Source organism: Kitasatospora sp. NPDC001309, from assembly GCF_042896295.1.
Taxonomy (GTDB): Bacteria; Actinomycetota; Actinomycetes; order Streptomycetales; family Streptomycetaceae; genus Kitasatospora.
Genome location: NZ_JBIAXC010000001.1, coordinates 1 through 112,314 on the forward strand (window position 1 = coordinate 1; position 112,314 = coordinate 112,314).

The 112,314-nt window shown below is 74.5% G+C and carries 103 protein-coding genes, 1 tRNA gene and 2 pseudogenes (1 of these 106 only partly in view); 58 read left to right on the forward strand and 48 right to left on the reverse strand.

Features of this window, described 5'->3' with window-relative positions:
- Window positions 1-240 precede the first annotated feature (240 nt).
- A complete protein-coding gene (locus ACFY2K_RS00005) occupies window positions 241-939 on the forward strand; it encodes a metal-dependent hydrolase (RefSeq protein WP_387708873.1) in 699 nt (232 codons plus the stop codon).
- A 245-nt stretch (window positions 940-1,184) separates the two neighbouring features.
- Here the strand turns inward: ACFY2K_RS00005 and ACFY2K_RS00010 are convergent, their stop codons facing one another.
- The 4 genes from ACFY2K_RS00010 to nhaA all read right to left on the reverse strand — a co-directional run bounded on the left by ACFY2K_RS00010 (window position 1,185) and on the right by nhaA (window position 4,812).
- Window positions 1,185-1,394: a hypothetical protein gene (locus ACFY2K_RS00010; protein WP_380527157.1), complete on the reverse strand. Its 210-nt coding sequence runs from the start codon at window positions 1,392-1,394 to the stop codon at window positions 1,185-1,187.
- A 143-nt stretch (window positions 1,395-1,537) separates the two neighbouring features.
- On the reverse strand, window positions 1,538-2,581 hold the full coding sequence (locus ACFY2K_RS00015; protein WP_387708877.1) for an alpha/beta fold hydrolase: 1,044 nt from the start codon (window positions 2,579-2,581) through the stop codon (window positions 1,538-1,540).
- A gap of 83 nt (window positions 2,582-2,664) precedes the next feature.
- A complete protein-coding gene (locus ACFY2K_RS00020) occupies window positions 2,665-3,141 on the reverse strand; it encodes a phage holin family protein (RefSeq protein ID WP_375887612.1) in 477 nt (158 codons plus the stop codon).
- Window positions 3,142-3,417: 276 nt separating this feature from the next.
- On the reverse strand, window positions 3,418-4,812 hold the full coding sequence (gene nhaA / locus ACFY2K_RS00025; protein WP_387708880.1) for a Na+/H+ antiporter NhaA: 1,395 nt from the start codon (window positions 4,810-4,812) through the stop codon (window positions 3,418-3,420).
- Window positions 4,813-5,189: 377 nt separating this feature from the next.
- On the opposite strand from nhaA, the gene ACFY2K_RS00030 reads away from it, so the two are divergent.
- Window positions 5,190-6,599, forward strand: a complete 1,410-nt coding sequence (locus ACFY2K_RS00030; protein WP_387708883.1) for a serine hydrolase domain-containing protein — start codon at window positions 5,190-5,192, stop codon at window positions 6,597-6,599.
- Between the two features lie 137 nt (window positions 6,600-6,736).
- On the opposite strand, the gene acs is transcribed toward ACFY2K_RS00030, so the two are convergent.
- The 3 genes from acs to ACFY2K_RS00045 form a co-directional block, all read right to left on the reverse strand.
- A complete protein-coding gene (gene acs, locus ACFY2K_RS00035; protein WP_375887603.1) occupies window positions 6,737-8,704 on the reverse strand; it encodes an acetate--CoA ligase in 1,968 nt (655 codons plus the stop codon).
- Between the two features lie 461 nt (window positions 8,705-9,165).
- Window positions 9,166-11,529, reverse strand: coding sequence for a SulP family inorganic anion transporter (locus ACFY2K_RS00040; protein WP_387708886.1), 2,364 nt, complete (start codon window positions 11,527-11,529; stop codon window positions 9,166-9,168).
- Between the two features lie 528 nt (window positions 11,530-12,057).
- Entirely contained in the window at window positions 12,058-13,065 is a 1,008-nt protein-coding gene (locus ACFY2K_RS00045) for an ATP-binding protein (protein ID WP_375887599.1), read from the reverse strand.
- Window positions 13,066-13,284: 219 nt separating this feature from the next.
- Here ACFY2K_RS00045 and ACFY2K_RS00050 point away from each other — a divergent pair, with 219 nt between their 5' ends.
- The gene (locus ACFY2K_RS00050; protein ID WP_387708889.1) at window positions 13,285-14,175 is read left to right on the forward strand and encodes an oxidoreductase; all 891 of its coding nucleotides are present in this window, start codon (window positions 13,285-13,287) and stop codon (window positions 14,173-14,175) included.
- Window positions 14,176-14,581: 406 nt separating this feature from the next.
- Here ACFY2K_RS00050 and ACFY2K_RS00055 read toward each other — a convergent pair whose 3' ends face one another.
- The gene (locus tag ACFY2K_RS00055) at window positions 14,582-15,379 is read right to left on the reverse strand and encodes an HAD family hydrolase (protein ID WP_375887701.1); all 798 of its coding nucleotides are present in this window, start codon (window positions 15,377-15,379) and stop codon (window positions 14,582-14,584) included.
- A gap of 873 nt (window positions 15,380-16,252) precedes the next feature.
- Between ACFY2K_RS00055 and ssd the strand changes: the two genes are divergently transcribed.
- The 8 genes from ssd (at window position 16,253) to ACFY2K_RS00095 (ending at window position 22,299) form a co-directional block, all read left to right on the forward strand.
- On the forward strand, window positions 16,253-17,377 hold the full coding sequence (ssd, locus tag ACFY2K_RS00060; protein ID WP_380399521.1) for a septum site-determining protein Ssd: 1,125 nt from the start codon (window positions 16,253-16,255) through the stop codon (window positions 17,375-17,377).
- Window positions 17,377-18,714 (forward strand): TadA family conjugal transfer-associated ATPase, encoded by a 1,338-nt coding sequence (locus tag ACFY2K_RS00065; RefSeq protein ID WP_387708893.1) that lies wholly within the window; start codon window positions 17,377-17,379, stop codon window positions 18,712-18,714. The genes ssd and ACFY2K_RS00065 overlap by 1 nt, the downstream gene beginning before the upstream one ends.
- Window positions 18,711-18,932, forward strand: coding sequence for a hypothetical protein (locus ACFY2K_RS00070; RefSeq protein WP_380588288.1), 222 nt, complete (start codon window positions 18,711-18,713; stop codon window positions 18,930-18,932). The genes ACFY2K_RS00065 and ACFY2K_RS00070 overlap by 4 nt, the downstream gene beginning before the upstream one ends.
- A gap of 1 nt (window position 18,933) precedes the next feature.
- The gene (locus ACFY2K_RS00075; RefSeq protein ID WP_387708896.1) at window positions 18,934-19,956 is read left to right on the forward strand and encodes a type II secretion system F family protein; all 1,023 of its coding nucleotides are present in this window, start codon (window positions 18,934-18,936) and stop codon (window positions 19,954-19,956) included.
- 266 nt (window positions 19,957-20,222) lie between these two features.
- Window positions 20,223-20,792 (forward strand): type II secretion system F family protein, encoded by a 570-nt coding sequence (locus tag ACFY2K_RS00080; RefSeq protein WP_387708899.1) that lies wholly within the window; start codon window positions 20,223-20,225, stop codon window positions 20,790-20,792.
- A gap of 74 nt (window positions 20,793-20,866) precedes the next feature.
- A complete protein-coding gene (locus ACFY2K_RS00085; protein WP_375887585.1) occupies window positions 20,867-21,139 on the forward strand; it encodes a DUF4244 domain-containing protein in 273 nt (90 codons plus the stop codon).
- A gap of 127 nt (window positions 21,140-21,266) precedes the next feature.
- A complete protein-coding gene (locus ACFY2K_RS00090; RefSeq protein WP_387708903.1) occupies window positions 21,267-21,644 on the forward strand; it encodes a TadE family type IV pilus minor pilin in 378 nt (125 codons plus the stop codon).
- Window positions 21,645-21,729: 85 nt separating this feature from the next.
- On the forward strand, window positions 21,730-22,299 hold the full coding sequence (locus ACFY2K_RS00095) for an Rv3654c family TadE-like protein (protein WP_387708906.1): 570 nt from the start codon (window positions 21,730-21,732) through the stop codon (window positions 22,297-22,299).
- Here ACFY2K_RS00095 and ACFY2K_RS00100 read toward each other — a convergent pair.
- Entirely contained in the window at window positions 22,294-24,705 is a 2,412-nt protein-coding gene (locus ACFY2K_RS00100) for a DEAD/DEAH box helicase (RefSeq protein WP_387708909.1), read from the reverse strand. The genes ACFY2K_RS00095 and ACFY2K_RS00100 overlap by 6 nt on opposite strands.
- 230 nt (window positions 24,706-24,935) lie before the next feature.
- On the opposite strand from ACFY2K_RS00100, the gene bldG reads away from it, so the two are divergent.
- From bldG to ACFY2K_RS00155, 11 genes are all read left to right on the forward strand, one after another.
- Window positions 24,936-25,277 carry an anti-sigma factor antagonist BldG gene (gene bldG / locus ACFY2K_RS00105; protein ID WP_188305076.1) on the forward strand — a complete coding sequence of 114 codons (342 nt, stop codon included), beginning with the start codon at window positions 24,936-24,938 and terminating at the stop codon, window positions 25,275-25,277.
- A 156-nt stretch (window positions 25,278-25,433) separates the two neighbouring features.
- The gene (locus tag ACFY2K_RS00110; RefSeq protein WP_375887576.1) at window positions 25,434-25,853 is read left to right on the forward strand and encodes an ATP-binding protein; all 420 of its coding nucleotides are present in this window, start codon (window positions 25,434-25,436) and stop codon (window positions 25,851-25,853) included.
- Between the two features lie 162 nt (window positions 25,854-26,015).
- The gene (locus ACFY2K_RS00115) at window positions 26,016-26,384 is read left to right on the forward strand and encodes a cyclophilin-like fold protein (RefSeq protein ID WP_375887574.1); all 369 of its coding nucleotides are present in this window, start codon (window positions 26,016-26,018) and stop codon (window positions 26,382-26,384) included.
- Between the two features lie 165 nt (window positions 26,385-26,549).
- Window positions 26,550-27,326 carry a hypothetical protein gene (locus ACFY2K_RS00120; protein WP_387708914.1) on the forward strand — a complete coding sequence of 259 codons (777 nt, stop codon included), beginning with the start codon at window positions 26,550-26,552 and terminating at the stop codon, window positions 27,324-27,326.
- 168 nt (window positions 27,327-27,494) lie between these two features.
- Window positions 27,495-29,027 carry a methyltransferase gene (locus tag ACFY2K_RS00125; RefSeq protein WP_387708916.1) on the forward strand — a complete coding sequence of 511 codons (1,533 nt, stop codon included), beginning with the start codon at window positions 27,495-27,497 and terminating at the stop codon, window positions 29,025-29,027.
- Between the two features lie 236 nt (window positions 29,028-29,263).
- Window positions 29,264-29,740: a DUF3592 domain-containing protein gene (locus ACFY2K_RS00130; RefSeq protein WP_380399542.1), complete on the forward strand. Its 477-nt coding sequence runs from the start codon at window positions 29,264-29,266 to the stop codon at window positions 29,738-29,740.
- A gap of 427 nt (window positions 29,741-30,167) precedes the next feature.
- On the forward strand, window positions 30,168-33,035 hold the full coding sequence (topA, locus tag ACFY2K_RS00135) for a type I DNA topoisomerase (protein ID WP_380588300.1): 2,868 nt from the start codon (window positions 30,168-30,170) through the stop codon (window positions 33,033-33,035).
- 195 nt (window positions 33,036-33,230) lie between these two features.
- Window positions 33,231-36,599, forward strand: a complete 3,369-nt coding sequence (gene tmk, locus ACFY2K_RS00140) for a dTMP kinase (protein WP_387708921.1) — start codon at window positions 33,231-33,233, stop codon at window positions 36,597-36,599.
- 307 nt (window positions 36,600-36,906) lie between these two features.
- Complete coding sequence (locus ACFY2K_RS00145; protein WP_375887698.1) at window positions 36,907-38,118, forward strand: DNA polymerase III subunit delta'; 1,212 nt, start codon at window positions 36,907-36,909, stop codon at window positions 38,116-38,118.
- A gap of 350 nt (window positions 38,119-38,468) precedes the next feature.
- Entirely contained in the window at window positions 38,469-39,674 is a 1,206-nt protein-coding gene (locus ACFY2K_RS00150; RefSeq protein ID WP_387708924.1) for a hypothetical protein, read from the forward strand.
- Between the two features lie 132 nt (window positions 39,675-39,806).
- Window positions 39,807-41,480, forward strand: coding sequence for an alpha/beta hydrolase (locus ACFY2K_RS00155; RefSeq protein ID WP_387708926.1), 1,674 nt, complete (start codon window positions 39,807-39,809; stop codon window positions 41,478-41,480).
- Window positions 41,481-41,519: 39 nt separating this feature from the next.
- Here ACFY2K_RS00155 and leuE read toward each other — a convergent pair whose 3' ends face one another.
- On the reverse strand, window positions 41,520-42,176 hold the full coding sequence (gene leuE, locus ACFY2K_RS00160) for a leucine efflux protein LeuE (RefSeq protein WP_375887555.1): 657 nt from the start codon (window positions 42,174-42,176) through the stop codon (window positions 41,520-41,522).
- A gap of 196 nt (window positions 42,177-42,372) precedes the next feature.
- On the opposite strand from leuE, the gene ACFY2K_RS00165 reads away from it, so the two are divergent.
- Window positions 42,373-42,446 (forward strand) — tRNA-Thr (locus ACFY2K_RS00165).
- An 89-nt stretch (window positions 42,447-42,535) separates the two neighbouring features.
- Here ACFY2K_RS00165 and ACFY2K_RS00170 read toward each other — a convergent pair.
- From ACFY2K_RS00170 to ACFY2K_RS00230, 13 genes and pseudogenes are all read right to left on the reverse strand, one after another.
- Window positions 42,536-43,180 (reverse strand): LuxR C-terminal-related transcriptional regulator, encoded by a 645-nt coding sequence (locus tag ACFY2K_RS00170; RefSeq protein WP_380588310.1) that lies wholly within the window; start codon window positions 43,178-43,180, stop codon window positions 42,536-42,538.
- Window positions 43,144-44,463: a histidine kinase gene (locus tag ACFY2K_RS00175; protein WP_380529423.1), complete on the reverse strand. Its 1,320-nt coding sequence runs from the start codon at window positions 44,461-44,463 to the stop codon at window positions 43,144-43,146. The genes ACFY2K_RS00170 and ACFY2K_RS00175 overlap by 37 nt, the downstream gene beginning before the upstream one ends.
- A 93-nt stretch (window positions 44,464-44,556) precedes the next feature.
- A pseudogene (locus ACFY2K_RS00180) lies at window positions 44,557-45,038 on the reverse strand (MaoC family dehydratase).
- A 111-nt stretch (window positions 45,039-45,149) separates the two neighbouring features.
- Window positions 45,150-45,809, reverse strand: a pseudogene (locus ACFY2K_RS00185) (2,3-diaminopropionate biosynthesis protein SbnB); the annotation flags it as partial.
- 136 nt (window positions 45,810-45,945) lie between these two features.
- Window positions 45,946-47,658, reverse strand: a complete 1,713-nt coding sequence (locus tag ACFY2K_RS00190) for a phytoene desaturase family protein (protein WP_387708931.1) — start codon at window positions 47,656-47,658, stop codon at window positions 45,946-45,948.
- A gap of 32 nt (window positions 47,659-47,690) precedes the next feature.
- Window positions 47,691-48,419, reverse strand: a complete 729-nt coding sequence (fabG, locus tag ACFY2K_RS00195) for a 3-oxoacyl-ACP reductase FabG (protein WP_387708934.1) — start codon at window positions 48,417-48,419, stop codon at window positions 47,691-47,693.
- The gene (locus ACFY2K_RS00200) at window positions 48,416-48,682 is read right to left on the reverse strand and encodes a hypothetical protein (RefSeq protein ID WP_387708936.1); all 267 of its coding nucleotides are present in this window, start codon (window positions 48,680-48,682) and stop codon (window positions 48,416-48,418) included. Before ACFY2K_RS00200 ends, fabG begins: the two co-directional genes overlap by 4 nt.
- A gap of 94 nt (window positions 48,683-48,776) precedes the next feature.
- On the reverse strand, window positions 48,777-49,628 hold the full coding sequence (locus ACFY2K_RS00205) for a 3-oxoacyl-ACP synthase (RefSeq protein WP_387708939.1): 852 nt from the start codon (window positions 49,626-49,628) through the stop codon (window positions 48,777-48,779).
- A gap of 144 nt (window positions 49,629-49,772) precedes the next feature.
- Window positions 49,773-50,369 carry a hypothetical protein gene (locus tag ACFY2K_RS00210; protein WP_380529413.1) on the reverse strand — a complete coding sequence of 199 codons (597 nt, stop codon included), beginning with the start codon at window positions 50,367-50,369 and terminating at the stop codon, window positions 49,773-49,775.
- Window positions 50,370-50,565: 196 nt separating this feature from the next.
- Window positions 50,566-52,146, reverse strand: coding sequence for an ABC transporter permease subunit (locus tag ACFY2K_RS00215; protein ID WP_387708942.1), 1,581 nt, complete (start codon window positions 52,144-52,146; stop codon window positions 50,566-50,568).
- Window positions 52,140-53,081: an ABC transporter ATP-binding protein gene (locus ACFY2K_RS00220; RefSeq protein ID WP_380529409.1), complete on the reverse strand. Its 942-nt coding sequence runs from the start codon at window positions 53,079-53,081 to the stop codon at window positions 52,140-52,142. The genes ACFY2K_RS00215 and ACFY2K_RS00220 overlap by 7 nt, the downstream gene beginning before the upstream one ends.
- 110 nt (window positions 53,082-53,191) lie before the next feature.
- Window positions 53,192-53,791 carry a TrmH family RNA methyltransferase gene (locus tag ACFY2K_RS00225; RefSeq protein WP_380529407.1) on the reverse strand — a complete coding sequence of 200 codons (600 nt, stop codon included), beginning with the start codon at window positions 53,789-53,791 and terminating at the stop codon, window positions 53,192-53,194.
- Complete coding sequence (locus tag ACFY2K_RS00230; protein ID WP_380529405.1) at window positions 53,788-54,432, reverse strand: class I SAM-dependent methyltransferase; 645 nt, start codon at window positions 54,430-54,432, stop codon at window positions 53,788-53,790. The genes ACFY2K_RS00225 and ACFY2K_RS00230 overlap by 4 nt, the downstream gene beginning before the upstream one ends.
- Window positions 54,433-54,811: 379 nt before the next feature.
- On the opposite strand from ACFY2K_RS00230, the gene ACFY2K_RS00235 reads away from it, so the two are divergent.
- Window positions 54,812-55,009, forward strand: a complete 198-nt coding sequence (locus ACFY2K_RS00235) for a hypothetical protein (protein ID WP_375887489.1) — start codon at window positions 54,812-54,814, stop codon at window positions 55,007-55,009.
- A gap of 70 nt (window positions 55,010-55,079) precedes the next feature.
- Here the strand turns inward: ACFY2K_RS00235 and ACFY2K_RS00240 are convergent, their stop codons facing one another.
- The gene (locus ACFY2K_RS00240; RefSeq protein WP_387708947.1) at window positions 55,080-57,884 is read right to left on the reverse strand and encodes a lysylphosphatidylglycerol synthase domain-containing protein; all 2,805 of its coding nucleotides are present in this window, start codon (window positions 57,882-57,884) and stop codon (window positions 55,080-55,082) included.
- Window positions 57,885-58,022: 138 nt separating this feature from the next.
- Window positions 58,023-58,784, reverse strand: coding sequence for an SDR family oxidoreductase (locus tag ACFY2K_RS00245; RefSeq protein ID WP_380399606.1), 762 nt, complete (start codon window positions 58,782-58,784; stop codon window positions 58,023-58,025).
- Between the two features lie 181 nt (window positions 58,785-58,965).
- Here ACFY2K_RS00245 and ACFY2K_RS00250 point away from each other — a divergent pair, with 181 nt between their 5' ends.
- The 5 genes from ACFY2K_RS00250 to ACFY2K_RS00270 all read left to right on the forward strand — a co-directional run bounded on the left by ACFY2K_RS00250 (window position 58,966) and on the right by ACFY2K_RS00270 (window position 62,270).
- On the forward strand, window positions 58,966-59,862 hold the full coding sequence (locus ACFY2K_RS00250) for a helix-turn-helix transcriptional regulator (protein ID WP_380640743.1): 897 nt from the start codon (window positions 58,966-58,968) through the stop codon (window positions 59,860-59,862).
- Between the two features lie 50 nt (window positions 59,863-59,912).
- Window positions 59,913-60,179 carry a UBP-type zinc finger domain-containing protein gene (locus ACFY2K_RS00255; protein WP_375887480.1) on the forward strand — a complete coding sequence of 89 codons (267 nt, stop codon included), beginning with the start codon at window positions 59,913-59,915 and terminating at the stop codon, window positions 60,177-60,179.
- Between the two features lie 120 nt (window positions 60,180-60,299).
- Window positions 60,300-60,566, forward strand: a complete 267-nt coding sequence (locus tag ACFY2K_RS00260) for a hypothetical protein (protein ID WP_380529398.1) — start codon at window positions 60,300-60,302, stop codon at window positions 60,564-60,566.
- Between the two features lie 151 nt (window positions 60,567-60,717).
- Window positions 60,718-61,695 (forward strand): sigma-70 family RNA polymerase sigma factor, encoded by a 978-nt coding sequence (locus ACFY2K_RS00265; protein ID WP_380640747.1) that lies wholly within the window; start codon window positions 60,718-60,720, stop codon window positions 61,693-61,695.
- A gap of 83 nt (window positions 61,696-61,778) precedes the next feature.
- Window positions 61,779-62,270, forward strand: coding sequence for an NUDIX domain-containing protein (locus ACFY2K_RS00270; protein ID WP_380529396.1), 492 nt, complete (start codon window positions 61,779-61,781; stop codon window positions 62,268-62,270).
- Window positions 62,271-62,336: 66 nt separating this feature from the next.
- On the opposite strand, the gene ACFY2K_RS00275 is transcribed toward ACFY2K_RS00270, so the two are convergent.
- The 4 genes from ACFY2K_RS00275 to ACFY2K_RS00290 form a co-directional block, all read right to left on the reverse strand.
- Complete coding sequence (locus ACFY2K_RS00275; protein ID WP_387708953.1) at window positions 62,337-63,095, reverse strand: Clp protease N-terminal domain-containing protein; 759 nt, start codon at window positions 63,093-63,095, stop codon at window positions 62,337-62,339.
- A gap of 97 nt (window positions 63,096-63,192) precedes the next feature.
- Entirely contained in the window at window positions 63,193-63,930 is a 738-nt protein-coding gene (locus ACFY2K_RS00280) for a tyrosine-protein phosphatase (protein WP_380529394.1), read from the reverse strand.
- A gap of 177 nt (window positions 63,931-64,107) precedes the next feature.
- Entirely contained in the window at window positions 64,108-64,875 is a 768-nt protein-coding gene (locus tag ACFY2K_RS00285; RefSeq protein ID WP_380529392.1) for a VC0807 family protein, read from the reverse strand.
- 157 nt (window positions 64,876-65,032) lie between these two features.
- Window positions 65,033-65,776, reverse strand: a complete 744-nt coding sequence (locus ACFY2K_RS00290; protein WP_387708956.1) for a hypothetical protein — start codon at window positions 65,774-65,776, stop codon at window positions 65,033-65,035.
- 332 nt (window positions 65,777-66,108) lie between these two features.
- Here ACFY2K_RS00290 and ACFY2K_RS00295 point away from each other — a divergent pair, with 332 nt between their 5' ends.
- The 3 genes from ACFY2K_RS00295 to ACFY2K_RS00305 all read left to right on the forward strand — a co-directional run bounded on the left by ACFY2K_RS00295 (window position 66,109) and on the right by ACFY2K_RS00305 (window position 70,077).
- Window positions 66,109-66,984: an RNA polymerase sigma factor gene (locus tag ACFY2K_RS00295; protein WP_380645058.1), complete on the forward strand. Its 876-nt coding sequence runs from the start codon at window positions 66,109-66,111 to the stop codon at window positions 66,982-66,984.
- Entirely contained in the window at window positions 66,981-68,051 is a 1,071-nt protein-coding gene (locus ACFY2K_RS00300) for a hypothetical protein (protein WP_387708958.1), read from the forward strand. Before ACFY2K_RS00295 ends, ACFY2K_RS00300 begins: the two co-directional genes overlap by 4 nt.
- Window positions 68,052-68,427: 376 nt before the next feature.
- Complete coding sequence (locus ACFY2K_RS00305) at window positions 68,428-70,077, forward strand: protein kinase (protein WP_387708960.1); 1,650 nt, start codon at window positions 68,428-68,430, stop codon at window positions 70,075-70,077.
- Window positions 70,078-70,092: 15 nt separating this feature from the next.
- Here the strand turns inward: ACFY2K_RS00305 and ACFY2K_RS00310 are convergent, their stop codons facing one another.
- Window positions 70,093-70,836 carry an MBL fold metallo-hydrolase gene (locus ACFY2K_RS00310; RefSeq protein WP_387708962.1) on the reverse strand — a complete coding sequence of 248 codons (744 nt, stop codon included), beginning with the start codon at window positions 70,834-70,836 and terminating at the stop codon, window positions 70,093-70,095.
- Between the two features lie 80 nt (window positions 70,837-70,916).
- On the opposite strand from ACFY2K_RS00310, the gene ACFY2K_RS00315 reads away from it, so the two are divergent.
- The gene (locus ACFY2K_RS00315; RefSeq protein WP_375887451.1) at window positions 70,917-71,519 is read left to right on the forward strand and encodes an ABATE domain-containing protein; all 603 of its coding nucleotides are present in this window, start codon (window positions 70,917-70,919) and stop codon (window positions 71,517-71,519) included.
- 7 nt (window positions 71,520-71,526) lie between these two features.
- Complete coding sequence (locus tag ACFY2K_RS00320; protein ID WP_380644111.1) at window positions 71,527-71,901, forward strand: VOC family protein; 375 nt, start codon at window positions 71,527-71,529, stop codon at window positions 71,899-71,901.
- A gap of 45 nt (window positions 71,902-71,946) precedes the next feature.
- On the opposite strand, the gene ACFY2K_RS00325 is transcribed toward ACFY2K_RS00320, so the two are convergent.
- Window positions 71,947-72,675, reverse strand: coding sequence for a GntR family transcriptional regulator (locus ACFY2K_RS00325; protein ID WP_387708965.1), 729 nt, complete (start codon window positions 72,673-72,675; stop codon window positions 71,947-71,949).
- 188 nt (window positions 72,676-72,863) lie between these two features.
- On the opposite strand from ACFY2K_RS00325, the gene ACFY2K_RS00330 reads away from it, so the two are divergent.
- Window positions 72,864-72,986 (forward strand): hypothetical protein, encoded by a 123-nt coding sequence (locus ACFY2K_RS00330; RefSeq protein WP_375887446.1) that lies wholly within the window; start codon window positions 72,864-72,866, stop codon window positions 72,984-72,986.
- A gap of 10 nt (window positions 72,987-72,996) precedes the next feature.
- Window positions 72,997-74,127 carry a methyltransferase domain-containing protein gene (locus tag ACFY2K_RS00335; protein WP_387708967.1) on the forward strand — a complete coding sequence of 377 codons (1,131 nt, stop codon included), beginning with the start codon at window positions 72,997-72,999 and terminating at the stop codon, window positions 74,125-74,127.
- 100 nt (window positions 74,128-74,227) lie between these two features.
- Here ACFY2K_RS00335 and ACFY2K_RS00340 read toward each other — a convergent pair whose 3' ends face one another.
- From ACFY2K_RS00340 to ACFY2K_RS00350, 3 genes are all read right to left on the reverse strand, one after another.
- A complete protein-coding gene (locus tag ACFY2K_RS00340) occupies window positions 74,228-75,598 on the reverse strand; it encodes an Ig-like domain-containing protein (RefSeq protein ID WP_387708969.1) in 1,371 nt (456 codons plus the stop codon).
- A gap of 127 nt (window positions 75,599-75,725) precedes the next feature.
- Window positions 75,726-75,917 (reverse strand): DUF397 domain-containing protein, encoded by a 192-nt coding sequence (locus ACFY2K_RS00345; RefSeq protein ID WP_387708971.1) that lies wholly within the window; start codon window positions 75,915-75,917, stop codon window positions 75,726-75,728.
- Window positions 75,910-76,773 carry a helix-turn-helix domain-containing protein gene (locus ACFY2K_RS00350; protein ID WP_375887436.1) on the reverse strand — a complete coding sequence of 288 codons (864 nt, stop codon included), beginning with the start codon at window positions 76,771-76,773 and terminating at the stop codon, window positions 75,910-75,912. The genes ACFY2K_RS00345 and ACFY2K_RS00350 overlap by 8 nt, the downstream gene beginning before the upstream one ends.
- A gap of 262 nt (window positions 76,774-77,035) precedes the next feature.
- On the opposite strand from ACFY2K_RS00350, the gene ACFY2K_RS00355 reads away from it, so the two are divergent.
- Complete coding sequence (locus tag ACFY2K_RS00355; protein WP_380527307.1) at window positions 77,036-77,401, forward strand: ATP-binding protein; 366 nt, start codon at window positions 77,036-77,038, stop codon at window positions 77,399-77,401.
- Window positions 77,401-77,661, forward strand: coding sequence for a hypothetical protein (locus ACFY2K_RS00360; protein WP_375887431.1), 261 nt, complete (start codon window positions 77,401-77,403; stop codon window positions 77,659-77,661). The genes ACFY2K_RS00355 and ACFY2K_RS00360 overlap by 1 nt, the downstream gene beginning before the upstream one ends.
- A gap of 132 nt (window positions 77,662-77,793) precedes the next feature.
- On the opposite strand, the gene ACFY2K_RS00365 is transcribed toward ACFY2K_RS00360, so the two are convergent.
- The 5 genes from ACFY2K_RS00365 to ACFY2K_RS00385 form a co-directional block, all read right to left on the reverse strand.
- Window positions 77,794-78,318, reverse strand: coding sequence for an ion channel (locus ACFY2K_RS00365; RefSeq protein WP_375887429.1), 525 nt, complete (start codon window positions 78,316-78,318; stop codon window positions 77,794-77,796).
- Between the two features lie 131 nt (window positions 78,319-78,449).
- Complete coding sequence (gene tatA, locus ACFY2K_RS00370) at window positions 78,450-78,734, reverse strand: Sec-independent protein translocase subunit TatA (protein ID WP_360226432.1); 285 nt, start codon at window positions 78,732-78,734, stop codon at window positions 78,450-78,452.
- Window positions 78,735-78,895: 161 nt separating this feature from the next.
- Window positions 78,896-79,465, reverse strand: coding sequence for a methyltransferase family protein (locus ACFY2K_RS00375; protein ID WP_387708974.1), 570 nt, complete (start codon window positions 79,463-79,465; stop codon window positions 78,896-78,898).
- Between the two features lie 151 nt (window positions 79,466-79,616).
- Window positions 79,617-80,252, reverse strand: coding sequence for a class I SAM-dependent methyltransferase (locus ACFY2K_RS00380; protein ID WP_387708976.1), 636 nt, complete (start codon window positions 80,250-80,252; stop codon window positions 79,617-79,619).
- A gap of 677 nt (window positions 80,253-80,929) precedes the next feature.
- On the reverse strand, window positions 80,930-82,489 hold the full coding sequence (locus ACFY2K_RS00385; protein ID WP_380593524.1) for an MFS transporter: 1,560 nt from the start codon (window positions 82,487-82,489) through the stop codon (window positions 80,930-80,932).
- Between the two features lie 109 nt (window positions 82,490-82,598).
- Here ACFY2K_RS00385 and ACFY2K_RS00390 point away from each other — a divergent pair, with 109 nt between their 5' ends.
- On the forward strand, window positions 82,599-83,192 hold the full coding sequence (locus ACFY2K_RS00390) for a TetR/AcrR family transcriptional regulator (RefSeq protein WP_375887418.1): 594 nt from the start codon (window positions 82,599-82,601) through the stop codon (window positions 83,190-83,192).
- Between the two features lie 91 nt (window positions 83,193-83,283).
- On the opposite strand, the gene ACFY2K_RS00395 is transcribed toward ACFY2K_RS00390, so the two are convergent.
- Window positions 83,284-83,601 carry a cupin gene (locus tag ACFY2K_RS00395; RefSeq protein ID WP_375887415.1) on the reverse strand — a complete coding sequence of 106 codons (318 nt, stop codon included), beginning with the start codon at window positions 83,599-83,601 and terminating at the stop codon, window positions 83,284-83,286.
- Window positions 83,602-83,737: 136 nt separating this feature from the next.
- Here ACFY2K_RS00395 and ACFY2K_RS00400 point away from each other — a divergent pair, with 136 nt between their 5' ends.
- Entirely contained in the window at window positions 83,738-84,004 is a 267-nt protein-coding gene (locus ACFY2K_RS00400) for a hypothetical protein (protein WP_375887413.1), read from the forward strand.
- Between the two features lie 78 nt (window positions 84,005-84,082).
- On the opposite strand, the gene ACFY2K_RS00405 is transcribed toward ACFY2K_RS00400, so the two are convergent.
- Window positions 84,083-85,240 (reverse strand): acyl-CoA dehydrogenase family protein, encoded by a 1,158-nt coding sequence (locus tag ACFY2K_RS00405; protein ID WP_380527320.1) that lies wholly within the window; start codon window positions 85,238-85,240, stop codon window positions 84,083-84,085.
- A gap of 207 nt (window positions 85,241-85,447) precedes the next feature.
- On the opposite strand from ACFY2K_RS00405, the gene ACFY2K_RS00410 reads away from it, so the two are divergent.
- Window positions 85,448-86,668 carry a TetR/AcrR family transcriptional regulator gene (locus tag ACFY2K_RS00410; protein WP_380644115.1) on the forward strand — a complete coding sequence of 407 codons (1,221 nt, stop codon included), beginning with the start codon at window positions 85,448-85,450 and terminating at the stop codon, window positions 86,666-86,668.
- A 132-nt stretch (window positions 86,669-86,800) separates the two neighbouring features.
- Here ACFY2K_RS00410 and ACFY2K_RS00415 read toward each other — a convergent pair whose 3' ends face one another.
- Window positions 86,801-87,124 carry a hypothetical protein gene (locus ACFY2K_RS00415; RefSeq protein WP_375887404.1) on the reverse strand — a complete coding sequence of 108 codons (324 nt, stop codon included), beginning with the start codon at window positions 87,122-87,124 and terminating at the stop codon, window positions 86,801-86,803.
- Between the two features lie 241 nt (window positions 87,125-87,365).
- Between ACFY2K_RS00415 and ACFY2K_RS00420 the strand changes: the two genes are divergently transcribed.
- The 8 genes from ACFY2K_RS00420 (at window position 87,366) to ACFY2K_RS00455 (ending at window position 99,443) form a co-directional block, all read left to right on the forward strand.
- Window positions 87,366-89,378 (forward strand): ATP-binding protein, encoded by a 2,013-nt coding sequence (locus tag ACFY2K_RS00420; RefSeq protein WP_375887401.1) that lies wholly within the window; start codon window positions 87,366-87,368, stop codon window positions 89,376-89,378.
- Window positions 89,379-89,514: 136 nt separating this feature from the next.
- The gene (locus tag ACFY2K_RS00425; protein ID WP_387708980.1) at window positions 89,515-91,872 is read left to right on the forward strand and encodes a hypothetical protein; all 2,358 of its coding nucleotides are present in this window, start codon (window positions 89,515-89,517) and stop codon (window positions 91,870-91,872) included.
- A 174-nt stretch (window positions 91,873-92,046) separates the two neighbouring features.
- Window positions 92,047-92,700: a DedA family protein gene (locus ACFY2K_RS00430; protein ID WP_380407277.1), complete on the forward strand. Its 654-nt coding sequence runs from the start codon at window positions 92,047-92,049 to the stop codon at window positions 92,698-92,700.
- 317 nt (window positions 92,701-93,017) lie between these two features.
- A complete protein-coding gene (locus ACFY2K_RS00435; protein ID WP_380527356.1) occupies window positions 93,018-94,739 on the forward strand; it encodes a threonine/serine exporter ThrE family protein in 1,722 nt (573 codons plus the stop codon).
- Between the two features lie 113 nt (window positions 94,740-94,852).
- Complete coding sequence (locus tag ACFY2K_RS00440; RefSeq protein WP_375887392.1) at window positions 94,853-95,938, forward strand: hypothetical protein; 1,086 nt, start codon at window positions 94,853-94,855, stop codon at window positions 95,936-95,938.
- Between the two features lie 243 nt (window positions 95,939-96,181).
- Window positions 96,182-97,507, forward strand: coding sequence for a C40 family peptidase (locus ACFY2K_RS00445; protein WP_387708982.1), 1,326 nt, complete (start codon window positions 96,182-96,184; stop codon window positions 97,505-97,507).
- A 74-nt stretch (window positions 97,508-97,581) separates the two neighbouring features.
- Window positions 97,582-98,121 (forward strand): GNAT family N-acetyltransferase, encoded by a 540-nt coding sequence (locus ACFY2K_RS00450; protein WP_387708984.1) that lies wholly within the window; start codon window positions 97,582-97,584, stop codon window positions 98,119-98,121.
- A 41-nt stretch (window positions 98,122-98,162) separates the two neighbouring features.
- Window positions 98,163-99,443: a GNAT family N-acetyltransferase gene (locus ACFY2K_RS00455; RefSeq protein WP_380593529.1), complete on the forward strand. Its 1,281-nt coding sequence runs from the start codon at window positions 98,163-98,165 to the stop codon at window positions 99,441-99,443.
- A gap of 123 nt (window positions 99,444-99,566) precedes the next feature.
- Here the strand turns inward: ACFY2K_RS00455 and ACFY2K_RS00460 are convergent, their stop codons facing one another.
- Together ACFY2K_RS00460 and ACFY2K_RS00465 are read right to left on the reverse strand one after the other, a co-directional pair.
- The gene (locus ACFY2K_RS00460; RefSeq protein WP_375887382.1) at window positions 99,567-100,367 is read right to left on the reverse strand and encodes a TetR family transcriptional regulator; all 801 of its coding nucleotides are present in this window, start codon (window positions 100,365-100,367) and stop codon (window positions 99,567-99,569) included.
- 10 nt (window positions 100,368-100,377) lie between these two features.
- A complete protein-coding gene (locus tag ACFY2K_RS00465) occupies window positions 100,378-100,527 on the reverse strand; it encodes a hypothetical protein (RefSeq protein WP_375887379.1) in 150 nt (49 codons plus the stop codon).
- 32 nt (window positions 100,528-100,559) lie between these two features.
- On the opposite strand from ACFY2K_RS00465, the gene ACFY2K_RS00470 reads away from it, so the two are divergent.
- The gene (locus ACFY2K_RS00470; RefSeq protein ID WP_387708987.1) at window positions 100,560-101,198 is read left to right on the forward strand and encodes a GNAT family N-acetyltransferase; all 639 of its coding nucleotides are present in this window, start codon (window positions 100,560-100,562) and stop codon (window positions 101,196-101,198) included.
- On the opposite strand, the gene ACFY2K_RS00475 is transcribed toward ACFY2K_RS00470, so the two are convergent.
- The gene (locus tag ACFY2K_RS00475; protein ID WP_380527343.1) at window positions 101,183-101,662 is read right to left on the reverse strand and encodes a macro domain-containing protein; all 480 of its coding nucleotides are present in this window, start codon (window positions 101,660-101,662) and stop codon (window positions 101,183-101,185) included. The genes ACFY2K_RS00470 and ACFY2K_RS00475 overlap by 16 nt on opposite strands.
- 9 nt (window positions 101,663-101,671) lie before the next feature.
- Window positions 101,672-102,928: an MFS transporter gene (locus ACFY2K_RS00480; RefSeq protein WP_387708989.1), complete on the reverse strand. Its 1,257-nt coding sequence runs from the start codon at window positions 102,926-102,928 to the stop codon at window positions 101,672-101,674.
- 117 nt (window positions 102,929-103,045) lie between these two features.
- On the opposite strand from ACFY2K_RS00480, the gene ACFY2K_RS00485 reads away from it, so the two are divergent.
- Window positions 103,046-104,032, forward strand: a complete 987-nt coding sequence (locus tag ACFY2K_RS00485; protein WP_380527347.1) for a LysR family transcriptional regulator — start codon at window positions 103,046-103,048, stop codon at window positions 104,030-104,032.
- Window positions 104,033-104,146: 114 nt separating this feature from the next.
- Here ACFY2K_RS00485 and ACFY2K_RS00490 read toward each other — a convergent pair whose 3' ends face one another.
- Complete coding sequence (locus ACFY2K_RS00490; protein WP_387708991.1) at window positions 104,147-104,752, reverse strand: YceI family protein; 606 nt, start codon at window positions 104,750-104,752, stop codon at window positions 104,147-104,149.
- A gap of 226 nt (window positions 104,753-104,978) precedes the next feature.
- Here ACFY2K_RS00490 and ACFY2K_RS00495 point away from each other — a divergent pair, with 226 nt between their 5' ends.
- From ACFY2K_RS00495 to ACFY2K_RS00525, 7 genes are all read left to right on the forward strand, one after another.
- On the forward strand, window positions 104,979-108,131 hold the full coding sequence (locus tag ACFY2K_RS00495; RefSeq protein ID WP_387708993.1) for an SNF2-related protein: 3,153 nt from the start codon (window positions 104,979-104,981) through the stop codon (window positions 108,129-108,131).
- Entirely contained in the window at window positions 108,128-108,328 is a 201-nt protein-coding gene (locus tag ACFY2K_RS00500) for a hypothetical protein (protein ID WP_380640422.1), read from the forward strand. The genes ACFY2K_RS00495 and ACFY2K_RS00500 overlap by 4 nt, the downstream gene beginning before the upstream one ends.
- A gap of 15 nt (window positions 108,329-108,343) precedes the next feature.
- Window positions 108,344-109,225: an RNA polymerase sigma-70 factor gene (locus ACFY2K_RS00505; protein WP_375897252.1), complete on the forward strand. Its 882-nt coding sequence runs from the start codon at window positions 108,344-108,346 to the stop codon at window positions 109,223-109,225.
- Between the two features lie 34 nt (window positions 109,226-109,259).
- Complete coding sequence (locus tag ACFY2K_RS00510; protein WP_387708996.1) at window positions 109,260-110,324, forward strand: MerR family transcriptional regulator; 1,065 nt, start codon at window positions 109,260-109,262, stop codon at window positions 110,322-110,324.
- A gap of 392 nt (window positions 110,325-110,716) precedes the next feature.
- Window positions 110,717-111,124: a helix-turn-helix domain-containing protein gene (locus tag ACFY2K_RS00515; protein WP_375881467.1), complete on the forward strand. Its 408-nt coding sequence runs from the start codon at window positions 110,717-110,719 to the stop codon at window positions 111,122-111,124.
- Window positions 111,125-111,126: 2 nt separating this feature from the next.
- Entirely contained in the window at window positions 111,127-111,705 is a 579-nt protein-coding gene (locus ACFY2K_RS00520) for a hypothetical protein (RefSeq protein WP_375881470.1), read from the forward strand.
- Window positions 111,706-111,827: 122 nt separating this feature from the next.
- A complete protein-coding gene (locus ACFY2K_RS00525; RefSeq protein ID WP_375881473.1) occupies window positions 111,828-112,169 on the forward strand; it encodes a DUF2516 family protein in 342 nt (113 codons plus the stop codon).
- Between the two features lie 119 nt (window positions 112,170-112,288).
- Here ACFY2K_RS00525 and ACFY2K_RS00530 read toward each other — a convergent pair whose 3' ends face one another.
- Window positions 112,289-112,314 carry the end of a SpoIIE family protein phosphatase gene (locus ACFY2K_RS00530; protein ID WP_387708999.1) on the reverse strand. The gene runs 1,492 nt beyond the window's last position, so only the last 26 of its 1,518 coding nucleotides appear in the window; its start codon lies off the right edge, out of view; it ends in the stop codon at window positions 112,289-112,291.

Below are 112,314 nucleotides of genomic sequence, written 5' to 3' on the forward strand. Positions count from 1 at the left end.
ACCACCCGCCTGACCGCCAGCCCCGACAGAATCGGGCAATACCTCCGCCCGAAACCCTTCGCGGCAGCCTAAATCGGTATCGAACGCCCTCTGAGACCGCGCCCCGAAACCGCAGGGCCCGCCGGTGCGGGATCCGTCGTACCGTCAGGCCGCCCTGGTAGCCTCGGCGGCGCTCACCCGTTCGGCTCAACCGGGTTGCCGTCCCGGAGTGAGTCAACGGGAGGTCGTGGTAGTCCGATGATGGGTCATTCGCACGCGGTGAGCGGGGCGATGCTGTACGCGGCCTCGGCCCCGTTCCTGCCCCCGCTGCTGCTGCACACCACGCTGCAGCCGGCGGACATACTGATGGGCACGGTGCTGTGCGCGGGCGCGGCACTGCTGCCGGACCTCGACCACCACGACGGTTCGATCGCCAACTTCCTCGGCCCGCTCTCCAAGGCGCTCTGCCGCTTCGTGGCCTGGGCCTCCGGCGGGCACCGGCACGCCACCCACTCGCTGCTGTTCGTCGCGCTGATGGGCGGCGGCACCTGGGCCGGCGTCACCTTCCTGGGCCGCTACTTCACCCTCACGGTGACGTTCTTCCTGCTGGCACTTGCGGTCAAGGCGCTGCGGCTCTGCCCGCCGAGCAACGGCCCGGAGGCGTGGATCACCGTCATCGGCCTGGCCGCGCTCGGCACCTTCGGGATGAACACCTGGATGCCCAACGCGCCCGGCTGGCTGCCGTACGCGGTCGGGCTGGGCACGCTGGCGCACCTGCTGGGCGACTGCCTGACCAAGAAGGGCGCGCCGCTGCTGTGGCCGCACAAGGAGCGCTACGAGATCGTGCTGATCAAGCGCAGCGGCAACAACGTCGAGACCAAGGTGCTGGTGCCGATCATGTCGGTGGCGACCTTCGTGCTGCTCTGGTTCACGGCGCTGTCACCGCAGATCGTGAACTAGGCGCAGAACGCCAACTAGGGCCTGTCCGGCGGATCTTGCCAGGCGCGCGACGCCGGGCATCCCGCCTGGACGCACGCCCGAATCGCCCAAGTACGTCCAGTACGAGGCCGACTCGGGCGCACGCCCAGCCGGGCGCCCAACGCCGCGCGCTGATCTGCCAAGATCCGCCGGACAGGCCCTAGCCGCAGAACGTGAATCAGCCGCAGAGCGTGAACTGAACGGCGGCCGGAAGCGGCGCGTGGCCCTCAGGTCTCGCGCCGCAGCCGTGCGCCCACCCACCGGGCGCGCCGGCCGAGGATGCGCGGGATGCCCAGCTGCCGCTGCGCCCCGCGCTGGCGGCGGTCGAGGCCCTCGAAGCCGAGGTCCTCCGCCCGGTCCGGGAGGTGTGCGGGGCGCTGGGGACTGTTGTGGCGTCGGCCGCGCGGGGCGTCGTCGCGATCGGGCATCCAGGTCATACCGGAATGGATGCCCCTGGGCCGGAGGGAGTAACCGCCCGGGTGCGCCGAAACTGGCCCATGCGCATGTCATATGAGCGCAACATCAAGGGAGTTGGGACTTCCGACCCCTTCCGGTAGCCCTGGGGAGGGCCCTCCGGTCGTCACTCCTTGTGGCGACCGACCCAGTCCAGCAGCTCCGCCGTGAACTCCTCCGGAGCCTCCTCGTGCGGGAAGTGCCCGACCCCCGGCAGCAGCCGCCAGCGGTAGGGCGCCGCCACGTACTCGCCGCCGCCCAGCGCGGTGTGCGACAGCAGCACCGGGTCCGCGGCGCCCTGGACGTGCAGGGTCGGTGCGGTGATCGGCTTCTTCATCCGGCGGGCGAACTGGATGCCGTCCGGCCGGGCCATCGAGCGCAGCAGCCAGCGGTACGGCTCGATCGAGCAGTGCGCGGTGCTGGGGATCTGGATCGCCTGCCGGTACGCGTGCACCGCCGCCCCGTCCAGCTTGTTCGGCCCGGCCCACTCGTCCAGGTAGCGGCCCACCAGCGCCGCGTCGTCGGCGACCAGGCGGCGTTCCGGTATCCACGGCCGCTGGAAGCCCAGGACGTGGTCGAAGGCGGCGATCTGCTTGCGGTCCGTCAGCAGCGCCCGGCGCAGGTCCCGGGGGTGCGCCGCGGAGACCGCGGTGAGGCTCTGGATCACCGAGGGGCGCATCACCGCCGCCACCCAGGCCAGGGTGCCGCCGGAGGCGTGCCCCACCAGGTGCGCGCGGCGCTCGCCGAGCGAGCGGATCACCCCGGTGATGTCCAGGGCGAGGTTGCCCGGGTCGTAGCCGCGCGGGGTGCGGTCGCTGCCGCCGATGCCGCGCAGGTCGAGCGCCACGGCGCGGTAGCCGGCCTCGGCCAGCGCGGTCAGCTGGTGGCGCCAGGCCCACCAGTACTCGGGCCAGCCGTGCACCAGCAGCACCAGCGGGCCGGAGCCCAGCTCGGTGATGTGGAAACGGGCGCCGTTGGCCGCCAGGTCGCGGTGCTTCCACGGACCGGACTGCCGGATGCTCCACGCCTCGGCAGCGGTGTCCTCGGACCGCCCGGGGGCGGCGGCGCCCTCGACGGCCTCCGGGCCGGTCTCCGGGCCGCCCTCGGGCCCCGAGGCGGGGCCGGAGACGGCGGACGGCTGCGCGGGAGCGGGCTTCTGGTCGAGCGGCATACCGAGAGCGTGTCACATCCGTGCGAAGGACACGTGCCCGGCACTCGCTGCGGGCGGGTCCGGGCACGTACGGGCGGGGGCGGTTACGGGATGCGGCCCAGGCCCCGGTCGATCTCCTCCTGGGTGGCCGGGCGCGGCCGGGCGTTCCTCAGCACCTCGGCGGTCTTCTGGGCGCCCTCGATGGTGCGCTCCGGCTTCTGGATCTTCTTGAAGAAGCGCCCCGCCAGCAGGAAGAGGACGGCGGCGAGCACCCAGTAGGCGGCTGCCACGATGAGGAAGGACCAGCCGAGCGACAGGCCCAGCGCGTGGATGCCGAAGGCGAACGCGGCGCTCAGCATCGGAACGGAGAACAGCAGCACCACGGCGGCGACGGCGCCCGAGACACCGCCGGCGACGCCGCGCTTGACGTCCGCCTTGATCTCGGACTTGGCGAGCGCGATCTCGTCGTGGACGAGTGCGCTCAGGTCGGCGGTGGCCGCCGCGAACAGCTGCCCCACCGAACGCTCGCCCTCGTAGGGCGCCCGGCCGTTGCTGGACGGGTCTGCGGCTCCTGTGGGCATCAGCGGTTCTCCTCTGCGGCTGTTGCGGCGTGACGCCGTCGCGGTGCGCGGTTTCCGGGGCCGGTGGGGGATCCGGAGGCGTCAGTGGTGTGTCGACAGCTCAGAATCATGCCCCTACCGGTCAGTCGGACACCACTCCGGGGCCCCGCCGGAGGGACGTGTCCTGGCTTCGGAAGGCGGCCGCGGGGTGCGGCGCGGGGTGCGGTACGGCGTGGAGTGCGGTGCGGCGCGGGGTGCGGCGTGCGGTGCGGTGCGGTGCGGGCCCCTCGGCGGGGCTCAGCGGTCGCTGCCGGGACCTTCGCCCGGCCGGGGCCGGGGTGCCTCGGCGAGCGCCGCCCGGTCGGCGGTCCGGGCCCGCCAGGCCGGATCGTCCTGCTGGTAGACGTCCGGGATGCCGTCGCCGTCCTCGTCCCGGTCCTCCTCCTCGCACAGGGCGCGGTAGTGCCGGTTGCGCAGCTTGAGCAGCACGGTGGCGACCACCGCGCAGAGCAGCGAGCCGACCAGGACGGCCGTCTTGGAGCGGTCGGCCAGCGCCAGGTCGTCCGGGAACGCCAGTTCGCTGATCAGCAGCGAGACGGTGAAGCCGATCCCGGCGAGCACCGAGACGGCGAACAGGTCGGCCCACTTGAGCTGGGGGTTCAGCTCGGCCCGGGTGAACCGGGCGGCCAGCCAGGTGCCGCCGAATATGCCCACCGTCTTGCCGACCAGCAGGCCGATCACGATGCCGAGCGGGGCGGCCTGGGTGAACACCTCGCGCAGGGCCGGGCCGGAGATCGTCACCCCGGCCGCGAACAGGGCGAACACCGGGACGGCCAGTCCGGCCGAGAGCGGGCGGACCAGGTGCTCGATGTGCTCGCCGGGGGAGTGCTGCTCGTCGCCCTCCCGGTGGCAGCGCAGCATCAGGCCCATCGCGACGCCGGCGACGGTGGCGTGGACGCCGCTCTCGTGCATCAGCGCCCAGACCACGAGGGCCAGCGGCACGAACAGGTACCAGCCCTTCACCCCGCGCCGGTGCAGGAACCAGAACAGCACCAGACCGGCGAAGGCCAGGCCGAGCGCCCAGAACTTGATCCCGGAGCTGTAGAAGACCGCGATGATCAGGATCGCGATCAGGTCGTCGACCACGGCCAGGGTCAGCAGGAAGGCGCGCAGCGCGGAGGGCAGGTGACTGCCGACCACGGCCAACACCCCGAGGGCGAAGGCGATGTCGGTGGCGGTCGGGATGGCCCAGCCGCCGGGGTGGCCGCCGCTGCCGGAGTTGACCAGGGCGAACAGGATCGCGGGCAGGGCGACGCCGCAGACGGCGGCGATCACCGGTAGCAGCGCGGCGCTCGGGGTGCGCAGCTCGCCCGCCACGAACTCGCGCTTGAGCTCGATGCCGGCCACGAAGAAGAAGACCGTCAGCAGGCCGTCCTTGGCCCAGCTGGCCAGGGTGAGGTCGAGGTGGAGCGGGGCGGAGGGGCCGATCCGGTGGTCGAGCACGCTCTCGTACGCGTTCGGCCAGACGTTGGCCCAGATCAGCGCGACCACGCCGGCGGCCAGCAGCAGCATCCCGCCGACCGTCTCGGTACGCAGGGCGTTGGTGACGAAGGTGCGCTCGGGCAGCGACAGCCGGCCGAGGAACTGCCGGCGGCGGGTCGTCGGCTCGTGGGCGGGCGGCTGGTCGGTCACGGGGACCTCCTGGGGCTGGGAGCGGCAAACGGATGCACGGGTGGTGCAGTTGCCGACCAGACTTCCCGGCGCGCCCTGTGACGCCCGCGGATCCTGTCAAGGGCCTTGATGCGTCCTTAACAGTCTAGCGGGACGTTCGGGTGACATCCGGATTGTCCTAGTAAATGACTTAAGCCCTGGGGGCCGCTACTGCACTCCCGAGGAGCAGCGGACCGGTACCCGAACGGCCCAGGCCGAGTGCAGTCGGGTGAACGGCTCCCTAAGGTCGATCGCAGGCGCCCGCCCGATCCGGGCCGGTGCGCAGCCCTTCGGTTCTCGCTGTTCTCGCTGTTCCCACTGTTCCCGCTGTTCCCGCTGTTTCTGCTGGAGGCACGACCATGTCCGGTGGTGGCACCACCCTGCCCCAACCGCCCCTCTTACCCGGTGAGCCCGCCGACGCCGACCGGCATCCCGGCCGGGTGCTCCACCCGGCCCCCCGTCCGGAGTTCGCCCCGGAGTTCAGTCCGGAGCTCGGCCCGGAGTTCGGCCCGAAGTGCCGTGTGGAGGCCGCCGAGGACGTCCCGGCGGACCTCGACCGGCTGCTCCGTCCGCTGTTCCGCTCCGCCGGACCGGACGGCGGCGTCGCCGTCGTGGTGATCCGCGGCGACGAGCGGACGGTCGCCTGCCGGGGGCACTCCGACCGCTCCGGCCGCCACCCGGTCCGGGCCGACACCCGCTTCGAGCTCGGGTCCGTGACCAAGACCTTCACCGGACTGCTGCTCGCCGAGATGGCCGCCCGCGGTGAGGTCCGCTACGACGACCCGATCGACCGCTACCTCCCCGCGAACGCCGTCCCCGGCTACCCGCACGAGCGGCCGATCACCCTGCTCCACCTGGCCACCCACACCTCCGGCCTGCCCCGACTGCCGGTCGGCCTGCTGCCGGCCGCGGCACCCCGGTGGTTCACCCGCCCGTACGCCACGTTCGGGCCGACCCACCTGCTCGACGCACTGTCACGGACCCCCGTCCGGGGCACCCCGGGCACCCAGGTGCGGTACTCCAACCTCGGCTCCGGGCTGCTCGGACTGCTGCTGGCCAACGCGGCCGGACAGCGCTACGACGACCTGCTGGCCACCCGGGTCTGCGGGCCGCTCGGCCTGCTGGACACCTCCAGCGGCCCAGGCCGGGAGGACGTCAGCGGGTACCGGCGCGGCCGACGGGTGCCGTCCTTCCGGCTGCCCGCCCTGCCGGGCGCCTCGGCACTGCGCTCCACCGCGGACGACATGCTCCGCTACCTCCAGGCCCACCTGTCGCTGGACGCCGTCCCGTTGCCCGAGCGAGCCGACGCGGCGGCGCTGCGTACGGCGCTCGGCGAGGTCCGTCGGCCGAGGGTGGGGCGGCGCCGGGGCGGTACCCGGCTCTGCGTGGGCTGGAACCAGTGGGCGCCGGGCGGTGTGCTGGGTGCCGGCCAGGGTGGGGGCGGCGCGGACGGCGCCGGCGGCGAGGCCGGTGCGATCGGCTCGGTCGGTGAACTGGCCGCGGTCGACGCGGTGGGGGTGCCGGCCGCGGGGGAGGGCGCCGAGGAGCTGGTGTTCCAGGTCGGGTCGACCCGGGGGTTCAGCACCTTCGTCGGGTTCAGTCCGCGGGCCCAGGTCGGGCTGGCGGTGCTGGCCGGAGCATGGACGGGAGTGCGGGTCCTGCGCGGCCGGGGCATCGTCCAGGGCGCCTACGAGACCCTGCGCACCCTGGCCGCCCAGCGCGGCACGGCGATCGGCACGGTGACCGGTACCGAAGCGGCGGAGGGGTGAGCCCCGTACGACGTGACGACGTGACGACGTGACGAAACCTGATGCTGTGACGACGTGACGGCGGGGCCCCGGGTGGTGGTCACGCACCGCCCGGGGCCCCGCTCCGTATGGCTGCTGAAAGGCTTCTGACGCCTCGATCAGCCGTTGTTGCTGTTGCCGTCGCCGTGCGGCGGCAGCTGGGCCTGGATCTGGCTCATCACCGTGCTGTCGGCGAGGGTGGTGGTGTCACCGACCTCGCGGCCCTCGGCGATGTCGCGCAGCAGACGGCGCATGATCTTGCCGGAACGGGTCTTCGGCAGCTCGCCGACGACCTTGATCTGCTTCGGCTTGGCGATCGGGCCGAGCGTGCGGCCGACGTGGGCGCGCAGCTCCTCGACCAGCTCGGGGGTCTCGGTGACGCCGCCGCGCAGGATCACGAACGCGACGATGGCCTGGCCGGTGGTCGGGTCGGCGGCGCCCACCACGGCGGACTCCGCCACGGTCGGGTGGCCGACCAGGGCCGACTCGACCTCGGTGGTGGAGATGTTGTGGCCCGAGACCAGCATGACGTCGTCGACCCGGCCGAGCAGCCAGATGTCGCCGTCCTCGTCCTTCTTGGCGCCGTCACCGGCGAAGTAGCGGCCCTCGAAGCGCGACCAGTAGGTGTCGATGTAGCGCTGGTCGTCGCCCCAGATGGTGCGGAGCATGGACGGCCACGGCTCGGTGAGCACCAGGTAGCCGCCGGAGCCGTTCGGGACCTCCCTGGCCTCGTCGTCCACCACGGTGGCCGCGATGCCCGGCAGGGCGCGCTGGGCCGAGCCCGGCTTGGTCTCGGTGACGCCCGGCAGCGGGCTGATCATCATGGCGCCGGTCTCGGTCTGCCACCAGGTGTCGACGATGGGGGCCTTGCCGCCGCCGATGTGCTCGCGGTACCAGACCCACGCCTCGGGGTTGATCGGCTCGCCGACGCTGCCCAGCACCCGCAGCGAGGACAGGTCGAACTTCGCGGGGATGTCGTCGCCCCACTTCATGAACGTGCGGATCGCGGTCGGCGCGGTGTAGAGGATCGTCACGCCGTACTTCTGGACGATCTCCCAGAACCGGCCCTGGTGCGGGGTGTCCGGGGTGCCCTCGTAGATGACCTGGGTGGCGCCGTTGGAGAGCGGGCCGTAGACGATGTACGAGTGGCCGGTGACCCAGCCGATGTCGGCGGTGCACCAGTAGACGTCGGTCTCCGGCTTGAGGTCGAAGACCGCGTGGTGGGTGTAGCTGGCCTGGGTGAGGTAGCCGCCCGAGGTGTGCAGGATGCCCTTGGGCTTACCGGTGGTGCCCGAGGTGTAGAGGATGAACAGCGGGTGCTCGGCCTCGTGCGCCTCGGGGGCGTGCTCGGTGGACTGACGCGCCGTGATCTCGTGCCACCAGACGTCGCGGCCCTCGGTCCAGGCGATCTCCTGCTCGGTGCGGCGGATCACCAGGACGTGCTCGACGCCGTCGACCTTGGTGAGCGCCTCGTCGATGGCCGGCTTGAGCGCGGAGGGCTTGCCGCGGCGGTAGCCGCCGTCGGCGGTGATGACGAGCTTGGCCTGGGCGTCCTGGATGCGGGAGGCGACGGCGTCGGCGGAGAAGCCGCCGAAGACCACCGAGTGGGTGGCGCCGATCCGGGCGCAGGCGAGCATCGCGACGACCGCCTCGGCGATCATCGGGAGGTACACGGCGACCCGGTCGCCCTTGCGGACGCCGAGCTCCAGCAGCGCGTTGGCGGCCTGCGAGACCTCGTCCTTGAGCTGCGCGTAGGTGATCGAGCGGCTGTCGCCGGGCTCGCCCTCGAAGTGGATGGCGACCCGGTCGCCGAGGCCGTTCTCGACGTGGCGGTCGACGCAGTTGTAGGCCACGTTGAGCTTGCCGTCGGCGAACCACTTGGCGAAGGGCGGGTTGGACCAGTCGAGCGTCTCGGTCGGCTCGACGGCCCAGCTCAGGCGACGGGCCTGCTCGGCCCAGAAGCCCAGACGGTCCTCGGAGGCCTGGGCGTACGCGGCCGCGGTGACGTTGGCCGCTGCGGCGAGCTCTGCCGGCGGGGCGAAACGCCGCTCCTCCTTGAGCAGGTTGGCCAGGCTCTCGTTGCTCAACGCGCACTCCTCATCGAGTCATGATCTGGGGCGATCCCGTGCGTGGGGATTGTCCCGTGTGTCCCAGCGCACAGCTCACCAGGCGAACGGGCCAGTTGACAAGAGGCTCCTTGCAATTGGTGTAGACCTTTGACCGATCGTCGAACGGTCGATCGCCGAATCCGCCGTACGGTGGGCCGATCCTGGTACGACGATCCCATGACTGTGGTGCCGGTCACGACGGTGATCATGATGCCCGTCACGACGGTGGTGACGGTCATGGTGGTGGCCCCGGCGGCGATCCCGGCTCGATGTCGGTTCGACCGCAGCCCGATCACGGCTCGACCGCAGCTCGACCGCAGCCCGGTCGCGGCACGACTGCGCCACGACCGCCGTACGGCCCGCTGCCCGGAGGCGGCAGGCCGTACGGCGGTCGGAGGGCCCGTGTCCCGGCCCGCCCGGCGGAGACACGGACCCGGCTCTCAGGCGGCCAGCTGGGGCCCCTCCTCGCTGCCGGCGGCCGGAATCCGGGCGTCGTTTCTCACCCGTTCGGCCGAATCGCCCTCCGGCCGGGCCTCGACCGGGCTGAACGTCCCGGCGGCGCGGTCCAGGACGTAGGCCTGGGCGGTGGCGAAGTCGAAGTACATGCCGACCAGGCGCAGGGTGCCCTCCTCGACCCGGCGCTCCACCGCGGGGTTCGCCATCAGCTGGTCCAACTGCTGCACCACGTTGGTGATGCAGAGCTGCTCCGCGAGGTCCACCACCGGCCGGTCGGCGAACTCGGCCGGCGCCCGGCGGAGCCGGTCCAGCGAGCCGCGGCCGTTGCGCAGCCAGCGGGTCAGCGGGGTGGGTGACCCGGGGCGCTCGTGCACGCCGTCCAGCAGGGCCTTCATCGCGCCGCAGCCGGAGTGGCCGCAGATCGTGATCGAGCGCACCTCCAGCGCCTCGACCGCGTACTGCACCGCGGCGGCCACCGAGTCGTCGGCCGCACCGGGCTCGAACGGGGCCGGCACCAGGTTGCCGACGTTCCGGACGGTGAAGAGGTCGCCCGGCCCGCTGTTGGTGATCATGCTGGTCACCATCCGGGAGTCCGCGCAGGTCAGGAAGAGCTGGGACGGCGTCTGCCCCTCCCGGGCCAGCCGGGCGAGTTCGGGCCTGACCAGCGGGGCGGTGTGCTGCTGGAACACCCGGACGCCGTCCAGCAGCCGGCCGTGCGGGTCCTCCTGCTGCTCGATGCAGTGGTGGCCGCCCCACGGCGTCCAGGCCCGGCAGCGGTGCGGGCCCGGTGAACTGCCCGCGCGGACGGTGCCGTCGGGGTCGAGCACCTCGTCGTCCTGGCGCCGCGTCACCAGCGAGACCTGACCGCCTGCGGCCTGGTACCCCGTCCGCCAGTCGTGCAGCGTCTCGTAGGCGGCGTGGTCCAGGAAGGAACCGTCGTGCACGACGGTGACCTCGGCGCCCCTGGGGATCCCGGCCAGCGCCCGGCTCAGCCGGGGGACGGCGGTGAAGGTGAGCGGGCCGTGGGTCTGGACGGTGACCGAGCCGTCGGGGCCGGTCGCGACGTCCACGTGGGCCCGGGTGAGCCGGTAGAGCGCGAGCAGCACGGCGGTGGCCGCGCCGAGGCCGACGCCCCACAGCACGCCGAAGGCCACCACGGCGAGCAGGGTGGTCAGGTAGACCGGGAACTCGCGGTGCCGGTGCACGTTGCGGATGTGCGCGAAGCTCACCATCTGCAGCCCGACCACCAGCACCAAGGCGGCCAGTGCGGCCAGCGGGATCCGGCGCAGCCCACCGGTCAGCGCCAGGGCGGCGGTGAGCACCCAGACCCCGTGCATGACCGAGGCCCACCGGCTCTGCCCGCCGGCCCGGACGTTGGCCGTGCTGCGGACGGCGCCGCCGGCGATCGGCAGTCCGCCGACCAGCCCGCTGACCAGGTTGGCGAGGCCCTGCCCGCGCAGCTCGCGGTCGAGGTCGCCGGTGCGCTGGGACATCCGGTCCACCGCCACGGCGGACAGCAGCGACTCCACGCTCGCGACGGCGGTGACGGTGAGGACGGCGGCGAGCACCCCGGCGAGCGAACCGTGCGGCAGCGCGGGCACCAGTGAGTGCGGCTGCCAGGCGGGCAGTTCGATGTGGGCGAGCTGCAGGTCCAGGGCGAGGGCGAGCGCGGTGGCGACGGCCACGGCGGCCAGCGGGCCGGGCACCTTGGTGAGGCGGGCACCGAAATCGCCCGCGCGGCCCGGGAGTCGGCCGAGCCCGGGCCAGCCCAGCAGCACGGCCACGGTCACCGAGCCGGCCAGCAGGGCGGGTGGGTGCGGACCGGCCAACTGCCCCGGCATCGCCAGCAGGTTGGCGATCGCCGAGCTCTGCGGGGAGCCGCCGAGGACGACGTGCAACTGGGCGATGGCGATGGTCAGCCCGACCCCGGCCAGCATGCCGTGCACGATCGCGGGCGAGACGGCGAGCGCCGTCCGGGCCACCCGGCGTGCACCGAGCAGGAGTTGGAGCAGTCCGGCGGCGAGGGTGATGGCACAGGTGGCCCGCCAGCCGTACTGGGCGATCAGTCCGGCGGTGATCACGGTCAGCGCGGCTGAGGGGCCGCTGACCATGAGCGGGGTGCCGCCGCACAGCCCGACCACGATGCCGCCCACGGCCGCTGCTGCCAGCCCGGCGGTGAGCGGGGCGCCGGTGGCGAGCGCGATGCCGAGGGAGAACGGCACGGCGATCAGGAAGACCACCACGGAGGCGGAGAGGTCCTGGGCCCACCGGGCCCGGGAGCCGGGGCCGGGTGGCGCGTGGTCGGTGGTGTCGGAGGCGATGGGTGCGCTGGAGATGTCGAGGGTCATGGTCTTCCCGTCTGTCCGGGGGAACGAACGCAGTCAGGTCCGGTGGTGAGTCCGGGGTGGGGCTCCGGGGCGGATCGGCTGTCGTGGGTCGCGACGGTGTGGCGGGATGGCGTGGGCGCGGCGGGGAATGCGGGTGTCACCGGCCGGCGTCGACCATCTGGGCCCGCCAGGGGCCAGGGCGAGGAGCGGGATGTCTCGCCGAAGGCCGTCGGAACGGGCCATCAAGACTCGGTAAACCGAGGGTAATGAAATCTTTGCACAGCGTTGTTCTCGGAGGGAAGCGGAAAATCGCCGGTTCACCCCATTGGGTGGTGTTCGAACGGACGGGAATCTGCTGGTGGGAGGCTCGGGCCGGTCCCTGGACGCTCCCCTTGGGCGGCGCTGGGGCGTCGGTCGGGGGCGTCGGCCGGGGGCGGGGCCGGGGGTGGGGCCGGAACGGCGAACGGGCCGCGGCGTCCCCCGGGGTCAGGGGGAGGCCGCGGCCCGTCCGGTCGGTGGCGGTGCCGTGCTCGGGACCGCGCGGTGATGTCAGACGGGGGCTCCGGCCGGGAGTCCGCTCGGACGGCCGCTCGGGATTCCGCCGAGGACGAAGTCCTCGTCCACCTGGGTCGCCAGGTCGATGCCGACCTTGGCGTTGGCCCAACTCTCCGCGTTGCGCCGGTGGAAGAGCACCGCCTGCGCGGTGTAGCGGTGCTCGTCGCGCAGCCCGTACGCGGCTTCGGCCTCGACCCGCAGCTGCTCCAGCACGGCCCGGTTGGCCGGCTCCAGCGACCTCAAGGGCGGCTCGGCGCCCTGCTCCAGTCGGCGTACCCAGTCCGACTGCCCGAAGGTGGTGAGCAGGTCGTCGCCGACCTCGCGGCGCAGGAACGCCAGGTCGTCCGGGCCCTGCACCTTGTTGCCGATCACCCGCAGCTGCACGCCGAAGTCCCGGGCGTAGTCCTTGTACTGCCGGTAGACCGAGACGCCCTTGCGGGTGGGCTCGGCGACCAGGAAGGTGAGGTCGAAGCGGGTGAACAGCCCGGAGGCGAAGGAGTCCGAGCCGGCCGTCATGTCGGTGACCAGGTACTCGTCCGGGCCGTCCAGCAGGTGGTTGAGCAGCAGTTCCACCGCGCCGACCTTGGAGTGGTAGCAGGCCACCCCGAGGTCCTCCTCGGTGAACGCGCCGGTCGCCAGCAGCCGGACCGAGCCCTCGTCCAGCGCGATCGGGCGGGCGCAGGCGGCGTAGACCGGGTTCTCCTCGACGATCCGCAGCAGGCGCGAACCGTGCCCGGGCGGCGTGGTTTTGATCATCTCGTCGGCCGAACGGATCAGCGGGTTGCTGCCCCGGAGGTACTCCTTGATCTCCGGCAGGTGTGCGCCGAGCGAGGGCAGGGCGGCCGCATGAGCGTCCGTCAGGCCGAGTGCGGGGCCGAGGTGCTGGTTGATGTCGGCGTCGACGGCGATCACCGGTCGGCCGATGGCGGCCAGGTGGCGGATGAACAGTGCGGACAGCGTGGTCTTCCCGCTGCCGCCCTTGCCGACGAAGGCGATCTTCATCTGGGGCTCCGGCTCTCGCTCTGGGCCCTGGGGGCGGGCCGCGTGCTCAGGGGCGCGCAGGTGGGGGCGCCCCCTAACTGGAAATCGTTATCGTCTCCGATAGTGGCCATGCTAGCCGGGGTTTGGGGTCCGCCGGGGGAGGGAAGTGAGGATTGCCTCTAACGGGTGATGCGGGGTTGCTGTTCCGGGAGGGGCCGCCCGTTCATTACTCTCGGGTAGGTGAGCACTGGAACAGATCCCCTCGCCCCGTTGGCCCAGCTCCCCGGGGTGCCCGCCGCCGTGGCCGAGGTGCGCAAGGCCGTCGACCGGCTCTACGGCCACCGGGTGATGCGCCGCCGCGCGGCCGAGGTCACCTCCGAGTCCGCGCTGCGCGGCGCCCGCGCGTCGGCGGCCGTGGCCGGGGCCGACTGGCCCCTGGAGGAGGTCCGCCGGCGGACCGATTTCAGCGCGGACGCCGAGGCCCGTACGGTCGGTGCGGCCCTGCGGATCACGGCCGAGGCGGGTCAGCTGCTCAGCGTCTGGCGGCACTCGCCGCTCCAGGTGCTGGCCCGGCTGCACCTGCTCGCGGTCGGCGACACCGACCCGGCCGCCGGCCGGCCGCGCCGGGCGGGGGAGGGGGCCGAGGAGCTCTTCCCGCTGGAGCTCGAACCGGTGGAGAGCGTCGAGGTCGAGGCCGCGGTCGGGCCGACGCCCGTGCTGCCGCCCGCGCCGGGCGCGGAGGAGGTCGCGGCCCGGCTGGACCAGCTCTCCCGGCTGCTGGTGGCCCGCGCGGAGGGGCAGGGCGTGGGGACGCCGGCCCTGGTGGTCGCGTCGGTGGTGCACGGCGAACTGCTCGCCCTGCGGCCGTTCGGCAGCCACAACGGGATGATCGCGCGGGCCGCCCAGCGGATCGTGCTGATCGCCGAGGGCCTCGACCCGAAGTCGATCTGCCCCACCGAGGTCGGCCTGACCGAGCTGGGCACCGACTCCTACCGGCGCGCCTTCGCGGGCTACCTGGCGGGCACGTCCGAGGGCATGGCGGCCTGGATCGCCCACTGCGGGCGGGCGCTGCGACTGGGGGTGCGGGAGAGCACGGCGGTCTGCGAGGCGATGCAGCGCGGCATGGCCTGAGCCCGGGCGGAGAGTCCGCGCGACGCGAACCCCGCGGGCACGAAGATGCGGCGGCACCTGATCCTGCTGGGTGCCGCCGCTGGTGCAGACAGCCGGGTGACCAAGCATGCACCGGAAGTGCCGATCAGACGGGGATCCTGCCCGTTCGTCTGGTCCGGCGGCCCGACAGCGGGTCGGCTGCATGTGGGTGCTCGGATGTCTGTACGTGCGGTCCGTGGGGCCTGAACTGCGTTGTCGGTTTGACCTCTTCGGTCCTGACCGGGTCTCGCGGGCCGTGCTTCCTTTGTATCGCGTTTCGGCCGAAAGGGGAACCCGAAACGAGAAGTCTGTGCTGATCTGCCCGTTTCGAGGCTTTCCCGGTGGATCGCACCGGATTGCGGTGGATCAAGGTCTTCCGGTGGGCGCTTCAGGCGGCCGGGCGGCGCCGGCGGGCCAGGTACCAGATCACCCCGGCGGTCACCGCGGCCGTCCCGACCGCCACGGCCGTCAGCACCGAACCGCTCGGTGCGGAGAACTCCGGCACCCGCCGTCGCAGTTGCACCGGCCGGTCGAAGACCAGCACCGGCCACTCCCGGGCCTGCGCCTCCTTGCGCAGCGCGCGGTCGGGGTTGACGGCGGAGGGGTGGCCGACCGCTTCCAGTAGCGGCAGGTCGGTCGAGGAGTCGCTGTAGGCGTACGACGCGGCCAGGTCGTAGCCCTCCGTCCCGGCCAACTCCCGGATCGCCGCGGCCTTGTTCTCCGCGTAGGCGTAGTACTCGATCTCGCCGGTGTAGCAGCCGTCCTCGACCTTCAACCGGGTCGCGATCACGTGGTCCGCGCCCAGCAGTTCGCCGATCGGCTCGACCACCTCGGAGCCGGAGCTGCTGACGATCACCACGTCCCGGCCGGCCGCGTGATGCTGTTCGATCAGTGAGGCGGCCTCGTCGTAGATGATCGGGTCGATCAGGGTGTGCAGGGTCTCGGCGACGATCTCGCGGACCTGCTGGACGTTCCAGCCCCGGGTGAGCGCGGATAGGTACTCGCGCATCTTCTCCATCTGGTCGTGGTCCGCGCCGCCCGCCAGGAAGACGAACTGGGCGTACGCACTGCGCAGTACGGCCCGACGGTTGATCAGGCCGCCCTGGTAGAAAGGCCGGCTGAACGCCAGCGCGCTCGACTTGGCGATGATGGTCTTGTCGAGGTCGAAGAAGGCGGCGGTCCGCAGGCCGGTCGGCCGGGGGCGGGCGGGTGCGCTCGGCTCCTCGGGCCCGGTGGGGTCGCCCTGGGACTCGTCGGCGTGGTCGTCGGCGTTCTCGGTGGTGTCCACGGGAACCGAGGATAGAGGGAGCCGCAAAACACCCCGCCATTCGGTGTACTCGTGGGCGTGCGGGTTTGTGTTTCTGGCCGCTCGGGTACACCATGGAAGTCACGGATCGTTCGCGACCGTGCTAACCCGGTCCGGCTCCTCCCCCCCGAGTCGGGCTGTGGATAGACGACCCCCGCTCTCCCCCCCGGCGGGGGTCGTCGCACGTCCGGGGCCATTTTCAGGGCTTGAAGGCCCTTCGCGCAGGCTTCCGCGCGGTCCTTCCCGAGGTGTACAGGTGGTGTCGACGGCTCGATCCGTCCACCACCTTTCGTCACTCTGCGTTGCCGTCTGCTCATGACGCGCAGGATGCCCACGGCTGGTTCCGATCGGCTCCCCGGGGTCGTTCCGGCGAGATGCGCGGGGCCGTTCCGGCGGGGTGCGCGGGGCCGTCCTGATGGGGCGTGCAGGGCCGCTGGGGCGGGGGTGGGGAGGGCGGTCGGCTGGGGGGCGATGGACGGCCGGGCCGTCCCCGCGGCCCCCTTTCGTCAATTCTTCGACGAATAGCCCCCCGTCCGAGTGAACGTTTTCATCCACAACCCCCGAGTTATCCACAGGCAATCGGAACGTGGATGACGGAATCCGGATCTCCCCCCACCGTGATGGTCGGCGGCGGTCGCCGGGCAGGGCCTCACCCCTTCCTCTCCCAGAGGTCTGCCTGGCGGCCGTCCGTCGGAACCGTCCGACGCGTGCCGCGGCAGCCCCTGGTGGCCGCGGCACAGAGGGGAGAACACCATGTCGACGCCGATCACCTCCCACGTCACCGCCGAGGGCCCCGCGGCCACCGGGCCGCTCGTGGTCACCGGGGACGAGGACCTGGCCGAGCACCTGCTGCGGGTCTGCGCGGCAGCGGGCACCGAGCCCCGGCTGATCAGGGGCGCGCCGCCGCCGCGCGAGTTGTGGGAGGCCGCCCCGCTGGTCCTGGTCGGGGACGACCGGGCGGAGCACTGCGCGGGGCTGGGCCGGCGCAGCGGGGTCCTGCTGCTCGGGCTGGACCTCGACGACCCCGGCGTGTGGGTCAGAGCCGTCCAACTCGGCGCCGAGCACGTGCTGTTCCTGCCCGACGCCGAGGCCTGGCTGCTGGACCGGATCGCGGACGCGGCCGAGGGCGTCGGCTCCCCGGCCGTCACCGTCGCGGTGCTCGGCGGCCGGGGCGGGGCCGGGGCCTCGACCCTGGCCTGCGCCCTCGCGGTCACGGCCGCGCGGACCGGGCGGCGGACCATGCTCCTCGACGGCGATCCACTGGGCGGGGGCCTGGACATCCTGCTCGGCGGCGAGACGGCCCGCGGGCTGCGCTGGCCCGACCTGGCCGGTTCGCGCGGGCGGGTCAGCGGGGCCGAACTCGCCAGGGCGCTGCCGGCCCTCAAACGGCTCTCCGGGCTGTCCTGCCTGTCCTGGGACCGCGGCGACACCCTGACGGTGCCGCCGGCCGCCATGCGCAGCGTGCTCGCCGCCTCCCGACGGCGCGGCGGGCTGGTGGTGGTCGACGTGCCGCGCCACCTGGACGCGGCCGCCGGGCAGGCGCTGGAGCAGTCCGACCTGGCGCTGCTGGTCGTCCCGGCCGAGCTGCGTGCGGTGGCGGCCGCCGACCGGGTCGCGGCGGCGGCCCGGATGCGGCTCGGGGACGTCCGGGCTGTGGTGCGGCCGGTGCGGGCCGGCGGGCTCCCGGCCCACCGGATCGCCCGCGGGCTGCGGCTGGAGCTGGCGGGGGAGCTGGAACCGGAGCCGGGGCTGACCGAGGACGTCGAGAAGGGCGTCCCGCCCGGCACACGGGAGGGCGGTCCGCTCGCGCGCTTCTGCGCGAGCTTCCTGAACGAGGTGCTGCCGCCGGTGTCGGCGGTCGGAGGAGGTGCGTACTGATGGTCCGTCTGCGCAGGACAGGAACGCGGGGCGGTGCCCCGGCCCCGGGCGACGGTGCGCGGGAGCACCGGCCGCTCCGGAGCGTGCCGCCGCCCGGCGGGCCGGGCCCGGCCGGACACGGGCCCTGCCCGTACGGTCGGACGGCCAGCGAGGAGCGGTCGGCCGAGCTGGTGGACGCGGTCCGGCTGCGGCTGGCCGAGTCCGGGGCCGCCCCGACGGCGGGCTCGGTGGCAGCCGTGCTGCGGGCCACCCGGCCACCGCTCGGCGGGGACGAAGTGCTGGACACCGTGCGCTCGCTGCGCGCCGAACTGGTGGGTGCGGGCCCGCTGGAGCGGCTGCTGGCGGCGCCCGACGTCACGGACGTGCTGGTGAACGGTCCGGACGAGGTGTGGGTCGACCGTGGCGGCGGTCTGCACCGGGCCACCGGGGTCCGGTTCGCCGACGCCGAGGCGGTGCGGCGGTTGGCCCACCGGCTGGCCACCGCGGCCGGGCGGCGCCTGGACGACGCCCGGCCCTGGGTGGACGCCCGACTGCCGGACGGCACCAGGCTGCACGCGGTGCTGCCGCCGATCGCGGCCGGCTGCACGCACATCTCGCTACGGGTGTGGCGGCCCCGGCCGTTCACGCTGGACGAGTTGGTGGCGGGCGGCGCGCTGCCACCGGAGGGCGCGGAGCTGTTGGCCGGCATCGTGCGGGCGCGGCTGTCGCTCCTGGTCTCGGGCGGGACGGGCTCGGGCAAGACGACCCTGCTCGCGGCCCTGCTCGGCCTGGTCGGTCCGGACGAACGGATCGTGGTCGCCGAGGACTCCGCCGAACTGCGGCCGGCCCACCCGCACGTGGTCCGACTGCAGAGCCGACCGCCGAACCAGGAGGGGCTGGGCGAGTTCACCTTGCGGGACCTCGTCCGGCAGGCACTGCGGATGCGGCCGGACCGGCTGGTGATCGGCGAGGTGCGCGGGGCCGAGGTGTCGGACCTGCTGGCCGCGCTCAACACCGGCCACGAGGGCGGTTCCGGGACCGTCCACGCCAATACGGCGGCGGACGTGCCGGTCCGGCTGGAGGCGCTCGGCTCGCTCGCCGGGCTCGACCGCCCGGCCCTGCACAGCCAACTGCGGGCCGCGCTGGACGTGGTGGTGCACCTGGTCCGGGACTCGGACTCGGGGCGGCGCCGGGTGGCGGAGATCCACACACTGGCCGGGGACGGCAACGGGCTGGCGGTGACCACCCCGGCGGTGCGGTTCCCATCCGCGGGCGGCCTGGTGCCGGGGGCGGGCTGGGAACGGCTGGTCGGGCTGCTGGCCGCTCGCGGGGTGGCGATCGGGGCGGTGACGCCATGAGGGCCGTGGTGGCGGCGGTCTCGACCGCGGTGCCGGTGTGGGTGCCGGCCCCGGTGTCGGTGGCGGCGGCGGTGGCGCTGACGGGAGCGGGCCGGGCCGAGCGGGAGCTGCGGCTGGTGGAGATCGGGTTCGTGCTGTTCCTGGTCGCGTGTGCGACGGGCGCCCTGGTGCTGCTCGGGGCGGCGGGCCGGAAGGGTCGAGGGCAGGGAGGTGGGTGACATGACGCAGGTCCAACCGGCGCTCTGCTGGGTGACGTTGCTGTGCCTGCTGGCCGCCGTCGGGTGGCGGGCGGTCCAGGAGCAGCTACCCGGTGGGCGGCGCTCCAGGCTGGTGCCGGCGGGCAGCGGGCCCCCGGTGTACGGGCCCCCGGTCCACGAGCCGCAGCCGGAGGAGGTGGGCCGGGTGCGGGGTCGGCTGCTTGGGCTGCTGGCGCCCGAACTACTGGCGCTGCCGGTGGGCTTGGTCGCCGGCCAGGCGACCGCCTCGCCCGTGCCGGTGCTCGCGGGAGTGCTGGCCGTCCTCCCCCTGAGGAGGTGGCGGCTGCGGCGGCGACGGGAGGCCGAGGCCGGGCGGCGGGCCGCCGCGGTGGTGGAGCTGTGTGCCGCGCTGGCCGGGGAGTTGCGCAGTGGTGCGACCCCGGAGCAGGCCCTGCACCTGGTCACGGCCCGGCTGGCCGCGGACCCGGACGGGCTGCGCCGGCTCGGCGCGGAGCCGGTGGCCCGGCTGGCGGCGGGGCGCTACGGCGGGGACGTCCCCGCTGCGCTCCAGCTGCTCGCCGAACTGCCCGGCGGCAGTGGGGCGGCAGCGATCGCTGCCTGCTGGCGGGTGGCCTCCGACGGCGGGTCGGGGCTGGCCGCTGCGCTGGACCGGGTCGCGGAGGCGCTGCGCGGTGAGCGGGCCTTGACCGAGGAGATCGCGGGGGAGCTGGCCGGACCGCGCGCGACGATCGCGGTCCTGGCCGCCCTGCCGGGCGCGGGGCTGCTCCTGGGCGGAGCGCTCGGGGCCCGTCCGGTGGAGGTCCTGCTGCACACCCCGGCTGGACTCGGCTGTCTGGGGGCGGGGGCGGTGCTGGAGGGCCTGGGGGTGCTCTGGACGGCCCGGATCGTCCGGGCGGCGGCCCAGAGCGCGTTGGAGGCCCCCTGGGGTGTGGGGAGCCGTCCTGGGGTGACGGGCCTGCCTCGGCGCGGTGGTGGGCGGCGAGGGGGCCCGTGGGCGCTCGATGTCGGAGCGGGGGCGGGGTGATGCGACTGGGCGGGTGGGTGCCGGCCGGGCTTTCGGTGACGGCTGTGGCGCTATCGGCGGCTGCGGCCGGGGTGGCCCGGCACGGGGCGGGGCGCAGCGCCGGACGGAGGGCGTTCGCCTGGCAGCGGGAACGAGAGGAGGTGCGGAGTCGAACCGGGCCCGGGCGCACCGATCTTGGGCGCACCGATGTTGGGCGCAGCGGGGTCGGGCGCAGCGGGGTTGGACCCCGGCGGCGACTGGCGACGGCGGTCGTCGCGGGGCTGGCGGTGGCGGCGCTGGTCGGTGGTGGCCCCGGTGCGGTGGCCGGGGCGCTGGCAGCGGTGGGCGTGCACCGGTGGTCGGCCCGGGCCAGATCGCCGACGGATCGCCGGGCGATGCTGGAGGAGCAGTTGCTGCTCAGGCAACTTCCCTTGGGCGCTGAGCTGTTGGCGGCCTGCCTCGGAGCGGCGGCGCTGCCCTCGGCGGCGGTGGCGGCGGTGGGGCGGAGCGTGGGCGCACCGCTGGGGCCGAGGCTGGTCGCGATCGGGGCCGAACTGGTCCTGGGCGCACCGCCGGAGCTCTGCTGGACCAGGTTGGGCGCACGGCACCCGGCGCTGGCGCCGCTGGCGCGGTGCCTGGTCCGGACGAGCCTCGGTGGAGCTCCCGCGACCGGCCCGTTGGTCGAACTGGCCCGGGAGCAGCGGACCGCCGCCAGCCGGGCGGCCCACGTCAGGGTCCGCCGGGCCGCGGTGCTCGCCACCGCGCCGCTCGGGCTCTGCTTCCTGCCGGCCTTCGTCCTGATCGGAGTGGTGCCGGTGGTGATCGGCCTGACCAGCCGTTTCGGGTGGGCGATGTGAGTGGGTGTCGGGTCCGGGCCCGTCGGGCCGGGACCCGCGAGAGGGACCGGTAAGTATCCAGACAGGAGAGATCGATGACTGCAGTTTTCGCGACCAGGCCCAGCATCGGGCGTCCGTTCCAGCACCTGCCGGGAGCGTGGCGGCGGAAGAGCCGCGGGGTCGCCGGCCGGGTGCGCAGGGTGGCGCGGTACCGGGGGCGTTCGGACGCCGGGATGACCACGGCTGAGTACGCCGTCGGCACGCTGGGTGCGTGCGCCCTCGCGGCCGGGCTGTACAAGGTGGTCACCAGCGCGGCCATCACCGGGGCGCTGACCGAGACGCTGGAACGGGCGCTCCGTGCGACGTAGCGCCCGACCGCGACCCGGCCGGTCGAACCGGCCTGTACGGGCCGTACGGAGGCCGTGGCAGGGGCCGTGGCAGGGGTCGTGGCGGGGGCGGCGCGGGGACGCCGGCTTCGTCACGGCGGAGACGGCGGTGCTGCTGCCCGCGCTCGTCCTGCTCGCGGCGATGCTGATCTGGGGCGTGCTCGCGGCCGCGGCGCAGATCACCTGCGTGGACGCGGCCAGGATCGGCGCCAGGGCGGCCGCCCGGGGCGAGTCGGACGCCGCCGGACTCGCCCGTGCGGCGGCTCCGCCGGGAGCGCGGGTCCGGGTGGCGGTCGCGGCGGACACGGTACGGGTCGACGTGGACGCCCCGTGCGCGGCGCCGGGGAGGTTGGCCGGGCTGCTCGCTGTCCGGGTCGGTGCGATGGCGGTGGCCGCCCGGGAGGACGTGTTGGGCGGCACCGCGGAAGGAATGGAAGGAGCGGAAGGGACCGTGGAGGGAGGAGGTGGAGGTGGATGGCCCGCCTGACGGCTCGACAGTGGCCCGGAGGACTGCCAGGTCGGCCGACTGCCGTCCGGTTGGCCGTCGGTGGGCGGTGGAGTGGCCGGCGCGGTTGGGGCGGTTCGGGCGGGTCCGTAGCGCTCGGGCGGCGGCACCGGGCAGGGGCGGGTACGGGGCGGACACGGGCTCGGCGACGGTCTGGCTGCTCGCCCTGGCGATGCTGGGCACGACGGTCTTCGCGGCGACGGTCGCGGTCGGCACGGTGGTGGCCGCCCGGCACCGGGCCGAGTCGGCAGCCGACCTGGCGGCCCTCGCGGCCGCGGACCGGCTGCTGCTGGACCCGGACGGCGGCTGCGCCCGGGCCGTCGGGATCGCGGCGGCGCAGGGGGCCGCGCTGGTGTCCTGCGCGGTGGACCGTTCCGCGGACGCCGTCGAGGTGGTGGCCGAGGTGCCGGTCGGTGGGCTTCCGCGGCGGCTGCCGGTCGGTCCGGCGCGGGCGAGGTCGCGGGCCGGGCCGGTGCGGGCCCCGGCCGCCGCGGCCGAGGACGGCCTCGGCGAGGCGCTGGGCGGCCCCAGCGGCCCCGGTACCCCGGGCGGGATCCCGAGCGCCGCGCCCACGGCCCCCGGCCCGTTGCCGGCCCCCGGTGCGCCCACGGCCCCGGGCGGGGCGGTGGCCTCATGAAGCGGCCGGTGCTCCGCCGTCCGGGTCCGCTGCGGGTCCTACCGCTGGCCCTACCGCCGGGCCTGCGGCGGGGGCCGCCGCCGCGGCCGCCCCGGGCGCTCCGGCCAGCAGGACGTCCAGCAGCCGGACGGCGGCCGTCTTGTCCAGCGGGTCGTTCCCGTTGCCGCACTTGGGCGACTGGACGCAGGACGGGCAGCCGCGCTCGCACTCGCAGGAGGCGATCGCCGCGCGGGTGGCGGTGAGCCACTCGACGGCGCGCTGGAAGCCGCGTTCGGCGAAGCCGGCGCCGCCCGGGTGGCCGTCGTAGACGAACACCGTGGGCAGCCCGGTGTCGGGGTGCAGCGGGACGGAGACGCCGCCGATGTCCCACCGGTCGCAGGTGGCGAACAGCGGCAGCAGCCCGATCGAGGCGTGCTCGGCGGCATGGGCGGCGCCGGGCAGCCGGTCGAGCGGCAGGTCCGCGTCGAGCAGTTGGTCCTCGGTGACGGACCACCAGACGGCGCGGGTGCGCAGGGTGCGGGGCGGGAGGTCGAGCTTGCTCTCACCCATGATCTCCCCGGTGGAGATCCGCTTCCGGAGGTAGCCGACCACCTGGTTGACCACCTCCACCGAGCCGAAGCTGAGTCGGCCCTCGCCCCAGTGGACGGTGGTGTCGGTGTCGAGGACGGAGATGGAGGTGATGTCACGGGCGGCCGTGGTGTACGGCGGGTCAGCCGGTTCGACCAGGGCGACCGAGTCCTCCAGGTCGAGCTCCCGGACCAGGTAGGTACGGCCCTGGTGGAGGTGGACGGCCCCGGTGTGGACGGTGGTGTGGGCGGCCGCGGCGTCCACGGTGCCGAGCAGCCGGCCGGTGTCGGCCTCGACGATCTGCACCGGGCTGCCGCCGCTGCCCCGCAGGTCGACGGCGTCGGCGGCGCGCTCCCGGCGGGTCCAGTACCAGGAGCCGTCGGTGCGCCGGCGCAGCAGGCCGCGCCGTTCCAGCACCGGCAGCAGCGGTGCGGTGGAGGGCCCGAACAGCTCCAGGTCGGCGTCGGTGAGCGGGAGTTCGGCGGCGGCCGCGCACAGGTGCGGGGCGAGTACGTGCGGGTTGTCGGGGTCGAGCACGGTGGCCTCGACGGGTGTCGCGAACAGCGCCTCCGGGTGGTGCACCAGGTAGGTGTCCAGCGGGTCGTCGCGGGCGATCAGGATGGCCAGCGCGCCCTGGGCCTCCCGGCCCGCCCGGCCGGCCTGCTGCCAGAGCGAGGCCCGGGTGCCGGGGTAACCGGCCATCAGGACGGCGTCGAGGCCGGAGATGTCGACGCCGAGTTCGAGGGCGGAGGTGGAGGCGAGTCCGAGCAGTCGGCCGGAGTGGAGGTCGCGCTCCAGGGCCCGGCGTTCGTCGGCGAGGTAGCCGCCGCGGTAGGCGGCCACCCGCTCGGCGAGCGGTCGGCCGAGCTGGTCCTGGGTCTGCAGGGCGACGAGTTCGGCGGCGCGCCGGGAGCGGACGAACACGACCGTCCGGGTCTGCCGTTCGACCAGGTCGGTCAGCAGGTACGCGGCCTCGGCGGTGGCGGTGCGGCGCACCGGGGCGCCGTGCTCCCCGACGTTCTCGGTCAGCGGCGGCTCCCAGAGGCCGAAGACCATCGGGCCGCGCGGCGAGGCGTCCTCGGTGACGGCCGCCGCGGGCAGACCGGTCAGTCGCCGGGCGGTGACGGCCGGGTCGGCGGTGGTGGCGGAGGCGAGCAGGAAGGTGGGTGACGAACCGTAACGGGCGCAGAGGCGGCGCAGCCGCCGCAGCACCTGGGCGACGTGCGAGCCGAACACGCCCCGGTAGCTGTGGCACTCGTCGACGACCACGTAGCGCAGCACCTTGAGGAAGGAGGCCCAGCGGGCGTGCGCGGGGAGGATGCCCCGGTGCAGCATGTCCGGGTTGGTGAGCACGTAGGAGGCGTACTGGCGGACCCACTCGCGCTCCTCGGGGGGCGTGTCGCCGTCGTACAGGGCGGCCCGGACCCGGGGCGGGGCGAGTTCGGCGGCGCGGCGGCGCTGGTCGGCGGCGAGCGCCTTGGTCGGGGCCAGGTAGAGCGCGGTGGCGCCGCGGCCGTTGCGGGCCTCGGTGCCCTCCAGCAGGTCGCTGAGGACCGGTGCCAGGTAGCCCAGCGACTTGCCCGAGGCGGTGCCTGTGGCGATCACCACAGTCTGGCCGCTTTTGGCCAGGTTCATCGCTTCTGCCTGGTGCGCCCAGGGCTGTTCCACCCCGACGTCCGCCGCGGCGGCGACGATCTCCGGTCGGATCGAGTCGGGCCACGGTGAATAACGCGCAGGCCGGGCGGGAAGGTGCTCCGTATGGGTGAGCCGGTCGGCCCGCCCCCGACTGGTGGACAGGGTCGTGAGCAGTGCCTCGGGCAGGCTGTGTCGGGGCGGCATGAGGACCCAGTGTGTCACCGGCGTGACGGAGAATCGTCGTAAGCCATCGTGCGGTCATGGTCGCAGGTGGTTGAATGTGGCCGTGACGGCCGTATGGCCGTGGGTCGCAGCGCTGAGGCTCGCCACGCGTTGGCTTGTTGGCTTGGCGCGCCCGGGCTCGCGACCATGCGGTGGCGGCCGTCCGGCCGAGGATCGCACATGACGTAGCAAGGCAAGGTGCTGGAGGTTCCGTGGACCTGTCCCTGTCGACCCGTGCAGTCGGCGATCGTACGGTCGTCGAGGTTGGCGGCGAGATCGATGTGTACACCGCCCCGAAGCTGCGGGAGCAGCTGGTCGAGCTCGTCAACGACGGCAAGTACCACCTCGTCGTCGACATGGAGGGCGTCGACTTCCTCGACTCGACCGGCCTCGGCGTGCTCGTGGGCGGTCTGAAGCGGGTGCGTGCCCACGAGGGCTCGCTGCGCCTGGTGTGCAACCAGGAGCGCATTCTCAAGATCTTCCGGATCACCGGTCTGACGAAGGTCTTCCCGATCCACACTTCGGTGGACGACGCGGTCGCCGCGACCGACTGACGCGTCCGGGCCGGCCCCCGCGGTCGGCCCGCCCGTTCCACGCGTTCGGGGCGCGGGGGCCTGTGCGGCCCCCGTTCCCCGGGCGTCTCAGGGCCGGTCCAGCCGGTCCGCGGGGCCGCGCTGTCGGCCCCGGTCGGAGTACCCCGAGGGGGAGAGATGGCAACCGTCGAACTTCGATTCAGCGCGCTTCCCGAGCACGTGCGGACGGCCAGGCTGGTCGCCGCGGCCGTCGCCAGACGGGCCGGGGTCGACGAGTCGGTGCTCGACGAGGTACGGCTCGCGGTCGGTGAGGCGTGCTCCCGTGCGGTCGGTCTGCACCAGCGTGGTGGGATCGGCGGCACGGTGCGGGTCGCTTTGACCGACCAGGAGAAGCGTTTCCTCATCGAGGTCGAGGACGAGGCGGGCCCCGCCGCGGTCCCGGCCGCCGGTGCCGCCGAGGGCGGCGACCCGGACGAGGACACCCTGGGACTCGCCGTGATCACCGGCCTGGTCGAGGACCTGGAGGTCACCAACGGCGCCGACGGCGGCGTGATCCGGATGAGCTGGCCGGTTTCGGTGCCCTCCGTCGCGGTCTGACGTCACCCGGCTGTGCCTGCGGGCGCCCACGTTCCGGACGCCCGTACTCCGGACGCCCACGTTCCGGACGCCCGTTGACAAGGTGTGCGGCCCGGCGGTTCGCTGCTTCCGGCACGACCGGGTCCGGTCATCGACCGGACCTCGTCGCGGAAGAGGAAGCACATGCGGATCCGCATCCTGTGGCCGGCCGGGCAGGCCACCGCCACGCTGGCGGCCACCCCCACCACCGAAGCGCTCTGGGCCGAGCTGCCGATCAGTTCCACGGCCTCCACCTGGGGCGAGGAGGTCTACTTCGGCACGCCCGTGAGCGTGCCGCGCGAGGACGGTGCCCGGCAGGTGGTCGAGCCGGGCACGGTCGCGTACTGGACCGACGGCGACAGCCTCGCGCTGCCGTACGGACCGACCCCGATCTCGCACGACGGCGAGTGCCGACTGGCCGGTCCCTGCAACGTCCTCGGCCTGCTGGACGGCGATGCCCGGGTGCTGAGCACCGTGCGGCCGGGCGATCCGATCCGGGTCGAGCGGGCCTGAGCGTCGGGGAGGAGCCGTGGGCGTCGGGCGGGGGCCGGGCACCGTGCGTGGGGCGGGAGTTCGGGGCCGGGAGGGGCGGGAGCCGGGCAGCCGGGAACCGGACGGGCGGTGACGGCCGTGTAGGTTCGACGACCGAAGACGACCGAAACCGAAAGGCTCCTCCCGGTGAACAAGCGACTGCTGGCCGTACCCGCCCTCGGCGTGCTGCTCGCGTTCGGCGCCGTCGGCTGCGGCGGCGACGACAACAGCAAGCAGCTGGACTCCTGGGCGTCGAACGTCTGCGGCGCGGCCAAGGACCCGATCGCCCAGGCGCAGGTCGCGCTCGCCGACACCGCCCAGGTGAAGACCGGTGAGTCCCCGACCGACCTGCGGAAGCGGCTGTCGGCGGACATCGGGCGACTGGGCAAGACCAACCAGGACATCGCGGCCGCGATCGACGCGGCCGGTGCGCCCAAGGTGGACAACGGTGCCGCGCTGCAGAAGGACACCGTCGACGAGTTGAAGAAGGCGGCCGACGGCTACCTGGACGTCCAGAAGAAGCTGGACGCCCTGGCCATCGACGACCAGGCGAAGTTCGCGGACGGGCTGAACAGCGTCGGCGACCAGTTGCGCCGGCTGTCCTCGCTGTCCACCCAGGCGCAGAGCAAGCTGGGCAGCGGCGACCTCGGCAAGGCGATGGCCAAGCAGGAGGGGTGCAAGCCCTCCCAGGCCACCCCGGGTGCCGGGGCGAGCGGCAGTGCCGGTGGCTCCACGGCCACCCCCGGTGCGGGCGGCAGCCCGAGCGCCGGTGCCACCTCCTCGGCGGGTGCCCCCAGCGGCAGCCCCGCGCCGGGCGGGACGGACAGCGCGAGCCCGGCGGCCGCCCCCTCGGCGGGCGCCACCACCCCGGCGGCCCCGGCTTCGTCCTCGGCCCCGGCGGCGCCGGCACCCAGCGCGAGCTGAGCCGAGGTCCCGTCCGGCGTCCCGGCTTCCGGAGGCCCTGCCCGACGTCCCGGTGCGCCCGGTGGGGCGCTCCGGCCGTCGGCGGGGGCGTGGGGCCGGGCCTGCGCTCCCGGTGGGGTCGGCGGGCCGGTGGGGCAGGGGCGGGGTGAGGCGGGGGACAATGGCGGGGTGATCAGTAGCCCCGTTCTCGACCCGACCCGCCTGGCCAAGCTGCGCGAGGCGCTGCTGGCCGCCTCGTTCACCGCCGATGGGTGCCTGGACCTCCTGGGGCCCACCGGCTACGCGGCGTTGGCCCGCAGTGAGGCCGTCCCGGCGCTGCGCGCGACGCGGGGCGGCAGCCCGCTGGAGACGCTGGTGCGGCTCTTCCTGCTGCAGCAGCCGGTGCCGTACCGGGCGGCCGCCGCCGCGCTGCCGGTGGAGGACTGCCTGGCGGACGGCTGGCTGCGCCCGGACGGGGACCTGGTGCGCGCCACCGTGGACGTCCGGCCGTACGCCAACGAGGTTTCCGGGATGCCCAGTTCGGACGCCTGGGTGGTGTCCGACCTGGGGTGCGCGGTCGGTGGCGCGGGCGGGATCGGCTCCGGTGAGACCGCGCACGGGGTGGCCCGCAAGGACCTGGTGCTGGGGGTCGGCGGGGCGTCCACCACGCTGGCCAACATCACCGTGCGCCGTCCCGTCCGGGCGGCGCTGGACCTCGGTTCGGGCTCTGGCGTACAGGCGCTGCACGCGGCCCGGCACGCCGGGAGCGTCACCGCCACCGACCTCAACCCGCGTGCCCTGCGGTTCACCGAACTGACCCTGGCGCTGTCCGGGTTCGACGACACCGAGGTGTTCACCGGCAGTCTCTTCGAGCCGGTCGGGGAGCGGAAGTTCGACCTGATCGTCTCCAACCCGCCGTTCGTGATCTCGCCCGGCGGCCGGTTCACCTACCGTGACGGCGGCATGGCCGGGGACGACCTGTGCCGCAGCCTGGTGCGGTCGGCCGCCGAGCACCTGGAGCCGGGTGGCTACTGCCAGTTGCTCGCCAACTGGCAGCACGTCAGGGGCGAGGACTGGCAGGAGCGGCTGGCCGGCTGGGTGGCGGGCACCGGACTGGACGCCTGGGTGGTCCAGCGCGAGGTCCAGGACGTGGCCCAGTACGCCGAGTTGTGGCTGCGCGACGGCGGTGACCACCGCGGCCCGGGCGGCGACTACCAGGCCCGGTACGGCGAGTGGCTGGACGCCTTCGAGGCGGGCCGGGTCGAGGGCATCGGGATGGGCTGGATCACCCTGCGGGCGGGCGGCGCCGAGCGTCCGACCGTGCGGGTGGAGGAGTGGCCGCACCCGGTGGAGCAGCCGCTCGGTCCGCACATCGACGCGTGGTTCGACCGGCAGGACTTCCTGCGCTCGCACGACGACGCGGGCCTGCTCGCGGCCCGCTACGTGCTGGCCGACGAGGTGGTCCAGGAGCAGGTCGGTGCGCCGGGGGCGGAGGACCCGGAGCACGTGGTGCTGCGGCACAACCGGGGCATGCGGCGGGCCACCAAGGTGGACACGGTCGGCGCCGGGTTCGTCGGGGTGTGCGACGGCACGCTCTCGGCGGGCGAGATCGTGGACGCCATCGCGCACCTGCTGGGCGAGGACCGGGTGGTGCTGCGGGACCGGGTGCCGGAGTCGCTCCGGCTGCTGACCGAGCAGGGGTTCATCGACCCGGTGCGGTGAGGTCCGGTGCGCTGAGGTTAGGCGCGGTGCGGTGCCGTGCGGGGCCGTGCCGTGTGGCGTGGTGCCGTGCCGTACTCCGGCCCCGTTCGGTAGAACGCCGCTCCGGCACCTTCCGGTTCACCCTCCCGTACCCCCTGGTTCGTCCGGTGGTCCCCGTCCGGCTGCCCGCCGTTGGTCGGGTGCTGTGAGGCTCTGTCCACAGGCTGTGGACAGAGTTGGGGAGCCGGGGGCCAGGGGTGGACACGACGACGGCGACCGTCGGCGGGCTGGTGCTCGCCCTCTTCGGTGGCGCGCTGCTGCTCTGGTGCGCCGCCGAAGTGCGCCTTCGCCACCGGGTGCGCCGCTCGGGGGTTCCGGTGGTGGCGACGGTCGTCGCCGAGAGGGACGTGCACGGCCAGCTGGACAGCGCGCCGCTGCTCTCCTTCTCCGTGCCGCCGGCGGTCGGCGGGGCCGGGTCGGGCTCCGGCTCCGGTTCCGGCCGGATCGCGGAACTCGTGCTCACCCGGCCGCGCGGGCACACCCCGCTGCGCCGTCCGGAGCGGTTCGCGCCCGGAGCCCCGGTGCGGATCTGCTACGACCCGGACCGCCCCCGCCGGGCGGTGCTGGCGGCCGGGGAGATCGGCCGGGCGGCGGTCGTCGACCTGCTCTGGTGCGCCCTGGGGGTGGCGTGCCTGGGGGCGGGCGCCGGGCTGCTGGCGGCGATCGGCCGCTGAGGGGGCGAGCAGCCCCTCGGTCGGTCGGCCGGACCCGGTGTCAGGGTCCGTCGGCCGGATCCGGCGGTCCGTCGGCTGTCGTCCGGCGGCCGGGTCCGGCGCGATCCGGAGAGCGCCATACCGCATGCGCGCCGATTTTCCGTTGACAGATCTTGAAATCCGTCATTCCATCCTCCGGAACCTGCCGAAGCCCCCCTCCACGGGGCGCGAACCTCCGTCATCGGGTTACCGTTCGAGTGGCGTCGGTGAGCGCGGCAAGCGAAACAGCGGGATCCGTCCGTTTGACAAGGGTGGCCGGGGTACGGTCACACTCCGCTGGTGGGGTGTCGTGCAGCGGCGACCCCGGGACGGTGGAGGGGTCGGGCGGAGCGCAGCCCGTGCTGCCAGCGCCGACCAGCCACATAAGGACCGGGAGAGAAGAGCGAAGGTGTCCCCGAGCAGCGAGACCGCGCACGGACAGCGACTCGTCATTGTCGAGTCGCCGGCCAAGGCGAAGACGATCAAGGGCTACCTGGGCCCCGGCTACATCGTCGAGGCGAGCGTCGGGCACATCCGCGACCTGCCCAGCACCGCGGCCGAGGTGCCGGACAAGTACACCGGCGAGGTGCGCCGCCTCGGAGTGGACGTCGATCACGACTTCGCTCCGATCTACGTGGTCAACGCGGACAAGAAGTCCCAGGTCAGCAAGTTGAAGTCGCTCCTGGCGGAGTCCGACGAACTCTTCCTGGCCACCGATGAGGACCGCGAGGGCGAGGCCATCGCGTGGCACCTCCAGCAGGTCCTCAAGCCCAAGGTGCCGGTGCACCGGATGGTGTTCCACGAGATCACCAAGACGGCGATCCAGGAGGCCGTGGCCAACCCGCGCGAGCTGAACCAGCGCCTGGTCGACGCCCAGGAGACCCGCCGCATCCTCGACCGCCTCTACGGCTTCGAGGTTTCGCCGGTGCTGTGGAAGAAGGTCATGCCGAAGCTGTCGGCGGGCCGGGTGCAGTCCGTGGCGACCCGTCTGGTGGTCGAGCGCGAGCGTGAGCGGATGGCTTTCCACACCGCCTCGTACTGGGACCTGGTCGGCACCTTCGGCACCGGCCGCACCCCGGCCGACGCCGCCAACCCGGAGACCTTCGGCGCCCGGCTGGCCTCGGTCGACGGCAAGCGGATCGCCAGCGGCCGCGACTTCGGTTCGGACGGCCGGCTCAAGGCCGGCAGCACCAACACCCTGCACCTGGACGAGCAGGCCGCGCGTCAGCTGGCCGCCGCCCTGGAGCAGACCGCGTTCAGCGTCCGCAGCGTCGAGTCCAAGCCGTACCGCCGCTCGCCGTACGCGCCGTTCCGCACCACCACGCTCCAGCAGGAGGCCAGCCGCAAGCTGGGCTTCGGTGCCAAGCGGACCATGCAGGTGGCCCAGAAGCTGTACGAGAACGGCTTCATCACCTACATGCGTACCGACTCGACCACGCTGTCGGAGACGGCCGTCACCGCCGCCCGCGTGCAGGTCACCCAGCTGTACGGCGCCGACTACCTGCCGGACGCCCCGCGCACCTACGCCAGCAAGGTCAAGAACGCCCAGGAGGCGCACGAGGCCGTCCGCCCCTCCGGCGACCGCTTCCGCACCCCCGCCGAGACCGGTCTGAGCGGCGACGACTTCCGGCTGTACGAGCTGATCTGGATGCGCACCGTCGCCTCCCAGATGAAGGACGCGGTCGGCCAGTCCGTCACCGTCCGGGTCGGTGGCGCCTCCGCCGACGGGCGGGACGTCGAGTTCTCCGCCTCCGGCAAGATCATCACCTTCCACGGCTTCCTCAAGGCCTACGTCGAGGGCGCCGACGACCCGAACGCCGAGCTCGACGACCGCGAACGCCGGCTGCCGCAGGTCGCCCAGGGCGACCCGCTGGCCGCCGAGCGGATCACCCCGGAGGGCCACGCCACCAAGCCGCCGGCCCGCTACACCGAGGCCTCGCTGGTCAAGGAGCTGGAGGACCGCGAGATCGGCCGCCCCTCCACCTACGCGTCGATCATCGACACGATCATCCAGCGCCGGTACGTGTTCAAGAAGGGCACGGCGCTCGTCCCGTCCTTCCTCTCCTTCGCCGTGGTCAACCTGCTGGAGAAGCACTTCGGCCGGCTGGTCGACTACGACTTCACCGCGAGGATGGAGGACGACCTCGACCGGATCGCCGCCGGTGAGGCGAAGTCCGTGCCGTGGCTCAAGCGCTTCTACTTCGGTGAGGGCGAGGGCGCGGCCGGCGGTGCCGCCGAGGCCGGCAACGGCGACGGCGACCACCTGGGCGGCCTGAAGGAACTGGTCACCGACCTCGGCGCGATCGACGCCCGGGAGATCAGCTCGTTCCGGATCAGCGACGACATCACCCTGCGGGTCGGCCGCTACGGCCCGTACGTCGAGCGCGCCTCCGCCGTCGAGGGCGAGCCCGGCCAGCGCGCCGACATCCCGGACGAGCTGCCGCCGGACGAGCTGACCGTCGAGCTGGCCGAGGAGCTGCTGGCCAAGCCCAGCGGCGACTTCGAGCTCGGCCCGGACCCGGTCAGCGGCAACATGCTGGTCGCCAAGGACGGCCGCTACGGCCCGTACGTGACCGAGATCCTGCCCGAGGGCACGCCCAAGACCGGCAAGAACGCCGTCAAGCCGCGCACCGCCTCGCTGTTCAAGACCATGGCGCTGGACACCGTCACCCTGGAGGACGCGCTGCGGCTGCTCTCGCTGCCGCGCGTGGTCGGCACCGACGCCGAGGGCGCCGAGATCACCGCGCAGAACGGCCGCTACGGCCCGTACCTCAAGCGCGGCACCGACTCGCGCTCGCTCACCAGCGAGGACCAGCTCTTCACCATCACCCTCGACGAGGCGCTGGCGATCTACGCCCAGCCCAAGCAGCGCGGTCGCGCCGCGGCCGCCCCGCCGCTCAAGGAGCTGGGCACCGACCCGGTCTCCGAGCGCCCGGTGGTGGTCAAGGACGGCCGCTTCGGCCCGTACGTGACCGACGGCGAGACCAACGCCACGCTGCGCAAGGACGACGAGGTCGAGACCATCACGCCGGAGCGCGGCTACGAGCTGCTCGCCGAGAAGCGGGCGCGCGGGCCGGTGAAGAAGGTGGCGAAGAAGGCCCCGGCGAAGAAGGCCGCGGCGAAGAAGACGACCACCGCCAAGGCGACGGCGACCAAGACCGCCGCCAAGAAGACGGCGGCGAAGAAGACGACCACCACCAAGACGGCGGCGGCGAAGAAGACGGCCGCGAAGAAGACCGCGGCCGCCAAGACCACCGCCACCACCGACGAGGGCTGATCCGACGGGGCTGATCCGTCGGGCGGCAGCTCGACGGCAGCTCGACGGCGGCTCGACGGCGGCACCGGGCCCGCGTCCCCCACCAGGGGGCGCGGGCCCGAGCTCTGTGCAGGGATCGTCACAGGCCGGTGATGAGGGCGAACCGGAACCCCCTTCGTCTCAATCCGGCAAAGCCCAGCCCGCTACGCTGACCGTATGACGAGCGAGGAGCAGCCCACCCCCAGCGCCGCCCCGGCCGCCGGAGCCACCGGGCCCGACCTGCCCGAGGTCGCGCCCGCCGGCACCCCGGTGGACCGGGCCCGGGCGCTGCTGCGGACCAGGCCCTACCGGCGCCTGTGGACCACCCAGCTGATCGGCGGCACCGCCGACCGGCTCGGGCTGCTGGTGCTGCTCGCGCTCACCGTGATCGCCGTCGCCCAGGGCGGGCAGTTCGGCGACCTGCCGCGCAGCCTCGCCTTCGCCGTGGCAGCCGTCCTCGCCGCCCGGGTGGCGGCCACCGGGCTGGTCGGCGTGGCGCTGCTGGAGCCGGTGCACCAGTTGGTCGCCGGCAAGCTCGACCGGCGCTGGACGCTGGTCGGCGCCGACGCGCTGAGCGCCCTGCTGATCGGGCTCGCGCCCTGGTGGACGGTCTGGCTGGGCTCCGGCCCCCGGCCCTCCGGCGGGGCCGGCTACGTGCTGCTCGCCACCGTGTTCCTCACCGGTACGGCCGAGCGGGTCCGGGGGATCGCCAGGGCCGTCGCCGTCCCCGGCCTGCTGCCGCCGGCCAACCCGTACGCCCCGGCCGCCGAGCGGCGGCCGGCCGCCGCCAACCTGGACACCGTCCGGAGCATCGACCGGTTCACCGGCTGGGTCACCGTGCCGCTCGGCGCCCTCGGCCTGGTCGCGTTCACCCTGGTCAACAACGTCGGTGCGGCGCTCGGCTCGGACTGGCTGCGCGCCCACCAGCTGACCTTCGCGGCGCTCGGCGCGGCCGGCCTGTTCACCGCCGCGGCCGTCCGCGGCCACCTCCAGCAGCTGCCCGGCGGCCCCGTGGCCGTCGCCCCGCACTCGCCGCTGACCGGCCTGCGCGCCCCGACCGACGCGACCCCCGGCCCCGCCCTGGGCAAGGGCCGCACCGGCAGCGCCCCGTACTTCACCTTCGCCGTCGCGGCCGGCTACGCCTCGATGGCGGGCGTCGCCGCCCTGGCGCTGCTCACCGCCGCCGAGCACCGGGCCGGACCGATCGGCTACGGCCTGGTCGTGCTCGCCGCGGCCAGTGCCCCGGCGCTGGGCGCCCGGCTCACCCGGGCCACCCTGCCCTCGCTCTCCCGCCGCCGGCTGCTCGCGCTGGCGTTGCTCGCCGAGGGCGTCGCGCTGATCCTGGCCGGGCTGGTGCTGGACTTCGTGCTGGTCCTGCTGCTCACCGTGCTGGCCGGACTGGCCGCCGGGATCGTCGTCTCCGCCGGGCGGGGCCTGCTCGCCCAGGAGGTCGAGGAGGCCCGGCTGTCCAAGGTCACCGAGCACCTGTACGCGGTGCTGCGGGCCGTGGTCGCCGCCGCGCTGGTCGTCGTCCCGCTGATCGCCGCCGGGTACGGGGACGTCGAGTACGGCACCGTCGAGCCCGGCTCGTTCACCTTCATCCACGGCGGCGGCGCCCTCGCCGTCGCCACCGCGGGGCTGCTCACCCTCGTCCTCGCCGCCGTCGTGCTGCTGCGCACCGACGACCGGCGCGGCACCGTGCCGTTCGGCCGGGACCTGGTCGACGCCGTCCGCGGCGGCAGCGGCCCGGTGCCGCACCGGGGCGCCGGCACCGGCTTCTTCATCGCCCTGGAGGGCGGCGACGGCGCCGGCAAGTCCACCCAGGCCCAGGCACTCGCCGAGTGGATCCGCGGCAAGGGGCACGAGGTCGTGCTCACCCGCGAGCCCGGCGGCAGCCCGGTCGGCCAGCGGCTGCGCGGCCTCGTCCTGGACGTCGGCAACACCGGCCTGTCGCACCGCGCCGAGGCGCTGATCTACGCGGCCGACCGCGCGGAGCACGTCGAGAACGTCATCCGGCCGGCCCTCGCCCGCGGCGCCGTGGTGATCACCGACCGGTACATGGACTCCTCCATCGCCTACCAGGGCGCCGGGCGCGACCTGGCCGCCACCGAGGTCGCCCGGATCTCCCGCTGGGCGACCGGCGGACTGCTGCCCGACCTCACCGTGGTGCTGGACGTCGACCCGACCCGGGCCCGGCAGCGCTTCACCGAGGCGCTCGACCGGCTGGAGTCCGAGCCCACCGAGTTCCACCAGCGGGTCCGGGCCGGCTTCCTCGCCCTCGCGGCCGCCGACCCGGCGCGCTACCTGGTGGTGGACGGCAGCCAGGCCCCCGGCTTCGTCACCACCGCCATCCGCCACCGGCTCGACCGCGAGCTGCCGCTCTCCGAGCAGGAGAAGGCCGCCCGCGCCGAGCAGGAGCGGTTGGCCAAGGAGGAGGCCGAGCGGCGCGCTGCCGAGGAGGCCCGCAGGAAGGCCGAGGAGGAGGCCGCCGAGCGCAAGCGCCAGGAGGTGCTGGCGCAGCTGCGGGCCGAGCAGGCCGAGCAGGAGCGGCTCGCCAAGGAGGAGGCCGAGCGGGTCGCCGCCGAGGCGCGGCGCAAGGCCGAGGAGGAGGCCCGCCGCCGGGCCGAGCAGGAAGCCCGTCGCCGGGCCGAGGAAGAGGCTCGCCGTCGGGCGGAGGAAGAGGTCCGGCTGGCGGCGGAGGCCGCCGAACGGAAGCGGATCGCCGACGAGGCGGCCGCCCAGGCCGAGCTCCAGCGGCAGCGGGAGCTGGCGCGCGAGGAGCAGCGGCGCCGGGCGGAGGAGGCGCTGCAGCGGGCCGAGGAGGCCCGGCTGGCGCAGGCCGCCGCGCTCGCGGCTGCGGCTGCTGCGGCGCAGACGGCTGCGGACCGGGCCGGTGCGGCGGCGACGGCGGAGCTCCGGGCGGTTCGGGACACGCCTCGGGACGAGCCTCGGGACGCGCCTCGGGACACTTCTCGGGACGCGGCGGGCGGCCTCGGCGACGAGGCGACGCGGGAGCTGACGCCGCAGGACCGGCAGGCGGCCGTCCGGGCGGCTGAGGCCGCTGAGGCCGCTAAGGCCGCGAGGGCGGCTGAGGCTGTTGAGGCGACCACCCGGCTGCCGAAGGTGCCGGCCGTCGACGAGACCGCGGTGCTGCCGAAGGTGCCTGCGGTGGACGAGACGGCCGTGCTGCCGAGGGTTCCCGCCGTGGACGAGACGGCGGTGCTGCCGCGGGTCGGTCCGGGGCGTCCCGGCGAGCCGGTGGACAGTACCCGTGAGCTGCCGGTGGTTCCGCAGGCCGGCGAGTCACAGTCCGGCGAGTCGCAGTCCACCGCCGAGCGGCCGAGGCCGGACTGGGCCGAGGAGACGCCGATGGACGACCTGCCGAGCCTCACCGACACGCTGCTCGGCTCGCGGGACGAGTGGGCGCACTGGGAGCACGGCGGAGACCGGGCCGACCCCGGCCGCGGTGGCGGGGACGACCGCGGCGAGGACGGCGGCAAGGGCAAGGACAAGGGCAAGAGCCGCCGCTGGGGCCGACGCAGCTGAGCAGCGCTGGCCGGGAGGTCCGACGGCCGGTTGGAGGACGGGCGGTGTCGCACCGGGGGAGCCCCGGGGTGGCACCGCCCGTCGTCGTACCCGGGGCGCGCGGCTGTCGGCCGTGGGTTCGGCCGTGAGTTCGGCTGTGAGTTCGGCCGTGGGCTCGGCGGGGGTGCGGGGCGGGGCGGCGGCGGTTCGGCCGTCGTTCGCGGCCCGGTGCGCCTCGGACGGAGCAGTGGCTGTCGGAGCGGAGACGTATGCTCGACGGCGGGGAATCGGCGCCTGGCGCGCTGCCGTACGGAGCTTGGGAGCAGCAGTGGCCGTCTGGGACGACCTGGTGGGCCAGGATCGGGTGGTCGAACAGCTGACCGCCGCGGCCCGGGCGGCCGGGGCGACGGTCGAGGCCGGTCGCGGCGCCGCCGCCGACCAGGGCGGGAACGCCTCCCTGATGACGCACGCCTGGCTGTTCACCGGCCCGCCCGGCGCCGGGCAGGTCACCGCCGCGCGCGCCTTCGCCGCCGCCCTCCAGTGCACCAGCCCCGACCTCGCGCTGGGCGGCACGCCCGGCTGCGGGTTCTGCGACGGCTGCCACACCGTGCTGGCCGGCAGCCACGCCGACGTCAAGTACGTGCGGACGGACGGCCTGTCCATCGGCGTCGGCGACATGCGCGACCTGGTCCTGCGCGCCTCCAGCTACCCGACCGGCGGCCGCTGGTCGGTGATCCTGGTGGACGCCGCCCACCGGCTCACCGAGGCCGCCGCCAACGCGCTGCTCAAGGGCGTGGAGGAGCCCTCCCCGCGCACCGTCTGGCTGCTGTGCGCCCCCTCCGTCCAGGACGTGCTGCCGACCATCCGCTCGCGCTGCCGCCTGCTGGTGCTGCGCACGCCCGCCGCCGAGGCGGTCGCCGACATGCTGGTCGGCCGTGACGGCGTCGACCCGGAGACCGCCAGGCTCGCCGCGCTCGCCGGCCAGGGCGACATCGAACGCACCCGCCGCCTCGCCGTGGACGAGCAGGCCCGCACCCGCCGGGCCGAGGTGCTGCGGATCCCGCTGGAGGTCGCCGACATCGGCGGCTGCCTGACCGCCGCCCAGCGCCTGGTCGACACCGCCAAGGCGGACGCCGAGGCCCTCGCCGAGACCCAGGACACCAAGGAGACCGACGACCTCAAGGCCGCCTACGGCGCCGCCGAGGGCAGCAAGGCGCCGCGCGGCATGGCCGGGGCCGTCAAGGAGCTGGAGAAGCGGCAGAAGAGCCGGGCCACCCGCACCCGCCGGGAGACGCTCGGGGTCGCGCTGCTCGACCTGCTCGGGTTCTACCGGGACGTGCTGGCGATCCAGCTCGGCTCCACCGGTGTGCTCGCCAACGAGGACCAGCGGCAGGCGCTCGACCGGGTCGCCCGGGACGGGACGGCCGAGAACACCCTGCGCCGGATCGAGGCGGTGCTCGCCTGCCGGGTGGCGCTGGACCGCAACGTGGACCCGCTGCTCGCGGTCGAGGCGATGACGATGGCGCTGCGGGCGGGCTGAGGGGCGTCCCGGTCGGGGGCGGTTGGGCGGTTGAGCGGCTGTCGGGTTGTCGGCTCGTCAGGTCGTCAGCTGGTGTGGCTCTGCGGCCGTGCGGACGGCGGTGGGGCAGGGGCCGTACGCCGCCCGGAGGTGCCGGGGGTCGGTCCGGCGTCCCACCTTCGAGTGAACGGGCGATACTCGCCGGGCACACCCGCGTGTGACGGCGTGCCCGTTGTGCACGCTGGGGGCCGACTGTGCCCCGGCCGTACCCCGGTCCTCCCCGTCGGGAGGGCCCGCCGCCGGAGCGGTCGCCCCCCGCACGGCACCGGGTCCGGTCCGGCGCCGGCCCTCGTCCCGAGGTGGTGCGTTCCGTGGTTCGTCCGCTCCTCGTCATTCCCCTGCTGGCTGCCGCCATCGGCGGACTCTGGCTGGCGCGTGGTGCGCTCCAGCGCTGGCGCGACCTGCAGTCCGCCGCGACCTACGAACTGGCGGGCGACCGGTGGCCGATGCTGGTCCGGGCGGGAGGGGCGATGGTCTGCGGGGTGTGCGTCACCGCGTTGACGCTGCTCACCGCGCTCGGGGCGTTCGGTGGTCTCGGGCACGGCCCGTCCTCGACGGACCGGACCGAATCGGCTGTCGACGCGGCCGCGGCCGGGGCCTGGTCGGGCTCCGCGCCGGGGACGGCGGGCCGGCAGCAGGCGGCGCCGCCCGTCGCCACCGAGCCGGCCGCGGGTGCGGCGGGTGCGTCGGGTGCGGCAGGTGCGTCGGGGGCGGGTGCGGCGGGTGCCTCGGCGTCGGCGGCCGCCCCCGCCGTGGTCAGTCGCTTCGACAGCGTGGGGCACCCGGGCGGCGGCGAACTGCTGCAGTCCGCCGTGCTCGGCCCCGACGGGAAGCCGCGCAACGTCCGGGTCTGGCTGCCCGCGCAGTACGCCAAGGAGCCCAACGCGCGCTTCCCGGTCGTCGTGATGCACGCCGCCACCCCGGGCAAGACCGCCGACGCCGAGGTCCCGGACGTCTTCGAGGGCGTCGGCGCCGCCCTGCAGGCCGGCCGCGCCCGTCCGTTCATCCTGGTCGCCCCCGAGGCGCCGAACGGCACCGCGCACCCCTGCGAACTGGTCGCCGCCGCCCCGGCCGCCGTCGCCGACGACGCGGCCCTGCGCACCACCATCGCCGCCTCCTTCCGCACCCTCCAGCCCGGCCCGGCCTCCTGGGGCACCCTCGGGGTCGACGGCGGCGCGCCGTGCGCCGCCGCGGCCGGGCTCTCCCGCCCGGACCTGTACGGCGCCGCCGCCGCCGTCTCCGGCCGCTACGACACCGCCGCGCTCACCCAGACCGGCGCCGAGGCCCCGGCGGGCAGCTCGGCCAAGCTGCTGCTCGCCGCCGCCAAGGGCGACGCCGCCGGGCTCGACGCGGCCCGCAAGCTGCAGGCCTCGCTCAAGGCCGCTCCGGGCCCGGCGGCCAAGGCCGAGGTGCGGATCTCGGACAACGTGCAGGACTACTCGGCGGACCGGGAGCGGCTGCGACTGGTCCGTCAGGCGGCACAGTTCCTGGCCGAGGCGCTGGCCAAGGCTTCCTGAGCGACGCTGGTGGAGGCGCCGTGAGCGCCGGCCGAGCCGGCGTTACGCTGCCCGGTGCCCGGGGTGGGTACCGGGCAGCGGTGTTCCTTCGTTCCCGTGCGTTTCTCGGACTGGTGGGTTGGGAGGAGACGGATGAGGGGCTCCGCGCGGTTGCGTGCGGTTGCGGTGGTGCTCGCGGTCGGGCTGCTGGCGGCCTCGGCGGGCGGGTGCGGCCGGGGTTCCTCGGGGCCGGCGGGTGGGTCCGGCGCGTCCGGCGTGCCCGGACAGGCCTCCTCCGACTCGACGGGTGCGGGGGCGGGCTCGGGCGCGGGTGCGGGGTCGGGGGTGCGGCCCGGTGGTGGTGACGGTGACGGTGCCGGCGTCGGAGCCACCCCCTTGGAGCCGCTGCCCGCCGCCGTCCCCGCCGCGCTCGCGCCGTACTACGCCCAGCACCCGGCCTGGCAGTCGTGCGACGGCGGTTTCGAGTGCGCCACCTTCCGGGTCCCGATGGACTACGACCACCCCGGTGACGGTGAGCTCACCCTCGCGGCCGCCCGCGCCGCCGCCCTGCCCGACACCCCCCGGGCGGGCTCGCTGCTGCTCAACCCGGGCGGGCCCGGCGGCTCGGCGGTCGAGTACCTGGAGGCCGTCGCCGGGACGTACGACCGCACGGTGCGCGCCCGGTACGACCTGGTCGGCCTCGACCCGCGGGGGGTCGGCCGCAGCAACCCGGTCAGCTGCCTGAACGGCGAGCGGATGGACGCCTTCACCGCCGCCGATCTGGCTCCCGGCGACCAGGGGGCGGTCGACGCGCTGGTCGCCGTCGACAAGGAGTTCGCCGAGGGCTGCCGCAGGCAGGCCGGGACCGCGCTCGGCCACCTCAGCACCGTCGAGTCCGCCCGCGACATGGACGTGCTGCGCGCCCTGCTCGGCGACGAGCGGCTCAACTTCGTCGGAAAGTCGTACGGCACCTTCCTCGGCGCCACCTACGCGGGCCTGTTCCCGACCCGGGTCGGGCGGGTGGTGCTGGACGGCGCCATGGACCCGGCGCTCGACTCCGTCACCGGCAACCGCACCCAGGCCGGCGGCTTCGAGACCGCCTGGACCGCCTTCGCCGAGGACTGCGCCAAGCGCGAGGACTGCCCGCTCGGCCGCACCGGACAGCAGGTCGGCGACCAGCTCACCGCCCTGCTCGCGACCGTCCACGCCCACCCGCTGCCCAGCACCGACAACGGGCGCCGGCTCACCGAGGCCCAGGCCACCACCGGCGTCGTCCAGGCCATGTACGCCGAGTTCCTCTGGCCCAAGCTGCGCACCGCGCTCACCGACGCCAGGGCCGGCGACGGCACCGGGCTGCTCAAGCTCTCCGACGCCTACTACGGGCGCGAGGCGGACGGCTCCTACCCCAACCTGATGTTCGCCAACACGGCGGTCAACTGCCTCGACCTGCCCGCGCCGTTCCGCTCGCCCGAGGACGTCCAGCGGGCGGTGCCGGACTTCGAACGCGCCTCGCCGCACTTCGGCCGCGACATGGCCTGGATGGCCCTGACCTGTGCCTACTGGCCCGTCCGGGCCACCGGCGCGGCCCACACCATCCGGGCCGCCGGCGCCGCCCCGATCGTCGTCATCGGCACCACCCGCGACCCGGCCACCCCCTACGCGTGGGCCCGCTCCCTCACCGGACAGCTGGAATCCGGCCGCCTGCTCACCTACGACGGCGACGGCCACACCGCGTACGGGCGGCGCAGCAGCTGCGTCGACGGCGCGGTCAACCGCTTCCTGCTCACCGGGGAGGCGCCGGACCAGGGCAAGCGCTGCGACCGGTAGCCCCGGGTGGCCCCGGGGAGCGGCCGGCCGGGCCTCCGCTCAGGCGGAGGAGACCGCCAGCTTCGCGGCGAAGCCCGCGAACAGGACGGCGACACCGCTGGTCAGGGTCGCGGACAGGCGCCGGCGGCGACGGAAGGCCGTCGCGAGCGTGGTGCCCGCGAAGATCAGCAGCGAGAGGTACAGCATGCTGAAGGTCTGCAGGATCCCGCCCAGCAGCGCGAAGGAGAGCACCGGCTGCCCGTAGGACGGGTCGACGAACTGGGTGAAGAACGACAGCAGGAACAGGATCGCCTTCGGGTTCAGCAGGCTGATCACCAGCGCCCGCCGGAACGGCCGCTCACCCGCCTCCTCCACCGCCTCCGCACCGCCCGCCGGATCTGCCTCGGCCCGGTGCTCGCGCCACAGCTGGCGAGCCGCCCGCAGCATCCCGAACCCGATCCACAGCAGGTACGCGGCACCGCCGAACTTCACCACTGCGAACACTGCCGGATTGGCCTTCAACAGCGAGGCCGCCCCCAACGAGGTCAGGCTGATCAACGTGAGGTCGCCGACGAACACCCCCGCCGCGGCCCGGTACCCGGTCCGGACGCCCTTGCGGGCGGCGACCGACAGCACGTACAGCGAGTTGGGGCCGGGCAGCAGAATGATGACGAGGGCGCCGAGGACGTACGTCGCCAGGTCGTTGACACCGAACACGGTGGCTCCGGGAGTGGGGAGGGGGCTGGCAGGGGGGCGCTCATCGTAACGTCGTACCGGCGATCGACCGAAGCGAAAACCGTCCACCCGCCGCAGCACCCCCACCCCAGCCCCACCCCGGCCCCACCGCCCCGGCTACGGATCACCTGCGAACCTGTGTAGACTGACCCGCGTTGCCACCACACGTGGCAGCGGTGCCGCCTTAGCTCAGTTGGCCAGAGCAACGCACTCGTAATGCGTAGGTCGCGGGTTCGAATCCCGCAGGCGGCTCTGTAGAAGCCCCAGGACTCACTCGCCGTGACCTGGGGCTTTTGCCTTTTCTCGGCCTGGGGGCAGGACCGGTGCGCGGGTGCCGGGGGTTATTGGTCGAGGTAGGTGAGGACGGCGAGGACGCGGCGGTTGTCGGTGTCGGTGGGGAGGAGGTTGAGCTTGGTGAAGATGTTGCTGATGTGTTTGGCGACGGCCTTCTCGGTGATGAAGAGGCCCTGGGCGATGCCGGCGTTGGAGCGGCCCTGGGCGAGCCATTCGAGGACTTCGCGTTCGCGGGTGGAGAGGGCGGCGACGGATTCGTCGCGTTCCTTGCGGATGAGGAGTTGGGAGATGACCTCGGGGTCCATGGCGGTGCCGCCGTCGGCGACGCGGCGGATGGAGTCGAGGAACTGGGAGCCGTTGGTGACGCGGTCCTTGAGCATGTAGCCGACGCCGCGGCCGCCGCTGGCGAGGAGTTCGCGGGCGTAGAGGGGTTCGACGTACTGGGAGAGGAGGAGGACGGGGAGGGCTGGGGTGGTGCGGCGGGCGGTGAGGACGGCGCGCAGGCCCTCGTCGGTGAAGTTGGGGGGGAGCCGGACGTCGACGACGGCGACGTCCGGCTGGTGGTCGGTGAGGGCGCGGAGGAGGTCGGCGCCGTTGTCGACGGCGGCGGTCACCTCGTGGCCGTAGGCCTGGAGGAGGCGGATCAGGCCGTCCCTCAGGAGGAAGTGGTCTTCGGCGAGGACAATGCGCACGGGAGCTCCATGGTGACCATGGTGGGGCCGTTGACGGGGCTGCTGACGGCGAGGACGCCGTCGAAGGTGGCGAGCCGTCGTTCGATGCCGCGCAGGCCGGTGCCGCGGGTGGCGTCGGCTCCGCCGCGGCCGGTGTCCGTGACGGTGACGCGCAGCATGCCGTGATCGTAGCGAATGTCGATCCAGGCGCGGTCCGCGTGCGAGTGCTTGGAGACGTTGGTGAGGATCTCCGAGATGGCGAAGTAGGCGGCGGACTCGACGGGCATCTCGGGGCGGCCGGGGAGGTCGACCGCGACCTCGGTGGGGACCGGGCAGACCATCGCCAACGCCCGGACGGCGTCGGCCAGTCCGCGGTCGGCGAGGACCGGCGGGTGGATGCCGCGGACCAGGTTGCGGATCTCCTCCAGGGCCTTGGAGGAGGACTCCCGGGCCTCGATCAGCAGGGCGCGGACGGCGTCCGGGTTGGTCTCCAGGAGGTGCTCGGCGGCGTCCAGGGTCATGCCCATCGCGACCAGGCGGGCCTGGGCGCCGTCGTGGAGGTCGCGCTCGATCCGGCGGATCTCGGCCATCTGGGTGTCCACCGCGGTGCTGCGGGTGGTGGTGAGGTGCTCGATCCGGCTGGCCATCAGCTCCTGCTCGCTCGGGGCGAGCATCGAGCGGGTGTGGAGGGCGTGCCGGCGCACCGCGCGGGGCGCCGTCCAGAGGGCGAGCGGGAGTTGGAGCAGGCCGAGGACACCGGCCAGGACGGCGGTGGCCTGGCCGTCGATCGGGATGAACTGGTACCAGAGGCCGTCCCACTCGGTGGACAGCGGGACGCCGAAGAAGGCCAGGAAGATCCCCCAGAGGCCGCTGAGCACCAGGGCGATCGGGCCGAAGGCGAGCAGGCCGCCGGCGATCGGGTCGGTGAGGATCCAGGCGAACTCCCGGCGGGTCTGCGGGTCGCTCATGATCCAGCGGTAGCGGGCGATCGCCCCGGAGGCGCCCTCGGGGACGGGCGGCAGCGGTCCGGGCGGGCCCGGGATCCGGACGCCCGACCAGTCCTCGGCCAGGCCGCGCTGATGGGCCGCCAGGGCGCGGACCCGCTGCATCGCCCGGGGCACCAGGCCGAGGCCGGGGCCGACCAGGGAGATCGCGGTGGTGAGTCCGAGGGACCGGCCGAAGGCGGAGACGGAGAGCCAGCAGAGCGTCAACGCGCGCCGGAGTCCGGTGAGTCCGGCGGAAGCGGAGAAGCCCCTGATCTCGACCGGTGCCGGGTCGGGCCCGAGCTGCATCGTGCGGTCCATGGACGCGCTCCTCTCTGGTGCCTGCGTGCTGCTCCCGGCCGTGGTGGCCGTGGGGACCATTCTGGCGGCGGTGGGGTGCGGGGCGCGGTGGTACTAACTCCCCTCTTGGGGAGACGCCTTCGGGGTGGCGAGGAAGAGGGAGAGGGTGTCGGCGACGCAGGCCGCGCGGGTCTCGCCCTCGATCTCCACGGTCATCCGCACCGCGGCCAGGTGGCCGGCCGGTGTCTCGCGCACGCTGGTCACCCGGGCGCCGCCGCGGACCCGGCGCCGACCTTCACCGGGTGCGGGAAACGCACCTTGTCCAGGCCGAAGTTGACGCCCATGGTGACGGACTCGATCGCGAAGATGGCGCGCATCATCGCCGGCAGCAGGCCGAGCGTCAGGTAGCCGTGGACGATGGTGGTGCCGAAGGGGCCGGTGGCCGCGCGTTCCGGGTCCACGTGGATCCACTGGAGGTCGCCGGTCGCGCCGGCGAACCGGTCGACGCTCTCCTGGGTGACGACCAGCCAGTCGCTGTAGCCGAGGTGCTCGCCGGTCGCCTCGGTGAACTCGGCCAGGGTGGCAAAGGATCTCATGGGGTGATTCTCCGCCGCGGCGGCTGACGCTCAACTGACGTGCCGCTGACGGAGGGTGGGGGAGAGGGGGGGAGGGTGGAGGAGGGCCGGGGGAAGGGGGGAGGGGTGGGGTCAGCCGTAGCGCTTGAGCTCGTGGAAGAAGTCGGGGACGGTGTGCAGCCGGCCCGCCGCCAGGACCTGGTCGTGGACGTGCTTGGCGACGGCCAGGTCGAGCACGCCGAGGCCGAACGGGGAGAAGACCACCGTGCGGTCGGCGGGCGGGGTGATCGTGCCGGTGAGCACGTCGTACAGCGTGCCGGCCACGAACGCGCGGTGGCCGACGCGCTGTTCGGCCAGGTGCGGGGAGGTGCCGGCCTTGAGGCAGTGGTCGATGTCGTCGACCACGTTCCAGGAGTCGAGGACGATCTCCGGGGAGAGGTCGCGCAGCGAGATGTGCAGCACGAGCGGGTGGTGGGCGAACCAGGCCGGGTCCGTCACGTGCGGTTCGCCGGCCACGGTGGCGAAGACGACCAGGTCGGCGGAGCGGACCAGGTCCTCGGGCTTCTCGTGGACGGTGACGGCCAGGTCCTCGCCCTCGGCCCGGCGCAGGTAGTCGGCGAAGCCGTGGGCGTGGTCGGCGGAGAGGTCGTGGACGCCGGCCTCGGTGAAGTCGAAGCCGTTGGCGGCGAGGTAGGTGTGGAGGTAGCGGGCGATCAGGCCGACCCCGAAGAAGCCGACCCGGCGCGGGCGTTCGCCGCGGGCGTCGGCCAGCCGGGCGGCCTCGACGGTGGCGATGACGTCCTGCTCGTGGCCGTGCAGGGCCTCGTGCACCTGGGCGCCGGGGACGACGGCGAAGGTCGGGGCACCGGTCATGGGAACACTGGTCATGGGAACACTGCTCCTGCTCGGGTGCGGTACGGGAGTGGGTTCAGCCGATCCGGGCGAGGCCCTTGGCGCCCTGCCGGGCGCGCCCGCGGGAGACCAGCAGCGGGTCCCAGTCGGGGCCGCGGTCGGGGAGCCTGGCCGGGTCGCCGAGCACGGCGCCCGCGGCGACCTCGGTCAGCAGCGGGCGGTCGAGGATCTGCCCGGCGGCGACGATGCCGCCGGTGGCGACCGCGCTCAGGCCGCTGCCGAAGCGGGTGCTCTGGCCGACCACGTACAGGCCCTCGACGTCGGTGCGCACGTCGGGCCGCTTGCTGACGTTGCCCCAGCGGGCCATGCCGTACGGGGTGCCGCCGCTGCTGCGGGTGTAGCGCTCGTGGCTGAGCGGGGTGGCCGTCTCCAGGTGGGTGATGCGGTCCCGGAAGGGGCCGACCACCTTCTCGGCGGCGGTCACCATCAGTTCGGTGAACTGCTGCTTGCGCGCCTGGTAGGCGGCGTCGCGGCGGTAGGGCTCGCCGTCCACCGGGCCGCCGCGGACGCCCCAGAAGTCGTAGCCGGGCGGGCAGAGGGTGAGCAGCTGGAAGTTGGAGTGGCCGGGCGGGCAGACCGCGGTGGCGTCCGGGTCCTTGCGGGAGGCGAAGGAGAACATCAGCTGGGGTATCGAGTCCACCGTGCCGTCGCGTTCCCAGCGCTCGATCATGGCGGCGTGCGCGGCCTCCATGTCGTCGCTGCCGTGCCACCAGAGGTTGGCGTTGGGCAGGCCGGGCAGCTCGGTGTCGAGGGCGATGTACACCGCGACCAGGGCGCCGCGCATGGTGGCCGCGCGGGTCCGGTCGACCAGGTCGGCGGGGAAGGCCCGTTCGCCGCCGCACAGGTCGAGCACGGTGCGGCGGTAGTCGGCGTTGGAGATCACCAGGGGGGCGGAGATCCGGGTGCCGTCGGTGAGTTCGACGCCGGTGGCGCGACCCTCCTCGATCAGGATCCGGCGCACCTCGCAGCGGGTGCGCAGCTCGCCGCCGTACGACTCCAGGGCCTCGACGAAGGCGGCCACCAGGACCTGCCCGCCGCCCTCCGGGTAGTAGGCGCCGCGCAGGTAGTGGTCGAGCATCGCGGCGTGCTCGGCGAAGGTGATGCCGTCCGGCATGGTGCCGTAGTTGCCGGCCTGGGCGGCGAGCAGGGTGCGGGCCTTGGGCGAGAGGCCGCAGTGGTCCAGGGCCTCGGCGAGGGTCCGGGCCCGGCGGGCCCAGCGCATGGTGTCCGGGTACTGGCGGAACAGGTCGACCATGGGGCGGCCGAGCAGGGCCTCCCGGGTGGCTCCGGCCACCGTCTCGGCGAGGTGGACGAAGCGGTCGACGCCCTCGGCCTCCTCGGGCAGGGCCGCGCGCAGCCGGTCCCGGTAGCCCGGCCAGCCGGCCGGCACGTCCAGGGTGGCGGTGGGGGTGATGATCCGGTCGAAGCCCTGCTCGTTGTCCATCGGGCGGAAGGACACCCGGTCGCGGACGCCGAGTCCGGACAGGATCGCGGGGAAGATGCCGTCCGGCCCGCAGTCGCCGACGTAGTGGGTGCCGACGTCGAACTCGTACTTGCGCCGGCGGCGGAAGACGTGGGCGTTGCCGCCGGCCACGTCGTGCTGTTCGAGGACGAGCACGCTGCGCCCGTCGGCGGCCAGGTAGGCCGCGCTGACCAGTCCGCCGAGGCCGCTGCCGACCACGATCGCGTCGTAGTGGTCTCTGCCGCCCCCGGCCGTCGGACCCTGCACTTCCCGCATTCCCGCCCCCACTCGTCGGACCATCAGAACGTGCCGCCGCCGTGGATCTCGAAGACCGACCCGCTGATGTACGCCGCCCGGTCGGACAGCAGGAAGGAGACCAGGTCGGCCACCTCTTCCGGCTTGCCGACCCGCCCGAGCGCAACGCTCCCCAGCATCCGTTCCAGCGCTGCCCCGGACATCCCGCCGACCATGTCGGTCGCGATCAGGCCCGGGGCGACCACGTTGGCCCGCACGCCGCGCGGGCCGCACTCCTTGGCCAGGGATTTGGTGAAGCCGATGATCCCCGCCTTCGAGGCGGCGTAGTTGGCCTGGCCGACGTTACCGTAAATCCCGGACACTGACGACAGGTTGACGATCACTCCGGTGCGCCGCTTGCTCATCGCGAAGGCCGCCGCGCGGCACACGTGGTAGACGCCGTCCAGGTGCGTGCGCAGCACTTCGTCCCAGTCGGATTCGGGCATCAGGATCACCGGACGGTCCCTGGCGATGCCCGCCGAGGTGACCGCGGCGTCGACCGGGCCGAGGTCGCGCTCGGTGCGGGCGAACCAGTCGCGGACCGCGGCGGAGTCGGCCACGTCGCAGCGGGTCGCGGTGATCCGGGTGCCGGCCTCCCCGGCCTCCTTGACCAGCCGGTCGGCGGCGTCGGCGTCGGCGCGGTAGCAGAAGGCGACGTCGTAGCCGTCCCGGGCGAGGCGGAGCACGATCGCCCGGCCGATGCCCCGGGAGCCGCCGCTGACCAGGGCGATCATGCGTCGGCTCCGTTCGGGGCGGTCGGGTTCGGGGTGGTCGGGTGCGGGGCGGTCTGCTTCGGGGTGGTGGTCGCGGCGGGAACGGTGGCCGGGGCCAGCAGGCGGAGCACCGCGCAGCCGACCGCGCCGTCCCGGTCGACGGCGGTGACCAGGGCGGTCCGGCCCGCCGCGGCCGGTTCGGTCTCGGCGGTGCTGAGCAGCGCCTGGATCTGGAAGGTCGCGGCGGCCGGGCCGGGGTCCAGCAGCTGCTGGTGGCCGGTCACGGGCCTTCGGCCCGGGTTGCTTGCGCCTTCGGCGCTGCGCGGCGGCTTCGCCGCGGCCCCCGCCGCCTCACCCCGGAGGAGCGAGCCCTCAGGCTCAAGAGCTGGGAGCCGTACGTCGGCCAGGCCGTCCGCCCGCTCCGGCGGCTCCAGCGGCCCGGCGGGAAGGGTCGAGGAAGACCTTCTCCAGCGGCAGCCCGAGGTCCTTGCAGACGCCGAGCCAGGACAGCCGGTTGACGTTGTGCGGCAGCACCAGCGCCAACTCGTCGATCCCGCAGCCCGCTTCGGCCAGCGCCGCGGCGATCACCTCGCACAGGCCGGGCCCGTAGAGGTCCTGGAACTCCTTGGCGGCGACCTCGCCCATGATGAACTCGTCGCCGAACCGCGGGTAGGTGCGCGCCGCGTAGCCCGTCATCCGGTCCGGGCCGGAGCGGTCCGCGCTCACCAGGACGGCGGCGGTGCCCTCGCCCATCACGGTGACGTCCGGGATGGACTGGGTCTGCGCGGTGAAGGCCTTCTCCCCGGCGACGACCAGGGCGAGCGCGTTCGGGTCCGGGTCGGCGGCGAGCAGGGTGCCGGCCAGGTCCAGGGCGAGCAGGCCGGAGGCGCAGGCGTGGTGCGAGACGACGAACGCGGCGGCGTGCTCCAGGCCGAGTTCGGCCTGGAGCGGCCCGAGCGCGGTCAGCGGGTACGGCAGCGGCGAGGGCATGGTGCGGGCCTGGAGGACGTACTTGACGCGCTGTTCCTGGCCGCGTAGTTCGACCAGCTTGGTCGCGGCGCGCAGCAGCAGCTCGGTCTCGGTGGCCGCCGGGTCGCGGCACACCTCGGCGAGCCCGTAGAAGCGCTGGTAGCGCCGCAACTGGACGTCCGTCAGCTGGAGTCGCCGCTGGAAGCGGGCGATCGGGACGGTGTCGGGAAGGCAGCTGGAGACCGCCGTGATCGACGTCATGCCCACTACGGTGGCGCGCGGCGCTGACGGGCAGCTGACGCCGGGCTGACCGTCGCCGACTCCCGGCTGCCTGCGCAGACAGCCGGGAGTCGGCGCAGGCCCGCCGCGCCGGGCGGGCCCGCCGGTGTCGTCGCCGCCCTGGCGCTACCGGTGCAGGACGGTGCCGCCTCCGATGACCCAGAAACCGGCCGGGACGGTGCCGCACCGGGTGACCTCGGTGTGCCTCGTGGGGTCGGTCCGTTCCCAGCCGACCCGGCGCTCGCCGTGCCCGTCGGCCGGGTAGAAGGTCAGACCGGCCTCGGGGTGCTGCCCGGGCTGGAAGGGCTGCGGCTCGCCGCCGAGCGGGGTGAGCACCATCCGCGAGATCGGCCCGGTCACCGTGACGGCGCCGTCCGCGTCGACGGTCAGACAGTCGACGTCGAACTCGGCCCGGATGGTGCCGTCCTTGTCGAAGACGTGCTGCACCACGGCGTGCCCCCGGGCCCGGCCGTCGACCGTACGGGCGCTGACCTGCGCGGTGAGCCGCTCGCCGGGGTTGGCGCCCGGGCCGTGCTCGTTGAGCAGCGTCCAGCCGCGCAGAGCGAGGTGCCCGGCCGGTCCTGCGGTCGCCGCAGCCGCGGCCGCAGGTACGGGTACGGCCGCGGGCACAGCGGCGGGCGCGGCGCCGGCGGTGCCGGCCGTCCCGGCGGCGAGGGCCGTGACGGCGGTGGCGAGCGCGATGGCGGCGGTGAGCTTGCGCATGGTCGATCCTTCGATGCGTCAAGGGAGTTCGGGCTGTTGCCCGACCCCTCCAAGCTCCCAGCCCACCACCGCCCGCGGCCTCCGCCCCGGGGAGGGACCGGCTCCCCCCGGTGGGGGAACCGCGCCTCCTCCGCCCGGCCCACCGCAGGACGCCGGGGCCGTACGGTGACGGCCGCACGCGGTCACCGCGCCGCCCTCACCGCACGGCCCGGCGTATCGCCTCCAGGGCGAGCGCGGCCGCGGCCAGCGCGGCGGCCAGCCCCGCGACCGCCGCCGGGGCCGGGGCGCGGTCTCCGGAGACGCCCAGGAAGTCCAGCCCGGAGACGTGGTTGACCATCCCGTACCAGAGCATCGGGTAGACGGTCTGGAACAGCCGGGGCCCACGGCTGAGGCTGCCGCAGAGCAGGGCCAGGGCGGGCACCAGCAGCGCGCCCGCCACGGCGCCCAGCGCCGCCCGGGACTGCCCGGCGGCGGCGAGCCGCAGGGCCGGCACGGCCGTCACCGCCAGTGCCGGGACGATCCCGGCGAGCAGCCCGGCCAGCCCCCGGCGCAGCGGGGACGGGCAGGCGGCGAGCAGCTGCTCGGTGCTGCCGCCGCCGGCCCGGTGGCCCATCCGGGCCCAGAGCGGCATCGGCCAGAGCACCGCGAACGGCAGCACCGCGTGGCTCGGCCCGTCCGGTGCGACGGCCGCCGCGGCCACCGCGAGCAGGGCCGCCCCGGCCCACCAGAGCCGCTGCCCCCGCGCCAGGATCCGCAGCTCCCCGAGCAGCGCGTCGAAGCCGATCCGCCCCTGCCGGGGAGCGGCCGGTCGGGCGGGCCCCAGGGCGAAGCCCGCCGGCTCGGCGGCGACGCCGGGGCCGGGGCCGATGGTCCCGCCGCCCGCCCTGCCTGGCCGCGCCCGCCCGGTGCCCCGCCGGGCCGGATCCCCGTCGAAGCGCCGGAACCAGAGCGCCCCGACCAGCGCGATCCCCACCGCCGCGCCGACCAGCAGCACCCCCGTGGCCGCTGGTCCGCCCGCCTCGCCGGGCCCGAGCCCGGGCCAGTCGAAGGTGCCGAGCACCCGGTTGTCCGCCGTCAGGCCCACGCCGAACTCCACCCCGGCGACCGGCCGCCCGCCCGCCGCGAGCGACTCCCGGATCGAGGCGGTGATCCGCCGCATGCCCAGCAGGTCCGGCCCGCCGCCGGCCTGCGCGCCGAGCACCGTCACCAGCCAGACCGCGAACCAGACCGCCGCTCCCAGCCCGCCGCGCAGCCCGGGCACGGTGTCGAAGAGCACCGCGCACCCGGCCACCGCCGCCAGCAGCGGCAGTGTGATCAGGACGTACGGCAGCAGCAGCCGCACCGCGTCCACCCGGCCCGAGTCTCCCTTGACCAGCTGCACCGCGAGCGCCGTCCCGGCGAGCGCGAGCAGCATCGAGCCGAACAGCAGCAGGTTGCCGACGAACTTGCCCGCCAGGTAGCCCGCCCGGCTGAGCGGGGTGGCGGCGAGCAGCCGACCGACACCGCTCTGCTCGTCCCGCCCGATGCCGCCCCGGGCGATCCCGAAGCCGGCCAGCGAGAGCCAGACCGCGCCGCCGAGCGCGGTGACCGTCCCCACGTAGCCGCTGGTGTAGCGGCCGTGCAGGTCGGTCACCTGGAACACTTCCCAGCGGGAGTCGCCCACCGGCGCGGCGAGCAGCCCGAGCGCGAGCGTGCCGAGCAGCACCACCAGGTAGCCGGGCCGGCGCCGGCGCTCCCGGAAGTCGGCCAGGGCCAGCGCCCCGATGCGCGTCACCATGGCCTCACCGCCTCCGGCTGCCCGGGCCCGGTGCGGTCGGCGGTGAGCAGCAGGTAGGCGTCCTCCAGCCGGGGCGGTACGGGCCGCGCCCCGGGCGCGGGCGCCTGCCGGGAGAGCACCCGGGCCCGGACGCCCTCCGGGGTGCGGGTGGTGGCGCCGACCGGGAAGCGCGAGCGCAGCGCCGGGAGCCCGTCCGCGGCGACGGTCAGCTCCCAGACGGAGCCCTCGGCCCCGCGCAGCAGCTCCTCCGGACTGCCGTGGTGCAGCAGCCGCCCGCCGCCCATCACCGCGATCCGGTCGGCGGTGGCGGCGACGTCCGGGACGATGTGGGTGGACAGCACGACGATCCGGTCGGCGCCGAGCCCGCTGAGCAGGCTGCCGAAGCGCAGCCGCTCCTCCGGGTCGAGCCCGACCGTGGGCTCGTCCACGATCAGCAGCGCCGGGTCGTTGAGCAGCGCCTGGGCGATGCCGACCCGTTGGCGCATCCCGCCCGACATCGCGCCGAGCCGCTGCCCGGCCGCGCCGGTGAGGTTGACCAGGTCGAGGAGCTGCTCGATCCGGGCCGCGGCGGAGCGCCGCCGCAGCCCCTTGGCGGCGGCCAGGTAGGCGAGGAACTCGCGGGCGGTGAGCTGCGGGTAGACGCCGAAGTCCTGCGGCAGGTAGCCGACGGCGCGGCGCAGCGGCCCGGGCCGGCGGGCGATGTCCACCCCCTCCCACAGCACCCGCCCCGAGGTGGGCCGGGTGACCGTGGCCAGGATGCGCATCAGGCTCGACTTGCCGGCGCCGTTGGCGCCGAGCAGGCCGAGCACGCCGGGCCGGAGCGTCAGCGAGAAGGAGTCGACCGCGCGTCTGCCGCCGCGGTACTCCTTGGTGAGGTCGAGGATCTGGAGTTCGGTCACGTCCCGAATGCTTCCGGCCGGGCCGTGCCCGCACATCTGCCGTTCGGCAGATATCCGGCGGCTTCCGGCACCGGATCACGTCGGGGAACGCCGGAGGGGTGTGCCGTTCGGCACACCCCTCCGATCATCTGACGACGAATCAGATGTCAGTCCTCGTCGCCGAAGTCGCCCTCGACGTCGCCGCCGAGGTCGCCCCCGGCGTCACTCCCGTCCGGGGTGCCGCTGATCGCGTACCCCTGCCGGCGCGCCTCGTAGCAGGCCACCGTCGCGGCCGCCGAGACGTTCAGCGAGCCGACCCGGCCCAGCTGCGGCACGAACACCACCTGGTCGCAGAGCTCCAGCGCCTCGGGCGTGATCCCGCGGTCCTCGTGCCCCAGCACGAAGGCCACCGCGGGGGTCAGCCCGGCGGCGAACATCGGCACCGCGTCGTCCGCCAGCTCCAGCCCGACCACCTTGAAGCCGTCGGCCTTCGCGGCCGCGACCGCCTCGGCGACGGTCGGGAAGTGCTCCACCTTGAGGTACTTGTCGGTGCCCATCGCGGCCTTCTGCGCGCCGGACGAGCGCACCGACGGGGTGTCCCCGGTCAGGTACAGCTTCTCGGCGCCCATCGCCGCCCCGGTGCGCACCACCGAACCGACGTTGAACGGCGACTGCAGGTTCTCCAGGATCATCGCGAGCCGGAACTCGTTGCTGCGCCGCCAGGTGCGGTGCAGTCGCTTCAATTCGGTCCCGCGCAGCTGCTTCACGACGTCGTTCCCCGTCCACTCTCGGTGCCCTCGCCCGCTTCCGGGCGGGGCCGCGCTTCCAGAATCCGGAACCCGTTGACCGACGCGACCCGGGAGGTCGGGTAGCCCTGCTCGTTGAGCCACTTCTGCAGCGAGTCCGAGCCCAGGTGCTTCTGCACCACGAGGAACGCCGAGCCGTCCGGGGTCAGCCGGCCGAGCCAGTGGGTCAACAGCCCGCGCAGCTCGGCCTTGCCGATCCGGATCGGCGGGTTGGAGTAGATGGTGGCGAACCGGAGGTCCTCGGGGACCTCGTCCGGCAGCGCGGCCTGGACGTTGCCCAGCCGCAGGGCCTCCGCGTTCAGCCGGACCAGCTCCAGCGCGCGCTCGTTCACGTCCACCGCCCACACCGGGAGCCGCTTGCGGCGGGTCGCCCAGGTCAGCGCGATCGGGCCGTAGCCGCAGCCGACGTCCAGGATCGGGCCGCGGACCCGCGGCGGCGGGGCGTGCTCCAGCAGGACCCGGGTGCCCTGGTCGAGTCGGCCGTGCGAGAACACCCCCGCGTCGGTGGTGAGTTCGAGGGTCAGGTCCGGGAGCGAGACCGTGATCGGCCGGCGCTCGCTGGCGACCTCGGGCGCACTGGAGAAGTAGTGCGAGCCGGACATGGGTTCCCCGTCGTTCGTAAGGGCCGTCGTGGTCAGGCCGTCGTGCGGATGGGCCTCGGGGCCCACCGGGTGGGTGCGGGACGGCCCTGGGTACGGCACCGATCGTACCCCCGGCGGCCTGCGGGGCGTTCCGCCCGGCCCCGGGGGGACGGGCCCGCGGGCGGGGCCCCGGACCGGTCGGCGCGGCCGCCCGGGCGGCGTCCGGGCGGCGTCCGGGGCGATCGTCGCGCGGAACGCCTCCGGAGCCGGGCGGGCGTGGTCGGGGCCCGGACAACACGCCGGAGCGCCCTCGGCACGTCGCGTCCGCGCGCCCGGCGGCGGATACTGCGAGTACCGCCATCCGGGCCCTGGGAGCCTCCCGACAGTGAGGACGGACGCCATGCCGCAGAATCACGAGGACTACCTGATCGACGAGGCTGCCGAGACCGTCGAGCCCGACGACGCAGCGACCGACGGCGACGAGTACGACGAGGTCGCCGAGCGCCGGGCCGTCGGCGGGGACCCGGCCACCGACCTCGCGGACGCCGCCGAGCAGAGCCGGGTCGTCCAGCTCGACGAGGACGAGTACCGGGAGTAGCGGCAAGCGCCCACCAGCACTCACCGGCCCCCACCGGCCCCCGCACGCCCCACCGGCCCCCACGCGCCCCCTACAGCGCCTTGCGGCGCTGCAACCAGGTCATCGCCGCCCAGCCCGGCAGCACCGGCAGGATCAGCGTCAGCAGCCGGAACAGCGCCACCGCCGCCAGCGCCCCGCCCTCCTCCATCGACGCGGTCTGCTGGAGCCCCAGCAGCAGCGCCCCGTCCACCGCGCCGACCCCGCCCGGGGTCGGCGCTGCGTTGCCCGCCGCGTTGCCCACCAGGAACACCACCGCCACCGCGGCGAAGGACGGTGCCCGGCCGATCGCCAGGGCGCAGCAGTACAGGCAGGTGATCAGGCAGAGCGACACCGCCAGCTGTCCGGCCACCCCCACCGCCAGCCGCCCCGGATTGCGCAGCAGGTCCAGCAGCCGCGGCAGCACCTCGGCCGTCAACGGCCGCAGTCGCGCCGCCAGCCACCGCCGGGCGGGCGGGATCGACCACACCACCACCAGCAGCACGGCCGCCACCACCAGCCCGCCGACCACGGCCGGCAGCGCCGCCAGCTCCGAACCGCCCGGCTGCGCGTCCACCAGGTAGACGAAGGCCCCCAGCTGCAGCAGGTGCAGCACCAGCCCGATCAACTGCCCCACCCCGACGCTGGACAGCGCCTGCGCGGTGGGGATGTTCGCCCGCTGCAGCAGCCGGGTGTTCAGCGCGATCCCGCCGACGCCCCCGGGCGACACCAGCTTCACGAACGCTCCGGCCAGCTGCGCCAGCACCACGTTGCGGAAGTTCAGCCGCTCCGGCACGAACCCGACGAACCCCATCGCCGCCGCCACGTGGCTCAGCCCCGCGGCCAGCACCGCCAGCGCCATCCACCACGGATCGGCATCGGTCAGCGCCGCGATCGGGTTGTCCTCCACCGCGAAGAACTGCGGGAGCAGCAGCACCCCGGCCACCACCCCGCCCGCCACGGCGAACAGGGTCCGCGGCCGCAACCGCTCCAGCCGCACCGGCCGCCCCACCACCTCCGGGCGCCCGCGCGACACCTCCGCCCGGATCTCCTCCAGCAACCCGCCGGACACCCCGGCCTCCGCCCCGGCCTCCGCCCCGGCCGCGGAGCCGGCCTCCGCGGCCGGGGCGACCCGGCCGACCGCCGGAGTGGCGGACGACCGGGTGGGGACGGCAGCGCTGCCCGAGCTGCCGTCCGGGACCACCGGCTGCCCGGTCTGCTGCCCACCGCCGGCCGCGTCGCCCGGCGCCTGCCCGCCCGGTGTCGACGCGCCCGGTGTCGACGCGACCGCACCGTGGCCGCCCCCCTCCGGGGCCTCCGCCCCCGCCCCCGCCGGACCGGCGCCCGGGCGGCGCTTGAGCGCCTGGCGGGTCGAGCGGGCGAGGGCGATCGGTTGGAGGAGGGGGAGTGCGGCGCCCAGGGCGTCGCGGCCGAGGACGGTGGTGGCGGTGCGGACGGCGCGGTCGGCGCCGGCCCGGAGGGCGAGGGTGGTGAGCAGTTGGACGACGTCGCAGCGCAGGACGAGTTCGCTGGCCGCGATGTCGCCGTCGGCGAAGTCGACCAGGTGGACCGCGCCGGTGCCGTCGACCAGCAGTGAGGACGGGACGAGGGCGCGGTGGGCGATCTCGCGGCGCTGGAGCAGGGCGAGCTGGCCCCAGGCGTCGGTGAGGAGCCCGTCGGTGATCTCCTCGTCGTCGAGCCGGTCGAGGGTGCGTCCGGCCAGGTGCTCGTACGCGATCAGGGCGGTGTCGTGGCCGAGGCCGGCGGTGGCGGCGATCCGGCGGGTGCGGACGCCGGCGGCGAGGGCGGCGTAGGTGACCAGGGCCTCGTGTTCCAGCCCGGTGCGCGGTGAGCGCAGGGCGCGCGGGTGGGGGGCGGTGCGCAGCCGCAGGCGGCGCCAGGCGCGCTGGACGGCGGCGGCGGTGACGGCCTGCCGGTCGAGCAGTTGGACGTCGAGTTCGGGCCGGTCGTCGGCCTGCCGGACCCGGTATCGGTCCGGTCCGGCGGGCAGTGCCTCGACCGGTCGCAGTCCGCTGTCGCGCAGGGCGCGGAGCACTTCGCCGGGCCGGGGCCGCGGGTCCGGGGTGCCGACGGCGTACAGGGTGCCGTGGGCGCCGGTCCAGCCGATGAGCAGCCCGAGCAGCAGGGCGGTGGGGGTGGCGTACCCGCCGGCCAGTCCGGCGAGGCCGGAGAGGGTGAGGACGGCCCAGGGCAGGCGCCGTTCGCGGCTGGCGGAGGCGGTCATGAAGGCGAGGACGGGCGCCAGGTAGCCGTAGACGGGTTCGGTGTGCGCGAGCGCGTCGGCGGGCAGCCGCTGGGTGAGGGCGGTGAGCAGTGAGGCCGGGGCGAGGTCGTCGGCCCACAGGTCGAGGGCGAGGGTGGCGCCGTACGCGATGACGGCGGCGAGCAGCCCGTCGGAGACCTGCTGGAGGGCGCGCCGCCGGTCGGGGCCGAGCAGGCGGCGGACGGCGAGGCCGACGGGCAGCAGCAGGACGGCGGCGGTGGTGAGCCCGCCGGCCAGGTTCGCCAGCGGCCTGGGGACCAGCGCGGCGGCCCCGGCGACGTCGGCGGCGATGCCGCCGGTGGTGGCGCGGGCGTAGTCGGCGAGCAGCAGGGTGAGCGCGATCGTGATCAGGCCGGTGAGCAGCCGGATCAGGGCGACGGGCTGTCGGACCCGGCCGGCCTCGGCCAGCGGGCGGGCCCGTCGCCGCAGGCCTCCCGGGCCTCCCGGTCGGCCGGGTGCGGCCCTGTCGGCATGCCGCTGCCCGGGTATCTCCCCGTCGCTGTCCGGTCGTCCGGCCGGGGTGGTGGTGCCGCCCCCGCCGGTGTCGCCGTTCGTTCTCCCCGTCACGATCGCCACGGGTGGCATGCTCCCATGCCGCCCGTGGGCCGGGGGCGCGGGTTCGGCGCCCCCGCCCCGCCCCCGTCGCGCCCCGGCCCCCCGTCGCGCCCCGCCCCTGTCGTGCCCCGCCCCCGTCGCGCCCCGGGCCCGCCCGCGTCACGCCTGCCGGGTCGGCAGCACCACCTGGTGGCGCAGGTTGACGTGCCGGGGCCGGCTCACGGTGTAGGCGATGAGGTCCGCGATGTCGTCCGCGCCGAGCGCCGGGATCGCGGCGAACAGGCCGCCGAGCTGTTCGCGCAGCACCGGGTTGTCGATGTGCTCGCCGAGTTCGGTGTCGGTGAGGCCGGGCTCGACGGCGCTGACCCGGACGTCGCGCGGGCCGAACTCGGTGCGCAGGGCGGTGGAGAGCTGGGTGAGGGCGGCCTTGGTGGCGCCGTACACCGCGTAGTCGGGGAAGGAGACGTGCGAGGCGATGGAGGAGACGTTGACCAGGTCGGCGGTGCGGCCGTCGGCGGCGGCCGCGGTGAGGTCGGCGGTGAAGGCGCGGACGATCCGCAGGGCGCCGGTGAGGTTGGTGTCGATCATCCGGGTCCATTCGTCGATCCGCCCGTCGGCGAGCGGGTTGGCGAGCATCACCCCGGCGTTGTTGACCACCAGGTCGACCGGGCCGTAGGCGGCGTGGACGGCCTTCGCGGCGGCGTCGACCGAGGCCTGGTCGGTGATGTCGGCGGTGACGGCGAGGGCCTGCCCGCCGGCCGCGGCGATCTCGGCGGCGAGCGCGTCGATCCGCCCGGTGCGGCGGGCGAGCAGGGCGACCCGGGCGCCGTTCGCGGCGAGCAGCCGGGCGGTGGCGGCGCCCATGCCGCTGGCGGCTCCGGTGACGACGGCGGTGCGGGTGGCGAGGGCGGGGTAGCTCATCGGGGACTCCTGGAGGGGTTCGACCTGCTGACGTCGACCACTCTGCGGCGCCGCCGCGCGCCTACCCAGGGCCACGTTCTTCCCGGGTCCGCGCTTCCCGGGAAGTCCCTGCCCGGGAAGTCCCTGCCTGGGAAAGGCAGTACCACCCTCGGGCCGTCGCCCCGGGGCTACCCTGCCTGGCATGGAGAACACCCTGGGGGACTTCCTCCGCTCGCGCCGGGCCCGGATCCAGCCGGAGGAGGTGGGCCTGCCCGCGCACGGCCGCCGCCGGGTGCAGGGCCTGCGCCGGGAGGAGGTGGCGCAGCTCGCCGGGGTCAGCGTGGACTACTACATCCGGCTGGAGCAGGGCCGCGGCGGGAGCGCCTCGGACGCGGTGCTGGACGCGGTCGCCCGGGTGCTGCGGCTGGACGGGGCGGAGACGGCGCACCTGCGGTCGCTGAACCGCCCGCCGAAGGAGGCGCCCGCCCGGGTCCGCGGGGACCGGCGGGTCCGCCCGGGGACGCGGCTGCTGCTGGACCTGATGGCCGGGGTGCCGGCCTTCGTACTGGGCCGCCGGATGGACGTGCTGGCCTGGAACGCCCTGGGCGACGCGGTGAACGGCTTCTCCGAGCGCGCCGCGGCCGGAAAGCCCGGTGCGCCGCTCAACCAGGTCCGGGACGCCTTCCTCGACCCGGCCGCCCGCACCCTGTACCGCCAGTGGGACGCCGTCGCCGCCGAGACCGTCGCCCAGCTGCGCCGGGACGCCGGGCTGCACCCGGACGACCCGGCCCTGGCCGCCCTGGTGGGCGAACTGTCGGTGCGCAGCGAGGAGTTCCGCCGGCTCTGGGCCGACCACCTGGTGCGGGAGAAGACCAGCGGCGTGAAGCTGCTCCGGCACCCGCTGGTCGGCGACCTCGACCTCGGTTTCGAGACCCTGGCCGTCCAGGGCTCGCCGGACCAGGTGCTGGTCGCCTACACCGCCGCGCCGGGTTCGCCCACCGCCCAGAGGCTGGCCCTGCTGGCCAGTTGGACGGCCGCCGGCCCGGTTCCGGAGCCCGCGGAGCGCGCAGAGCCCGTGGAGTCCGGGGACGGGTCCTGAGCGAACGGTCTGAGCGGGCGGCCCGGCCGGAGCCGTCATAGCCTTCGAACATGACCGCCTGCGAAGACCTCGCCATGGCCCCCCGGGACATCGAGCCCGCCCCGCCCACCGACGGCTGCGCGGACTGCCTGGCCGGGGGCAGCCGGGACTGGGTGCACCTGCGGGTCTGCCTGGACTGCGGCCACATCGGCTGCTGCGACAACTCGCCGCAGCGGCACGCCACCGCGCACTTCCACAACTCCTCCCACCCGGTGATCCGTTCCTACGAACCGGGGGAGGACTGGCGCTGGTGCTACGTCCACGAGGTCATGGGCTGAGCCGGCCCCCGACCGCTCCGGTGGCACCGGCCCGTCGACCGGATAAAATCCGGACATAACACCCGAGCGGCCCCTCGGTCCGGCATCCGTCCGGCCGCGGCCGCCGAAGGGAGGCCGACGATGACCAAGCGAACCGCGGGCAGCACCGCCCAGCTCCGCAAGGGCACCCAGGAACTGCTGGAACGCCGGGGCATGGCGACGATGCCCGGCCGGCTCGGACCGAAGCCCGCCTTCGGCGCGCTGTCCGCCCCCGGGAGCCCGACCGGCGACGCCTTCCGCCACGGCGGGCGGGACGCGGCCTCCGCGATGCCGCACGCCGCCCCGGCGATGCACGCGGAACTCAAGGGGCACCGCCACCGCGGCGCCGAGAAGCACTCGGCCCACTGAGCCGGCCCCGCGCCGACGATGCACCCCGCTGACCGGCCGACTGTCAGTGGGGTGCGCTACGTTCGAGCCGTTCACCAGGACGCGGCGGGGCGCCCGGAACGCACAGGGCGCGACGGGGCGGACGGTACGCACGAGGCGACGGGGGCGCACCATGACCGACGTGACCACGCAGGAGCCGGTGGAGCTCCAACTGGAGCGCCACCGCACCGAACTCACCGGCTACTGCTACCGCATGCTCGGCTCGGTCTTCGAGGCCGAGGACGCGGTGCAGGAGACCATGGTCCGCGCCTGGCGCGGGCACCGGGGCTTCGAGGGCCGCTCGGCGCTGCGCTCCTGGCTGTACCGGATCGCCACCAACGTCTGCCTGGACGCGCTGAACGGCCGCAAGGGCCGGGCCCGCCCGATGGACCTCGCCGGTCCGGTGACGGTGGCCACCGCGAGCGACGTCCGGCTGCCCGAGGTGACGTGGATCGGCCCCGCGCCGGACGGCCGGGTGCTCCCCGAGACGGGGGACCCTGCCGAGGTGGCCGCCCGGCGCGAGTCGGTGAAGCTGGCCTTCGTCGCCGCGCTGCAGCGCCTCGCGCCCCGGCAGCGGGCGGTGCTGATCCTGCGCGAGGTGCTCGGCTGGAAGGCCGCAGAGGTCGCCGAACTGCTCGGCGTCACGGTCGCCTCGGTCAACAGCGCGTTGCAGCGGGCCCGCGCGGTGCTCGCCGCGGACGCCTCCGCCGCCCGCCCGGCCGCCGCACTGGACGAGGCGCACCGCGCCCTGCTGGAGCGCTACGTCCGCGCCTTCGAGGCGTACGACATGGACGGCCTGACCGCACTGCTCCACGAGGACGTCACGCTCAACATGCCGCCGTACTCGATGTGGCTGCGGGGGGCGGCCGAGGTCCGGGCCTGGATGCTGGGCCCGGGGCACGGTTGCCGGGGCTCCCGGCTGCTCCCGGTGACGGCCAACGGCGGTCCGGCCCTCGCCCAGTACCGGCCGGGCCCGGCGGGCGGGTACGCGCCGTGGGCGCTGGTCGTGCCGGAGGTGTCGGACGGCCGGATCACCGGGCTCACCAACTTCCTCGACACCGACGTGCTCTTCCCGCTGTTCGGCCTCCCGGCCCGGCTCCCGGCCGAGTAGGCCGTGCTGCTCGGCGGGCGTGGCGGCCGCGCCCCGGTGGCAGAGTGGGGGCGACCGAACCGCCCTGCCCCAGGAGGAACACCGTGACGGCTGAGCCCTTGAGATCCCGCGAGGAGTGGCTGGCCTCGCTGCCCCGGATCTACGCGGCGGCGGGCTGCCTGCTGCGCGACGAGTCCGGCCGGATCCTGATCGTGAAGGCCGGGTACCGCGAGCACTGGCAGTTCCCCGGCGGGACGATCGACCTCGGGGAGGGCCCGGTCGAGTGTGCCGCGCGGGAGTTGGAGGAGGAGACCGGCATCGTCAAGGAGGCCGGCGACCTGCTGGCCATCTCCTGGACCCACCCCTCGAACGAACTCGACCACCCGGCCCAGCACTTGATGTTCGACTTCGGCACCGTCCCGGACGGCACCCCCGTGACCGTCCCGGCCGGCGAGCTGGACACCCACCGCTGGGCCCCGCTGGACGAGGCCCTGGAGCTGCTCGGCCCGGCCCGTTCGGCCCGGCTGCGGGCGGCCCTGGAGGCGGCCGCCGACGGCCGGGTCCGGATCGTCACCACCCACGTCTCCGGCTTCTAGGCCGAGCTGCCGAAGTGCCGTGCCCCGGAAGGGAGTCCCCCCAAGGCACGGTCGGTGGGCCGGTCCTCACCGAGCCCCGGGGTCGGCCTCCCGGGCGGCGATCAGGGCGGCGACGGCCTCCGAGACGAAGGTCTCCGCCTCGGTCTTGTCCACGTTCAGCCCGGCGAGCACGCCCTTCCCGTTCTCCAACTCCAGGAGGGCGAGCAGGATGTGCTCGGTGCCGACGTAGTTGTGCCCGAGCTTGAGCGCCTCCCGGAAGGTCAGCTCGACGGCCTTCTTGCCCTGGGTGGAGTACGGGATCAGCGCGGGCACCTGCTGCTCGACGGCGGTCGGCAGCGCGGCGGTGGTCGCCGTCCGGACGGCCTCCGGGGTGACGCCCTGGGCGAGGAGCGCCTTGAGCCCGATGCCCTCGGGCTCGGCGAGCAGGCCGAGCAGGATGTGCTCGGGGCCGATCTCGGGGTTGTTGGCCCGGCGGGCCTCCTCCTGCGAGGCCACCACGACCTTGCGGGCCCGGGGCGTGAAGCGGGAGAAGCCCTGGCTGGGGTCGAGGTCGGCCGGGCTGCCCGGGCCCTTGGAGACGAAGCGCTTCTGGGCGGCCTGCTTGCTGACGCCCATGCTGTGGCCGATGTCGGTCCAGGAGGCGCCGGAGCGGCGGGCCTGGTCGACGAAGTGGCCGATGAGGTGGTCGGCGAGTTCGCCGAGGTGGTCGGCGGCGATGACCGCGTCGGAGAGCTGGTCGAGCGCGTCGGTGTGGACCTTCTTGATCGCGGTGATCAGGTCGTCGAGGCGCAGCGGAGTGGTGTTGGGGACAACGGGATTCTCCATGCGTCAACCGTAGGTTGTCGACCCGAGGATCGTCAACCATCGGTTGACGCTTACCGCCGGGTAGCTTGTGCTCGCCCCGCGTCGAACTCCGCGACCCCTACGCGGCGGGCAGCAGTCGGCCCCGGACGGCGGCGACCTGGGCGGGCGTGACCCCGGCCGCGAGCAGGTATCCCGCCGGGTCCAGCCCGTCGAGCGCGGCGGCCAGGGCGGCCTCGGCGGTGGTCCCGGCCTCGGCCAGCGCGGCGTCGATCCGGCGGTACGGGTCCGGCAGGCCGAGCATCCCGTACAGCGGGCGGACGTTGGGGCCGCTCAGCAGGTAGTCCTCGGCGATCGAGGCCCGGTCGACCCCGGCCAGGGCGAGCAGCAGCAGGGCGGCCAGGCCGGTGCGGTCGCGCCCGGCGCCGCAGTGCACCACCAGGCCGCCGGGGCGGGCGTCGGCGATCGCGGTGACCAGCGCGGCGGCGGCGTGCGGGCAGTGCTCCAGGTAGGGGCGGAAGGCCAGCGGGGTGCCGTCCAGTCGGCCGTGGGCCGCCCACCAGGCAGGGCCGGCCAGTTCGTCCAGCGGGACGCGGACCAGCTCGACGCCGTCGGGCAGCGGGAGGAGCGGCTTGTACTCCTCGGCGTTGCGCAGGTCGACCACGGTGCGGACACCGTGGTCGAGGAGGGCGTCCCAGCCCTCGCGGGTCAGCCGGTCCAGGTTGTCCGCCCGGGCTATCGCGCCGCGGGTGGTCGGGCGGCCGGAGGCGGTGGGGAGTCCGCCCAGGTCACGGACGTTCAGGCAGCCGTCCCAGACGAGGGTGCGGTCCTCGGTGGTGGTCAGTGCGTCGGTCCGCATGTGGGGCTCCCCGGTCGGTCGTCTCGGGGGATCCCGTTATCCCCTCGTTATATGGACTCCCGGGAGATCCCATTGGTTCCTGATCGTTCGAACCCTCGGCACCGGCAGTTCGTACGGCGTACCGACGGTGTGCCGGCTGCGTTCCGGCTGCGTGCCCGGCGGCGCACCGACGGGGGCTCAGGCCGCGGTCGGGGTCCCGGTCTCGGCGGCGACCAGCTTCTCGATCGGGTCGACCGCGATCCGGCCGAACAGCGAACCGGCCGCGATCGCGCCGATCAGGAACACGGTGGACAGCCAGGCCATGGTCGACACCGGCAGGGTGAAGGCGCCGACCACCCGGGCCGCGCACTCGGCCAGCAGCGCGGTGCCCCAGATGCCGGCGAACACCCGCTCGTGGCGGCGGAAGGCCCGCGAGCCCGCCGCCCGGCCCTCGACCAGCCGCTGCCAGGCGGCGGCGCGGTCCTGCTTCCCCTTCGTGAGGAAGGGCATCAGCACCGGGGTCATCACCGGCTTGCCGACCGCCGCGGAGACCAGGATCGCCAGCGCCACGGTGCCGCTCAGCCCACCGTCCTTGGCGATCATCATCCGGGCGTCGCCGGTGACGAAGGTGAGCGCCAGGCCCGCCAGGTTGACCGCCAGCATCAGCGCGGCCCACAGGTTGACCTGACGCTCGCGCAGCAGGCCGAGGACGGTCCGGCCGGCCGGGAAGACGCTGCTCCAGGCCAGCGCGGCGAACTCGCTGAGGCCGCAGACCGAGTGCAGCAGGTAGTACCCCGCCAGCGGGGCGGCCACGTCGAGGACCAGCGGACGGAGCCCCGAGGCCACCGGGTTCGGCGCCGGGGCGGCGGCCCCGTCCGCGGGGGCGGGGGCGGTGGTGGCGGTGGCGGTGGCGGGCGTGGTGGTGGCGGGAACGGTGCCGGCGGCGCTGACGGTCTGGCTGCTCATGGTGGGTTCCTCCCCGGCTGGTGGCCGCGGGCCGCTGCCCGCGTCGTGCCTCCAGCTTCGCCGTCCGACCCTCCGTCAGAGCAGTGCCGTCCGTTGCCTGATCCGCATGACAGCTGTCACGGTGCGGCCCGTGACACCCCCGCCGACCTGCGCCGTTCTAGGGGTGCGTCGGGCCGAAGGCCCACAGCTCCCGGCCGAGTGTGTCCAGGCACCGCACCGTGCGGAACCGTTCGTCCCCGGCGGACAGGAAGCCCTGTGCCGCTCCGGCCAGCACCGTCCGGGCGACCCCGTCGCCCCGGGTCCAGGCGCCGGTCAGCACCAGCGCCCCGTCGGCCAGCTCGGCACGCTGCACCCGGGCCACCGAGGCGGTCAGCAGCGCGGCGTTGACGTCCTCCAGCTCGGCGGGGGAGAGGTACGGTCCGGCGGTGGGGGAGAGGTCCGCCGCGGCCCGGCGCCGCAGCTCCGGCAGGCCGTAGTCGCGGACGGCGGCGACGGCGTCGTCCAACGGCAGCCGCCAGCGCGGCCCGGGCAGCACCTCCCACCAGACGTCCTCGCCGACCGGCAGCACCTCGCCGATCCGGGCCCGCCAGACCTCGACGCCGCCCCCGGCGTCCGGGCCCGGCCGCTCCCCGTCGGTCCCGCCGCCACCCGCTCCGTCGCCGCCACCGGCCCCGTCGGCGTCGCCCGCTCCGTCGGCGCCACCGGCCCGACGGACCACGCGGAGCCCGAAGGTGAAGGCGACCCGGTCGGCGGCGGGCCGCTCGACCAGCTCGACCAGCAGCCGGTGCGTGTCGTCCGGCAGGACGAAGGCCCGCTGCCGACCGGTGAGGCCCAGGGCGCGCAGGGCGGGCGCGAGGTGTTCGCGCAGTCCCGTCGTGTGGAGCTCGTGGGCAGTCGTCATCGCGGTCTTTCCCTGCTGGTCGTGCGGTCGTCCCGGCCCCGCTCCGGCCGGGGACAGCCCGGAAGCGCCCGCCCGAACGGGTTCGGGCGGGCGTCGTAAGAACGGGCGCGGCGGGGTCGCGGGGTCACGGCGCGGGGTCACGGCGAGGGTCGGGCGCGTCGGCGGGCCCGGCGTCCGGGGCGCGGTCGGCGCCCGGATCGATTCGCCTACCGACAAGGTAGGCAGGGGCGGTGTCCCGGGGCTGCGGGCGAACGGCAGCCGTCCACGGGACCTTGGCCCCGTCCGGCCCGGTCCTTCGACCGGAGCCGACCCGTTGGCCCGGATGGCGCATCATGTGGCGGGTGCAGAGTGCAGAACAGCCCGGAGCGGGCACCGGCAGCCCCCTCGGCCGGTCCGGACCAGTACCCTCCGTCGGCCCACCACCGGGCGGGGGCCCCGCTCCCACCGACCTGACCGAGGCGGTCCGCGCCGCACAGGAGGGGGACGAAGAGGCGTTCCGGCTGCTGTTCCGGACCGTCCAGCCGGGCCTGCTGCGCTACCTGAGGGTGCTCGTCGGCGGGCGGCCCGAGGACGTCCAGGACGCCGAGGACATCGCCTCCGAGGCCTGGCTCCAGATCGCCCGCGACCTGCGCGGCTTCTCCGGCGACGGCGACGGCTTCCGCGGCTGGGCCGCCACCGTCGCCCGCAACCGGGCGATGGACCACCTGCGCGCCCGGCGCCGCCGCCCGGTCGCCGACCTGCCGTACGAGTACCTGGCCGAACTGGCCGCCGGGGACGACACCGCCCGCACCGCTCTCGCCACCGTCGGCACCGCCGACGCGCTGGCCCTGATCTCCCGGCTGCCGCGCGACCAGGCCGAGGCGGTGCTGCTGAGAGTGGTCATGGAACTGGACGCCGAGAGCGCGGCCCGGGTGCTCGGCAAGCGGGCCGGCAGCGTCCGGATGGCCGCCCACCGGGGGTTGCGCCGACTGGCCAAGCTGCTGGACCAGCCCTTCGCCTCCGGGGCCGGGATCCCGGCCGCCCGCCAGGCCGAACCGGGCGCCCGCCGGGCCGAGCCGGCTGCCCGCCGGGCCGAAGCGGCCGCCGGGGAACGGTCGCCGGCCCGGGCGCGGGAGTCCGCGGGGCGACCTGCCGTGGAACCCACGGAAAAAACTTCTCCGCAGGGTGTGACAGAACGCCGGGCCGCGACGCTGAAGGACATGAGATGAGCACCAACCGATCCCGTCGGATCGACCGTGATGCCGCCGAGCACCTGCTCGGCGGTGCCGTGGGCGGCCCGTCGGCCGGGCAGGACGCCTCGCTCACCGGACCGGACGGTGCCGGGCAGCTCGCCCGGGTGCTGGCCGCGGCCGCCGCCCCGGCGACGGCCGCCGAACTGGCCGGGGAGGAGGCCGCCCTGGCCGCGTTCCGGCAGGCGAGTCTCACGCCCGACCCCGTAGTGACACCCCTCCGGAGACGATCCATGGCAACCGCCGCGCTGGCCAGGGCCTTCAGCACGAAGGCCGCTGCCGCCGTGCTCGGCGCCACCGCGCTGTGCGGGGTCGCGGTCGCCGCCGGCACCGGCAACCTGCCGTCCGCCCTGGGCGGCGGCCCGTCCGAACCCGAGCACGCGGTCGCCGCCCCGGGCGGCCCGTCCGGCTCCCCGCACGACACCTCCACCGGAACCGGCTCCGGCTCCGCCTCCCCGGGCGGACCCACCCGGCCGTCCATCGGCGCCCCCGCGGACCCGCACCGCACCGTCCCGTCCGACCCCGGCTCGCCCGACGGCCCCACGGCCGGCGAGCACCCCCGGCACCCCGCCCCGCCCGCCGCCCTGGTCCCGCTCTGCCAGCGCTTCGCGGACCGTACGGGCAAGGGCGAACGCCCCGGGAAGCTGGCCGGCGACCCGCTGTTCGCCCCGCTGGTCGCGGCGGCCGGCGGAGCGGACGAGGTCCAGGACTACTGCGAGGGCGCCCCCGGCCAGGAGGACGGGGACCACCAGGGCACCGGCCCGCGGCCGAGCCCCTCCGGCGCCGGGAAGGGCAACGGCGACGGCGACGGCAAGGCCAAGCCCGGCAAGGGCAACGGGACCGGTACCGGTACCGGCACCGGGAACACCAACGGCAACACCAACGGCAACGAGGACACCAACGGCAACGAGGACACCAACGGCGACGGCAAGGCCAAGCCCGGCAAGGGCAACGCGATCCCGACCCCGTCGAACCTCCCCACCCTGCCGGACACCCGTCCGGGCAGGACCGGCCCCTCCGAGGACGAGCAGTCCGCCCGGAGATGACCCCCAGAACTCCGGATGGGCGGCGAGCGACTCCCCCCGGGCTCGCCGCCCATCCGGATCGCACCACCCGCAGTACGCACAACCACCCGAAGACCCCGGGTGGCCGGTCGGCTCCCCCGTGCCCACCGTCCATCCGGTCGGCCCCGGCCGGCTCGGCAGGCGCTCACCCCGGACGCGCCGCCGGCCCGGCCGGTCCGGAACGTGCGGCCCGCCCTCCCGCAGTCAGGGCGGGCCGCACCCCTCGACCGGCGGTCGGGGGACCGCTGCCCGGTCCCCCGGCCGCCACCCCCTCAGGTCCCGGGCCCGGGGCGGCTATCGTGCACAGGTGCACGAGGCCGCTCGGGACCCCGGAGGCCGCACGTGAGGGGAGTCCCAGGTGATCGGACGCGCGCTGAACGGGCGTTACGAACTCGTCGAGATACTCGGCGTCGGAGGCATGGCCACGGTCTGGCGCGGCCTCGACCGGGTCCTGGGCCGCCAGGTGGCCGTCAAGGTCCTCAACGGCGGCCTCGCCGACGACCCCCGTTTCGCCGAGCGTTTCAGCCGCGAGGCGCAGCACGCCGCGATGCTGGTGCACCCGAGGATCGTCATGGTCTTCGACTCGGGCGTGGACGAGGGCACCCCGTTCATCGTCATGGAGCTGGTGAACGGCCGTTCGCTCGCCGCGGTCCTGGTCCAGCAGCCGCAGTTGCCGGTGGAGCGCGCGGTCGGCATCGCGGCGGCGGTCTGCGAGGCGCTGTCGGTCGCGCACGCGGCGGGCCTGGTGCACCGGGACATCAAGCCCGGCAACATCATGATCACCGACGACGGCGGCGTGAAGGTGGTGGACTTCGGCATCGCCCGGGCCGGTTCGTCCAGCAACCTGACCCAGACCGCGAGCGTGCTCGGTACGGCCGCCTACCTCTCGCCCGAGCAGGCCACCGCCTCCGCCCTGGACGGCCGCACCGACCTGTACGCGGTCGGCTGCGTGCTGACCGAGATGCTCACCGGCGCGACGCCGTTCACCGCCGAGACCCCGGTGGCGATCGCCTTCAAGCACGTCAGCGAGCAGCCCCTGCCCCCGTCCGCGCGCCGCCCAGGCCTGCCGCCGGCCCTGGACGCGGTGGCGCTGCGCCTGCTGGCCAAGGATCCGGCCCACCGCCCGGCCGACGCCGCCGCGGCGCGGGCCGAACTCCTCGGCACCGTACCGGGCCTGGCCGTCGGCGATCCGACCGCGGAGCTGCTCGCGACCGCCGCTCCCACGCAGCTGCTGCCGCCGGTGGGGCCGATGGGGCCGACGGGGTCGATGCCGCCGATGGCACCGACGGGGCCGATGGGGCCGATGGCGCCGGTGCACCCGAACCAGCAGCACACCACCCTGCTCCCGCCCCAGACCCCGCACGGCGTCCCGCACCACCCCGTCCCGGCCGCGACCTCGGTGATGGCGCCGCTCCCGGCGATGCCGCCCGCGGCGCACCCGGCCGGACGGCTCCCCATGCCCGCCCCCACGGTGAGCCGGCGCAACAAGCCCCTGGTCCTCGGAGCGCTGGGCATAGCCGGCCTCGCCGGGGTCATCGCCGTGGTGCTGACCGCCGCCGACGAGCCGGCCGGCAACGCCGCCGCCAAGCCCCCGGCGGCGACCAAGTCCGTGGCCACCACTGCGACGACGGCCCCGACCTCCGCTGCTGCCGCCCCCACCACCCCGGCCGCCACGCCGACCGCTCCCGTGCCCACCCAGTCCGTCCCGCGCAACCAGCCCGCGGAGCTCCAACTCCAGTCCTTCCGGCAGGCCGTGGCGCAGGCGCAGGTCGGCAAGGAGCGCGACAAGCAGACGGAGCTGCTGCAGATCCTCGACGAGACCGCCTCCCGGCTGAACGAGGGCAACCCCGACGACGCCGCCCAGGAGCTCCGGGCCGCCCAGAAGACGATCAAGGACCTGGGCAAGAAGCACGCGATCGACGGCCCCACCTACGCCAACTGGAACGCCCGTCTGTCCGCGCTGTACGCGACCCTCCACACGTCGGCGGGCAACTTCCAGGACGACTGAGGCACTCCGCCCCGGTCAGGCGAACTGCAGCCGGTCGCTCAGCCCGGCCGCCGCGAAGGCCGCTTCCAGCGCCGTACGGCCCTCGGTGAAGTGCGCCCAGCTGTCGAAGTGCGCCGGCACCACGCGCCGCGCGCCCAGCAGGGCGGCGGCCTCGGCGGCCTGGGCGCTGTCCAGGGTGAGCAGCGCGCCGTCGAAGGGGCCGGGGCGGGCGGCGCCGGCGAACAGGACGGCGGTGTCCACCGGGCCGAACCGCTCGGCGATCTCCTCGACCAGCGGCAGCGAGGCGTTGTCGCCGCTGACGTAGACGCTCGGCAGGTCGGGCGCGGTCAGCACGAACCCGATCACCTGGCCGAGCACCGCCTCGGCGCCTTCGGGCCCGTGCAGCGCGGGTGTGGCGGTGACGGTGACGCTGCCGCCGTCCGGGCGGGCCAGTTCCACGGACTCCCAGGGGGCGAGCCCGCGCGCGGTGCCGCCGAGCCGCTCGGCGCCGCTGGTGGTGGTGAGGACGAGCGGGACGGTCGGCAGCAGGGCGCGGCCCGAGGTGTCCAGGTTGTCCGGGTGCTCGTCGTGGGAGAGCAGGACGGCGTCGACCGGGCCGAGGTCGGCGGGGGTGATGGGGGAGGGAGCGGTCTTGGTGAGGGCGCGGCCGCCGCCGCGCGGGTAGTCGCCGGGCTCGTCGAAGGTCGGGTCGGTGAGGAAGCGGAGGCCGCCGAATTCGATGAGGGCGGTCGGGCCGCTGAAGACGCGGATGTTCGACATGCTGGTTCACCTCACGGAGAAAGTCATCGTTTGACGTGATGAAACCTAACCCTCCATCACGGAAGAGCGCAAGGTTTACCATGAGAACCGTGAATGCCACCCTCACCGCCCCGCCGCCCGCACCGGGTTCGGAGCAGCATGTCGCCCTCGACTTCGCCAACAGCGACCTCGCGCTCACCACCGGCCGCCTCGACCTCCTGGCCACCCCCGCCGACGCCACCCGCTGGCTGGTCGAACGGGGCCTCGCCCCCGAAGGGGCGGAGGTCTACGAGTACTGCACCGGACGGCTGCGCGAACTCCGGTCCCGGCTCAGGGTGTTGCTCGCCGCCCGGGTCGACGGCGCGGTGCCGCCGGCCGAGGCCGTGGACGCGCTCAACGCCGCGCTCACCGCCACCTCCGCCGCCGCCCTGCTGCGCTGGGACGAGCCGGACGGCCCGTACCGCGCGCCGGCCCACCCTGCCGACCAGGTCGCCGTGCACGCCATGGCCGTCATCGCGGCCGACGCGGCGGACCTGCTCACCGGCCCGGACGCCGACCGCCTCGCCGCCTGCGCCGCGAGCCCCTGCATCCGCTTCCTGGTCCGCACCCACGCCGCCCGCCACTGGTGCTCGACCCGCTGCGGCGACCGCGTCCGCGCGGCCCGGGCCTACGCGCGCCGGAGCAAGGCTGAGGCCGCGTCATAATGGCGCGGTGCTGACGATCGGATCCCTCGTCCTCGGTGTCGCCGACATGCCCCGCGCGGTCGCCTTCTGGACGGCCGCGCTCGATTACGTCCCGAGGGACGGCCTGGTCGAGGACGACTGGACGGTGCTGCTCCCCGCCGACGGCGGCACCGGCGTCCAACTCGCCCTGGGGATCTCCGAGTCCCCCGTCCAGGTTCACCCCCGCGTCCACCTCGACCTCTACGCGGACGGCGCCGCCGCCCAGGCCGCCGAGGTCCGCCGCCTGATCGCCCTCGGCGCCCAGGAGGTCGACTGGGACCTCTACCCCGACGACCCGGACTTCGTCGTCCTCGCCGATCCCGAGGGCAACCGCTTCTGCGTCATCGACACCGCCCACGGTTGACCACAGGGTTGTCCACAGCCTGTGGACAACCCTGTGGGCCATCCCCTACGGCGTGTACTCGTACCCGATGGTGAACCGGGCGGGCAGGCACGACTCCGTGTACTCGATCAACCCGTCGTCGTCCGACCACCGGTGGACGAGAGCCAGGATCGGACTCCCGACCGCCACCGCCAGCCCGGCCGCCTCCCGCTGGTCGGCCGCCCGCGCGTGCATGTCGTCGCGCGCCGCTGTGACGGTTCGCCCTGTTGCTTCGAGGACCCGCGCAGTGATCCCGTCGTTCCGCCCCGGCGCCGTGTTGAGAAGGTCGGGCACGAGCGCGGCGAAGTGCGCGGGGTACCAGGACACTGCGAAGAGGGTCCGTGACTTGCCGCGCCCGGTGATGTATTCGCGGCGCACCAGCTGCGCGCCGTGCTCCAGGTCGAAGAGATCCGCCACGTAGAGCGGAAGTGTGACGAGTTCGGCAGCCGTCACACGGCCGGTCTCGCCCTCCATCAGGCTGGACCGCACCCGCTGCACCCGGGCGAGCCGGTCCCGGCTGCTGGCGGTCACCCTGGGGTCGTCCGCGACGAACGTGCCACGCGGCGAGGTGCGGAGGTAGCCCTCCACCTGGAGGTGCTGGAGCGCCCGACTCGCGGTGGCCACGGCGACGTTCCAGCGGCCGCTGATCTCCTTGTTGCTGGGCAGCTTCGAGCCCGGCTCGAGTTCCCCGGAGAGGATTCGCTGGCGGTAGTGATCGGCGATCACGGACCATGTCTTCGGCGTCTTGCTCGGCATGTGCGCTCGCTTCCGCTCGGTGGGCGATCCCCCGTATGGGCAGACTGGTTCACTCGTAACCGTAGCGGCCGACCTAGGCCACTCCCCATGCTGGACTAGTTCACTGACGGTCCGTCGGATGGCCGAGGCTCGGTGGGATCCGGAACACCGAACGGGCCGGACACCAAGTGGTCGAGAGGAAGTCGAACATGGGAAAGCGCGGAGACGGCAAGGGCGGTGAGTCCGGGGACAAGAAGCAGTCCAAGCGGGAGTCCGACGGCCAGTGGACCAAGAAGGTTCCGCCGGCCGACCCGGGCGAGAAGAAGAAGTGAGTGCCAACCAATGGATCAGTACGCACAGTTGCTGGCCGACCTGACCGAGGCCGGCGTGCTGGGCGAGCAGTGGCGGGGCGCGTTCGAGCGCGCCCCGCGCTCTGCGTTCGTTCCGGGCACCGTGTGGGTCCCGGACGACGACGCCCCGACGGGCTGTCGGCGGATCACCCGGTCCGATGACCCCGATGGTTGGTGGGCCGTGGTCGATGCCGACGATGTGGTCGTCACACAGGTGGACGACGGGGATGACGACGGACCCGGGGTCGCGACGTCATCGGCGTCCATGCCGTCCCTGGTCGCGGACATGCTCCGCCACCTGGACGTGGGCGACGGGCACGACGTGCTCGACATCGGCACCGGAACCGGTTGGACGAGCGCCCTGCTCTCGGCCCGGCTCGGCGACGGGCACGTGACGACGATCGAGGTGGACCCGAGCGTGGCCGCCGAGGCGGCGGCGAGGCTGCGGGCCGCCGGATTCACGCCCGAGTGCGTGGTCGGTGACGGGCTGGCCGGGTGGCTCCAGGGGGCTCCCTACGACCGCATCCATTCGACGGCGGCCGTCCGACTGGTGCCGTCCGCCTGGATCGAGCAGACGCGGCCCGGCGGCGTGATCGTGACCCCGTGGGGCACCCCGTACGCCAACGCCGGACTGCTGCGCCTGCTGGTCGGAGGGCCGGGCGAGCCGTCGCACGGCCGCTTCGTCGGCAACGTCAGCTTCATGTGGATGCGGTCGCAGCGGCCCCACGCCGTGACCGGCCCGGAGAGCCCGCCGGAGTACCGGGGCCCGTCCCCGATGGACCCCGACCTCGCGGAGGAGGACGTTCACGCGGCGTTCGCCATCGGCCTGCGGGTGCCGGGCGTCCGGTATCGACACGTGTGGGACGACTCAGACCCCAGCGGCACCTACCGCATGCACCTCTCGGACGGCGCGGGCTCGTGGGCGTCCGCCCGCTACGCCGGATGGGACGCCGGGGACGCCGTCTGCCAGTCCGGGCCGCGCCGGCTGTGGGACGAGGTCACCGGCGCCCGGCTGTGGTGGCTGGCGGAGGGCAAGCCGGACCTCTGCCGGTTCGGCGTGACCATCGCCCCGGACGGTGCGCAGTCCGTCTGGCTGGACGACCCCGACAACGCCGTGGTGTGACCCTGGTCCCTCGCAAGATTGCGAGGGACCAGGGAGGGTGGGTGGCCGGGCGCAGGAAGTCGGCGGGGCCGACTTCCCACTCTGCGGTCAAGCGGTCCGGTCAGCCCGAGGAGGGGCGGGCGGCGACGGCGACGTTGACGGTGCCGGTCGCGGTGCGGCCCAGTCCGTCGCGGACGGTGTAGGTGAAGGTGTCGCAGCCGGTGAAGTCGGCGGCGGGGGTGTACCGGACCTTGCCGTCGACGACTGCGGCGGTGCCGTTGGCCGGGGTGGAGACGCCGGTGAGGGTCAGGCCCCGGCCGTCGGTGCGGCCGGTGCTGCTGTCGACGGCGAGGACGTCGACGGTCGTCGCGGTGCCCTGGACGGCGGCCCCGGCGGCGGTGCGGGCGACCGGCGTCTGCGGGACGCGGGTGCTGCCGTAGTAGGTGAGGACGGCATAGGTGCCGTCACCCAGGTCGACCAGCTGGAGGCTCTGGGGCTGGGTGCCGTTGTAGGCGCTGGTGGTGACGGCGCCGTTGGAGCTGTCGACGGTGACGGAGTCGCCCGTGGCGGCGTTGCGGATGCCGGTGGAGCCGTCGTTCTGCGGGGTGAGGGAGAAGCGCTGCGAGGCGAGGCCGAGGGAGGGGCTGGCGCCGACGGTGAGGCCGTTGAGGGTGGTGGTCGCGACCAGGCCGGAGGCGGGGTTACGGATCTCCGTGGAGCCGTCGGCACGGGGGGCCAGGGTGAACTTCTGGGCCGCGTTGCCGTCCTGGTACGCCGAGCCGGTGATGAGCACGCCGGACACCGTCAGGGCGGTGCCGCTGATCGGTTGCGCGACGGCGTCGTTGACGTCGGAGACCGCCACGCGGACGGTGGCGGTGGACTGCTGGCCGAACTTGTCCCGGATCGTGTAGGTGAAGGTGTCGCAGCCGGTGAAGCCGGCGGCGGGGGAGTAGCGGACCTTGCCGTTGGAGACCGCGGCCGTGCCGCTGGACGGCTTGGAGACACCGGTGATCGTCAGGCCGAGCGGCCGGGTGGTGCCGGTGCCGGAGTCGTTCGCCAGGACGTCGACGTCGACGGCCCGACCCTTGTCCGTGGCCGCGGCGTCGTCCCGGGCCTGAGGTTCCTGGGGGTAGCTGTGGTCGGGGTAGAAGGCCCGGAAGCCCCAGGAGCCGTCGGCCTGTTGGACCAGCTCGAAGCTCTGGGACTGGGTGCCGTTGTAGGCCGCGCCGGTGACGCTGGAGCCGTTCATGGTCAGGACGGACTTGTCGCCCTGGTAGAAGCTGCGGATGCCGAAGGAGCCGTCGGCCTGCTTGATGATCCGGAAACTCTGCGGCTGGGTGCCCCGGTAGGTCGCTCCGGAGACGGACGAGCCGTTCATGGTCAGGACGTTGGCCGTGCTGGCCTGGGCCGGAACAGCGGCGGCGCCGACGCCGACGACGGCGGAGCAGAGAAGGGCCGTCGCGGTACGCGCGCGGCTGGAGGGGGTGGACATGCGCCTCTTCCTCGGAACAGGGGAGTGCCCGGGGAGGCTTCCCCGGGCACCTGGCCACCTGCCAACGGAAGATCCACTCGGTCCTTGACGGCCTGAGGGCGGATTCGTTTGCGTACGGCGATGCGGGTTAGGCGTGGTGGTCGAACTCGCCGGCCTTGAGGCCGTCGAGGAGGGCGGTGAAGGCTGCGAGGTTGGTGCGGAGGATGGTTTCGCCTTCGTCGGACTCGCGGAGCTCGACCAGCCCGTCAGCGGCGCGGACCTCCACGCATTCGTTGGTCGCGCCGCTGTAGCTGGACTTCTGCCACTTCGACTCAGGCATAGCTGTCTTCCACTTCTTTCTTCACTGATTGGATGAGGTCCCGCGATCGTTCATCGGAGAGCGCAAGGGCGTCCATGCGCTCGAAGATGGCCCGATGCTTGGCCAGGTCGGCCGGAGCGTCGAAGAACATGACGCCGTGGGCGAGGTCCGTCTGGACGGTGTCCAGCTCGGGGACTGGCCCGGTAGCGAATGTGAGGTTCTCGGAGGCGCCTGGGAAGGTCGCGACGGCGAAGGGCACTACTCGGATCGAGATTCCGGGTCGCACCGAATCGTCGATCAGCGCGTCCAGCTGGTCCAGGAGCACCTTGGGACCTCCGAACTGCATGCGCAGCGCGGCCTCGTGGATGAACGCTTGGAGTGGTGTCCTGCCTGAGCGAACGATCTGCTGACGCTGCACTCGGAAGGCCGTTCGGACGTCGATATCCGGGCGCGGCAGCGGTGGATAGACCCTTGTGAAGACCGCAGAAGCGTAGGCGCCGGTCTGTAGCAAACCGGGGATGTAGGCAGTGGTGCAGGTTGAGAGCGTCGTTGCGTAGTTCTCGATCTCTGCGACTTCGAGGAAGTCAGCTGTCAGGACTTCGCGGTACTCCTCCCACCAGCCTTTTCCTCGCTCAGTGACTATTCCGGCGAGCGCATCGATCAGAGGGCGATTGGCACATGCGCAGGCGGCGGCGATGGTGTGCAAGCGGTCGACACTGATGCCGATCCGTCCCGATTCCATCTGCGTGACCTGGGCTGGACTCATGCCGACAGTCCGGCCGAGCTCAGAGCTACCGAATCCAGCCTGTTCGCGCATCCTCCTCAGCTCGGTGCCAAGCCTGCGTTGGCGGAGTGTCGGATTGGAGCGTGGAGGCATGGGTTCCTTCCGTAGGTGCGGTCCGGCCCAGTGTGCCGCGCTCGTCGCAGGGTGGTCCACCAGTTACCACGTTAGGGGTAACTTCCAGAAAGGGTGGAAATTTGGATACTCATGTGAGCTATGGTCGATCTCACATCGATCCGACGGATCGTCAGTAACGCATATCCGTCGCACCGCAGAGCAGCCGTGCCCATCTGCACGGCCTGGTTCACGGCGACGTATCCGCCGGTTCTCCACCCCGCACACGCCCGGGAGTTCTCCCATGCGTCACCTCAACACGCCCTCCCTCGCCCTCTCCCGCCAGTCCCTCCGCAACGCGATGGTCCGCGCGGGCTGGCACCCCTCCGCCACCTTCGAGGCCGAACTCGCCCTCGGTGAGCTCCTCGCGAACGCCTGGCTGCACGGTGGCACCCCCGCGCCGGTCACCGAGATCCTCTTCCTCCACAACACCCTCCGGGTCTCCGTCGCCGACGAGAGCCCGCAGCTTCCCGTCCCGCAGCCCCTCGACCTCCTCGCCGAGTCCGGCCGGGGCCTCCAGCTGGTCGCCGGTCTCACCCACCGGTGGGGCGTCGACCCGCAGGAACGCGGCAAGGTCATCTGGTTCGAGTGCGACCTGGGCGCCGCCTGATGTCCCTCCCCCGCCGCCCGCTGCTGCCGACCGATCCCCGGGTCCGGGCCTGCACCGACGAGCACATCCGTACGCTCCTCGCCGAACTCCTCCAGCGCGGACGTAAGTTCGGCCTGCTCTTCCCCTCCGTCGACACCGACCGGACCCTCGACGGGCGCGTCCTGGTCTGCTTCAACACGGCGCCCGCGTCGACGCTGCTGAACCTCCTGTCCCTCCTCCTCGAAGCCGAACGACAGTGGGGCGCCCCGTGCGATTCCTGATCGCCGCGGCCTTCGCCGCCCTCCTCGCACTCGCGCTCGCGACCGTCGCCCTGGGGGTCGTCACCGCTCTCCGCGCGACCCCGCCGGAGCCGGATGAGGGCGACTGACGGGCCGGCGGGACCGCAGCGGTCCTCACCCGCGGCGCCGGATCCGCCGTTCCATGTTCCCGCGGATCGTCCGCGACGCCGTCCCGGCCGCCGCCGCGAGGAACACGAAGTTGTACCCGATCTGCAGCACCACCACGAGCCGCGCCGTCTGCCCCGCCGGGGTGATGTCGCCGTACCCCACCGTCGCCATCGTCACGACCGTGAAGTACAGCGCGTCCAGCCGCGTCTCCAGCCCCGCGAACTCGGCCTTGTGCGCGCCCAGCGCGTAGTACGTCGCCGAGAAGATGACCATCGCCAGGAAGATGAGGAAGGCCAGCCAGGCCACCGGCTGCTTCGCCGTCCCCTTGAGCACCCCGACGATCTTCGCCAGCATCAGCCAGCTCAACCCGCCCAGTGCCGCCACGAAGACCGTCCAGCTCAGGAGCGGCCGCCGGTCGCCGAACCACTCCAACGGCAGCGTGAAGTACCCGACCATCAGCAGCGTGAACGCGCCCAGCAGCCACGCCACGGCCCGGAGGTCGGCCGACGGGAGAGGAGGGATCTCGGACATCCCGCCCAGCCTGGTCCACCCGGACCCGCCCCGCCCGCCCGGCTACTCCGGCCGGGGCGAGGCGGCCCGGGAACGCGTCGAGCCCCCGGTGGAATCCACCGGGGGGCTCGACCAGAACCTCGTACGACGACTCAGGCGGTCGTCTCGGGGCGCTTCGCCTCGGCACTCTTCGTCACGTTGGTCGGCGTGACGGCCGGGCGGTCGGCGGCCTGCTGGGGGGCGGCCGTGCTCTGCGCGGTGCCGGCGTCCGCCTGCTCGCCGCCGTCCTCGCGCATCGCCTTGGTCTCCGCCTTCAGGATGCGCATCGACTTGCCGAGGCCACGGGCCATCTCCGGCAGCTTCTTCGATCCGAACAGCAGGACTACGACCGCCAGCACCACCAAGATGTGCCAGGGCTCAAGACCGTTCCGCAGCATCCCTGGCCACCGGTCCCTTCTTGTCTAGAGTCACGGAGGGCGCTAGGCCCTGCTGGCCAGTATGCCTGGCCCCCAGGCCGAACGGATACACCGGACGGGAAACGCTGGCCGAAAACCAGGTGCCGCCCGAACGGATCACCGATGGCGGCGCCGCCGGGCCATCAGTAGACGAATGGCACCAGCCGCTTGGAAACCCGCTGGTAGTCGGCGTACGCCGGGCCGAACGCGCCGAGCAGCAGCCGCTCCTCGGCGGCGATCCGCCAGCCGTACGCGCCGAGCAGCAGAACGGTGACCAGCAGTGCCGCCGCCCAGCTGCCGGTGCCGAGCGCGTAGCCGCACCAGACCAGTAGGCTGCCCGCGTAACCCGGGTGGCGGATCAGCCGGTACGGGCCGCTGCGGACCACCTGCTGGGTGTCCACCGTCCGCAGGGTGCGGGTGTAGTAGCGGCCCAGGGTGCGCATGCCCCAGCCGCGCAGGGCCAGCCCGGCGACGACCAGCGTGACCCCGGACCAGCGCGGCCCGGTGGGCAGCATGCCGACGCCGGCGCGTTCGAACAGCACCACCACCAGGACGGACACGACGTAGCAGGTGAGCAGCAGCCGGGTCGAACCGCGGTCGCGGTCGTCGGCGCGCCAGCTGCCGGCCGCGCTGTCCTCGCGGCGGCGCAGCAGCAGCTCGTAGCCGACCCAGCAGAGGACGCCGAGCAGGGAGAGGAGGGACGGCAGGGACATGGGGAGCTCCTGACGGTCGCGGACTACCCCTCCACGGTCCCCCGGCCGCGCCGCCGGGACACGCACCCGGGGGTGGATGCCGCCGGGTCCACCCCGGGGTGGACGGTCTCCGCGATCGCTGCGGTCACCGCGGTCACCGCGGTCACCGCGGTCACCGGGGCCGCCGCGCCAGGAGGTAGCCGCGCCGGGTGTCGGCCTCCTCGGGCAGGCCGTCCCGCTCCAGCCGGGCCTCGACGCCGAACCCGGCCTCGGCGAGGCGGGCGGCGACGGTGTCGGTCCGCAGGAAGTGGAAGTCCACGTCGACGTCGTGGCCCCACCACTCCGCCAGGTGCCGCACCTCCTCGCCCAGGTGGAAGGAGACCAGCAGCAGCCCGCCGGGCCGCAGCACCCGCAGCATCTCGGCGAAGGCGGGCAGCAGCTCGTCCGGCTCCAGGTGGATCACCGAGTACAGGGCCACGGCCGCCGCGAACTCGCCGTCGGCGGCGGGCAGCGCCAGCAGGTCCCCGGTGCGGAACTCGGCCCGCGGGTGCTCGCGCGCGGCCAGCTCGACCATCCGCGGCGACAGGTCGATCCCGACCACCCGCGCGCCCTGCCCGGTCAGCCACCCCGCCACGTGCCCAGGCCCGCACCCCAGGTCCGCCACCACCCCACCGGCCGCCTCCTCCAGGACGGCCCCCAGCAGCGCCCGGTCCACCACCTTGTGCGCCAACTCGCCCCCGATCCGCCCCAGGTACTCCTCCGCCACCACGTCGTAACTCCCGCGCACCCGCCCGTGTCCAGTCCCCATGCCCCTCACCCTGACACGGCCCTGCCCCTTCTCACCCCCCAGCACGAGAAACCGGACCACCCACACCCTCCGCCCCACCCCCGCGAACCCGCCAACCCCTCCCCACCGCAGGCGACGCACGGGAAGTCGGCAGGGCCGACTTTTCGCGCGTGCCCAGTCGCCAAGCCCCCGCAGCACCGCCCTCGCCAGTCCTCCCTGCGCCGGAAGTCGGCCGGTTCGACTTCTCGTGCGCGCTTCCGACCGCCGTGCTCCGACTCCTTGCTGCACCTCTGCCCTTGCCGGTTCTCCCTGCACGGGAAGTCGGTGGGGCCGACTTCTTGTGTCGGCGCCGACGGGGTCGCCGGGGGTGCGGCAGTGCTCGTTGGCTGTGCGATGAATCAGCGGGGTCGGGGTTCGGCTCGTCCCGGGGGATTCCTGGAGGCAGGTGGTGCACGGGAGGTCGACGGGGTCGACTTCTTGTGTCAGCGCAGACGGCCGCCGGGGGGTGCGGCAGTGCTCGTTGGTTGTGTGGCGAGTCGGCTGGGTCGGGGGGAATCCCGGCGCCGGGCGGTGCGCAGGAAGTCGGCCGGGCCGACTTCTCGTGCGCGTGCTGGGGCTCGGGGGAGGACGGCGGAGAGCCCCCGTCCGGGTGGGCGGGGGCTCTCGATGACTCGCGTGGACGGTGGCCGTGCGGTGGGTCAGGCGGCGACGGGCTGCTCCGGGGCCGGGGCCGGGGCGGGGGTGGCGGCGGGCAGGTGGCGCAGGAGGCGGTGGGCCAGGACGGCGGCGCCGAGGGCGAAGACCAGGCCGACGACGGCGGCGACGTGCAGGCCGTCCGTGAAGGCGCCGCGGGCGGTCTCCAGCAGGTCCGGGCCGAGCCGGCCGGGCAGGTGGGCCGCGACGGAGACCGCGCCGCCGAGGGTGTCCTGCGCGGTGGCGGCGGCGGTGCCGTCGACGCCCGCCGGGAGGGCGCCGTCCAGCTGGTGGCGGTAGATCGCGGCGCCCGCCGCGCCCAGCAGGGCGATACCGAGCGAGCTGCCGAGTTCGACGGCGGTCTCGGAGGTGGCGGAGGCGGCTCCGGCCTGCTCGACCGGGGCGGCGGAGACGACCATCTCGGCGGTCATCGTCATGGTGCCGACGGTGCCCGCGGCCAGCACGCCCGCCGCGGTGAGGATGAGTGCCAGCGGGGAGTGCGGGCCGACCTGGGTCATCGTCGCGAAGCCGCCGGCGCCGACCACGAAGCCGCCGCCCATCAGGGCCGCCGGGCGGACCTTGCCGGCCAGGGCCGAGCCGATCCCGATCGCCGCGCCGACGCCGACGCTCGGCACCAGCGACCAGAGCGAGGCGGTGAACGGGCTCATGCCCTTGACCAGCTGGAGGTACTGGGAGGTGAAGAGGGCGAAGCCCATCATCGCGAACATGGCCAGGGTGTTGACGCTGATGGCGCCGCTGAACGTGCGGATCCGGAACAGGCTCAGGTCGATCAGCGGGTTCGCGGCGGTGCGCTGGCGCTGCACGAAGGCGACGGCGATCAGCAGCCCGGCCGCGGCGGCGAGGGCGGGGAGCGGGCTCCAGCCGTCCACGGCGAGGGTCTTGACGCCGTAGACCAGGGGCAGGATCGCGGCGAGCGAGAGCACGGCGCCGGCCACGTCGAAGCGGCCGGTGCGGGCGGTGGTGCGGTACTCGGGCAGCAGGACGGGCGCGGTCAGCAGCACCAGGACCATCACCGGGACGGCGACCAGGAAGGCCGAGCCCCACCAGTAGTGGTCGAGCAGCAGCCCGCCGGCGACCGGGCCGAGGGTGGCCCCGGCGGTGAGGGCGCCGCCCCAGGCGCCGAGGGCGACCTGCCGCTGCTTGGGGTCGTGGAACATGTTGCGGATCAGCGCCAGGGTCGAGGGCATCACGGTGGCCCCGGCGACGCCGAGCAGGGCGCGGGCGGCGATCAGCTGTTCGGCGCTGCCGGACCGGGCGGCCAGCAGCGAGGCGACGGTGAAGCCCGCAGCACCGATCATCAGCAGTCGGCGGCGGCCGATCCGGTCGCCCAGCGCGCCCATCGTGATGAGCAGTCCGGCCAGCAGGAACGAGTACATGTCCATGATCCACAGCTGCTGGGTGCCGCTGGGGGCCAGCTCGGTGGAGATGTACGGGACGGCGAAGAACAGCACGCCCATGTCCATGGAGAGGACCAGGGTCGGGAGCAGGAGGACGGCCAGGCCGGTCCATTCGCGACGGCCTGCGCGGCCGGTGGTTGCGGTCATGGGGAAGACGGTACGGACGTTTCAGACGCTTGTCTAGTACAGATGTGTAACTCGAACGTCCAAGACGTTCGTGCAAGACATCCGTGCAGATGTTCCGTAGGATCGGGGCATGGGAAACCGCGAAGACCTGATGGCCGGCGCCAAGCACTGCCTGTACGAGAAGGGCTACGGACGCACCACGGCCCGCGACATCGCGAGCGCCTCGGGCGTCAGCCTGGCCGCGATCGGCTACCACTTCGGCTCGAAGGACGCGCTGCTCAACGCCGCGATGATCGAGGCGATCGGCGAGATGGGTGAGGCCCTGGGGGTGGTGGTGTACGGCGCCAACCAGGTGTCCGACGACCCGGAGACGCGCTTCGCCGCCGCCTGGAACGGCCTGCGGGACGTCTTCGCCGAGCACCGGGGGCTCTGGGCCGCGCAGTTCGAGGCGCTCGCCCAGGCCGGGCACAACCCGGAGCTGGCGAAGGCCTTCGAGGACGCGCAGAAGGACGGGCGGCTCGGGCTCGCCGCGGTGTTCCAGGGGCTGCCCGAGGTGCCGGACAACGAGGAGGAGCTCGCCCGCGGCACCTTCTACCAGATCCTGCTGGCCGGCTACGTCGCCCAGTGGCTCGCCGCGCCCGACCTGGCGCCGACCGGCCAGGAGTTCCTGCGCGGGCTCCGGCTGGTCAGCGGCACCGTGCTGGGGGCGGGCGCCACGCCCTGACGCGCGTTACGCCCTGACGCTCGCCAGGCCCTGGCACCCGCCAGGCCCTGGCACCCGCCAGGCCCCGACACCCGCTACCCCCCGACACCCGCTACGCGGTGACGGCGGTCAGCAGCACCACCGAGTCGACGTGGGCCACCAGCCCGTGCCGCTCCTGCGGCACGGGCTCCAACTCGCCCGCGGCCAGCTCCACCCGCCGCCCGGCGATGGTCAACGAGACCCGGCCGCGCAGCACCTGGACGCTCCCCGCGGTGGGCGGGGTGTGCTCGTCCAGCGAGGTGCCCGCGGTCAGGGCGATCACGGTCTGCCGCAGCACCCCGTCGTGCAGCACCAGATGGGCGCTGCGCCCGTGCGGACCCTCGGCCGCCCGGGCGGCGTGCTCCACGGCGAGCCGTTCGAGATCGGGCATCGCGCCGCCTCCTCCTCTGCCGGGTGCCCAGGCCGTGTGCCCAGGCTGGCGGACGCACCGCCGGGGCGCACCCGGGAGGGGTCCGGAGCGGGCCGCCCGAGGTGCAGGCCCCGCCGACTGCCCGCATCGTGGAGGCATGGCGACCAACCAGAGGATCTTGAACGGACTCCAGGTCAACCGCTCGCTGCTGGCCGGTGGCGTGGTGCTGACCGGCATCGGCTCGGTGCTCGGCGCGGCCGGGGCGGCACTGGTGTGCGCGGCGCTGTTCACCGCGGGCCGCGACTGGGTGCGCAGCATGGAGACGCCGCCGGGCACGCTCGCCCAACGGGCCCTGCACGAGGCGAAGGTGGCTTCCTCGGCCGGCTGGGAGGCCTGGCGCGCGGAGCACGGCTCGCCCAACTGAGCACGGACGGGCGAACGTACGGCACGGCGGGCCGCCATGGGGGTGCGGCCCGCCGCGGTTCCGGGGGCTGGGGCGCCGCTACAGCCCCAGCGACTTGGCGATGATGCTGCGCATGACCTCGCTGGTGCCGCCGTAGATCCGGAAGACCCGGTTGTCGGTGTAGAGCCGGGCGATCGGGTACTCCAGGATGTAGCCGTAACCGCCGTGCAGCTGGAGGCACTTGTCGATCACGGTGGAGGCCGACTCGGTGCAGAAAAGCTTCACGGCGGCCGCGTCCGCGACGCTCAACTCGCCGTTCTGGTAGAGCTCCAGGGCCTGGTCCACCATCGACTGCTGCGCCAGCACCTGGGCCTGGCAGTCGGCCAGGGTGAACTTGGTGTTCTGGAACTCGGCCACCGCCTTGCCGAACACCTTGCGGTCCTTGACGTACTGCACCGCGAACCGCACCGCCGCCGCGGCCGCCGCGTACGCGCCGACCGCGATCGCCAGCCGCTCCTGCACCAGGTTGTGGGTCAGGTACGAGAAGGCCCTGCCCTCCTCGCCGAGCAGGTCCTCCACCGGCACCTTGACGTCGACGAACGCCAACTCGGCGGTGTCCGAGGTGCGCAGGCCGATCTTCTGCAGCTTGCGCCCGACCGAGTAGCCCGGCGAGGTGGTGTCCACGCACAGGATGGAGAGCCCCGCCCGGCGGTCCTCCGGGTCGTACGCGGCGGTGCGGGCGACCACCAGGACCAGGTCGGCCAGCACGCCGCCGGTGATGAAGGTCTTGGCGCCGTTCAGGACGTAGTGGGTGCCGTCCTCGGAGAGCCGGGCGGTGGTGGTGATGCCCGCGAGGTCGGAGCCGGCGCCCGGTTCGGTCATCGCGATCGCGGTCATGATGTCGCCGGAGACGAAGCCGGGCAGCCAGCGCCGCTTCTGCTCCTCGTTCGCGTACTCCAGCAGGTACGGCAGCACCAGTCCGGTGTGCACGCCGGAGGAGCCGAAGCTCACCCCCGCGCGGGCGGTCTCCTCGGCGATCACCGCCTGGTACTTGAAGCCGCTCTCGCCCGCGCCGCCGTACTCCTCCGGCACCTCGATGCCGTAGACGCCGAGTTCGCCGAGCTGGCGGTAGAAGTCGCGGGGCGGGTGGCCGTCGGCCTCCCAGCTCTCGTAGACCGGGACGACCTCGTTGGCGATGAAGTCCCGGATGGTCTCCCGGAAGGCCTCGTGGTCCTCGTTGAACACGGTGCGGCGCACGGCGGCGCTCCCTTCGACGGTGCCGGCCGGAGGGCCGGCGGAGGCGGAACGTACCAGGTGGTGGCCCGACAAGTTAATCCCGGGTAGCCTCGACTGTCCAGCGTCGGCGGGCCCGGGGCGGGCCCGGGAACGCTGGTCGACGCGGCTGCCAAGTGAATCCTTGCTAGCCTTCGGGCGGAGCTCGGGACGGATGCGGGGAGGTGCGCGATGGTGGTCCGGAGGCCGCCCGGCCGACGCGCCCAGATCCTCGCCGTGGCCGCCGACCGCTTCCACCGCAGCGGCTACCACCAGGTCTCGATGTCCGAGGTCGCGGCCGGGGTGGGCATCACCGCGCCCGCCCTCTACCGGCACTTCCGCGGCAAGCCCGAACTGCTGGACCGCGCCGTCCGGTTGGGCCTGGACGCGCTCGCCGACGGCCTGCGCGCGGCCGGCAGCACCACCGAACTCGGCGCCGCGCTGGCCGCGGTGGCGGTCGGCCACCGCCCGCTCGGCACCCTGGTGCAGCGCGACGCCCGACTGCTGCCGCCGGCCCGCCGGGCCGGACTGCGCCGCGAACTCCGCGCGGACGTCGCCCTGATGGCCGCCGTACTGCGCGCCGAGCGGCCGGAACTCTCCGCCCCGGATGCCGAGTTGCTCTGCTGGTCGGCGCTCTCCGGCTGCGCCGGGCTGTCCTACCAGTCGGCCGCCCCGCAGCCCCGCCGGGCCGAGGCGCTGCTGCGCGAACTGGTCGCGGCCGTCCTCGCGGTCCCCCTGGACGGCACCGCCGAGAGCGCCGACGACACCGCCCCCGCGTCGCAGCGGACCCAGGGGCGGACCCAGGAGCGTGCACAGGAGCGGACCCAGGCGCAGCCACCGGAGCAGCCGAGGCCGCAGGCCCGCCGCGAGGAACTGCTCGCCGCCGCCGTCCGGCTGTTCCACCAGCGCGGCTTCGACAACGTCAGCACCGATCAACTCGGCGCCGCCGTCGGCATCTCCGGCCCGAGCGTGTACCGGCACTTCGACAGCAAGGCCCAGCTGCTCGCCGCCTCCCTGGTGCGCAGCCGGGAGCGGCTCTGGCACGAGGTGGACGGCGCGATCTCGACGGCCGCCGGGCCGGCGGAGGCGCTGGCGGCCGGGCTGGGCGCGTACGTCGACTTCGCGCTGCGCAACGGCGACTACCTGGGGGCGATGTTGAGCGAGACCGAGCGGCTGGCCCCGCCGGACCGCCGGGCCGCGGTGGACTTCCGGCGGGACTTCCTGCGCACCTGGGTGGGGCTGCTCCGGCAGGTGCGCCCGGAGTACGACGCGGTGACCGCCCGGATCCGGGTGCACGCGCTGTTCTCGCTGGTCAACGACGGGGTGCGGAACCGCCCGTACAGTGCCCGGCCCGACCTCGGCGACTGCCTGCGGCGGATCGGCCGGGCGGTGCTCGGAGTCGAGACTTCGTAGGAGCACCCAGGCGCACCCAGGAGCACCCGGGAGCACCTGAGACGGAGCGGGCCGGGTGCCCGCCACCGTCGGAACGGCGGCGGGCACCCGGCCCCGTGCGGTGCGACCGGACGCGGACCCGGTCGGGCCCGGCTAGTAGAGGACGTGCGGGTAGTAGACCCGGGCGTCGAAGTTGCCGTTGCCCTGGAGGGCTCCGACGTTCCCGCTGTTGCCCGCCACGGCGAGGCCGTTGTTCTGGTTGCTCGCCCCCGAGCCGGTGGCGGTCTGCTGGGTGTTGACCACGTTGCCGTTCACGGTGCCGATGACGTTGCCGGAGCCGACGTTGCTCACGACGCTGCTGTTGGAGTGGTCGATCGCGCCGGCGCCGTTGTCGGCGTGGGCGGTGGCGGCCCCGACGCCGACGAGGAGGAAGGCCCCGAGGGCGGTGACGGCGGCGGCTGCGCGAATACGGGACACGCTGGTCTCCCTGAGCTGGAAGTGCGAATGTGGCGCGATCCGGAGTGGCCGCTCCGTAGCGCCGTTGCCTGACGTCGCACGTTCAGCATTCACCAGTGACGTGGACGAACTCCACCAAACGGGTGGCATTTCCCTCGATGGTGGGGGAGCGGTCAATTCCGAGTTGACCAGAATCCGTCATTCCGCCTGATGTATAGAAAGAAATGGTCGACGGATTGTCGCACTGGCACACTGAGGACCCATGTCTGAAGGTGCCCCGACCGAGCCCACCCCGACCGAGCCCACCCCCGCCGAGCCCACTCCGGCCGACGGCGTGCGTACCACCGAGGTCGACCTCGGTGGCCTGGTGAACGTCCTCGCCACCCACCTCTACTCCACGCCCCTGGTCGCCCTGCGCGAACTGGTCCAGAACGCCCACGACTCGCACACCCGCCGGCTCCTGGAGGACCCGGACGGCGAGCACCGGCCGCGGATCCGGGTACGCGCCGACGCCGCGCGGCGGACCGTCGCCATCGAGGACACCGGGGCCGGCCTCACCGAACCGGAGATCCACGCCTACCTCGCCACCGTCGGCACCGGCTACACCCGGATGCTGCGCGAACTGACCGGGAACCAGGAGCTGATCGGCGCCTTCGGCCTGGGCTTCCTCTCCGCCTTCTCGGTCGCCGACGAGGTGACCGTCACCACCACCTCGCACCGCGAACCGCGGCTCGGCCACCGCTACCGCAGCCGCGGCGGCGAGCAGTACCAGGTCGACCCGGCCCCCGCCCGCCCGGAGCCCGGCACCGTCGTCGAACTGGCGCTCAAGGCCGAGCACGCCCACCTCGCCGACGAGCACGCCCTGCGCGAAGTCCTCGGCCGCTACTGCGTCCTGCTGCCCGTACCGGTCTACGTCGGCGACGACGAACGGCCCGTCAACGCCGTCCAGGTGCCCTGGCGCCAGCGGGTCGACGGCGACCAGCACGCCGCCCGGATGCGCTTCGCCACCGCCTTCGGCCGCCGCTTCGAGCCGCTCACCGCCTTCCCCGTGCTGCCCGTCCAGGGCGACGGCCCCGGCGACGGCCCGTCGGACGGCGCCACCGACGGCCCGGCCGGCAGCGCCACCGACGGCCCGTCAGGCGGCGCCACCGACGCGGTCGGCCTGCTCTGGGTCCAGGACGGCGGTTCCTACGGCAGCAGCGACAACCGCGACCTCGCCGTCTACCTGCGCGGCATGCTGCTCGCCGAGGACGCCCGCGACCTGCTGCCCGGCTGGGCCGGTTTCATCGGCGGCGTGATCGAGTCCAGCCGGCTCACCCCCACCGCCAGCCGCGAGGACCTCCAGCGCGACGAGCACTACCGCGCGCTGCAACGGGCCCTCGCCGACGCCGTCGTGGACGGCCTGTACGAGACGGCCCGGCTGCGGCCCGCCGTCTGGCGCCGGATCCTCACCCGGCACGGCCAGGAGCTGCTCGGCGCCGCGCTCTGCGACGACCGGCTGTTCACCCTGCTCGCCGACGACGTCCCGGTGCCCACCTCGCAGGGCGACCTCACCGCGGGCGGCCTGCGGGCGGCCGGCGGGGGCGCGGTGCACGTCGCGCTCGGCAGCGGCGGCGGCTTCGAGGAGATGCTGTACCGGGCGATGCGCGTCCCGATCGCCCGCGGCGACCGCTACGCCGTACTGCCGTTCCTGCGCCGCTACGCCCAGTTGCGCGGCTGCCGGCTGGTCGAGCTGGGCAGCGAACAGGGCAACCGGGAACTGTTCCGCGACCCGGAGCGGCCGCTGCCGCCCGAGGAGGCGGCCTGGCTCGCCGGCGCCCTCGCCGACCAGGGGGAGCAGCTCGTCCCGGCCCGCTTCGACCCGCCCGGCCTGCCGCTGGTCCTGGTGCCCGACCGGGAGGCCGAGTTGAAGGCCCGGATCGAGGACGACCAGGCCGACGCCCGGATCCCGTCCGCCGCGCTGCGGCTGGCCCGGGCGTTCACCGCCCGCACCGACGGCGCGGTCAAGGCCCGGCTCTACCTCAACCTGGACTGCCCGGCCGTGCGGGACCTGCTCGCCGCCTACCGCACCGGCCACACCGGCAGCGCCACCGCGGCCGGGCTGCTCCGCTCGCTCAAGGTGATCATGGCGGCGGCCTCCACCGGCCCCGCCGAGGGGGACCTCGGCGCCGCGCTGGCCGGCATCGGCACCGCCGTCTCCGCCCTCACCGCCGCCGTCCCGCCCGGCCTGCCGGACGTCCCGGACAGCCCCGGCGCGCTCCGGGGCGAGGCGTGACGGCCGACTCCCCGGCCGACGCCCAGCCGGACGCCCCGACTGGCAGACCCGCGGGCAGACCGGCCGCCGCCCCGCCGGGCGCCCCGACAGCGGCCCACGCCAGACCACACACCAGCACCACGCAGGGGGAACAGCCATGACCACCGACATCTGGGCCTGGGTGCGCGACACCCACCAGCAGCTGCGCGAGGCCGGCCACGCACGGCTCGCCGACGCCATGTACGAGCTGCCCGAACACGCCACCGAGGGCCGCAACGAGCAGCTCGACGCGGTCTTCCCGGAGGCGGTCGCCTCCGCCCGGGCCCTCGGCCTGCCCTGGGTCGAGGTCTACCTGCGGCACTGGCGGATGCAGAACCTGCTGAACAAGCGCCAGCAGGGCGAGTCGGTGATGCCCGAGGCGGTCGACCTGCTGGAGTTCGCCCACCGGGAGGAGACGGTCGGCTGCCCGCAGTCCGTCTGCGTGGTGCAGGACTTCGCGATCTGCCACGCCCGGGTCGACGGCCCCGGGTACGTGGCCGAGCGCCTGGAGGTGGTCGGCGAGACACTGGAGCGGATCGAGCCCGGCCGGGCCTGCTTCGACTGCCTCTCCCGCGAGTACTCCGACGCCCTGGAGGACGACGGCCGGGCCGCCGACGCGCTCGCCCACCTGGACACCGCCTCCGCCCGGATGCAGGCGGCCGGCCAGCAGGTCTCGCTGCGCTTCCACCGAGCCCGGGCCGGCACCCTGCACCTGCTGGGCCGGCACGAGGAGGTGCTCACCCTGCTGGACACCACCGACCGGACCGCCAGGGCCAGGGGCGAGGAGCTCGACGAGAGCGACCGGCGCTGGGGCGACCTGCTGCGGGCCCGCGCGCTCGCCTCGCTCGGGCGCACACCGGAGGCGCTCGCCCTGCTGCCCGCCCGGGCCGAGGCCGAGCGGCACGCCGACCTGCGCGAGACCTGGACCCGGACGGTCGAGCTGCTGGTCGCGGCCGGGGCCTGGGAGAACGACGCCGAGCTGGGCGCCGTGCTGGCCGGCTGGGTCGGCTACCTGGACGCCACCGGCTCGCACCGCCCCTGCGTGGACCTGCTGCTGGCGGCGGGCCGGCTGGCCCTCGCCCGCGGCGCCCGCACGGTGGCGCTGACGCTCGCGGCCACCGGGGAGCGCAAGCTGGCCCGGCTGCGCCGCACCGAGGGCGTGGCCGGGGAGGTGGCGGCCCTGCGCGCGGCCGCCGAGGCGCTGCCGGTGCCCGAGCTGCCCGTCCCGCCCGGCGAGCTGGCGGCGTACCTGGCCGAGGCCGAGGTGCCGGTCGAACCCGGTGCCGACCTGCTCGCCGTCGCCCTGGAGCGGTACCGGGGCGAGCCCGCCGGCGCCACCGGGCTGGCCGTGCCGCTGGCCACCGTGCTCGGCGGGCTGGGCCACGCCCGGGCCGCCGCCGACCTGCTGTGGCAGCGGCTGGACGTCGACCCGGGTAGTGAGCACCTGGTCGGCACGCTCGGCCAGCTGCTGATCGAGGCCGGGGACGCCGAGGGGATCCGCCGGCTCGCCGACCGGCTGGCCGCGACCGCCCCGGCCGACGCGCACTGGATCCGCGCCCGCTGGGCCGCCGCCGAGGGCCGCTGGGCCGAGGTGCTGGAGCAGTGCGGGGCGATCCTGGCGCTGGAGGCGAACCGGATCAACACCCGCCGGCTGGCCGCGGCCGCCGCCACCGAACTGGGCGACCACGCCACCGCCCAGCGCCTCTACCAGGAGCTGCTGGAGCACGCCCTGTCCGCCGAGGAGGCGGGGGAGGAGCAGCTCCACCGGACGGTCCAGGAGCCCGACCTCTGGCACCTGGTCACCGCCGCCACCGCCAACCGGGACTGGGCCGTGGTCCGCTCCACCGGTGCCCGGATCGGCATCGAGTTCGACGAGCCCGAGGGCCCGGTGGACGAGGAGTGGCAGCTGGTCACCGTCCGCGCCACCCGCACCAACGGTTCGACGGCCGACCTGCCCGCCGTCCGCACCGGCCCGGCGACCGCCCGGATCCTGCCGGTGCTCGGCGACGACCTCACCCTCAACCACGGCGACGTGGTGGTCTTCGCCCCGGCCCTGCTGGAGGCCCCGCCGGCCGAGGACGCCCCGGAACCGGAGCGGGCGAACTGGCGCCCGGTCTTCGCCCTGCTGACCCTGCTCGACCCGGCGGGCTTCACCACGTACTGGATCGACGGCGCCTGGCCCGGCGACGAGGCCTGGTCCGGCTTCCGGGACGACCTGCGGGCGGCCGGCTACGCGGTCTGGGCGTACAGCGGGGAGCAGTACCGGATCACCGACCCGACGGAGGACGACGGCTCGCTGCCCGGCGTGTACGCCGCGCTCGGCGTCCCGCCGACCGCCTCGGCGCAGGCGGCCGACGCGCTGCTGCACGAGCTCACCGCCGGCTGGGCCCACCCGCTGGCCTGGCTCGACCTGGCCGACGCGGCCGGGGCGGACCTCGGCCGGCACGCCGGGATCGTCGAGCGCTACGACCTCTGAGCCGGCCCGCCCCCAGGCCCCGCCCCTGGTCGGTTCCCCGGCCCGTTCCCCGGCTCGTGCCCCGGCCGGTCCGCACCTCCGGGCCGGCCGGGGAACCATCACCGTCCCCGGCGAGTCTTTGTCATTGCTTTACCATGACATTGCCAAGACTCGACCTCCAGGAGAGCCAGCACCGTGACCAGCATCGCCCTCGGCCCGTCCTGGCTCGATCCGACCACCCTGATCTCCACCTTCGGCCTGGTCGGCATCCTGGCCATCGTCTTCGCCGAGTCCGGCCTGCTGATCGGCTTCTTCCTCCCGGGCGACTCGCTGCTGTTCACCACCGGCCTGCTGGTGGCCGGCGGCACCTACCTGCACCAGCCGCTCTGGCTGGTCTGCACGCTGATCGTGCTGGCCGCGATCGCCGGGGACCAGGTCGGCTACCTGTTCGGCCGGAAGGTCGGGCCGGGCCTGTTCCGCCGCCCCGACTCCAGGGTCTTCAAGCAGGAGAACGTCGAGAAGGCCGCCGCCTTCTTCGAGCGGCACGGCCCCAAGGCGATCGTGCTGGCCCGCTTCGTGCCGATCGTGCGCACCTTCACCCCGATCGTCGCCGGGGTGAGCAGGATGAACTACCGCAGCTTCGTGCTGTTCAACGTGGTCGGCGGGGTGCTGTGGGGCGCCGGGGTCACCGTGCTCGGCTACTTCCTGGGCCAGATCCCCTTCGTCCGGGACAACATCGAGGCCATCCTGGTCGGCATCGTGCTGGTCTCCGTGGTCCCGGTGGCGGTCGAACTGCTCCGGGCCCGCCGTTCCGGAGCGCGCGACACCGCGGGCCGCCGCGCCGGGTAGGCGTCCGGGGGTGCCGCCGCCGGACGTCGCGTACATGTGCGTCCGGCTGTTCGATCAGGCAAGGTGTATCCGGAGATCGAACGGTGGCCGACGGCCACCAGGGGTGGCGAGGAGCGGAAGTGCCTAAGCGGGGCCGACCGGGTGCGGGCAAGCGGGCGAGGGGAGGCCGGGCGGTCCGCCAGGTGCGGCAGACACCGCCGCAGCCGGTGCACCCCGCCGAGGCGCCGCCCACCGAAGGCCTGCTCGGCTACCCGGCCCCGGTCGTCGAGCCCACCACCGTGGTGCCGCTGCTCCCGCCGGTAACGGAGACCAAGGGCCTGCTGGCCCCCGAGCCCGCGCCGGAGTCCGGGGCCGGTGTCGGTGTCGGGGCCGGGGCCGGGACGCCGCCGGAGCCGCTGGAGCCGCACCCCGAGCTGGCCATCGACCTGCGCCCCCGGGACAGGGACGCCGAGGAGCCCCCGGCCGGGCGCCCGGCCCCCGAGCGCCCCGCGGCCGCCCGCCCCCCGCGCCGCCGCTCGGTCGCCGAGGACACCCTCACCCCCGAGGAGTGGCGCGCCGCCGGCTACACCCCGCCCACCGGCATCCCGATCCCCGAGCTGACCGCCGGCGCCCCCGGCGAAGCGCCCTGGCCGGACCGGATGCGCACCCTGCTGCGCACCCCGATGTCCGAGCGCCCCGCCTTCGAGCGCACCGCCCGCGAGATGCACCCCTCGGCGGCCGCCGCCCGCAATGTCCCCCGCATCCTCGACCTGACGCTGCGCATCGGCGAGCTGCTGCTGGCCAGCGGCGAGGCCGCCGAGGACGTCGAGGCGGCCATGCTCGGCATCGCGCACGCCTACCGGCTGGACCACTGCGAGCCGCAGGTCACCTTCACCCTGATCGGCATCTCGCACCAGCCCTCGCTGGTCGAGCCGCCGGTCACGGCCGACCGCGTGGTGCGCCGCCGCACCTCCGACTACACCCGGCTGAACGCGGTCTACCAGCTGGTGGCGGACATCACCGCGGAGCAGGTGACGGTCAACGACGCCTACCGCCGGCTCGCCGCGATCCGCCGCAACCGGCACCCGTACCCGGCCTGGTTCCTCGCCCTGACCACCGGTCTGCTGGCCGGCGCGGCGACCTTCCTGGTCGGCGGCCGGCTCGACGACAAGGCCTGGCTGGTCTTCGGCAGCGCCTTCGTCGCGGCCGTCCTCGGCGACCGGCTGGCCTCGGCGCTGGCCAAGCGCCGGCTGCCGGAGTTCTACCAGTTCGTGGCGGCCGCGATGCCGGCCGCCGCGTCCGGGATCATCCTGTCCTTCAACGACTGGGGCCTGCGCGGCTCGGTGGTGATCACCGGCGGCCTGTTCGCCCTGCTGCCCGGGCGCGCCCTGGTCGCGGCCGTCCAGGACGGCCTGACCGGCTTCTACATCACCGCCGCGGCCCGGCTGCTGGAAGTGATCTACCTGGTGGCGGGCATCGTGATCGGCGTGATCATGATCCTCTACCTGGGCGTCGGCTTCGAGGCGAAGCTCAAGCCGGACGAGAGCCTGGTGGGCATCAGCTACCCGCCGGTCCAGATGGTCGCCGCGATGGTGCTGACCCTGGCCTTCGCCACCCTGCTGCAGACCGACCGCCGCACCCTCGCCCTGGTCACCCTCAACAGCGGCATCGGCTGGGCCAGCTACGGCGCGCTGGTGTACAACGCGCACGTCAACCCGATCGCGGCCACCGGGGTGGCGGCCGGCCTGGTCGGCCTGTTCGGCCAGCTGATGGCCCGGGCCCGGAACGGCTCGGCGCTGCCGTACGTCACCGCCGCGATCGGCCCGCTGATGCCCGGTTCGGCGCTCTACCTCGGGATGCTGGCCTTCGCCCAGGGGCACTCCAGCACCGGCCTGGTGTCGGTGTTCCGGGCGGCCGCGATCGCGATGGCGCTGGCCATCGGGGTGAACCTCGGCGGGGAGATCGCCCGGCTGTTCCTCAAACTGCCGGTGGGCGCCGAGCTGCCCTCGCTCTACCCGGTGGTGCCCCGCCGGGCGGCCAAGCGCACCCGGGGGTTCTGACCGCGCGTTGAGCCCGGTGACGGATTCCGAGCGGGGTCCGTGTTGGGCGGCTATTGGGCCCCGGGCCATGTCACGGCAGGCAGGACGCAGGACCAGGAACGAAGGTAAGACCCATGACGGCAATGCTGGACAGCTACCGCGAGCACATCGTCAACACGCACAAGCAACCGCTGTTCCTGCTGCTGGTCGGCTTCATCACCTCCTTCGTCTTCATCCGGTTCAGCGTGCGGATGATCCGCGCCAAGGTGCGCTGGTGGCCCGGCAACGTCACCCCCGGCGGCCTGCACATCCACCACATGGTGTTCGGCCTGGGCTTCCTGCTGGTCGGCGGCATCGGGGTGTTCGCCACCTACGGCGGCACCCCGTGGATCGACTGGTTCGGGCTGGCCTTCGGCATCGGCTGCGGCCTGGTGCTGGACGAGTTCGCGCTGATCCTGCACCTGGACGACGTGTACTGGAGCGAGCAGGGCCGCAAGTCGGTGGACGCGGTGATCTTCGGCATCCTGTTCACCGCCCTGCTGCTGATCGGGTACGTGCCGCTCGGCGTGGTGCCCGGCGAGGACACCCGGTGGGGCCTGATCACCGTCATCTCGGTGAACGCGCTGGCCTCGGTGATCACCCTGCTCAAGGGCAAGGTGTGGACCGGACTGCTCGGGATCATGGTCCCCGGCCTGTCCTGGATCGGCGCGATCCGGCTGGCCCGCCCGAGCAGCCCGTGGGCCCGCTGGCGGTACACCACGCGCCCCCGCCGCCGGGCGCGTGCGCTGCGGCGCGAACGCCTGCTGCACCGGCGCGCGGACCGGGCCCGCACCTGGCTCTTCGACCTGATCGCCGGCGCGCCCGACAAGGTGCCCGCCAACCACCCGGCCGCCCACCGGGTCGCCGAGCGGATGGCCGCCCGGGCCTCCGCCCACCTCGACGCCCACGCCGCCCGGGCGCTGTCCCGCCGCCGGGCCCGGCTGGCCGACCGCCGCTCGGCCGCGACCGCCGGGGCGGCGGCGAAGGCGCCCGCGGCGCACCCGCAACCGGCCGAGGGGCCCGCCGAGGGCGTGCCGGCCCGCTCGGCCGGGGCCCGGCAGCGCCGCCGTACGGTCCGTGCCGGGCGCAACCGGACGTACGCGGTCGGCCCGACCGGCCTGGAGCGCCGCCCCGGCCGACACCCCCACCTACGGACGAAGACCCGCCGGATCCACCGCTAGTTCGTATACCGTGTGCGCCTGGGCGACGGTGACACCCGGTCGGATCATCGGATGGTCACCCGGCCGGCGGAGCGCGTTCGAGGTGTGAAAACCCTCGGAGTTGAGAACATGATCGGCGAGTGACCGTTCTGTCACGTGATGGGATGATTCGTCGGATCCCCCGCCGCCCGACCGCAGCCCCGCAGGCCGCGTGCCGCCCGGCCACCGCCGTCATCCCCTCCGGACCGTGAGAAGGGATGTCTCGTGGCGCGCAGGATCCTGCCGACCCTCCTGTTGTCCCTCACCGCCCTGCTCGGGCTGCTCCCCGCCGCCCAGGCGGCCCCGGTACAGCCGGAACCGGCGCGGCCCGCCCCGGCGCAGGCCGAACCCGCGCAGGCCGAACCGCCGGCCGCAGCGACCCCGGCCGGCCAGGACCCGTACCCCTCCGCCGAGGAGATCGACCGCTCCCGCACCGAGGCCGACGGCAAGGCCGCCTCCGCCGCCGCGCTGGAGACCGCGCTCACCGCCGCCCGCACCGAACTCGACCGGGCCGCCCGCGGTGCCGAGCAGGCCGTCGAGGCCTACAACGGCGCCCAGCTGGCCCTCACCCGGGCCCGCACCGAGGAGACCGCCGCCAACCGGCGCGCGGCCGCCGCCGAGGCCGAACGCTCCGAAGCCGCCGACGACGCCGCCCGGCTCGCCGCCGAGACGTACCGGCAGGGCGCGGGCGCCGAACTCTCCGCCCTCAACGCCCTGCTCGGCGCCCACGGGCCGCGCGAGGCGAGCGCCCGCGCCGCCGTCGTCGGCGTGGCCAGCGAGCGCACCCGGCAGATCCTGGACGCCGCCACCTCCACCGCCGCCACCGCCCGCACCGCCTCGGCCGCCGCCCGCACCGCCACCGCGGCCGCCGAGAAGGCCGCGACCGAGGTCGGCGCGGCCAGGACCAGGGCCGAACAGCGGCTCGCCGCCCAGCAGGCCGAGGTCGCCGCGGCCGGCCGCCACCGGGAGCAACTGCTCACCGAACTCGCCGCCGCCCGCAACACCACCGTCGAGCTGGAGCGCAAGCGGCGCGAGGCCCTGGAGGCGATCGCCGCCCACGAGGCCGAGGCGGCCGCCCGGGCCGCCGCCGAACGGGCCGCCGAACAGGCCGCCCGGGAGGCCGAAGCCGCCGCGGCCGAGGCCGCCAGGGTCCAGGCGCCGCCGCCCGACTCCCGCCCCTGGTCGGCCGAGGGCGCGGCCGCCGCGATCGCCTTCGCCCGCTCCAAGATCGGCCTGCCCTACATCTGGGGCGGCGAGGGGCCGGAGGGCTACGACTGCTCCGGGCTGACCATGATGGCCTGGCGCGAGGGCGGCAGGCAGCTCAACCACTTCGCCGCCGACCAGTACGCCCAGTCCACCCCGGTCACCTACCGCCAGCTGCGCCCCGGCGACCTGGTCTTCTGGACCGACACCGGCCGTTCCGCCGACATCCACCACGTCGGCCTCTACATCGGCGACGACCAGATGATCGAGGCCCCGAGGGTCGGCATGCCGGTCAAGCAGGCCAGCCTCTGGATCATGGGCACCCCGGACTACTACGCCCGGCCCTGACCCCCGCCGTCCCGGGCGCCGGTGTCGGAGGCCTCCGTTAGCGTGGCCGCTCCGACCACTCCCGAGGAGGAACCGTGCGGCTGAGGAACGTGGCAGCGGGCGACGTCGAGGCGTACGTCCGGATGCGCTGCGACGAGGCGATGATGGCCGAGTTGGGCGGTCCGCTGCCCCGGGAGCAGGTGGAGGAGCGGCTGCGCAAGGACCTCCGGCTGGTGGCGGAGGACGGCGCCTGGATCAAGGCGATCGTGCCGGACGGCGCCGAAGACGGTGCGGCGGCCGGGGTGGTGACGCTCTGGCAGGACGAGGAGGACGGCGCGACCGTCTCCGAGATCGGCTGGATGGTGCTGCCCGCGTTCCAGGGCCGCGGCCTGGCCAAGGCGGCGGTCCGCCGGGTGCTGGACGCCGCGGCGGCGGACGGCCGCTGGGGCGAGGTGCACGCCAGCCCGGGGACGACCAACGGCCCGTCCAACGGGATCTGCCGCGCGCTCGGCTTCCGGCTGCTCGGCGAGCGGGACGTCGACTTCGGGGACCGCGTCCTGCGGACCAACCACTGGGTGGTGACGCCGGGCGAGCACCGCCGGGCACCGGACGGCCTGGGGTCGGACACGGATTAATTGGGGTGCTCGGCCCCGGCCACCGCCCGTACGGTGGCCGGATGCACAACGACAGTGATCACACGGCCCCCGAGACGGTCAACGGGATCCAGGTCCGGGCCGTAGCCGTGGACGAAGTGGAGGAGTGGAACCGGGCGCTGAACTTCGGCTTCCTGCGCCCGCACGCGGGCGTCGCGCCGGAGCTGCGCCGCCGGCAGTGGCAGCCGGGCCGGATGGTGGCCGGCTTCGACGGGGACCGGCAGATCGCGACCTTCCGCAGCTTCGACGTCGACCTCACCGTGCCCGGCGGAGCCGTGGTCCGGGCCGACGCGATCACCAACGTCACGGTCAGCGCCACCCACCGCCGCCGGGGCCTGCTCAGCGCGATGATGCGCCGCGACCTCGCCGCGGCCGCCGGGCGCGGCTGCGCCGTCGCCGTCCTGATGGCCGCCGAGTACAACATCTACGGCCGGTTCGGCTTCGGCCCGGCCACCCGCGGCAGCGGCTGGGACATCGACCTGAGCCGCACCCGCGGACTGCGCGAGGGCCTGCCGGGCGTACCCGGCGGCCGGACCGACTTCGTGACCCTGGCCGAGCAGGCCGAGCTGGGCGCCGAGCTGTACGACCGCTGGCGGCTCACCCAGCCGGGCGCGATCGCCCGGGACGAGATCTGGTGGGAGCGCCACACCAACCGGATCCAGGTGCCGGGCGACACCTTCAAGGAGCCGTTCACCGCCGTCCACCGGGACGCCGACGGCACGGTCACCGGGATGGTCGTCTACCGGATCGAGAACAAGTGGGACGGCGCCCACCCCGACGCCACCCTCACGGTGGAGGACTTCATCGCCCTCGACCTGCCCACCGCCGTCGCACTGTGGCGCCTGGTGCTGAGCGTCGACTGGGTGCGCAAGGTCGTGGTGGCGGGCCTGGCCCCGGACGACCCGCTGCCGCTGCTGCTCCAGGACCCGCGCGCGGCCGTCCCGCGCAAGGACAACGCCGACGCGATGTGGCTGCGGCTGCTGGACGTCGAGGCCGCCTTCGGCGCCCGCGCGTACGGTGCGCCCGGCCGGGTGGTGCTGGAGGTCGAGGACGAGCTCGGCTACGCCTCCGGCCGCTTCGCGATCGAGGTCGCCGAGGACGGCACCGGCCGCTGCGTCCGGACCACCGACGAGGCCGACCTCGCCCTGGGAGCTTCGGAGTTGGGCTCGCTCCAGCTGGGCGCCGAGACGGCCCCGCGACTGGCCGCGGCCGGTCTGGTCACCGAGCTTCGCCCGGGGGCGGCCGCCGCCGCCGACCTGCTGCTGCGCACGCCGCTGCGGGCCTGGACGCCGACGGACTTCTGAGCGGCGCGAACGACGATGCCGGGAACGACAGTGCCGGGAACGACAGTGCCGGGAACGACGCCGGAGGCCGGCCCGCAGTGTGCGGGCCGGTCTCCGGCGGTCACAACTCGTGACCGGCCGCGCCTACTTGACGGCCGTCTTGCCGATCGTGGGCAGGATGAAGTCCTGGATCAGGCCCTTGGCGTCCCGCACGATCGGCCGGAACACCCGGTAGCGCGAGAGGTTGATCACCCGGGCGGCCATCGGCGTCGAGCGCCGGACGAACTCCCTGGTGCGCTCGGTGTCCTCCGTCCGGTCGAAGACCCAGTAGAGGACCACGACCATCAGGTGCAGCCAGAGCACGTCCGGCAGCAGCTCGACGAGTTCGGCGTCCAGCTTCGGCGCCAGCTCCGAGCCCTGGAGGACTTCCCGGAACAGGTCGACGGCCACCGCCCGGGCCGGGTGGGACTCGTTGGAGAACGGGCTGAGCGAGCTGGTCGGGTCGGCCGCCGTGCGGAAGAACTGCGCGGCGAACTCGTGGTACGGCGCGGCCGTGTCTAGCCAGGAGTCCAGCGCGATCTGCAGCCGCTCGGCGAAGTCCCGGGTGTGGGCCATGCGGAGCCTGGCCTCGGCCGCGTGGTCGTGGGTCATCCGGTCGTAGAACCCCTGGATCAGGAATTCCTTGGCGGAGAAGTAGTAGTAGGCGTTGCCGACCGACACGCCCGCCTCGGTGGCGATGGCGCGCATCGTCGTCTTCTCGTAACCCCGGTCCTGGAACAGCCGCATGGCCGTCTCCAGGATCAGCGCCCGGGTCGCCTCGCTCTTGTCGGTCTTGGGCTGGGCCCGGCCGCCGGGCATGGGCCCGCCGTCCGTGCCGGGTGCGGCCGAGGCGTCGGCCGCACCCTTCTCGCCGTCCGTTCGGTTCGTCGCTGCCAGGTCGTCCACAGGCACGAGCCTAACCGGAGACGAGGTTCCACCCGGTGTCGGTGCTGTCGGTGTTCGTGGCACCGGATGCCCCCTCCGCATCCGGTGCCACGAAACCGTCCCCCGTCATTTCGAACGCGTTCAAAACCTTGGCAGAACTGTAGACGTTACGGTTGAACATGTTCAACTCCATCTTCGTGGGAGGCTCGTCACATGACCGGTCCTGAACGGACCACCATTCGGTACGGCGGAGCGCAGGACGCCGCGGACGTCGCGGACCTGCATGCCGAGAGTTGGCGCACCAGCTATCGCGGGGTGGTCCCCGACGAGGCGATCGGGGACGGACTGGCCGCCCAGCGGCGCGAACTGTGGGAGCTGCGCCTGGCGGTGGACTACGGGCCGCCGGAGAACACGCCCGTGCTGTTGGTCGCCGAACGGGCCGGTGAGCCGGCCGGGTTCGTCTATCTGGTGCCGCAGGCCGACGGACGGGTGCTGGTGGACAACCTGCACGTCCGCCCGGGCCTCACCGGCGGGGGCATCGGCCGACACCTGCTGGCCGCCGCCCGCGCCGAACTCGCCGAGCGGTTCCCCGCCGCCGAGCTGTACCTGGAGGTGCTGCGCGCCAACACCCGCGCGATCGCCTTCTACGAGCGCGAGGGCGGCGTGCGGATCGCGGCGCAGGAGGGCGTGTTCCCGGGCGGTTGGGTGCTGCCCGAGTACGTCTACGCCTGGCCGGCCGCGAACGCCCGACCGGAGAACGGTCGGTCCGCGAGCGCCCGGCCGGAGAACGGTCGAACGGAGCACGCCCGGCCCGAGGGCGGTCGGTCGGTGAGCGGTCAGTCGATGTCGTAGACCGTCACCGGCACGCCGCGCGCCGAGAGTCGGGCCGCCACCAGCGGCTCGACCTTCTCCCAGCGCCCGCCCGCCAGTCCGCAGCCGATCCGCGGCATGTGGACGGAGGCGCCGAGTTCGAGCGCGCGCCCGCCCAGGGCCGCCAGCCCGGTGTCGATGGCCTCGTACCGCACGGGCACCCCGGTGGAGCGCCCCGTCCGGATGCCGCGCTGGCCGACCAGGTTGGCCACCCAGACGAACGGCTCGACCTGCACCAACTGCAGGGCGCCGAGGCCGAAGTCGTTCTTCGCCCGCTCCCGGTGCCACCGCCGGAAAGCGGCTTCGGGTTCGGGCCAGCGTCTGGAGAGCGCGAGCACGAAGCCCTTGCCCCAGCCGCCGAGGTCGTTGCAGACGTGCGCGATCACCTTCACGCCCTTGCCCTGGGGCGTGGTGGCATCGCCTCGGACGTAGGTGATTTCCGCCATGACTCGAAGTTAGACGGAGGCACTGACAACCCGCGCCCCATTTTCCGCGGGGCCGGACGCCCGCAGGTGCCGCCGCCCGGCCGACGCGATCAGCAGGGCGAGCGCGGCGGCCCCGGCGGGCAGGACGTAGCCGGTGCCGGGCGCGGCCCGCTCGGCGAGCGTCCCGGCGAGCGCCGCCCCGGCCGAGATGCCGACCACGATGCCGGACACCGCCACCGCCATCCCCTCGTTGAACTGCCGCTGCGGCAGCAGCTCCTGGACCAGCGTCATGCCGGTCACCATGGTCGGCGCGGTGGCCGTGCCGGCCGCGAACAGTGCCGCGCCGAGGGCCACCGGCCCGGCCCCGCCGAGCCCGGCGGCGAGCGGCAGCAGCAGGACCGCGGCCATCGCCGCCACCCCGAGCAGGAAGCGCGCCCCGGGGGCCCGGCGCGGGGTCAGCAGCCCGAACAGCAGCCCCGCCACGCAGGATCCGCCCGCGACCAGGGCCAGCAGCGGGCCGGCCACCGCCTTGTGCCCGAGCGCGTCGGCGTAGGCGACGGTGGTGATCTCGGTGGCGCCGAAGACCGTGCCGGTGGCGAGGAAGGTCAGCGCCAGCACCCGCAGCCCGGGCACCCGCAGCGGGGAGCCGTGCCGCTCGCCGGTCGGGGCCGGGGCCGGCAGCGGCGGTTCGGTGCCCCGCTGGGCGGCGAACAGCAGGGCGCCGGTGGTGCCGACGGTGCCGGCGGTGAGCAGCCCGGCCTCCGGGGCGATCGTGGTGCAGAGCACCATCGCGAGCACCGGCCCGGCCATGAAGCAGAGTTCGTCCAGGGCCTGTTCGAGGGAGTTGGCCAGGTGCCGGGCGGCCGGGTCGTCCCGGTGCAGGTGCGCCCAGCGGGACCGGGCCATGCCGCCGAGGTTGGGCGCGGCGGCGCAGGCGGCCCAGCAGGCGTACAGGGTCCAGTCCGGGGCGCCGAGCCGGACGCAGAGCAGCAGGGCGGCGAGCGGAACGGCGTTGTACAGCGCGGCCGGTACCGCGACCCGCGACTGCCCGTACCGGTCCACCAGGCGGCCGAGCAGCGGCATCCCGATCGCCCCGGTGACCAGCCCGGCCGCCGAGACCGTCCCGGCCAGCGCGTACGAGCCGCGCCGTTCGGCGAGCAGCACCACCAGCGAGACGCCGTTCATCGACAGCGCGATCCGGCCGAGCAGCCCGGCCAGGGTGAAGGCGGTGGCGCCGGGGGCCGCGAACAGCCGTCGGTAGGAGGCGAGGAGGGCGCGCGGGGGCAATCGGGCTCCTGGGACGCAGGGCGGGAGGGGGATGCGCCAAGCCTCGCGGTGCGCTCCGACCGGCGTCCAACACCTGTTCCGCCGCAGTCACAACACGGTGTTGTTAATCTGCCGCCCATGCCCCGTGACCTGCACCCCCGACTGCTCCGCGGCTTCGTCGCGACCGCCGAGACCCTGCACTTCGGCCGGGCCGCCGAGCGGCTGTACGTCGCCCAGCAGGCACTCAGCCGGGACGTCCGCACGCTGGAGGGCCTGCTCGGCGAGGCACTGTTCACCCGCACCACCCGCAGCGTCGACCTCACCCCGGCCGGGCGCCGGCTGCTGCCCGGGGCGCGCCGGCTGCTCGCCCTGCACGACGACCTGCTCGCCGGGTTCGGCGCGGGCGCCGGTGCCGCCGCCAGGCCGCTGCTGCTCGACCTCAACAGCGACGTCACCGGCCCGGACCTGACCGCCGACCGGGTGCTGCAACGGGCCCGCACCGCCTGGCCGGAGGGCGAGCTGCTGGCCCGCTTCCACGGCGGTCTGGCCGCGGCCGCCGACGAACTGCTGGCGCACCGGCTGGACGCCTCGTTCGGCCGCTTCGCCGGACTGCCCGCCCCGGTGCGCGGCCGGCTCGCCCAGCGGCCCGTACGGCTGGAACGGGTCTCGGTGATGATGGCGGACACCCACCCGCTGGCCGGCCGCCCGGCGCTGCGCCCGGCCGATCTGCTCGGGCACCCGGTCGACATCTGCGCGGGCAACCCGGCCACCACCGAGTGGGCCGACCTCGGGGCCCGGCTGCTGCGCGAACACGGTCTGCGCGCGGCCGAGCCGTACGTCCCGCCGGTGGGCCCGGTCGAGACGGCCCGCTACCTGGCCCGGCACGGCGATCCGATGCTGACCACGGTCGGCGGGCCGAGCCTCCCGGGGGCGGTGAACGTCCCGCTGGTGGACCCGGTGCCGCTGAGTCTGGTGAGCCTGGTGCACCGGCCCGGGGAGCGCCGTCCGGGCCTGCTCGCACTGGCCGCCGCGGCCGCCGAACTCGGCGCCGCCGAGGGCTGGTTGGACCGCCCGGCCGGCAGCTGGCTGCCCCCGGAGGACGCCGCGCTCATCGCGCGGACGTAGGGTCCGCGGACCTTGGGTCCGCGGACCCAAGCACACCGCCCCTGCCCCGGGGGGACGGGCAGGGGCGGTGGGTCGTGGGGGCGGCACGGGCCGCCGTGGCCGCGGACGGCCGGCTCAGGCCGCCTTGACGGCGGAGATGTCGAAGCTGAGCTTGACCTTCTCGCCGATCAGCACGCCGCCGGTCTCCAGGGCCGCGTTGTAGGTGAGGCCGAACTGGGTGCGGTCCACGACGGTCCGACCCTCGAAGCCGACCCGCTCGGCACCGTAGGCGTCGGTGGCGCTGCCGGTGTAGTCGAGCTCCAGGACGACCGGGCGGGTGGTGCCCTTGATGGTCAGCTCGCCGGTCATCCGGTAGGAGTCGTCGCCGACCGCCTCGGCGGAGGTGCTGCGGAAGCGGATCTCCGGGTGGGTCTCGACCGCGAAGAAGTCGCCGGTGCGCAGGTGCTCGTCGCGCTGGGCCTGGTTGGTGTCGACGCTGGCGACCTTGATCACGAGCTCGGCGGAGGAGTTGTGCGGCTCGGCGCCGTCCAGGTGCAGCTTGCCCTCGTAGTCGGTGAAGCGGCCCTTGACGTTGGTGACCATCGCGTGGCGGACCGCGAAGCCGATCTCGCTGTGGGTGGTGTCGATCGCCCAGTCGCCGGTCAGGTGCGACAGGTCCGGGCCGGCCGGGGTCTGGACGGCGGTGGGGGTGGCGGTCTTGGTGCGGTTGAACAGGCCCATGGCTCCTCCTCGGGTTCGAAGCCATTTGTTTAGGCTTCAACTTCTTGGCTCCACCGTACGACTCTTTCGTTCAAGTTTCAACCACAACGGTCGAAGCACTCCGCCGAACCACCCGAACGGCCCAGCCGCCCGGCCCCACGGGCGCCGCCGGGCGGACCGACGGGCACTGTCCGACCCTCCGACTAGGCTGCGAAGGACGGTTCCCACCCGCCCCGAGAGGCCCCGCATGTTCGTCCTGCACGCACTCTGGCGGGCGGACGGACGGCTGGCCCTCTGGGCCGAGGACGCCCGCGCCCACCCCGGCGCCACCGATCACCTCCCCGACCGGCCCGCCCCGCGCGCCCACCCGTACGCCTGCCCGGCCGACCGCCTGGCCGCCGTGCTCGGCGGCATCGGGCCCGGCCTCGGCTGGCTCGCCGGGCAGGCCCCCGAGCGCTGGGCCACCCTGTTGCTGCCCACCGTCGGCCCCCTGCCCGCGCCCTCGCCCGACCTGCCGGTCACCCCGCCTCGCGGCGGCGCCGTGCTCACCCCCTGGCGGGTGCCCGCCCTGCTGTTCGAGGCCGGCGCCGCCGCCCAGCTGCTCGGCGAGGTCCACGACCCGCACTGGGCCGTCACCGACACCGACCTGCCCGGCACCGGCCGGGTCGAAGTGGTCTACGGGCCCTCGCTGCGCTGGCTCACCGGGGTGCACGACCTCGCCTGGCGGGCGGTCGGCCGGGGCCGGGTGCTGCCCCTGCCCGTCCTCGCCGACGGCCGGCCCCGGGCCCGCTGGCGGCCCGACCCCACCCCGGCCGGGCGCCGCGAGGCCGCCGCCCTGGCGGCCGGCTGCCCGCCCGTCCTGCTGGGCGAGTGGCCGACCGGCGCCGGCACCGGCGAGGCCCTGCTGGACGCCGCCCTGGGCGCCCTGGTCGACGCCGAGGCCCGGGCCGCCCTGGCCGACACCCCCTTCCCCGCCCCCGGCCCGGCCCCGGCCGACCGCTGGCTGCACGCCCTCGCCACCCCCTCCGGGGAGGTCGACGCCTCGCCCGGGGAGTTCGCCGAACTGCGCCGCCGGATCACCGACTGGTACGCCACCGCCGAGCCCGCCGACCCGGCCCTGCGGCTCTGCTTCCGCCTGGTCGAACCGCTCGGCCCCGCCGACGACGATCCGGACGGCAGCCCCTCCGACGACGCCTGGCGGCTGGAGTTCCTGCTCCAGGCCGTCGACGAGCCCTCCCTGCTGGTCCGCGCCGCCGAACTGCACGAGGGCGGCGCGGCCCACGCGGCCCTCGACCGCAAGCTCGCGCAGGTCGCCCCCGGGGGCGACCGGGCCGGCCCCGCCGACGTGCTGGTCGCCGAACTGGCCCGCGCCGCCCACCGCTGGCCCGCCCTGGACGGGCTGCGCCACCGCTCCCGCCCGTCCGCCCTGCCGCTCGACCGCGCCGGCGCGCTCGACTTCCTGCGCACCGCCGCGCCCGCCCTGGCCGGGGCCGGATTCGGCGTGCTGCTGCCCTCCTGGTGGCGCCGCCGCCCCCGGCTCGGCCTCACCCTGCGCGCCACCACCCCGTCCGCCCCCGGCACCCTCGCCGTCGCCAGCCAGGTCGACCGGGACGCCGTGGTCGCCTTCCGCTGGCAGGCCGCCCTCGGCCCGGACGGCACCCCGCTCACCGAGCAGGAGCTCACCGAACTCGCCGCCGCCAAACAGGGGCTGGTCCGGGTCCGGGGCACCTGGCTGGAGGCCGACCCGGCCCAGATCGCCGCCGCACTGGCCTTCCTCACCGAGCAGCGCGACGGCCTGCTCGCCGCCGCCGACCTGCTGCGGCTCGCCCTCGACCCGGAGGCGACGGTCGCCGGGCTGCCGGTCACCGGCGTCCGGGCGGACGGCCCGCTCGGCGACCTGCTGGCCGGAACCGCCACCGCCACCCCCGAAGTCCCCGCCCTGCCACCGGACTTCCACGCCGAACTCCGCCCGTACCAGCAGCGCGGACTCGCCTGGCTCAGGACCATGTCCGAGCTCGGCCTCGGCGCCGTCCTGGCCGACGACATGGGCCTCGGCAAGACCGTCCAGACCCTCGCCCTGCTGGCTGCCGAACGGTCCGGGGCGGACGCCCCCACCCTCCTGGTCTGCCCGATGTCCCTGGTCGGCAACTGGCAGCGCGAGGCCGAGCGCTTCGCCCCCGGCCTGCGCCGCTACGTCCACCACGGCGCCGACCGCCTCGGCGGTGACCGACTCGCCGACGCCGTCGGGGGAGCGGACCTGGTCATCACCACCTACGGGCTGGTCCAGCGCGACCTCGCCGCGCTCCGCGCGATCCGCTGGCGCCGGGTGGTCGCCGACGAGGCGCAGCACATCAAGAACACCGGCACCGCCCAGTCCCGGGCGATCCGCGCGCTGCCCGTGGCCCGGCACCGGATCGCCCTGACCGGCACGCCGGTGGAGAACCGGCTCGCCGAACTGCACGCCGTGCTGGACTTCGCCAACCCCGGCCTGCTCGGCCCGGCCGAGCGCTTCAAGGAGCGCTACGCGATCCCGGTCGAACTGCACCGCAGCCCCGAACGCACCGCCGAACTCCGGCGCCGCACGGCCCCGTTCGTGCTGCGCCGGCTCAAGACGGACCCGGCGGTGGCGGCCGAGCTGCCCGCCAAGCAGGAGATGACCGTCTGGTGCAACCTCACCGCCGAACAGGCCGGCCTCTACCAGGCGGTGGTCGCCGACCTGCTCCAGCGGGTGGAGGGGATCCGGGGCGTGGAGCGGCGCGGCACGGTGCTGGCCGCGATCGGCAAGCTCAAGCAGGTCTGCAACCACCCGGCCCAACTGCTGCACGACGGTTCGCCGTTGGGCGAGCGCTCGGGCAAGGTCGCCCGGCTCGCCGAACTGCTGGAGGAGGCGCTGGCCGAGGGGGACCGCACCCTGGTCTTCACCCAGTACGCCGAGTTCGGCACCATGCTCCGCCCGTACCTGGAACGCCGCCTCGGCGAGGAGGTCCTCCACCTGTACGGCGGCGTCCCCCGCGCCCGCCGGGAGGAGCTGGTGGAGCGCTTCCAGGCCCCGGACGGCCCCCGGGTGTTCCTGCTCTCGCTGCGGGCCGGCGGCACCGGCCTCAACCTCACCGCCGCCAACCAGGTGATCCACCTGGACCGTTGGTGGAACCCGGCGGTCGAGGAGCAGGCCACCGACCGGGCCTTCCGGATCGGCCAGCGCCGCGACGTCCAGGTCCGCCGCCTGGTCTGCGTCGGCACCGTCGAGGAGCGGATCGACGAAATCCTCACCACCAAACGCGCGTTGGCCGACACCGTGGTGGGCGCGGGGGAGCACTGGCTCACCGACCTCCCCGCCGAGGCCCTGCGCGAACTGGTCACCCTCACCCGCGAGGACGCCGTCGCCGAGGAGGACGCATGACCGACCAGGCACCGCCCCCGAAGGCCCCGATGGTCAACGTCGCCGCCTACTGGCGCGGCGACTTCACCCTGTCGCCGACCCCGGACGAGGAGCCGGTCGAGCCCTCGCTGCACCGCCTCGGCCGCTCCGGCATCACCGTCCACGGCCGCGACCTGGCGACCCTGCTCGCCCCCGCCTACGAGGCCTTCCGCTCCTGAGGTAGCGTCCCGAACGTGACCGACACCCCCGACACCCGGCTCGCCGCCTTCGAACAGCACCGGCGGACGGTCTTCGGCATCGCCTACCGGATGCTCGGCAGCGTCGCCGACGCCGAGGACCTGGTCCAGGACACCTGGCTGCGCTGGAGCGGGGTCACCGGCCCGGTCGCCAGCCCCGCCGGCTACCTCGCCCGTACGGTCACCAACCTCGCCCTCAACCGGCTGGACTCGGCCGCCGTCCGCCGCGAGTCCTACGTCGGCCCCTGGCTGCCCGAACCGCTGGTCTCCGAGCCCGACGCCACCGACGGCGTCGAGCGCGCCGAGAGCGTCTCGCTCGCCCTGCTGGTCGTGCTGGAGAGCCTCTCCCCGCTGGAACGGGCGGTGTTCGTCCTCAAGGAGGCCTTCGGCTTCTCCTACCCGGAGATCGCCGAGGCCCTGGGCCGCACCGAGGCGGCCTGCCGCCAGGTCGGCAGCCGGGCCAGGGCGCACGTACGCGCCCGCCGCCCCCGCTACGACGCCCCGCCGGAGCTGCGCCGCCGGGCCACCGACGAGTTCCTCTCGGCCTGCGTCGGCGGCGACCTCAACCGGGTGCTCGAACTCCTCGCCCCCGACGTCACCGCCTGGAGCGACGGCGGCGGAGTGATCCGCGCGGCCCTGCGCCCGGTCACCGGCGCCGACAACGTCGCCCGCTTCCTCCTCGGCGTGCTCCGCCAGCTCGGCGAGGCCGCGGGCGTCCGCCCCGTCCTGGTCAACGGCCAGCCCGGCCTGCTGATCACCGTCGACGGCGCCGTCGACTCCGTCTCCGTCCTCGATTTCACCGAGGGCCCGGACGGCGAGCCCCTGGTCAGCTCGATCCACGCCGTCCGCAACCCGGACAAGCTCACCCACCTCGCTTGACCCTCGACCAGGTCGAGCCCCGAGAGTGACCGGCATGGAGAGCGAGCTGCACAGCATCGGCGAACTGGCCCGCGCCAGCGGCCTGGGCGTCGGCACCCTGCGCTACTACGACGGCGCCGAGGTGCTCACCCCCGCCTGGGTCGACCCGCAGACCGGCTACCGCTGGTACCGGCCCGCCCAACTCGCCGACGCCCGCCTGCTGGTCCGGCTCCGCCGGGTCGGCCTCCCGCTGGCCGACATCCGCGCCGTACTGGCCGGCCACGACGCCGAACGCGTCCTCGACGCCCACCTGCGCCGCCTGGAGGACGGCCTCGCCGACGCCCGCCGCGAACTCTCCCTGATCCGCACCACGATCGAGCAGAGGGAGCACCCGATGACCACCACCCTGCACCTCACCGTCCGCGCCGACCGCCTGGCCACCGCCCTGGACGCCGTCCGCTTCGCCGTCTGCGAGGACCCGGACCACCCCGCCCTGACCGGCGTGCTGTTCGAACCGGACGGCCCGGTCCTGCGCCTGGTCGCCACCGACCGCTACCGGATGGCCTTCGCCGAACTGCCCGCGCTCGGCGCCCCGCAGCAGCCCGCCCCCGGCACCACCGTCCCCACCGCCCTGGTGGACGCCCTGCGCGCACTGCTGCCCGCGGCCCCCGCCGAGGTCCTGCTCACCCTGGGCGCCGACACCTTCCGCGCCGAGACCCCCGACCACCGCATCGAGGGCGCCGTCCCGGCCACCGACTACCCCGACCACCGAGTCCTCACCCGGCTCGACCCCCAGCACCGCCTCACCCTCCCCGCCGCCGCCCTGCGCACCGCCGTCGAGGCCGGCGCCACCCGCACCCTCCCCTCCGGCCCCCAGGGCGCCGACTGCCAGGTCACCGTGCTCACCCTCACCGACGACGGCCACCTCACCGTCACCGCCGACCCCACCCCCGACGACCCCCACATCGCCCTCAACCGCGACTTCCTCCTCGACGCCCTCCGCGCCGCCCACCCCGAACAACTCCTCCTCGAACTCGGCGGCCCGATCGCCCCGCTCGCCATCCGCACCCCCGGCCGGACCGGCACCTTCTCCGTCCTGATGCCGGTCCGCCTCCCCTGACGCCCCCACCCCCCTACCCCCCTCACCGCCCCTCTCCTCCCCCACCTCGCCTGACCCGCACCCACCCACCAACACCCACCCCCACCCACCTCCTCACCCGCCCAAGGCGAGAGGGACGCGCTGCGGGAGGGGGCGGTGGAGGGGGTGGGTGCGGAGAGGGGCGTTGCGGGTGATTTTCAGACCGCCAACGGCGCCCAGCACCCCACCCCACAGGGTCGGCGGTCGGAAAATCACCCAGCCCCCGGAGCGCCCACCCCCGGAACCGCCCCCGGACCAACCCACCCTCCCGAGAGCCCACCCCCGAACCAAAGCCCCGCGCAGCGGCCCCCACCCGCTAGCCTCCAGTTAGCATCCTGCTTGCAATTGCAAGCACGATCCCGCACCCTGTCCCCATGGCCTCACTCAACGTCGCCTCCCTGGGCGAGTACATCCGCGAGCAGCGCCGCAACGCGCAGTTCTCGCTGCGCCAGCTGGCGGAGGCCGCCGGCGTGTCCAACCCGTACCTCAGCCAGATCGAGCGAGGGTTGCGCAGGCCGAGCGCGGAGATCCTGCAGCAGATCGCGAAGGCGCTGCGGATCTCGGCGGAAACGCTGTACGTCCAGGCCGGGATCCTGGAGGAGCGGCGGGGCGAGGGCCTGGAACTGCGGGCCTCGATCCTGGCCGATCCGCTGATCAACGAGCAGCAGAAGCAGGCGCTGCTCGCGGTCTACGACGCCTTCCTCAAGGAGAACGCCGCCTCGGCCTCCACCCCGACGACCGACGGCGCGGCCACCCAGAACACCCACCGGGAGGACCGGTAAGCATGCCGATCACCGACGAGATCAAGAAGACCCTCACCGACCCGACCCCGCTGTACGCCTTGGCCGGCGCCGGGGACCTCGCGTACGAGAAGCTGCGCGAGGTGCCGGGCCGGGTCGAGGCCCTGGCGGCGGACCGCCAGGGTGCCCAGGAGAAGGCGACCGCCAGGCTCCACGAGGCGCAGGAGCTGCTGGCCGGCGCCCCGGCCAAGGTCACCGGGGCCGTCACGGCCTTCCCGACCGACCTCAAGGTCCTCCAGGAGCGGGCCCAGGGTTTCGCCCTGCAGCAGGTGGCCCGCGCGCTGGAGCTGGCGGTCCGGGCCAAGGAGACCTACGACGAACTGGCCGAGCGCGGCAAGGTCGTCGTGGACAAGGCCCGCCCCCACACCGACGCCGACCCCACCCAGGTCCCCGTCGACCCGGCCGTCGACCCCGCCTTCGAGACCGCCTTCGAGGCCGCCCCCGTCGAGGCCGAGCTGCTGGACGCCCCCGCCGCCCCGGCGGACCCGGCCGCGGACCCCGCCGCCCCCGCCCCGAAGAAGCCCGCCAGGCCCCGGAAGAACACCCCCTCCGCCACGGAGTGACCGCCGCCCGCCACCCCGGGGCACATCCACCGGCGGCGGGACGTTCACACCCTGCGGGCGGCCGCCGTGCCAGGATGGGCGGCGGCCGGGGCGCAGCAAGCCGAGAGACGTAGGAGACCGCGATGACCGGAGTGTTCCAGATCCTGGCCTTTTCCTACCTGAACCCGTTCTGGTGGATGGCCGTCGCGATCCTGGGCTACAAGTTCTTCGCGCTGATCGACGCGGCCACCCGCCGCGAGGACGCCTACCGGGCGGCCGACAAGAAGACCAAGGGCTTCTGGCTGGCGATCCTCGGGATCAGCTTCGGGTGGGACCTGCTGTTCGGGGCGAACTTCCTCGGCAGCATCGGCACCCTGGCCGGCCTGGTCGCCTCGATCGTCTACGTGGTGGACGTCCGCCCTGCGATCCGGGCACTGACCGGCGGCACCGGCCGGAGCAACACTGGCCCGTACGGCCCCTGGTAGGCCGACCCCACGGACAACGCCGCGGCCCGGGAGGGCAGTTCACCCTCCCGGGCCGCAGCGTGTCCGCGCCGTTGTCCCCGACGTGTCCGCGACGTGTCCGCGACGCCTCCGCAGCCGCCTCAGCCGAGGATCAGCTGCACCGGGT

Excerpts from the sequence above, each read along its gene's own strand:
- ACFY2K_RS00340 (WP_387708969.1), bottom strand. The coding sequence starts at position 75,598 with ATGTCCACCCCCTCCAGCCGCGCGCGTACCGCGACGGCCCTTCTCTGC.
- ACFY2K_RS00070 (WP_380588288.1), top strand. The coding sequence starts at position 18,711 with ATGAGGGCCGTGGTGGCGGCGGTCTCGACCGCGGTGCCGGTGTGGGTG.
- ACFY2K_RS00410 (WP_380644115.1), top strand. The coding sequence starts at position 85,448 with ATGGTGGTCCGGAGGCCGCCCGGCCGACGCGCCCAGATCCTCGCCGTG.
- ACFY2K_RS00175 (WP_380529423.1), bottom strand. The coding sequence starts at position 44,463 with ATGGACCGCACGATGCAGCTCGGGCCCGACCCGGCACCGGTCGAGATC.
- ACFY2K_RS00345 (WP_387708971.1), bottom strand. The coding sequence starts at position 75,917 with ATGCCTGAGTCGAAGTGGCAGAAGTCCAGCTACAGCGGCGCGACCAAC.
- ACFY2K_RS00255 (WP_375887480.1), top strand. The coding sequence starts at position 59,913 with ATGACCGCCTGCGAAGACCTCGCCATGGCCCCCCGGGACATCGAGCCC.
- ACFY2K_RS00335 (WP_387708967.1), top strand. The coding sequence starts at position 72,997 with ATGGATCAGTACGCACAGTTGCTGGCCGACCTGACCGAGGCCGGCGTG.
- ACFY2K_RS00360 (WP_375887431.1), top strand. The coding sequence starts at position 77,401 with ATGTCCCTCCCCCGCCGCCCGCTGCTGCCGACCGATCCCCGGGTCCGG.
- ACFY2K_RS00260 (WP_380529398.1), top strand. The coding sequence starts at position 60,300 with ATGACCAAGCGAACCGCGGGCAGCACCGCCCAGCTCCGCAAGGGCACC.
- ACFY2K_RS00375 (WP_387708974.1), bottom strand. The coding sequence starts at position 79,465 with ATGTCCCTGCCGTCCCTCCTCTCCCTGCTCGGCGTCCTCTGCTGGGTC.
- ACFY2K_RS00250 (WP_380640743.1), top strand. The coding sequence starts at position 58,966 with ATGGAGAACACCCTGGGGGACTTCCTCCGCTCGCGCCGGGCCCGGATC.
- ACFY2K_RS00470 (WP_387708987.1), top strand. The coding sequence starts at position 100,560 with ATGACCGGTCCTGAACGGACCACCATTCGGTACGGCGGAGCGCAGGAC.
- ACFY2K_RS00155 (WP_387708926.1), top strand. The coding sequence starts at position 39,807 with ATGAGGGGCTCCGCGCGGTTGCGTGCGGTTGCGGTGGTGCTCGCGGTC.
- fabG (WP_387708934.1), bottom strand. The coding sequence starts at position 48,419 with ATGATCGCCCTGGTCAGCGGCGGCTCCCGGGGCATCGGCCGGGCGATC.
- ACFY2K_RS00275 (WP_387708953.1), bottom strand. The coding sequence starts at position 63,095 with ATGGAGAATCCCGTTGTCCCCAACACCACTCCGCTGCGCCTCGACGAC.
- ACFY2K_RS00465 (WP_375887379.1), bottom strand. The coding sequence starts at position 100,527 with ATGTTCAACCGTAACGTCTACAGTTCTGCCAAGGTTTTGAACGCGTTC.
- ACFY2K_RS00065 (WP_387708893.1), top strand. The coding sequence starts at position 17,377 with ATGGTCCGTCTGCGCAGGACAGGAACGCGGGGCGGTGCCCCGGCCCCG.
- ACFY2K_RS00010 (WP_380527157.1), bottom strand. The coding sequence starts at position 1,394 with ATGACCTGGATGCCCGATCGCGACGACGCCCCGCGCGGCCGACGCCAC.
- ACFY2K_RS00380 (WP_387708976.1), bottom strand. The coding sequence starts at position 80,252 with ATGGGGACTGGACACGGGCGGGTGCGCGGGAGTTACGACGTGGTGGCG.
- ACFY2K_RS00245 (WP_380399606.1), bottom strand. The coding sequence starts at position 58,784 with ATGAGCTACCCCGCCCTCGCCACCCGCACCGCCGTCGTCACCGGAGCC.
- ACFY2K_RS00220 (WP_380529409.1), bottom strand. The coding sequence starts at position 53,081 with ATGTGCGGGCACGGCCCGGCCGGAAGCATTCGGGACGTGACCGAACTC.
- ACFY2K_RS00475 (WP_380527343.1), bottom strand. The coding sequence starts at position 101,662 with ATGGCGGAAATCACCTACGTCCGAGGCGATGCCACCACGCCCCAGGGC.
- ACFY2K_RS00290 (WP_387708956.1), bottom strand. The coding sequence starts at position 65,776 with ATGACGACTGCCCACGAGCTCCACACGACGGGACTGCGCGAACACCTC.
- ssd (WP_380399521.1), top strand. The coding sequence starts at position 16,253 with ATGTCGACGCCGATCACCTCCCACGTCACCGCCGAGGGCCCCGCGGCC.
- ACFY2K_RS00230 (WP_380529405.1), bottom strand. The coding sequence starts at position 54,432 with ATGTCCGGCTCGCACTACTTCTCCAGTGCGCCCGAGGTCGCCAGCGAG.
- ACFY2K_RS00040 (WP_387708886.1), bottom strand. The coding sequence starts at position 11,529 with ATGACCCTCGACATCTCCAGCGCACCCATCGCCTCCGACACCACCGAC.
- ACFY2K_RS00350 (WP_375887436.1), bottom strand. The coding sequence starts at position 76,773 with ATGCCTCCACGCTCCAATCCGACACTCCGCCAACGCAGGCTTGGCACC.
- ACFY2K_RS00020 (WP_375887612.1), bottom strand. The coding sequence starts at position 3,141 with ATGCCCACAGGAGCCGCAGACCCGTCCAGCAACGGCCGGGCGCCCTAC.
- ACFY2K_RS00420 (WP_375887401.1), top strand. The coding sequence starts at position 87,366 with ATGTCTGAAGGTGCCCCGACCGAGCCCACCCCGACCGAGCCCACCCCC.
- ACFY2K_RS00355 (WP_380527307.1), top strand. The coding sequence starts at position 77,036 with ATGCGTCACCTCAACACGCCCTCCCTCGCCCTCTCCCGCCAGTCCCTC.
- ACFY2K_RS00295 (WP_380645058.1), top strand. The coding sequence starts at position 66,109 with ATGTGGCGGGTGCAGAGTGCAGAACAGCCCGGAGCGGGCACCGGCAGC.
- ACFY2K_RS00280 (WP_380529394.1), bottom strand. The coding sequence starts at position 63,930 with ATGCGGACCGACGCACTGACCACCACCGAGGACCGCACCCTCGTCTGG.
- ACFY2K_RS00490 (WP_387708991.1), bottom strand. The coding sequence starts at position 104,752 with ATGGGCCTGTTCAACCGCACCAAGACCGCCACCCCCACCGCCGTCCAG.
- ACFY2K_RS00005 (WP_387708873.1), top strand. The coding sequence starts at position 241 with ATGGGTCATTCGCACGCGGTGAGCGGGGCGATGCTGTACGCGGCCTCG.
- ACFY2K_RS00110 (WP_375887576.1), top strand. The coding sequence starts at position 25,434 with ATGGCAACCGTCGAACTTCGATTCAGCGCGCTTCCCGAGCACGTGCGG.
- tatA (WP_360226432.1), bottom strand. The coding sequence starts at position 78,734 with ATGCTGCGGAACGGTCTTGAGCCCTGGCACATCTTGGTGGTGCTGGCG.
- ACFY2K_RS00395 (WP_375887415.1), bottom strand. The coding sequence starts at position 83,601 with ATGCCCGATCTCGAACGGCTCGCCGTGGAGCACGCCGCCCGGGCGGCC.
- ACFY2K_RS00215 (WP_387708942.1), bottom strand. The coding sequence starts at position 52,146 with ATGGTGACGCGCATCGGGGCGCTGGCCCTGGCCGACTTCCGGGAGCGC.
- ACFY2K_RS00310 (WP_387708962.1), bottom strand. The coding sequence starts at position 70,836 with ATGTCGAACATCCGCGTCTTCAGCGGCCCGACCGCCCTCATCGAATTC.
- ACFY2K_RS00075 (WP_387708896.1), top strand. The coding sequence starts at position 18,934 with ATGACGCAGGTCCAACCGGCGCTCTGCTGGGTGACGTTGCTGTGCCTG.
- ACFY2K_RS00265 (WP_380640747.1), top strand. The coding sequence starts at position 60,718 with ATGACCGACGTGACCACGCAGGAGCCGGTGGAGCTCCAACTGGAGCGC.
- ACFY2K_RS00425 (WP_387708980.1), top strand. The coding sequence starts at position 89,515 with ATGACCACCGACATCTGGGCCTGGGTGCGCGACACCCACCAGCAGCTG.
- ACFY2K_RS00285 (WP_380529392.1), bottom strand. The coding sequence starts at position 64,875 with ATGAGCAGCCAGACCGTCAGCGCCGCCGGCACCGTTCCCGCCACCACC.
- ACFY2K_RS00115 (WP_375887574.1), top strand. The coding sequence starts at position 26,016 with ATGCGGATCCGCATCCTGTGGCCGGCCGGGCAGGCCACCGCCACGCTG.
- ACFY2K_RS00015 (WP_387708877.1), bottom strand. The coding sequence starts at position 2,581 with ATGCCGCTCGACCAGAAGCCCGCTCCCGCGCAGCCGTCCGCCGTCTCC.
- ACFY2K_RS00210 (WP_380529413.1), bottom strand. The coding sequence starts at position 50,369 with ATGCGCAAGCTCACCGCCGCCATCGCGCTCGCCACCGCCGTCACGGCC.
- ACFY2K_RS00300 (WP_387708958.1), top strand. The coding sequence starts at position 66,981 with ATGAGCACCAACCGATCCCGTCGGATCGACCGTGATGCCGCCGAGCAC.
- ACFY2K_RS00510 (WP_387708996.1), top strand. The coding sequence starts at position 109,260 with ATGGAGAGCGAGCTGCACAGCATCGGCGAACTGGCCCGCGCCAGCGGC.
- ACFY2K_RS00440 (WP_375887392.1), top strand. The coding sequence starts at position 94,853 with ATGACGGCAATGCTGGACAGCTACCGCGAGCACATCGTCAACACGCAC.
- ACFY2K_RS00045 (WP_375887599.1), bottom strand. The coding sequence starts at position 13,065 with ATGAAGATCGCCTTCGTCGGCAAGGGCGGCAGCGGGAAGACCACGCTG.
- ACFY2K_RS00205 (WP_387708939.1), bottom strand. The coding sequence starts at position 49,628 with ATGACGTCGATCACGGCGGTCTCCAGCTGCCTTCCCGACACCGTCCCG.
- ACFY2K_RS00365 (WP_375887429.1), bottom strand. The coding sequence starts at position 78,318 with ATGTCCGAGATCCCTCCTCTCCCGTCGGCCGACCTCCGGGCCGTGGCG.
- ACFY2K_RS00515 (WP_375881467.1), top strand. The coding sequence starts at position 110,717 with ATGGCCTCACTCAACGTCGCCTCCCTGGGCGAGTACATCCGCGAGCAG.
- ACFY2K_RS00520 (WP_375881470.1), top strand. The coding sequence starts at position 111,127 with ATGCCGATCACCGACGAGATCAAGAAGACCCTCACCGACCCGACCCCG.
- ACFY2K_RS00325 (WP_387708965.1), bottom strand. The coding sequence starts at position 72,675 with ATGCCGAGCAAGACGCCGAAGACATGGTCCGTGATCGCCGATCACTAC.
- ACFY2K_RS00030 (WP_387708883.1), top strand. The coding sequence starts at position 5,190 with ATGTCCGGTGGTGGCACCACCCTGCCCCAACCGCCCCTCTTACCCGGT.
- ACFY2K_RS00330 (WP_375887446.1), top strand. The coding sequence starts at position 72,864 with ATGGGAAAGCGCGGAGACGGCAAGGGCGGTGAGTCCGGGGACAAGAAG.
- ACFY2K_RS00085 (WP_375887585.1), top strand. The coding sequence starts at position 20,867 with ATGACTGCAGTTTTCGCGACCAGGCCCAGCATCGGGCGTCCGTTCCAG.
- tmk (WP_387708921.1), top strand. The coding sequence starts at position 33,231 with ATGACGAGCGAGGAGCAGCCCACCCCCAGCGCCGCCCCGGCCGCCGGA.
- ACFY2K_RS00385 (WP_380593524.1), bottom strand. The coding sequence starts at position 82,489 with ATGACCGCAACCACCGGCCGCGCAGGCCGTCGCGAATGGACCGGCCTG.
- ACFY2K_RS00390 (WP_375887418.1), top strand. The coding sequence starts at position 82,599 with ATGGGAAACCGCGAAGACCTGATGGCCGGCGCCAAGCACTGCCTGTAC.
- ACFY2K_RS00315 (WP_375887451.1), top strand. The coding sequence starts at position 70,917 with ATGAGAACCGTGAATGCCACCCTCACCGCCCCGCCGCCCGCACCGGGT.
- ACFY2K_RS00455 (WP_380593529.1), top strand. The coding sequence starts at position 98,163 with ATGCACAACGACAGTGATCACACGGCCCCCGAGACGGTCAACGGGATC.
- ACFY2K_RS00400 (WP_375887413.1), top strand. The coding sequence starts at position 83,738 with ATGGCGACCAACCAGAGGATCTTGAACGGACTCCAGGTCAACCGCTCG.
- ACFY2K_RS00500 (WP_380640422.1), top strand. The coding sequence starts at position 108,128 with ATGACCGACCAGGCACCGCCCCCGAAGGCCCCGATGGTCAACGTCGCC.
- ACFY2K_RS00100 (WP_387708909.1), bottom strand. The coding sequence starts at position 24,705 with ATGCCGCCCCGACACAGCCTGCCCGAGGCACTGCTCACGACCCTGTCC.
- ACFY2K_RS00485 (WP_380527347.1), top strand. The coding sequence starts at position 103,046 with ATGCCCCGTGACCTGCACCCCCGACTGCTCCGCGGCTTCGTCGCGACC.
- ACFY2K_RS00495 (WP_387708993.1), top strand. The coding sequence starts at position 104,979 with ATGTTCGTCCTGCACGCACTCTGGCGGGCGGACGGACGGCTGGCCCTC.
- ACFY2K_RS00235 (WP_375887489.1), top strand. The coding sequence starts at position 54,812 with ATGCCGCAGAATCACGAGGACTACCTGATCGACGAGGCTGCCGAGACC.
- ACFY2K_RS00525 (WP_375881473.1), top strand. The coding sequence starts at position 111,828 with ATGACCGGAGTGTTCCAGATCCTGGCCTTTTCCTACCTGAACCCGTTC.